This window comes from Pseudomonas khavaziana, assembly GCF_036704165.1.
GTDB classification, from domain to species: Bacteria; Pseudomonadota; Gammaproteobacteria; order Pseudomonadales; family Pseudomonadaceae; genus Aquipseudomonas; species Aquipseudomonas khavaziana.
In genome coordinates this window covers 2,538,886-2,654,228 of the sequence record NZ_CP129946.1, presented here as the reverse complement: position 1 = coordinate 2,654,228, position 115,343 = coordinate 2,538,886, and the positions used below count along the sequence as shown (strand labels likewise).

Genomic DNA, 115,343 nt, shown 5'->3' with positions numbered 1-115,343 from the left:
GGCGCCTGGACAGCATTCGCCTGGCACGGCTGGAGTCGACCCTGGTGGACCTGTCCAATGCCCAAGGCGGCATGGAGCGTATCGCCAACACGCCGCTGCCCTACCCCTACGTGTATTTCCCGCGGCTGTTCATCTCGTTGTTCTGCCTGATCGTACCGGTGGGCCTGGTGGAATCCCTGGGCTGGTTCACGCCGCTGGCCTCCACGGTGGTGGGCTTCATGCTGCTGGCCATCGAACGCATCGGTACCGACCTGCAAAGCCCGTTCAACTCCAGCGAACACCAGATCCAGATGGAAAGCATCTGCGAGACCATCGAAAAGAACCTGCAGTCGATGCAGCGTGATGCCCTGGGTGCCGAGCACACCGGTTAAACCTGGCCCCTGCCCTCAAGTGCTTGCCCTTGCAGTCGATATACAAGGGTAAGCATGGGCCGCTCAGACTGCAAAACAACACATGCGACGCTCACCGCTACCGTTTCCCCCCTTGCCAAAATTATAAATACCCGCGGGAGAAGTCATGAATATCAAGCAAAAGCTGACCTGGGCGTTTGCCGCCATCGCGTGCCTGCCAGTCATCCTGGTGGCCGTACTGGTGGTGCTGAACCTGCGCGAGGGGGCCCTGGCGAATTTTCTCGATAGCAGTGGCCGCGAAATCCGCCAGATCGACAATGGCATGAAGCAGTTCTTCGACGGCATCAGCCAGAACGTCGAGTACGTGGCCAAGGACCCGCGCGTTGTCGCGGCCAAGGGCCTCAAAAGCTACGCCGGCGCCGATGCTGCACAAATCCCGCTGACACCGACCAATCAAGAACTGCTGGCGATTTTCGACCAGTTCGCCAAGAGCCATCCGAGCACCGCCTACCTGTCCCTGGGCTTGAAGGACGGCGGCTATGCCAGTTGGCCTGACGACACCAAGCTCACTCATTACGATCCGCGCGTACGCCCCTGGTACCAGGCCGCCATCGCCGCGCCAGGCACCACCGTGCGCACTGGCGCCTATTACTGGGCGCCGGATGACGTCTCCCTGATCGGCACCGTGCACACCGTCGCCGACGCCAGCGGCAATATCCTCGGCGTGGTCGGCCTGGATGTGTCGCTCAAGCAGCTGACCGAACTGGTCCGCAACATAAAGCTGGGCGACAGTGGCTACCTGATGTTGGTGGAAGCCAACGGCAACGTGCTGGTCGACCCCAGCGATGCCAAGCACAACTTCAAGCCGCTGGCGGACCTGGGCGCCAACTACGCCGAATTGGCCAAGCGTGGCGACGGCGTGAGCCAGATCGACATCGACGGCGTGCCGTACATGGCCAACGTAGTCAGCTCCCAAGGGCTGGGCTGGCGCTTTATCGGCTTGATCAAGCGCGACGAAGTCATGGCCGGCGCCACCCGCCTGACCTGGTTGATCGCCGGCATCGCGGCGATCCTCGCCCTGGTGTTCGCGATCGTCGGCGCAAGCTTTGCTCGAGTGATCGTGCGGCCGATTCGCGGCGTGGCCGACGGCCTGCAAGAGATCGCCGAAGGCGAAGGCGACCTCACCCGCCAACTCAAGGTCCAGGGCAAGGATGAAACCGCCAGCCTGGCGGGTTGGTTCAACCAGTTCCTGGGCGTGATCGCACAACTGGTGCAGCGCATCGGCAATGCCTCCTCCGACCTGCAAACCGCTGCTGCCGACACCAGCGAAGTGGCGCGCAACATGAATCAGGCCGCCGGGCGCCAACGTGAAGCCGTGGAACTGGTCAGCACCGCGTTCAACGAAATGGTGGCCACCGCCAACGAAGTGGCGCGCTCATGCAGCGCGGCAGCGACGAGTGCCGATGAAGGCTACCGCGATGTCCACAACGGCCAGCAACATATCGGCGAAGCCACCACCAGCGTGCACAAACTGAGCGCGGACCTGCAGAAGTCGACCCAGACCATGGAGTTGCTCGAGCAGGACAGCAAGAACATCAACACCATCCTCGACACGATCCGTTCCATCGCCGAACAGACCAACCTGCTGGCCCTTAACGCCGCCATCGAAGCTGCGCGGGCCGGCGACCAGGGCCGCGGCTTTGCCGTGGTGGCCGATGAGGTTCGCGCCCTGGCCCGTCGCACCGCGGACTCCACCGGTGAAATCGACAGCCTGCTCGGCAACCTCGCCCGCCGCACCCAGGAAGTCACCCAGCAGATGCAGGGCAGCCTGCTGGTGTCCCACGCCAGCGTCGAACGCATCCAACAGGCCCGCGACAGCTTTGACAAGATCCGCGGCTCGGTGGACTCGATTCGCGACCAGAACACCCAGATCGCCACCGCCGCCGAAGAGCAGCACCAGGTCGCCGAGGAGATCAACCGCCACATCGCGCAAATCCATGCCGATGCACAACTGGTCGAAGAGTTTGCCCACTCGGCGCAGACCGGCTCTGGCCGATTGACGGATATCTCCGGGCAACTCAAGGGGCTGGTCGGTCGCTTCAAGTTCTGACCTTGGCACTGGCTCACTCAAGCCGCTTACGCCATTTGGCGCAAGCGGCTTTTTGCTGTCTGGGATAATCGCAGGATTTGTAAGAGTGCATTACCGAGCTAAATGTACTAACTGGTTACTTATCTTGCTAAAATCCGGCCCCTGCCTTTCCTCACTCGAGTTCTGATCGACATGAAACGAGCATCGCGCGCCGCTGGCGCCTCTAGATTCTTACTGCTGGGCCTGGGCGTCATCATCGCCCTGCTCGGCCTCGCGCTGGCCATCGGCGGCGTCAAACTGGTGAGCCTGGGAGGCTCCTGGTACTTCCTGATCGGCGGCGCGGTCATGGCGATTGCAGGGCTGTTGCTCGCTGGTCGCAAACCGGCCGGCGCCTGGCTGTTCGCGGCCTTCCTGGTCGGTACGGCCATCTGGGCCATAGCGGATGTAGGGCTGGTGTTCTGGCCGCTGTTCTCGCGACTGTTCATGTTCGCGGTCATCGGTATGGTGGTAGCGCTGGTGTACCCGCTGCTCGTCAACCAACGTGCGCGGGGTGCCTATGGCGTCGCCGCCGTGTTGGCCGTGGGCGTGGCGGTAGCGGCAGGCAATATGTTTGTCGCCCACCCGAGCGTGGCGCCCACCGGCGCTGGCCCGGGCATCACCCCGGTAGCTGCGGCCGATACGCAGAAAGACTGGGCGCACTACGGCAATACCGAAGGTGGCAGCCGTTTCGCCGCGCTGGACCAGATCAATCGCGACAACATCGACAAGCTCAAGGTCGCCTGGACCTATCACACCGGCGACGTGGCCCTCAGCGACGGCAATGGTGCCGAAGACCAGCTGACGCCCTTGCAGATCGGCAACAAAGTGTTTATCTGCACGCCGCACAACAACTTGATCGCGCTGGATGCCGACACCGGCAAAGAGTTGTGGAAGAACGAGGTCAACGCTAAATCGGCGGTCTGGCAGCGTTGCCGGGGCATGGCGTATTTCGACGCCACTGCACCCATTGCCCAGCCTACCCAACCCAACAGTTCGCCGATCATTGCCGCCAGCGTGCCAGCCGGCGCGCAGTGCCAGCGTCGTCTGCTGACCAACACCATCGACGCACGCCTGATCGCGGTGGACGCTGACACCGGCAAGTTCTGCGAAGACTTTGGCACCCATGGCCAGGTTGACCTGAAAGCCGGCCTGGGCAATGTGCCGGACAGCTACTACCAGCTGTCCTCCGCGCCGCTGATTGCCGGCACCACCGTGGTGGTCGGTGGCCGCGTCGCCGACAACGTCCAGACCGACATGCCCGGTGGCGTGATCCGTGGTTTCGACGTAATCAGTGGCCAGATGCGCTGGGCGTTCGATCCGGGCAACCCTGAGGACAAGCAGGCTCCGACGGGCGACAACACCTACGTGCGCAGCACCCCGAACAGCTGGGCACCGATGTCCTACGATCCGCAGATGAACACGGTGTTCCTGCCGATGGGCAGCTCATCCACCGATATCTACGGCGTGGAGCGCACCGCGCTCAACCACAAATATGGCGCTTCGGTGCTGGCGCTCGACGCCTCCACCGGCGCTGAAAAATGGGTGTACCAGACCGTCCACAATGACCTGTGGGACTTCGACCTGCCGATGCAGCCCAGCCTGATCGACTTCACCCCGCCAGGCAGCGACAAGGCAGTACCCGCCGTGGTGATCGGCACCAAGGCCGGGCAGATCTATGTGCTCGACCGCGCCACCGGCAAGCCGTTGACCGACGTGCAGGAAGTGCCGGTCAAGGCCGCCAACATCCCCAACGAGCCTTATTCCCCGACCCAGCCCAAATCCGTGGGCATGCCGCAGATCGGCGCACAGACCCTGACCGAATCGGACATGTGGGGCGCCACCCCGTATGACCAGTTGTTGTGCCGCATCGACTTCAAGGGCATGCGCTACGACGGCCTGTACACCGCACCGGGCACCGATAAATCCCTGAGCTTCCCGGGCTCCCTGGGCGGCATGAACTGGGGCAGTATCTCCACCGACCCGGTGCACGGTTTTATCTTCGTCAATGACATGCGCCTGGGCCTGTGGATCCAGATGGTTCCGTCGCAGAACAAGGCGCAGACCTCCTCCGGTGGCGAAGCACTGAACACCGGCATGGGCGCCGTGCCGCTCAAGGGCACGCCTTACGCAGTGAACAAGAACCGCTTCCTGTCGGTGGCCGGCATCCCCTGCCAGGCGCCGCCGTTCGGCACCTTGACCGCCATCGACATGAAGACGCAAAAGGTCGCCTGGCAAGTACCGGTGGGCACCGTTGAAGACACCGGGCCGCTGGGCATCCGCATGCACCTGCCGATCAAGGTGGGCCTGCCGACCCTGGGCGGTACGCTGTCGACACAAGGTGGCCTGATCTTTATCGCCGGCACCCAGGATTTCTACCTGCGCGCCTTCAACAGCGGCAACGGCGATGAAATCTGGAAAGCCCGCCTGCCGGTCGGCAGCCAGGGTGGACCGATGACCTATGTGTCGCCGAAAACCGGCAAGCAATACATCGTGGTCACCGCCGGTGGCGCACGCCAGTCCACCGACCGTGGCGACTACGTGATCGCCTACGCCCTGCCGTAACCCCTCTGTTCGCGCGGTGCTCCGGCACCGCGCTCTGTGCCTGGAACCCTGCGCATGACCCCTACTGCTCATATCTCCTTTGGCCGCCTGGTGCTGGGCCTGGCCCTGGCTGCCGCCCTGCCCGCTCAAGCCGACGACACGACCCTGACTGGCGACTGGGGTGGCCTGCGTCGCGAACTCGACGCACAAGGTGTGCGCTTTACCGGCGACTACAGCGGCGAGACCGCCTACAACGCCCACGGCGGCCAGCATCGCTCGGCGCGCTACTCGCAAAACCTCAAGCTCGGCGTGCAGTTCGATCTGGGCAAGCTCTACGGTTTCAACAATGGCGACCGTATCCAGCTGACCATCAATGACCGCCGCGGCAACAGTGCTTCCGAGGATCTGGTCGGCAACCGCCTGCCGATCCAGGAAAACTACGGTGGCCTCTACACCCGCCTCACCGAGCTGAGCTACGAGCGCACGCTGTTTACCCCTGCGCTGAATGTGAAGCTCGGCTATATGGCCATGGGCAACGACCTGGGCGGCCTGGACAGCGGCATTCTGTGCAACTTCATGAACGCCGGTTTCTGCGGGCATCCGCTGAACATGTCCGGCGGCAGCGGTTGGGCCAACTACCCTAATGCGCACCTGGGCGCGCGGGTGAAATACGATTTTTCGCCCAACTGGCAGCTGCGGGTGGCGGCGTTCAATGTCGACCCGTCCAGTAACGGCAACGCCAGCCGCGCCTGGCATGTGGGGCCCAAGCACACCACCGGTACCGTGGTGCCCATCGAGCTGATCTACAAGCACGCAGGCGCCCTGCCGGGCGAATACAAGCTGGGCTATTACTACGACAGCTCCGATGTGAAGCGTATCGGCAGCAATAAGAAGGTCAGCGGCCGTGGCGGCCATTACCTGCTGATCGATCAGGCCGTGTGGGCTTCCGGGTCATCGGAAGGTCGCAGCCTGCACGCCTTTGGCCAGTACTCCGCCGCCAGCGAAGCGGCGTCGCCATTCACCAAGTGGTATGGCGCGGGCGTGGTGCTGTACAAGCCGTTCGAAGGTCGCCCGCGGGATACGGTCGCCCTGGGTTATGGCCGTGCGGTACCCAACCCCCGCAGCCGCGATGTGCAGGAGCTGGCAGCGTTCAACGCAGGCACGGCCTACCCGGACCTGGACACAGCCGAACAGCTGATCGAACTCAGTTATGGCTACCAGGCCACGCCATGGCTGACCCTGCGCCCGGATGTGCAATACATCATCGAGCCGGGGGCGTTTTCCGGTGACAACATCGACAACGCGCTGGTGCTGGGCCTGCAGGTCAAAGCGGTGTTCTAACGTCTGCTTCAGCCGGCGCCCAGGGATTTGCCACGGCCACCGTTCTTGAGCATCGACGGGTTGATCCCAAACTGCTTGCGAAACGCCGTGGCGAAATGACTGGCGTTGGCATAGCCCAGATCCGAGGCGATGCGCATTACCGATTCATCGCCGTTCATCAAGCGGCTGCGCGCCTGGATCATGCGCATCTGCTGGAACACGCCGTAGACGCTGTTGGAGAACAGTTGGCGAAACCCGCGGGTAAGCTTGGGCTGGCTCAAGCCGGATTCGCGGGCCAGCTCCGACAGGCTCGGCGCCTTGCCCAGATCCTCGAGCAAACGATCCCGAGCCCGCACCAGCCGCTGGCGGTCAGTGTGGCTGACCCGACAGGTGCACTCAGCGTCCTGGCGTGCCTGCAGGAACAGGCTCACCAGCGTGACACTTTGCCCGTATAACCACAGGCTGCTGCGTGGCTGGGCCGGTGGCAGGCTGGTGCCTTGATCCATGGCCAGGCCAAGCATATGCGCAGTGGCGCTCATTTCACCGCTGCGATGGCCGTCGAGAAAGCAATGCTCGCAGGCCAGCGCCTTGTGCAGCAGCGGGTCGAGTTTCAGCTCCCACTGGGCCAGCAGTTCGGGGCGGATCATGACGGTGATGTTGTCGATCTCGCCGTGCTGGTGATAAAGGCCATGGCGGCAACGGCCATAGCTGATGCTGCCCGCGCCCTCGTCAATCGCGTAGCGGCGTTGCCGACGCCCATCGCGAAAGCTGCACGCGGCCTTGCCCTTGAGCAGGTTGGTGAAGCTGAAGTGAATGCACTCGCTGTCGTCCTGCAACGGCAGTTCCATCGGCTGCTCGAAGCGACTCTGCCAGCGCACGATATCCAAGCCTTCCTGCAGTGTCATGCGGGTGACCCGGCAATGCGCCCCTGGCCCGAGATCGCTTCCATAGCCTCCCGTAATGATTCGCGAGACCGGCATCGGCTCCCCTGCGCCTCCTTGAACGGCTGACATCGTAAATCTCCTGGCTGACCGGATACGGCTCGAATCAGATCACATCGGGGTAGATGTGCGCAATTGATAATTATTAGCATTTGGCGCGCCGCAAACGCTGCGCCAAACCGCCGCTGCCCCTGTGCACCGCGCGCCGATCAGAATTCTCAGTCAAGGTCCCATCATGTCTGCACGATGCAACACGACGGCTACCCGCCAATCTTGCTACAAATGTAATACTATAACAATAGCGATTGCACTGACACTGTCTCCACCAGCCTTCGCCGCCGCCAGCGAGCCCCTGCAATTGCCCGCCTCGACGGTGACCGCGCGGATGGCCAAGGAAGACCCCAAGGAAGTGCCGATCAGTGTCAGTGTCACCAGCGGCGAAGAGCTGCGCAGCCAACGTCTCGACACCCTGGAAAGCGCGCTGCGCAACACCTCCGGGGTCAGCGTCAATTCCTCAGGTGGACCGAATGATTTCAATGTGCTGATCCGCGGCGTGGGCTCGCTGTACCAGATGTCCATGGATGACAGCTCGGTGGCGTTCAACATCGACGGCGTGCCGGTATCGTCGCGCAACCTGGGCTTCGGCACCCTCGATGTCGACCGCATCGAAGTGCTCAAGGGCCCCCAGGGCACTCTGTCCGGTGCGATTGGCCAGGCCGGCGCGGTGAATATCACCACCCGCCAACCCACACGTGAACTGGAAGGTTATGTGCGTGGCGAAGTCGGCCAGCAAGGCCAGTTCCTCACCGAAGGCGCCATTGGCGGGCCGCTCAGTGACAGCTTCAGCGGCCGCCTGGCGGTGCGCCGTGCCGGCTACGACAGTTGGATCGACAACGACCAGACCCACCACCCCATCACCAAACCGCGCAATGAAGCCTATCGCGGCAGCCTGCTGTGGGACCTCAACGATGACACCCACATACTGTTCAGCGCCGAACGCCAGCAGACCGAACGCGCCACCAACTCCCTGGTGCTGCGCCCCTACGGCAGCCACCCGAGCCTGGACCTGAGCCCCGGCCTGTTCGACGACAACAACAAGACCACCGAGCGCTACACGATCAAGGTAGAGCATGACTTCGCCAACAGCCGCCTGACCTCCACCACCGCCACCGGCACCGCCGACTTCACCGGCTTGATCGCCTACGACAGCAAGTTGATGGGAGCGCTTTATGGCACGCCCGGCGAGTTCTGGGTGGTGGACAAATCCTTCGAGCGCAGCTGGAGCCAGGACCTGCACCTGGGCTCACTGCCCGACGCTGACGTGTTCTGGGTCGCAGGCGTCGCCGCCAGCCGCAACGAGCGCAGCTACGACACCCCGCGCAATACCTACGGTACCTCCGGCGCCAAGTTCCGCGACTTCACCACCACCACCTATGCCGGCTACGGCGAAGTGACGTTCCCGCTGACCGAACGCCTGAAACTCACCACCGGTTATCGCCACTCCTGGGACCGCAAGACCTACGACGGCCAATACTTTGCAGGCTCGAGCGCCGTGGATGACTCACGCAAACTCACCGACCATTACGGCACCGGCCGCGCCGCCCTGAGTTACGCGATCACCGCGCAGACCAACATCTACGTGCAACTGGCGCGGGGGTATAAATCCGGCGGGTTCAATGACTATGCATCCCAGGTCAGCGACAGCGCGCCCTACAAGGCCGCCGTCAGCAAGGCCGCTGAACTTGGCTTCAAGAGCGAAACAGAGGACCGTCGCGGCAGCCTCAATGGCGCGCTGTTCTACACCCGTGTGCACGACGACCACTTGCTCGGCTACGACGCCGCGACCTTCGCCACCAACGCCTTCAACGCCGACACCCGCACCCGCGGCGCCGAGCTGGAGGGCAGCTGGCGCTTCGACTACGGCCTGACCCTGGCCGCCAGCGCGACCTACCTCGATGCCAAGATCACCAGCGGTGTGCAAGGCATCCAGGCCGGCGACGTTGCCGCCGGCAACCGCACCCCGGATGTGCCACGTTGGAGCGGCAACTTTAACGCCAGCTGGAAACATCCTTTGGGCAGCCTCGCCAGCCTCGGCGAAACCACCCTCAACACCAGCCTCAACTACCACCTGGTGGGCGAACGCGCGGCCGATCCGCAGAATCACTTCAATCTGGATAACTATGAAAAGCTTGACCTGAGGGTGGGGCTGGAGAGCAAGTTTGGCGAGGTGTATGCGTTTGCCGACAACCTGTTGAACCAGACGTATGACACCTATGGCTTCTACAGTGACCCGGTGGCCTATGGTGGGCCATCACGTCGGCGTACCTTGGGCGTGGGCTATACCTATCAATTCTGAACTGACGCGATTCAGCCGGCTGTCCTGAGTTCAAATGTGGGAGAGGACTTGATTTCGCGGCGGTCTGATTGACTGCACTCGGTGAAAATGTGGGAGGGGGCTTGCTCCCGATGGAGGTGTGTCAGCCTCGGATATGTTCACTGACACTCCCTCATGGGACATGGGTATCTACACAACTCACGCAGCCACCATCAGTAACCACGATGCGAAGCGAGCCGCTCTTGATCTTGATCTGCTTTTGATCTCAGGCGCCCCGTCAAACCACGCTGGCCGGAATTCGACAGGGATTTGGGGGGTAAACCGGCAGGGATGCCGGTTTAGCCGCCCCGCGCCATGGATGGCGCGTGGCGGCGGCCCCCCAAATCCATGTCGGATTACGGGCACACCGAGCCTAAGCGAGGTGCCGAGTGGTGGGGCAAGAGCGTTTGGTTACTTTGCGCTTTTCAAAGTGACCCGCTGTAAAAGCGGAACCAATAGTGGCCATTACCTAAATAATGGATATGTACTCGGTCTGATCCAACATCCTGGTCAACTGTCAGGTGGCCATCGGGAGCAAGCCCCCTCCCACATTTAGATCGTGGGGCATCAGTTAGTTGTCAGGTCGCCAGCCGGAGCAAGCTCCCCCCACATTGCACTCAGTGATTGCCTCAGAACTGATAGCTATACCCCACCCCCGCCGAACGCCCGCGCCCGGGCATCCCGGTCAGCACCGTGTCGGTGGAGTACGCGCCATACAGGTCATACCGCGCATCCAGCAGGTTATCGCCCCACAAATAAACTTCCGAGCCACCGCTCTCCACTCCCAGGTGCAAGTCCAACTTGGCGTAACCCTTGAGGTCATAGTGGTTCTGCGGATCAGCCGGGCGGTTTTTCTGCACGCGGTAGTTGAGCAAGGTGTTCAAGCGCGGCGCCGGCAACCCCAGCAGTTCACCCAGGGGTTTGTTCCAGGCCACGCTGAAATTGCCACTCCACAACGGCACATCCGGTACACGGCTGCCCTTGGCCACATCACCGCCGGAAACCCCCGGCGCGTCCGAGGTGACCACGGCGTTGGTGTAGCTGATGGCACTGCCCAGGGTCAGCTCATCGGTGACGTGCCAGGTGCTCGACAACTCAGCGCCTTTGCTGCGGGTGTCAGCATTCACGGCGCTGACTGCCATGCTTTTGAAGTCGTACCCCAACAGGTGGTCATCCTGCACACGGGTAATGAACAACGCGCCTTCCAGGCTCAACGCACCGCCTTGACTTTCATGCTTGAAACCGACTTCGGCGGAGTTCACCTTGGCCGCCTTGTAGGGCTCGCTGTCCTTGACCGAGGTGGCGTAATCGTTGAATCCGGCCGACTTGTAGCCCCGCGACAATACCGCATACAGATTGGTCTGCGGCGTCCACGCGTAGCTCAGGGCTACGCGCCCGGTGTTGTAGTCGTCCTGCAAGCGACGGCTGTCGCTGACCAGGTTGCCGCCACTGCTGTAGTCGGCGCCGTAGGTCTTGCGATCCCAGGTGTGACGCAGGCCGGTGGTGAGTTTCCAGTCCTCGGCAATCGGGAAGGTTACTTCGCCGTAGGCGGCATAGCTGTTGGTGGTGAAATCGCGCATTTGCCGGGCGCCGTTGGTGAAGTTGGTGGAATCGAAGCTGCGCTCGGAACGGGACAGGTTCACCCCGCTCACCCAGAACACCTCGGCATCCGCCAGCGAGCCCAGGCGCAGGTCCTGGCTCCAGACCCGCTCATGGGCCGCGTCTTCGACCAGGTACTCGAAGGGTTGGCCGTACAACGCCTGGGTGATGTTGCGATCATAGCCCTTGATCGCCTTGAAGTCGGTGCTGGTGTAGGCGCTGATCGAGGTGATCCGGGCCTGGGCCAGGTCGTGGTTGAGCTCGAAGGAATAACGCTCGTTGGTCTTCTTGTTGCCATCGAAAGTGCCGGGGGTGTAGTCGAGGCTGGGACGATTGCCGAATGGCCGCAGGATCTCCGAGCCGGCATAGTGATCGGCGCGCTGGCGCTCGACGGTCAGCAGGCCGGTAGTGTCTTCGTCGTTGTCCCACAGCAGGCTGCCGCGCAGGGCCAGGTCACGTGGCTTGGTCAGGGGGTCACCGTCCTGTTGGTCGTCGACCCAGTTATCAAAGCCGCTGCGCCGCACCGCAATACGCCCGGCCAGGGACTCGGTCAGCGGCCCGCCCACTGCACCTTCGGTCATGAACTGGCCCTGGTTGCCCGCTTCGCCGCGCACATACCCTTCCAGCTCGCGGGTGGGCTTGCGGGTGGTGACGTTGATCGCCCCCGCTTCGCTGTTACGCCCGAACAGCGTGCCTTGGGGGCCCTTGAGCACTTCCACTTGCTGCACGTCGAGGGTGGCCATGGCCGCGTTGCGCACTGACATCGGCACCCCGTCCACATTCAGCACCACCGAGCCGTCGTCCATGCTCATCTGGTTCAGCGAGCCGACCCCACGAATACGCACGTTGGCATCGTTGGCGCCGCCCCAGGAGTTCACATCCACCCCCGGCGTGGTGCGCAAGGCATCTTCCAGGGTGCGCAGGCGGCGGGTCTCCAGGGTTTGCCCATCGAGCACCGAAAGGCCGAACGGAATGTCCTTGGCACTCTCCTGATTCAACCGCGCACTCACCGTCACCGGTGCCAGCTCGATGGTCTCGGCACTGGCGGCCGGTTGATGGTCAGCGGCAAAGGCTGCACACATCTGGCTGGACAAGGTCAGCGCCATGGCTTGGGTCAATACGTTGGCCCGCCAACCGAGAGGACGACGCAGCGGCTGGATAGACAGTTCAGATGTCATGGCAAAGCTCCAAAAGACAGGGATGGTTCAACTTCATTGCACAGGCCCCCAGCGCTTGAGCGCGGCGGCAATCGCAGGATCAGAGGGCGCGCCCAGCAGGCCCTGGATCGCGGTTGGCCATCCCTCGCCGTGACGGACGTCGGCGGTCATCGCCGTGAGTTGTGTGGGGGTTTGCGCGGCGACCCAGTCGAGGCTGACCAGCGTGGCATAGCTGGCGGCCCAGCCTTGTTCGCGGGCATCGGCCAGGGTGCCGACGGGTTCACCGTCATTGCCCAGGGCGCGGGTCAGGTCGTCGGCCATCAGCTTGACCAGCGTGGCCCGGGCGTCAGCGCCATCGGCATCCTCCACACACAGCAGGCCCAGCGCCCCCGCCACACCCTGGCTCAGCCACAGGTAACCGGGGGCCTGGCGCAGGTCGCTGGCGTCGGTCAACATGCGGCGGGCGAGCAGTTCGGCAATATGGGCGCGGCGTGTCCAGCGCCCGACGCCTGCTGGCGCGACGTCCCAATTGGGCGACTGGCTGAGCAGCAGATGGCCGTGGCTCAAGCGGCTGGCACCCATGCCGGCCGGCCACTGGGTCAGGTGTTCGACGTTGGGCCGGCTGCCCAGGCGTCGCGCCACACAGGCGCTCATCAGGTCCAGGTCTTCCTGCACTTCACGGGCGGTGTGCTCACGGCTGCCATCCTTGCGAACCGGCGTGGTGTAGGCGAAGTCCAGTGGGCCCAGGCTGCTGCCGATCAAGGCCTGGCCATCGACCTCAAGCTGCCATTGCCAGTGTCCGGCCGGTGCGACCGCATCCACCGCCACCTCAGCCCCCCTTGGCAACCGGGGCACCTCGACTGGCAAGCCAGCTTCGCTGCGCTGGGCCTGCGCACGCAACAGTCGCTCGCTGTCCAGCCCCAGGCGCGGCACCACGCGGCGCGCTTCCAGCCAAACACCCTGGGGCCCAAGCCAGAACGCTTCGCCTTCGGCAGGCCAGCCGTCAGCACTCAGCGTCCAGTTCAACACCACCTGGCAAGCACTCGCCGCGCAATCCTGCAAAGGCACACGCAGATGCGCGGTGGCTTGTTCAAACGCGACCGGTCGCCCCATCACGCTGACCGCCGTCATCTGCAGGCCCGACGGTAACTCAGCGTCCAGGTGGGCAGCGACTACCCCATCCAACGTCCACTGGCCCAAGACCTGCCGCGCCGCCGAATCAACCTGCACCTGCAACTGCCCACCGGCCACCTGCCAGGCGCTCGCCCCGGGCAGCCAGCGCTGTTCCCAGTCGGCACGTTCGGCACGTTGCTCGGCGACGGACTGGTAATCGCCCTGCTCCACCAGATGCCGCTGCAACAGCACGCCGCTGCCGAGCAGGCCGACGATGCCCAAAGCCAGCAACGCACCGGGCAAGCCGAGCAAACCGCGGCGCACATCGCCCAACCGACGACGCTCCGGCCCACGGGGCAAGGCCAGTGCCGCCACCGCAAGCAACACCAGGCAACCGGCGAGTTTCCAGCTGGCCAAGGTGGCCAGAAACCCCAGCCATGGCGCCCAGCCTGTCAGCAACGACACCCCCACATGCGCAGGGATCGCCATGGCATAGGGCGGGTAACTCACCAGCCCCAACTCATGGTTGAGCACCAGGAAAAACGTCAGCAGCATCGAAGTGGCGTAAGCCAGCCCGGAGCGGCGAACCAGCGCATGCACCAGCACCGTGAGCATCGCCAGCTCCACCAGCGGCGGCGCGAATACCAGCGCCTGATAGACCAGCACAAAACCCGGCGCCAGGCTGTCGGGCGCGGCAATAGCACTGATCAGCAAGCTGGCCAGGCCCGGCACCAACGCCAGGGCCAGTGTCGCCATCAACACACAAGCCACCCGCCCCAACAGGCGCAGCCACGCCGGGGCCGGGGTCGCCTGCAACATGGCGCCAAAGCCTTCGACGTCATCACGCCGGCACACCAGTCCGACCAGGGCCGCGACGATAAAGGCGATCACCAGGAACAACGCGCTCGACAGCAACGGCAGGGTCAGATCCGCCCGAGGCACCATCGGCCCACGGGCATGCCACACCCCGTGGACAAAACCACTGAGCACGCCCATCACCAACAGTAATCCGAGGGCCACCCACCCGATGCGCCGGGCAAACAGCTGGCGTACCTGCCAACGCGCCTCGCACCACAGGGCTCGCGGCCACTGGCTGCGCACCAGGGGGCCAGGCAAGGTCACGCCGCTCGCCAGCAGCATCGGCGGCTCGGCCAACACGGCGCCGCTACGCCTGCCCATCAAGCCCTGGCGCGTGGTACGGGCCAATACGGCGGCCAGCAACAGCAGCGGCACTGCGCACCACAACACACGGTTAAGCCAGAAACCCGGGGTCAGGGCCAGCAGCGATTGGGACTTTTGCGCGGCGCTCCAAGTCTCCACCTGGGCCTGGGCAAAGGTGAACAATGACGGGTCCAGGCTGGCGGCCAGCAGCGGGTTGATATGCCCGCCCTTGAGCACCACCACGGCAAACATCCACAACAGCATCAACACCGTCGCCAACCCGAACGGCGCCGCCAGGCCACGGCTGCGCAGCGCCAGCAGGTAATACAACGCACCGATGCCGGTGCTGACCGGCAACAGTAAGGCGACCCAGGCAAACCCCAGGGCCGACCACATCGGCGCACCGATACTGGCGGCCGGCACCCAGCCGAGCCAGCCCAGCACCGGGCTGACCAGGAAGCCGACGATCAGCGAACTGGCGAGCAAGCCGCCCACCAGCGCCGCGCCGATAAAACGTCCCCACAGCAGCGCGGGCAGCGACAGCGGTAAAGCCAGCAACACCTCTTCCAACTGCGCCTTGCGGTCGCGCAAGGCCGGTTGCGCGAACACCCAGGCCCAGGCGAAAAACAGAAAGAACATGCACCCGCAGGACATCAGGTAGATCAGGCTCGGCGCGTTGCGCGCAATGTCGCTGGCACCCATTTTCTGCACGTAGTCGGCATTGGCCAGGGACATCAGCAAATAGCCGGTCAGGCCCAGGAACACCAGTAACGGAATACCGCTGCGCAGCCCGGCGCGGACTTCCACCCAGGCCTCGCGTATCAACAGAGCAAAGGTATTCATGCCTGGAGCGCCTCACCGGCCTGGGCCAGCGCCAGGTAATAGATATCTTCCAGGCGCGGCGCGTGAGGGGTGAAGCGCGGGTCGGCCGGGCGTTCGCCGTGCACGATCACGCGACTGCCAGCGGGGCTGGCGGCCACATGCAAGGCGGCTGGCAGTGGCTCGCCACGACCGAACGACGCCTCCCACAAACGGCCCTGCTCGGCGCCGAGCAAATCCGCCGGGCGGCCTTCGACAATAATCCGCCCACCGGCCAGTACCGCCAGGCGGCTGCACAGGTTCTCGACGTCTTCGACGATATGGGTCGACAGCAACACGATGGACTCGGCCGCCACATCCGCCAGCACCCGGTGAAAGCGGTTGCGCTCGGCCGGGTCAAGGCCCGCGGTGGGCTCATCGACAATCAGCAAACGCGGTGAGCCGATCAGGGCCATGGCGATGCCGAAGCGGCGCAACATACCCCCCGAATACGTGGCGAGCGCCCGGTGCGCGGCGTCTTGCAGGTTGACCTTGGCCAGCAGGCCCTCCACTTCTTCACGACGCTGGCGGGTGTCGGTACGCCCCTTGAGCCAGGCAAACCGATCGAGCAGATCCCGCGCACTCACCCCCGGGTACGCCCCCAGTTGCTGTGGCAGGTAACCCAGGCGACGGCGCAGATGCTCGGCATCGGCCAACACATCCACGCCGTCCAGGTGAATGCTGCCGGCGTCCGGTTGCTGCAAGGTCGCCAGGGTGCGCATCAGGCTGCTCTTGCCTGCACCATTGGGGCCAAGCAAGCCATACATGCCCGGCCCTACGCTCAGGTCCACACCGCGCAGCGCCTCGACACCGTTGTTGTAGCGCTTGCACAAGCCGCGCACCTGTAAACCTGAATCGACTGACATCCACAACTCCATCAAGGACGAGCCCTGCAAAAGGGCGGCGAGCGACGGTAGTCAAGGCCGGCAACGCGGCTCTACCCGATTCAAGTCATTTTCCAACCGTATCCCGCTCAGTGACCGGCGTTATGTCCCGCCGCCGTCACGGCAGACCCCGCGTCTGGCAAACGGATACGGGGCAAAAACGATTCGATCCGGGTAGTCGCCACAATGAGAATGACTAGCATCTGCTTCCACACAATGACCTGCCCCCAGCGCCTGGGCCAACCCCGGTCCGGGCCCTAGTGATGAGAAGACGTTGAGCCATGGCCACTCCCAGCACCTCAACCGCAACCCTGCTGCGCCGTTCCCTGTCCGAAGCCCTGGGCCAGCCCGCCGAACAGATTCCCCTGGAGGCCAACCTGATTGAATGGGGGCTGGATTCAGTCACCCTGATCCGTCTCGCCGGCCAATGGCGGCGCCAGGGCCTGGCCGCGCGTTTCGCCGAGCTGGTAGCCGACCCACGCCTGTGCACGTGGCTGACGCTGCTTGATACCGCCCCCGTCGCTCCGGCCCCCGCCATTCACAGTGCGGACGACGGCCTGCCCTTCGAACTGGCGCCCATGCAACACGCCTACTGGATCGGCCGCGCCCCTGGCCAAGCGCTGGGCGGTGTGGCCGCGCACTTCTATAACGAATTCGACGGTCACAACGTTGATCCAAGCCGCCTGGACGCCGCTGTGCAGGCCTTGCTGGCCCGCCATCCGATGTTGCGGGCGCAGTTCCTCGACGATGGCCGCCAACAGATCCTGCCCCAGAGCCCATGGCCGGGGCTGAAGGTGCATGACCTGCGCCAGGCCGATGCCGAACAGCTGCAACAGCAACTGGAGGCCTTGCGCGCCGAGTTGTCCCATCGCCAGTTGGCGGTGGAACACGGCCAGGTGCTGGACATCCAGCTATCGCTGTTGCCCCAGGGCACGCGCCTGCACCTGAACCTCGACATGCTCGCCGCCGACGCCCTGAGCCTGCGCACCCTGCTCGGTGATCTGGTGCAGTTGTACCGCCAACAGCCCCTGCCCGCGCTGGACTACAGCTTCCCCCGCTACCTGGCCGACTTGCGCGAGGAGCAGGCCAGTCCTGAACACCGTGAGCGCCACCGCCAAGCTCGCGATTACTGGTTGCAGCGCCTGGACACATTGCCGGGTGCCCCACGCCTGCCGATCAAGCCCCAGGGCGATGAAGGCCAGGTGCGCCGCCGTCACCACTGGTTATCGCCGTCCCAGCGCCAGGCGTTTGAACGCCATGCCCGCGAGCACGCCCTCACCCCGGCCATGGCCCTGGCGGCGGTGTTTTGCGAGGCCTTGGGCGGCTGGTGCGAGGCGCCCGAACTGCTGCTCAACCTGCCGTTGTTCAACCGCATGCCGTTACATGCCGATGTCGAACGCCTGGTCGGTGACTTCACCTCTTCAATCCTGCTGGCCTGGGATGGCCGAGTGGCCGGCACCTTTGCCACCCGTGCCACAGCGTTGCAACGACGCTTGCATGGTGACGCGGCCCACAGCGCGTTCTCCGGGCTCGAGGTGTTGCGCGAACTGTCGCGCCATCGTGGTGAGCAAGTACTGGCGCCGGTGGTGTACACCAGCGCCCTGGGCCTGGGGGAGTTGTTCGCCGAGGGTGTGCAGGAGAGTTTCGGCCAGCCGGCGTGGATCATTTCCCAGGGCCCGCAGGTATGGCTGGACGCCCAGGTCACCGAACTGGACGGCGGCATCCTGGTCAACCTCGATGCCCGTGAAGGGCTGTTTGCCGAGGGTGTACTGGACGGGCTGTTCGACGCCTACACCGGCCTGTTGCAGCGCCTGTGCCATGACGCCGCGGCCTGGGATCAGCCGGTACCGGCGCTGATTCCCGCCAGTCAGCTTGATGTACGCAGCGCCGCCCAGGGCCAGCCCGCCGCACTGCCGGTCGAGCGCCTGCACGAAGGTTTCTTCACCCAAGCGCAATTGGCCCCGACCCTGCCGGCATTGCTGTACGGCAATCAGACCATCACCTATGGCGAGTTGGCCGAGCGAGCCTTGGGCGTCGCGGCCTATCTCGAAGGCCAAGGCGTGAAGCGCGGTGACGTGGTGGCCCTGCAACTGCCCAAAGGCCCCGGGCAGGTGATCGCGGTGCTGGGCATCCTGGCGTGCAGTGCCATCTACCTGCCCATCGGCGTCGACCAGCCTGCCGCACGTTGCCGCAAGATCTGCGAGGGCGCCGGTGCGCGCTTGCTGCTTACCCAGTTGCCGGACGCTGCTAGCCCTTTGCAAGCGCCCCGCCCCGGTGCAATCAGCGACCTGGCCTACATCCTTTACACGTCCGGCTCCACCGGTGAGCCCAAGGGCGTGGAAATCAGTCACCTGGCCGCCGCCAACACCCTGGAGGACCTGCAACGACGCTTGCAGCTCAACCGCGATGATCGGGTCCTAGCACTCTCGGCGCTGGAGTTCGACCTTTCGGTGTTCGACCTGTTTGCCCCGCTGGCCTGCGGTGCGGCGGTGATCCTGATCGAGCCCGACGCCCAGCGCGACGCGCCACGCTGGCGCGAACTGGCGGTGCAGCACCGCGCCAGCGTGCTCAATTGCGTGCCGGCGCTGCTCGACATGCTGCTCGGCTGCGCCGACGCGCCGCTGCCCTTGCGCGCCGTCTTGCTCGGCGGAGACAAGGTCGCGCCGCAGCTGGCGCCGCGCCTGTGGGCCCAAGCCCCCGGTTGCCGCTTCATGGCCCTGGGCGGTGCAACGGAAGCGGCGATTCACTCAACGCTGTTCGAAGTCGTGCCCGGCCAGGCGCTGCACTGGCATTGCCTGCCTTACGGCAAGCCACTGGATAACGTCAGCCTGCGCATCGTCGACCCGCACGGCCACGACTGCCCGGACTGGGTGGCCGGTGAACTGTGGATCGGCGGTGCCGGGGTGGCCGAGGGCTACCGGGGCGATGCGCTGCGCAGTGCCGAACGCTTTGTGCACTACCAGGGCCTGCGCTGGTACCGCACCGGCGACAGTGCGCGCTACCACCCCGACGGCACGGTGGAGTTCCTTGGGCGGACCGACTTCCAACTCAAGCTGCACGGCTACCGTATCGAAGCCGGTGAAGTGGAACACGCGCTGCTGGCCTGCCCCGGCGTCGAGCAGGCAGTGGCGCTGCTCGCCGGCCAGCATCTGGCGGCGGTGGTGCGCCTGGCGAATGGCCCAGCGCAACCTGCCAAACTGGCATTCCCGAGCCTGGCCGAGCATCTGCCGGCCTATATGCTTCCCAGCCTGATCCTGGGCTGCACGCAATGGCCCCTGACGACCAATGGCAAGGTGGATCGCAAGGTCCTCAACGGCTGGCTGGCGGAACACAGCGGCGCCGCCCCGGGCCAGCTGTCACCGCCCTGTGGCCCCATCGAACAACTGGTTGCCCACGCCTGGCAGCAGTTGCTCGGCTGTGGTGAAGTCTGTCGTGAGCACAGCTTCTTTGCCCTGGGCGGCGACTCGCTGAGCGCCACGCGCCTGGTGCGCCTGCTGGCCGAGCAAGGCCTGGGCGGCGCACGCATCGCCCGGGTGTTTGCCCAGCCGGTGCTGGCGCAGTTTTGCGAAGGCCTGCATCAACAGGCCCATATCGAGCCACCACGCACCCTGGTGCCGGACCTCGCCCAGCGCCATGCGCCCTTCCCCATTACCGAGGTGCAGCAGGCCTACTGGCTGGGCCGCGACCCAAGCCTGGTGCTCGGCGGTGTGAGTTGCCACTTCTACCGCGAATACGACGTCGAGGACCTCGACCTGCCACGCCTGCAACACGCACTCGGGCGCCTGATCGAGCGCCATGAAATGCTGCGCGCGGTGTTCGATCAAGCGGGCCAGGCGCGCATCCTGCCCCAGGTGCCCACCTTCGTGATCGGCCAAGGCTACGCCTGCATCGAGGACCTGCGCGAACACTGTGCCCATCGCGTGTTCGATCCTGCCCACTGGCCGCTGTTCGATGTGCAGGCAGTGACCCAGGGCCGGCATACGCGGCTGGCGATCAGCCTGGACAACCTGATCCTCGACGCCCTGAGCATCCTGCGCTTCTACGCCGAACTCGACGCGCTGTATCGCGAGCCGACGCTGGCCCTGGCGCCGCTGGAGTTGTCGTTTCGCGACTATCAGCTGCAGGCCGGTGTGGAACCTGGCGAACGGCTCGCCGCGCAAGGTTTCTGGCAGGCACGTTTGCCCCAACTGCCGCCACATCCGCAACTGCCCCTGGCGGCCGATCCTGCCAGCCTGGGCCGACCACGCTTTGAACGCCTGCAAGGGCAGGTCCAGGCGGGGGCGTGGCAAGCGATCCTGGCCAAGGCTCAACAGCATGGCCTGACCGCTTCGGCAGTGCTGCTCTGTGCGTTTGCCGAAACCCTGGGCCGCTGGAGTGCGCGCCCGGACCTGAGCCTGAACCTCACGCTGTTCGATCGCCGCCCGGTGCACCCGCAGATCGATCAGGTCATGGGCGATTTCACCTCCCTGACCCTGCTCGGTTATGTGCCCGTGGCGGGCGAACGCTGGCTCGACCGTGCACGGCGCACCCAGCAGCACCTGGGCGAAGCCCTGGAGCACCGCTGCATGGGTTCGGTCAGCCTGTTGCGCCAACTGGCGCGGGACAGCGGTGAACAACAGGTGAGCATGCCGGTGGTATTCACCAGCGCCCTGGGCGTGCCCGATGGCACCGCCGCGCCGGTAGACGGCCCGTTCGCCAGGCAGGTCTTCGGCCTGACCCAAACCCCGCAAGTGTGGCTCGACCATCAGGTGGTGGAAGCCGACGGCGGCATCGCCCTGAACTGGGACAGGGTGGTCGGCCTGTTCCCCGACGGCCTCGTCGAAGCGATGTTCGATGCCTACCTGGGCAGCCTCCACTGGCTCGCCGAGCAGCCCTGGGAAAACGCCCCGCCGGACCTGCTGCCGGTGGCCCAGGCCCAGCTGCGCGCCCGCTTGAATACCCCCGGCCCCGGCGTACCGGGTGACCCGACCTTACACCAGGGCTTCTTCCAACACGCGCAGCAAGCCCCGCAACGCCCGGCGTTGTTGTGGGGTGAGCATGGCCGCCTGAGTTATGGCGAACTGGCCGAGCGTGCGCTGCGCATCGCCCGCAGCCTGATGGACGCGGGCGTGACAGCCGGGGACCTGGTGGCAGTGTCCCTGGCCAAGGGACCACAACAGATCGCCAGTGTGCTGGGGGTGCTGGCAGCGGGCGCGGCCTACCTGCCAGTGGGTGTGGACCAACCACTACAGCGTTGCCAGCGCATCCTGCAACAGGCCGGCGTCAGCCTGATCCTCGCCGAACACGACCCGCAATTACCCGGGGTCAAGCACCTCATGCCGTCCGAGGCGCAAAGCGTCGAACCGCTGCACGCGCCGTTGCCCATGAGCGCCAACCAACTGGCCTACGTGATCTACACCTCAGGCTCCACCGGCCAGCCCAAGGGCGTGGAAATCACCCACCGCGCCGCGATGAACACCGTGGCCGAGATCAACCGCGGCTACGGCATCGACGCCTCGGACCGTGGCCTGGCGCTGTCGGCGCTGGACTTCGACCTGTCGGTGTATGACCTGTTCGGCCTGCTCTCGGTGGGCGGCGCCCTGGTGCTGATTGATGAAGACCAGCGCCGCGACGCCCGCGCCTGGCTCAAGGCCCTGCAACATCACGGCGTAAGCCTGTGGAACAGCGTGCCGGCGTTGCTCGACATGCTGCTCGAAGCCAACGCGGTGGAGCAGCAACCCCTGGCACTGAAGGTGGCGCTGCTGTCAGGCGACTGGATCGGCCTCGACCTGCCGCAACGCCTGCGACAACAGGCTCCGGACTGCCGCTTTATCGCCCTCGGTGGCGCGACCGAAGCGGCGATCTGGTCCAACTATTTCGAGGTACGGCAACCGCTGCCGGGCTGGCGTTCGATCCCCTATGGCGTGCCACTGGCGAACCAGGCTTACCGCGTGATGGATGCCCTTGGCCGCGACTGCCCGGACTGGGTCACGGGGGAGTTGTGGATCGGCGGCGCCGGCGTCGCCCGTGGCTACCGCCATGCGCCGCAATTGAATGCCGAGCGCTTCGTCGGCGGTTGGTACCGCACCGGCGACCTGGGCCGCTACCGCCCCGGCGGCTTGCTGGAATTCCTCGGCCGCGCCGACACCCAGGTGAAGCTGCGCGGTCATCGCATCGAGCTGGGCGAAGTCGAAGCGGCCCTGGCCGGTCACCCCTGCGTGAACCAGGCCGTGGCGTTGGTCGCGGACCAGCGCTTGCTCGCCGCCGTCACTGCCAGCACCTGCGCCGAGGTGCTGGTCTCGCATTTGGAGCAATGCCTGCCCGCCTATATGCGCCCGGAACAGATCCTGGTGCTCGATCGCCTGCCCCTGAGCAGCAACGGCAAGGTCGACCGCCGCGCCCTGCTCGCGCCGCTGGCCGCCGCGGCCCATTCACGCCCCGCGCTGGATGAAACGCCGTTGAGCACCACTGAACAGCTGGTCGCCGAGCTGTGGCAGCAGTTGCTCAACGTGCCCTGCGTGTCGCGCCACGACAACTTTTTCCGCCTCGGCGGCGACAGCCTGCTGGCCACGCGTTTTCTCGAAATGCTGCGCAGCCGTATCGGCGTGGAACTGCCCATGGGCCAATTGTTCGGCGCCGCCAGCCTGCTCGAAGTGGCGCAAACCCTCGAGCGCCAGCCCGCCCCGCACCCCGTTGAAGAGGGCGTCATCTGATGCCCGTGCAACCTCCCTTTATCCCAGGAGCTGTCCCCATGCCCGCCGCCAAACTGTTAAGCGAACTCAAGTCCCTGGGCGTCGAACTCTGGCCCCAGGATGGCCAACTCAAATTCCGTGCCCCCCAAGGCCTGCTCGACGCCGAACGCCTGGCGCAATTGCGCGAGCATAAGCAGCAGATCCTGCACCTGCTGCAAACCCAGGAGCGGCCCGAGGTGGTGGCCGATCCCTTGCAACGTCACGCGCCCTTCCCGCTCACCGATGTACAGAATGCCTACCTGCTCGGCCGCCAGTCATCATTCGGCTACGGCAATGTGGCGTGCCACGGTTACCTCGAACTGAGCTGGCCGAGCCTCGACCCGCAGCAGGTGGAACAGGCCTGGAACCGCCTGATCGCCCGCCACGACATGTTGCGTGCGGTGATCGCCAGCGAAGGCTCCCAGCGCGTGCTGGCCGAGGTCGCCCATTACCCGCTGGCGGTCACGGACTTGCGCGGCGCCACCGGCGAGCAGCACCAGCATGGCGTACAGCAGATTCGCCAGGCCATGGAGCAGAAGCTCTACCCCACCGAGACCTGGCCGCTGTTCGAATTGCGCCTGAGCCGCAGCGACAGCGGCGACACCCTGCACTTTTCCATGGACTCCCTGATTGCCGACTGGGCCAGCGCGCAACTGCTGTTCAATGAGCTGGAGCAATTGCTGCACGATCCCCAGGCCAGCTTGCCGCACCTGGACATCACCTTCCGCGACTACCTGCTGGCCGAACGCGGCCTGCTCGAAGGCAGCCGCCATCAGCGTGACCGTGACTACTGGCTGGCGCGTCTCGATGAACTGCCCCCAGCCCCGCAACTGCCGGCGCCCCTGAGCGGCGAAGACACCACAGTGCCACGCTTCCAACGCCACTCGGCGCACCTCGATGCGCAGCCATGGGCCGCCCTGAAAAGAGCCGCCAGCGCCCTCGGCCTCACTCCCTCCATCGTGGTGCTCAGCGCCTATGCCGGCACCTTGCAACGCTGGAGCCAGCAACCGGCGTTCAGCCTCAACCTCACGCTGCTCAACCGTTTGGCGCTGCACCCACAAGTCAACCAGCTGGTGGGGGATTTCACCTCGGTCAGCCTGTTGCAGGTCAATGCTCCCCAGGGCCTGGATTTCACTGCCCAGGCAAGGCAACTGGGCAACCAATTGTTCGCCGACCTGGAGCACCGGCTGTTTTCCGGCATTCAAGTGATGCGCGAAATCGGCCGCCGTCGCGGGCGTGAGGCGGCGGCCATGCCGGTGGTGTTCACCAGTGCCATTGGCCTGGCGATTGAACCGCCCGCCACCAGCCAGCGCCGGGTCGGCCACGGCATTACCCAGACCCCGCAGGTAACCCTGGACTGCCAGGTGATGGACGACGCGAACGGCTTGCACATCCACTGGGACGTGCGCCAAGGCGTGTTCCCCGACGGTTTGGTCGAGGACATGCAGCAGGCCTTCGTTGCCCAATTGCAGGCATTGGCCCTCGACCCGGCCACCTGGGACCAGCCCATGCAAGTGCCGCTACCGGCCTGGCAACAGCGTGAACGCCTGGCCGCCAACGCCACCGCCGCGCCGCTGCCCACCGGCCGCCTGCATGACGGCCTGTTGGCCATGGCCTGGGAACGGCCACAGGCCCTGGCGGTGGTCGACGCCCACGGCAACCTGACCTACGCCGCCCTGATGGAGCGCGCCCTGGCAGTCGCCGCAGCCCTGGGTGCCGCCGGTTGCCGCGCCCAGGAACCGGTGGCGATCCTGATGCCCAAAGGCCGCGACCAAGTGGTGGCGGCCTACGGCGTGCTGCTGGCTGGCGCTGCCTACCTGCCGCTGGACAGCAGCGCCCCTGCCGCCCGCCGCGACCGCGTACTGCACAGTGCCAAGGTGCGGCATGTGCTCGGCCACTCCCAGGCAGTGCCAGGCACGCCATTGCCCGAGGGGGTGCACTGGCATGCGGTGGATCAACTGGCAGCCGCTACGCCGGACTTGCCGGCACAGGACGCCAACCCCGACGACCTCGCCTATGTGATCTACACCTCCGGCTCCACCGGCGAGCCCAAAGGCGTGATGATCAGCCACCGCGCCGCCCTCAATACCGTGCAGGACATCAACCGGCGCTTTGCGGTCAACGCCGCGGACCGGGTGCTGGGCCTGGCGCAATTGAGTTTCGACTTGTCGGTGTATGACCTGTTCGGCCCCCTCGCCGTGGGCGGCACCCTGGTGCTGCCCGACCCAGCACGGGGCGCCGACCCGTCGCACTGGGCCGAGCTGATACAGCGCCATCAGGTTACGCTGTGGAACTCGGTGCCGGCGCAGCTGCACATGCTGGCCCACTACCTGCAAGCCGAGCCACGGCCCCTGGACAGCCTGCGCCTGGCGCTGTTGTCGGGTGACTGGATACCGCTGAACCTGCCGCCGCAACTGCAAACGCTGTTGCCGGGCCTGGCCATGGTGGCCCTGGGCGGTGCCACCGAAGCCTCGATCTGGTCGAACCTGCACCCCATCGGCGCGATCGACCCGGCGTGGCGCAGTATTCCCTACGGCCTGCCGCTGGCCAACCAGGGCTTGCGCGTGCTGGACAGCCAATGGCGCGATGCGCCGACCTGGGTGCCGGGCGACCTGTACATCACCGGGGTCGGCCTGGCCCAGGGTTACCTCGGCGACCCGGCGTTGAGTGAAGCGCGCTTCTTCGCTCACCCGCTCGACGGCCAGCGCCTGTATCGCACCGGTGACCGTGGCCGCTACCTGCCGGGGGGTGAGCTGGAGTTTCTCGGCCGTGACGACGGCCAGGTCAAGATCCGCGGGCACCGCGTGGAGCTGGGGGAAATCGACACCGCACTGCTCGCCACCCCAGGCGTGGACAGCGCCGTCAGCCTGCTCAGCGGCGAGCTGCTGGCCTTCGTCACGGCGGCGCGCGTCGAACCCGAGCCGCTGCCGGGCACACCACTGCTGACGGCAGTGCAACGTTATGCCGACAGCCAGGTCGGCAACTTTGACCCGCAGCAGGTACGCGACTATCAGGCTGACCTCAACGCCGCCGCCTTGAGTTCGATGCTGGATGTCATGCTCAAGGCCCAGTTGTTCAGCGGCGCGCTGGCCGAGCCGGATGCAGCTGCCATCCTCAGTGCCTTGCAGGTGCAACCGCGCCATCACTGGTTGGTGCGGCGTTGGTTGCTGGCCTTGTGTGACGCGGGCCTGTTGCAGCGCGAACAATCCCGCTATCGCCTGCTGCATGGCGAGCCAACCCCGGCGCTGGCCTGGGGCCGGGTGGAACAGGCAGTGGCGTGCGGGCTGTGCAGCCAGGCGCTGCTCGACTACCAGCTCAGCCATGTAGCACAACTGCCACAACTGCTGCGCGGCGAGGTCAACCCGTTCGATCTATTGTTCCCCCAGGGCCAGCAAGACCTGGCGTTGCAGCTATACGGCGGGGATGCGGTATCGCGCTACAACAACCACAGCATCGCCGCGCTGATCAACCGCCTGGCCACCCACCATGACAGCGACGGCCCGCTGCGCATCCTTGAAATCGGTGCGGGCACCGGGGCCACCAGCGCGCCGGTGATCAGCCTGCTCGACGGCCTGGACGTGGATTACCTGTTCACTGACATAACCGCGTTTTTCCTGCCGGCGGCCAAGCAGCGCTTTGCTGATCACGCGTGGGTGCGCTACGGCGTGCTCGACATTGACCAGGATATCCGCCCCCAGGGCCTGGCCAGCAACAGCGTGGATATCGTGCTGTGCGCGGGCATGCTCAACAGCGTCAAGGACATCGACAACGCCCTCGGCCAGATCACCGAACTGCTCAGCCCCGGTGGCTGGCTGGTGTTCAGCGAACCGACCGGCGAATGGCCGCCGATCCTGCTGACCCAAGGCTTTATGATGACCCCGGCGGGCGACGACCACGACGTGGGCCGCAGCGGTTTGCGCGCTGCCGATATCTGGCAGGCACGGGTCCAGGCATTCGGCGGCGAATGCCTGCCGGCCCTGCCCCACGCCGACCACCCGCTGGCCGCCCTCGGCATGCGGGTATTCGCCGCTCGCTTCAAGGCCGGGCTGCAACGCTTGAGCGTCGACAGCCTGCGCCGCACCCTGGCGCAACGCCTGCCGGACTACATGCTGCCGGCGCACCTGCAAGTGCTCGACCGCCTGCCCCTGACCGCCAACGGCAAGGTCGACCGCAAGACCCTGGCCAACTGGCGCCCCGCCATCGATGCCCAGGCCGGCAGCCACGAGGCGCTGCCCAGCGACCCGCTCACGGCCCAACTGTGCCGGGTGTGGGCCGAAGCCCTGGGCCTGGCGCAGATCGGCGCCGACGACAATTTCTACGAGAAAGGCGCCGATTCGCTGATCCTCGCCCGCGTTGCCGGCCAACTGCGTGAACAACTGCCCCAGGCGCACCGCCTGAGCTACGACACCCTGCTGCGGCAGATGCTCAACGAGCCGACTGTCAGCGCCCTGGCGCGCCTGCTCAACCACGATGAAAGCACCCCCACCGCCGCGGCGCCTGACCAGTCGCAGCGCGCCGCCCACAGCAACGCCCTGGTGGTGCCGTTCGGCGGTGGCGAGGTCGGCCCGGTACGGGTGATGTTCCATGCCGCCCTGGGCACCCTGGATTATTTCCAGCACCTGGGCCGTGCGCTCGCCGCCCAGCAGGCCGGGCCGGTGATCGGTTTTGCGGTAGCCGACACCGCGCAGTACCTGGCCCTGGAACCCAAGCGCCTGATCGAAAGCGTGGCCCAGGACTACGCCGAGCGCTTGATCGCCGACGGCCATCAGCGCTTCCAGCTGATCGGCTACTGCCTTGGCGGCCTGCTCGCCACTGAAGTCGCACGGCGCCTGCTGGAGCGCGGCATGGAGGTGGTGGATCTGAGCCTGATCGACAGCATCCCGATGTTTATCGACACCGACGAAGAGCTGGCCTATGAGGCGATCTTCGTGCCCAACCTCAACCTCGACCCAGTCAAGACCGTGTTCGGCGCGCATATCGAAGACTACGACGTGTACCGCGCCATCGACCTGCTGATGGCCCGCGACAACCGGCGCGTGCCCGCCGGGGCCATGGCTGCCCTGGGCGGCGACCCGGGCCTGGAAGCACTGGCGCTGGCGGTCCGGCAACAATCGGCGCGCAGCCAGGAAGAACGCCTGGCCGAGTACGCCCGCCTGGCGTCTGGTCAGGCCGGGGTGCCGATCGGCCCCGAGCTGGTGCCGACGCTGTTCCGCGTGTGTCGCCACAGCATGCGGGCGGCGCGGTTCGACCCACCACCGTTCCTCGGCAACATGACCTACCTGCGCTGTCTGGAGCAGCAATCGTTCGGCATTACCGGCGGTGTCGGCCACCTGGCGGCGCCGTTCTGGGAAGACGCGTGCCTGGGCCAGTTCAACTTGATCGATGTGCCCGGCAACCACTTCAGCGTGATCGAACCGCCCCATGTGCACACCGTCACCGCGCACCTGCTTGAGGCCCTTCGGAAAAACTCATGAGCACCGCCCTGGATACCCTGAAACGCCCGGTCAACCGCTTGATCCGCCTCGGCGTGGTGTTTGCCGCCGTCGGCGCGCTGGTCAACCTGGTGCCCTTTATCGGCCTCACTGAACTTGGCCGCTTGTTGCTCGCCGGCAACGCCGACAGCGCCACCCTGTGGCAGTGGGCAGCGTTGGTGGTGATCGCCCTGAGCCTGGGCTGGATGGCCAGCGGCGTCGCACTGTGGCTGACCCATCTGGCCGACCACCGCCTGCAATCGAGCTTGCGCGAGGCCATGGTGCGCAAGCTGGGGCGCGTGCCCCTGGGCTGGTACACCGACACCACTTCCGGCGCTGTGCGCAAGGTGGTGCAGGACGACCTCGAAGACCTGCACCACCTGGTTGCGCATCACGCCGTGGAAGTGACGGCGGCGATTGTCACGCCCTTGGCGGGATTGATCTGGCTGGCGACATTGAACTGGCGCCTGGCACTGCTGGCAGTGCTGACCCTGCCGATCTACGCGCTAGCCTACAGCCTGATGATGCGCGGCTTCGGCGCCAAGATGCAGTTGCTCGACAAGAGCATGACCCGGGTCAGCGCGGCGATTGTCGAGTTTGTCCACGGCATTGCCGTGGTCAAGGCGTTCGGCCAGGTCGGCCAGGCCCATCGCAGTTATCAGCAGGCGGTCAACCAGTTCAGCACCCAGTACGCCGGCTGGGTCAAGCCGCTGCTGCGCCTGGAAGCCTTCTCGTCGATGGCCTTGAGTGTGCCGGTGATCCTGTTGGTCAGCCTGAGTATGGGCAGCCTGTTGCTGGCCCAGGGTTGGATCACGCCATTGCAGTTGTTCGCCGAAACCCTGGTGGCGGTGGTGATCCCGCAATCGCTGCTGGTGATCAACCAGAGCCTCACCGCGCAACGCACCGCTCTCGCTGCGGCCGACCGCATCGAAGCGCTGCTGGGCGTCGAGGAGCTGCCGACGCCCAAGGTCTGCGTACCGCCCCAGGGCAGCGACATCTGCTTTGAACAGGTGCAGTTCGGCTATGACCCCGCGCATATGATCCTCAATGGCGTTGACCTGCACTGCCCGGCCGGCAGCGTCACCGCGCTGGTGGGCGCGTCCGGCGCGGGTAAGTCGACCCTGGCCAAGCTGGTGCCGCGCTTTCACGACGTCAGCGCCGGGCGGGTCTGCGTGGGCGGTGTGGATGTGCGCGAGATTGATCCGCGCCAGCTGTATCAGCACGTGGGCTTTGTGTTGCAGGACGCGCAACTGGTGCACGGCACGGTGGCCGACAATCTGCGCCTGGGCCGCCCCGAGGCCAGCGATGCCGAGGTCGAGGCCGCCGCCCGTTCGGCGCAGATTCACCAACGCATCCAGGCCCTGCCCCGGGGCTATCAATCGGTGGTTGGCGAAGACGCGATTTTCTCCGGCGGTGAAGCCCAGCGCCTGTCCATCGCCCGCACGCTGCTGGCCGATACGCCGGTGCTGATCCTCGATGAAGCCACCTCCCACGCCGACCCCGAGTCCGAAGCCTTGATCCAGGACGCGCTGTCTGCCCTGGCCCGCGGTCGCACGGTGCTGGTGATTGCGCACCGCCTGGCGAGTATCTGCGGCGTCGACCAGATCGTCGTGCTCGACCAGGGCCGCGTCCTCGAAAGCGGTCGCCATGACCAGCTGCTGCAGGCCAACGGCGCCTATGCCCGGCTGTGGCGCGCCAGCGCCGAAACCACCGCCCCCGACCTGGAGATGTCCTTGTGATCCGCAGCCTCGTGACTTTATTGGGCCCGGCCCATGCCGCACGCCTGTACCGCTACCTCGCCTGGCTGGTGACCAGTGCCGTGCTGCAAGGGGTGGCCGTGGCGTTTCTGGTGCCGATTCTGCACGCGTTGTTTGCCGGCGACCTGCGCAGCGCCTTCCATTGGCTGGCGGGCCTGGCGGCGATGGTGGTGCTGACCTGCATTGCCCACTACCAGCAGGCCATGAAGGGGTTTGCCCTGGCCCTGGTGGTGTTGACCACCCTGCATGATCGTCTCGGCCAGCATCTGGTGACCTTGCCTTTGGGTTGGTTCAATTCGGAGAAGGTCGGGCGCCTGTCGCGCAGTGCCACCAGCGGCACCTTGATGGTCACCGGCTTGTTTGCCCATTACCTGGGCCCGGTGGTGTCCGGCGTGGTGGTGCCGGCCACGGTGGCGCTGAGCCTGTTCGTGTTCGACTGGCGCCTGGGCCTGACGGCCGTGTTGTGTGCGCCGCTGATCTACTTCACCCATCACTGGTCGGCGGCAGCCATCGGCAGCAACGACGCACGGGTTGAAGCCGCCGCGACCCTGGCCGGTAACCGCGTGGTGGAATTCGCCCGCTACCAGCAAGTGCTGCGCGCCTTTGGTCGCACCCAGGACGGTTACGCGCCATTGCAGGCCGCCAACCTGGCGCAGAAACACGCGGGCGGCTCGATGCTGTCCCAGACCTTTCCGAAATTGCTGGCCGGTGGTTTGACCGTGCAGTTGGCGTTCGCGCTGCTGGTGGGCGTAGGCATTGCCCTGGCCGCCCACGGCGACATCGACGCGATCCAGTTGGTCGCCCTGCTGGCTCTGGCAGCGCGCTTTGTCGGGCCACTGGCCGAAGCGGCAGCGCGCAGCGGCTTGCTGCGCATGGCCGGTAACGACCTCGACCAACTGGTGAGCATCCTGCGCGAGCCGTCGTTGCCGGAGCCGGCGGTGAGCCAAGCGCTGACGGCGCCCGGCAGCCTGGCGTTTGATCAGGTCAGCTTCGCTTACCCCAGCGGGCCCAAGGTGCTGCACCGCCTGACGTTCAACGCCCCGGCCCATTCCATGACCGCGATTGTCGGCGCCTCGGGCTCGGGCAAAACCACCGTCACGCGTCTGCTGATGCGTTTTTTCGATGCCAGCGAGGGCAGCGTCAAGGTCGGCGGCGTGGACGTGCGCGAGCTGTCCAATGCCGCGCTGATGGCGCAATTGTCCCTGGTGATGCAGGACGTGTACCTGTTCGACGACAGCCTTGAGGCCAACATTCGCGTCGGCAGCCCGGACGCCAGTGCCGAACAAGTCGCCGAAGCCGCACGGCTGGCCGGCGTGGATGAAATCGTCGCACGCCTGCCCCAGGGCTGGAACACGCCAGTGGGCGAAGGCGGCGCGGCGCTGTCCGGCGGTGAGCGCCAGCGCGTATCCCTGGCCCGGGCCCTGCTCAAGCGTGCGCCCATCGTATTGCTGGATGAAGCCACGGCGGCGCTGGACCCGCACAACGAGGCCTTCGTACAGGCAGCGATCCGCAGCCTGATGCAAAGCTCCACGGTACTGGTGATTGCCCATCGCCTGCCGACCATCATGGCCGCCGACCAGATCCTGGTGCTGGATGAAGGTTGCCTGGTGGAGTCCGGCACCCATGCGCAGTTGCTGGCCCGTAACGGTCGCTACGCCGGGTTCTGGCATGACCGCCAGCGCGCCGGTGGCTGGCGCCTGAATGCCGAGGCCCAACCATGCTGATCGGGGTGTTGGGCGCCAGCGGCGACGTGGGGCTGGCCAGCGCCCAGGCGTTGTTGACGCTGGGAGTCACTGAGTTGCGCCTGGGCGGGCGCGATGCCGTCAAGGGTGCGCACTGCGTGCAGGTGCTCCAGCAGCAATGGCGCCAGGCGCGCTTGCAATGGGTCGCGGCGGACTTTACCGACGCCAAAGCCTTGGCCGCGTTCGCCCGTGGTTGCGATGTGCTGCTCAACTGCGCCGGCCCGTCCTGGCGCGTAGGGGCGCGTGCCGCACATGCCGCGCTGCAGGCCGATGCCCATTACGTCGATGCCGCCGGCCACATGCACCTCGACCCGGGCCAATGGCGTGGCCGCTGCGCGGTGCTGGATGCCGGCCTGCAACCTGGGCTCACCGGCCTGCTGCCGCGCTGGCTGGCGGAGCAGGCATTCACCCAGGTGCGCAGCCTGACCAGTTATTTCGGCTTGCGCGATCACTTCACCGCCGTGGCTGCCGACGACTTTTTGCACGGCGCGGTGGACGGCAGCAGCGAACCACTGGCGGCCTGGCGCAACGGCCGTTGCAGCCGTGCACTGCGGCGTCAGCGCCAGATGTCGGTGCCGTGCTTCCCCGGCCAGGTCCACCTGTTGCCCTACCTGAACCTCGAGGGCGAACGCCTGGCCATGGACCTGAACCTGGAGGTCGGCCAATGGTTCAACGTGATCACCGATGGCTACGTGCTCAAGGCCCTCGACCAGGCCCACGGCCTGCCACGGGCCGACGCCGTGCAGCGCTTGTGCGAGGCCAGTCGCCTGGATCTGAGCGGGCAAGCGCCTTTTGTCACGCTGCTGCTGCAACTCGATGGTGTGTACCACGAGCAGGCCCTGACCCGCAGCCTGGTGCTCAGCGGCGCCGGCAATGCGGCGCTGACCGGTGCCATGGCCGCCGCCACGGTGATCAGCGTGGTGGAGGGCGAGATCCGGTCCGGCTGCCATGCAGCCGCCGAGGCCCTGCCCCCCGCCGCCAGCCTTGAACGCCTGCTGCGCACCTCGGCGATCCGCGCCCTGAACCTGCTGCACAGCCCACTCGATCAACTGCATGCCGCCGAAGAAGGTTGCCTATGAACACCGCCCTGAACGAGTTGGAACACGTCAGCCTGGGCGTGATGGCCCAGACGCTGCTGCATTCCCAGGCGTTGCCGTTGCAAGCCTGGCGCAACGCCGAACAGATCAACGCAGCGCTGGGCACGGCTGCGCGGCATGCCTGGGTGGTGCGGCGTTGGCTGGCGGCGTTGACCCGTACCGGCCTGCTGCGCAAAGAAGGCGAACGCCTGGGGTGGTCAGCAACGCCTCTCGACCCACAGGTCGGGGAACTGCCGCGCCTGTATGCCGAGTTGGGCTTCCCGGCCACTATGGCGCGCCTGCACACCCAAGTCATCGAGTGCCTGCCCGAGCTGCTGCGCGATCAATTGACCCTCACCCACTTGCTGATGGGCGGCGGGGACCCGGTCAAAGTGCTGGGCGCTTACCAGCACAACCCTTTCACAGCGGCGATCAATCAAGCCCTGGCCGAACGGGCGCGGCAAGTCAGCGCCGCAGGTGGAACGTTGCGGGTGCTGGAACTGGGCGGCGGCGCCGGCTGCACCACCGACGCGGTGCTCGCAGCTCTGCAAACACGTGAAAAGGAATATCGCTTCACTGACATCAGCTCGCTGTTTACCGGCGCGGCGCAGCGGCAGTTTCGCCTCGAACCGGGGATGCAATTCGGCCTGCTCGACCTCGATCGCAGCTTCAGCAACCAGGGTATTGCGCCCCACAGCCAGGACCTGGTGATCGCCGGCAATGTGCTGCACAACGCCCGCAACCTGCCCGATTGCCTGGGGCAGATCCGCACCAGCCTGGTCGATGGCGGCACCTTGCTGTTCAGTGAGTCCATCGCCGACAACCCGGCGATGCTGACCTTCATGCACCTGTTGTTGTCGCCCCCCGCCGATGCACCGTTGCGCACCAGCGATGAAGCCTTCATGGCGCCCGACGCCTGGCGCCTGGCCTTGCAGGCGGCCGGCTTTGAGTTGCTCGAGGTATGGCCCGCCGCGTCAGAACCGCTCGCCGCTGCGGGGCAACGTTTGTTCCATGCCAGAGGAGTTTCAACATGAATGTCGACACCTTGCTGATCGACCTACCCGCCGCCTTTCCTTGGCATCTACCGGCCCTTACCGACCTGGGCGTGCATCAACAGGCCCCGGCCCGGTTGCTGGCGGTGCTCGAACGCCAGCGCCCGGCGGTGGTGGTGATGGGCGCCGAACAACTGGAACGCCTGCTGGATTTTCCTGCACTGGCCTTGAGTGACCTGAGCCACCTGGAGCAGGTGCTGTTCGTCAGCCCGCGCCCGGGCGACTGGCAACTGGCAGAACGCGCCGCGGCGCAACTCGATTGCCGCGTACAGGGCTTTACCGATGACGGACGCGAGCTGGCCAGTGTCAAGCGTGAGCACCGGCGCTGGTGTGAGCGGGCCTTGGGGCATCCTCAGGTCAGCGCCGTCGCCCTGCATGGCCAGACGCTGTTCGCCGTACCCCAGCCTTGCGCACTGGCGGCGGTGGAGGACCATCTGGACGCGACCGGGGCCGCCGTCAATCAGCAGTTCAGCGCCATACAACTGCACGACGCGGTGGAGTTGAACCAACGCTTGAGCCACGCCGCGTTGCTGTCGATGCTCAACGGCCTTGAGCAATGCGGCCTGCTGCCGGCGCCCCTTAACGACGTGGCGCAAAGCCTCGCCAACGCTGGCATCGCCCCTGGCCACCGACCCTTGATCGCACGCTGGCTGGACGTGTTGCAGGCCCAGGCGCTGCTGCGCCGCCAAGGCGACCACCTGCATCTCAACCTCGACCCCAACGCCTGGAGCGACGCCAGCCTGGACGCTATCTGGGCACAACTGAGCCTGGACTGGGAACACAACACCGGCGGCCGCGCCACCCTCGATTATGCGCGGGACAATGCTCGCCAGTTGCCGGCGCTGATGCGCGGTGACTGCGCGGCGGTGCACCTGTTGTTTCCCGAAGGCCGTACCGAACGTGCGGCGGCGTTGTATCGCGAAAGCCTCGCGGCGCAGTACCAGCACCACGCCGTGGCCCACTGGATCGGGGCCTGGGCTGCACGCCAATCAACTGAACCTTTGCGCGTGCTGGAGGTGGGGGCTGGTACCGGCGCCACCACACAGGCGGTGTTGCCGGCCCTGGCGAATGTAGCGGTGGACTACCTGTGCACCGACGTGTCGCGCTACTTCAGTGAACAGGCCGCCGAGCGCCTGCGCGCCTGGCCGTGGGTGCGCCACAGCGTGTTCGATATCGACCGCCCCGCCGTGGCCCAGGGGTATCCCACCCAGAGTTGGGACCTGATCGTCGCCGGTGGCGTGCTCAACGCCGCCCGCGACACCCAGCGTTCGCTGTCCACCCTGCTGGCCTTGCTCAAGCCGGGCGGCTGGCTGGTGTTCAGCGAGCCGACCCAGGAGGAATTCTGGGTCATGGCGTCCCAGGCGTTCATGCTCAACCAGGCCAGTGACGAGCGTGCACTGGGCCGCAGCACGTTCCTCAACCTCGAGCAGTGGCAGACCGCCCTGGCCCGCGCCGGCTTCCAGGGCAATCGCAGCCTGCCCGCTGCCGATCACCCATTGGCGCGCCTGGGCCATCGAGTATTCGTCGCCCAGGTGCCAAGCCAGCGCCTGAGCCGTACTGCCTTGGACGCCCACCTGGAACACCCCGACCTGCAGCTTGAACTGCTCGACCATTTGCCCGACCTGCCTAACGTCAAGGACTTGCCATGACCCCGCTGGCCTACCCCTTCAACGCCTTCACCGACCTGGAGCTGGCTGAGCCATACCGCCATGCCCAGCAGGCACCGGGCCTGTTGCGTATCCAGATGCCCATCGGCGCGCCCGCCTGGCTCGCCACCCGATACGACGATGTGCGCCTGGTGCTGGGTGACCGGCGTTTCAGCCGCAGCGAAGCGTTTCGTCGTGACGACGCTCCACGGGCATTCCCGCGGATTGCCGGCGGCATTGTGATGATGGACCCGCCGCAACTCACGCGTATCCGCTCCCGCGCCGCCCAGGCGTTTACCCGGCGCCGCGTCGAAGCCTTGCGCCCCCATGCCCGGGCCTACGCCCATGAATTGATCGACCGCATGCTCGCCGCTGGCCCGCCCGCCGACCTGGTCAATGACTATGCTTTGCCGCTGCCCCTGGCATTGATCTGCGAGCTGCTCGGCGTGCCGCTGCAAGACCGCGAACGCTTCAAGCTGTGGAATGACTCGCTGCTGTCAACCCGCCCCGAAGACGCCGCTCTGACCCAGCAACATCTGGGCGAACTCGCGGCCTACATCAAGGGCTTGGTGGCCGAGCGCCGCCGCCAGCCACAGGACGATTTCATGACTGCCCTGGCCCAGGCCGATGACAACGGCGAGCGCCTGAGCGAAGAGCAACTGCTGCTGTTGTGCATCGCCATCCTTGTCGCCGGCTACGAAGGCAGCGCCTCGCAGATCCCCAATTTCATCCAGGTGCTGCTGGACAATCCCGCACAGTGGCAACAGCTCAAGGCCCATCCCGAACAGATCCCCCAGGCGGTGGAAGAGCTGCTGCGCTATATCCCGTTGGCATCGGCGGCAATGTTTGTGCATTACGCCCTTGAAGACATTCAGGTGGGTGAGACTTTGGTACGCCAGGGCGAGGCAGTATTCGCCTCGATTGGCGCAGCCAACCATGACCCGGCGCGCTTTGCCGGGCCGCAGACCCTCGACCTGCAACGCGATGCCAGCGGCCATTTCGGCTTCGGCCATGGCCTGCATCACTGCATCGGCTCTGCCCTGGCGCGGGTGGAATTGCAGGAGGCCTTGCAGGCGTTGGTGGAACGCCTGCCCAACCTGCAACACTGTGGCGAGGTGCAGTGGAAAACCGCGACGTTCTTTCGCGGCGCCCACTGCCTGCCGGTGACCTGGTCATGAGGGGCACACGTAAACGCGTGATCGTCGCCGGCACCGCGTTCGGCCGCATCTACCTGCAAGCCCTGGCCCGTGCCCATGAGCGCTATGAACTGGTGGGCATCCTGTCGCGGGGCAATGCCTATTCCCAAGCCTGCGCCGACCACTATGGCGTACCGCTGTTCGAAGCGGTCGAACAGGTGCCCAATACGGTGGATATCGCCTGCGTGGTGGTGCGTTCCGGCGCCACCGGAGGCGCCGGCAGCGAACTGGCCCAGCAGCTGTTGCGCCGTGGCATCCATGTGTTGCAGGAACACCCGGTGCACCACCGCGAAATTGCCGCGTGCATGCAGGCGGCGCGCCAGGGCCAGGCGGCCTACTCGGTGAATACGCTGTACCCGAATATCCTTGCGATCCGCCGCTTTCTGGCGGTGGCCGCGTACCTGCGCGAGCAACAAGGCCTGGCCTATATCGACGCGGCCTGTAACAGCCAGGTGGCCTACCCCTTGCTGGATATTCTCGGGCGCCTGGCCGGTGGTTTGCGGCCCTGGGCATTTGCGGCGCCGGCGGCCAGCGTCGGTGCGCAGCCCTTCACACGATTGAACGCCAGCTTCAATGGCGTGCCGATCAGCCTGCGCGTGCAAAACCAGGTGCATCCCCAGGACCCCGACAACCACTCGTTCCTGCTGCATCGCCTTGAAGTCGGCTGTGAAGGCGGCGTGCTGAGCCTGTGCGACACCCACGGCCCGGTGCTGTGGAACCCGCGCCTGCATGCGCCACGGGACGCCACCGACCGCCTGATCATGGCAGGTGAAGGCAGCGAGCGGCTGGCCGGGCCGAGCATCGTGGTGCTCGACCCGCAGATACCCGCCAGCTATCACCAGGTGTTCAGCGAGCTCTGGCCGGACGCAGTCAGCCTCGCCCTCGACGCGCTGTGTGACGACATCGACGAGCCGGCGCGGCGCCTGCGCAGCGGCCTGTGGGCCACCGAGGTATCGATGGCCTGGCGCGAGATGAACAGCCTGATCGGCATGCCCGCCTTGATCGAACCGCCGATGCCCCGAGCCCTGCCGCTGGCCGAACTGCACAGCCGCGCCGACGCGGTGCAACCGCCCTGCGCTGACACCAGCGCGCAACTGTTGGGAGCCTTGCCCTTGTGAATACTGCCCAATCCCGCTCGTCCTGCAGCCATGTGTTGCTGTGGGTGCGCGATCTGCACCAGGCCGTGGCGAACTTTCGTGCTGCCGGCTTCGAGGTCACTTACGCCACTGCCGAGGCTCGCGCCCAACACGCGCATATCTGGTTCAGCCATGGGCCGATCATCGAGTTGCTCACTACGCCTCGCCACGCCTGGCTGTTCAAGTGGCCCATCGACTGCCTGGCCGGCCGGGGTGCCGGGCAGCGCATGTTGCGTTGGGCCGCCCACGGCGAAGGCTTCTGCGACCTGGCCTTACTTTGCGATGAGCAACTGCTGGCGCCGCGCCTCAAGGATCTCGCGGCCTGCGGCGTGGCCATGGGCCGGGTGGTGAAGTGGCAGCGCACCTGCGCCAACGGCAGCCAGACGCGCTTTCGTTTCGTCTACCCGCGCCATGCGCGCCTGCCGTTCCTGGTCACGCCCTACACGCCTTCCCAACATCCGGAGCGGTTGATCCACCCCAACGGCGCCACCGGGCTGACGGCGATTCACCTGGGGGTCAGCCCTGCCGACCGCACCGCCCTCAACCTGCTGGCGGGCGACGACCCGATGTTGCGCCTGCATCCGGCTGAATGTACCGGCGTACAGGCGGTGCAAATCGCCGGCCTGGCGCAACCGCTGACCCTGCACGGCGCCCAGTTGCTGGGCTGCCCGACTGCCCAAGGAGATTCCCATGCTTGATGGTTGCACTGACTGGCCCGAAGACTTTATCCGCCGCTACCGCGAGCAAGGCTATTGGCAAGGCGTGCCCCTGGACCAACTGCTGCGCGAACAAGCCCGACGCACGCCGCAGCAGGAAGCCCTGGTGGATGGCAATCGGCGCTGGAGCTACGCCGAACTGGACCAACAGGCCGACCGACTGGCCGCCGGCCTCGCCGAACGCGGGCTGGTCGCCGGCCAGCGGGTGCTGGTGCAACTGCCCAATATCGCCGAGTTTTTCAGCCTGACCTTCGCCCTGCTGCGCCTGGGGGCGATCCCGGTGTTTGCGCTGCCGGCCCATCGCGAACATGAACTGGCGCATCTGGCGCACCTGAGCCAGGCGGTGGCCTATGTGATTGTCGATCAGCACCTGGGCTTCGATTACCGCCCGCTGGCGCGCACCCTGCGTGAGCAAGTGCCGAGCCTGCAACAGGTGTGGGTGGTGGGCGCCCCCGAGGAGTTCGTGGCCCTGGCCGATTGTGTCGCCGCGCCCCGCGAGTTTCCCGCGCCGGACGCCCGGGACGTCGCGGTGCTGCTGTTGTCCGGCGGCACTACCGGCCTGCCCAAGCTGATCCCACGCACCCATGACGACTATGCGTGCAATGCCCGGCTGGCGGCCCGCGCCTGCGGCTTCGACGGCCACACCCGTTACCTGGCAGCGCTGCCGGTGGCGCACAACTTCCCGCTGGCCTCGCCTGGCGCCCTCGGGGTGTTCAGTGTCGGCGCCACCCTGGTACTGGCGCCGGAGCCGAGCCCGGACACCGCCTTCGAACTGATCGAACGCGAACGCATCACCCACACCGCCTTGATCCCGCCGCTGGTATTGCTGTGGCTGGAAGTCGCGCAATGGTCCGACCACGACCTCAGCAGCTTGCAATGGCTGCAAGTCGGCGGTGCGCGGCTCAAGGCCGAGATCGCCGCCCGCATCCGCCCGGCCCTGGGCTGTGGCCTGCAACAGGTGTACGGCATGGCCGAAGGCTTGCTGTGTTTTACGCCGCTGGACGATCCCGAGGAACGGGTCTTCGACACCCAGGGCCTTCCCCTTACGACGGCGGATGAGATCCGTATCGTCGATGCCGACGATGTACAGGTGGCGCCCGGCGCCGTGGGGGAATTGTTGGTGCGCGGGCCCTACACCATCCGTGGCTATTACAACGCCGCCGAGCACAACCAGCGGGCGTTTACCGCCGACGGGTTTTATCGCAGCGGCGACCTGGTCCGGCGCCTGCCCGAGGGGCATTTGATTGTCGAGGGGCGCAGCAAGGATGTGATCAACCGCGGCGGCGAGAAGATCCCGGTGGAAGAGATCGAGAACCTGCTGCTCGGCCATCCGCTGATCCGCGATGTGGCGCTGGTGGCCCTGGCCGACGAATTGCTGGGGGAACGCAGTTGCGCCTGCGTACTGGCCCACGGTGAACCCTTGGACCTGGCCTCGATCAACGCCTGGCTGCGCGAGCGTGGGCTGGCGGCCTACAAGTTGCCGGACCGCTTGCAGGTGCTGCGCGAGTTCCCGCTGACGCGCCTGGGCAAGGTCAACCGCAAGGCCCTGGCTGAACAGGTATTGGCCTCATGAGCCCGTGGCTGCGCGCATTGCGTGAAAGCGAACAGCCCCGCGCACGCCTGGTGTGCCTGCCCCATGCCGGTGGCAGCGCGAGTTTTTTCCGCCCGTGGCTGGCGCACCTGCCGGGGGATATCGACCTGCTGGCGGTGCAGTATCCCGGCCGTGAAGAGCGCTTCAACGAGGCGCATATCCCGTGCCTGGCGAGCCTCGCCGAACACATCAGCCAGGCGTTGCTGGCCTTGCCTGCGCGGCCCCTGTGGCTGTTCGGCCACAGCATGGGCGCGGCGCTTGCCTATGCCGTGGGCATACAGCTTGAAGCCGCCGGCATGGGGGCCGCCCACGTATTTGTCTCGGCCCACGCACCACCGCACCGGCAACCGCCCAGCGACCTGCACCGCCAGGACGACACCACGCTGATCGCCGACATCCTGCGCCAGGACGCCCAGGCCGCCGACCTGTGGGCCGACCCGCAGTTGCGTGCGCTGTTCCTGCCGGTGTTGCGCAGCGACTACCAGGCCATCGAGACCTGGCGCCCCGCCCACCTGCTGCCCTTGGCCGCACCGCTCGATGTGCTGCTGGCGCACGGCGACGCCGAGGTCAGCCTGGAGCAGGCCCGCGCCTGGGCCGACCTGAGCCGCCACATCCCGGATATCCGCTGGTTCGACGGCGACCACTTTTACCTCAAGCATCAGCCGCGACCGGTAATCCACCACCTGTTGCAGCGCAGCGCCTACCTTCAGGAAGACTCACAATGAAAACCCCGGAACACTGCACTGGCCTTCACGACATCCGCCATGCCATCGACAGCCTCGACCAACAGATCATCGACGCCCTGGGCCTGCGCATGCAGTACGTCAAGGCCGCCTCGGCATTCAAGCCGGACCAGGCCAGCATCGCCGCCCCGGAGCGCGTCGCGGCGATGCTGCCCCAGCGTCGGCAATGGGCACAGGACGTGGGGCTGGATGGGGAATTTATCGAAAGCCTGTTCAACCAGATCATCCACTGGTACATCGCCGAGCAGACGGCCTTCTGGCTGCAAAAAAAGAGCAAGGCGGTATGAACGCCGCCGACTTGCTCACGGTGTTCCAGGCCGCGCACCAACGGGCGGTGGCGTACCAACGACCGGTGATTGCCGTCAGCACGCACCCCGCGCCGACGCTGGCGCCTTTGGCGCTGTATGCAGCCCATCGGCAGGGCTTTTTCTGGTGCGCACACTCGCCGGACCTGAGCCTGTTCGGCCTGGGCTGCGCCTGGCAGATCGAAGCCCGCGGCCCCGGGCGCATGGCCGAGGTGGATCGCCAATGGTTTGCGCTGTGCGCCGATGCGCTGGTGCAGGGGCCCTATCCGCCGTTGCTGCTGGGCGGCATGCGCTTCGATGAGCAGCAACCCTGTGCATCCCATTGGGCGCCGTTTGCCGACGCCAGTTTCCACCTCGCCCACTGGTTGCTCAGCGAAGACGCCACGGGGCGCTGGCTGCGTTGCCAGCGTGTGGTCGAGCCGAGCAGCGATCCTGCTGCATTGGTGCACGAAAGCCTGGCCGCCTACGAACAGTTGCTCAACCCCGCCCCCCATGTAACGTCTACACCCGATGTGCTGGAGCGCCGCGCACTGCCCCGGCATCAATGGCAGGCCAAGGTCGAGACCGCACTGCATGCCATCGCCCGGGATGAGTTGAACAAGGTGGTGCTGGCGCGGCATATCGACCATCACCTGGACGCCACCCTCGATACCGGCGCGGTGATGGGCCGTTTGCACGCACGCCGTAACGCCTCGCACCTGTTCGCCATCCACCGTGGCGAGCACTGTTTCATGGGCGCCACGCCAGAGCGATTGCTCAGTTGCGACGCAGGCCGCCTGACCACCCACGCCCTGGCGGGCAGCACCCGTCGCGGGCTTTGGCCGGATGAAGATCAAGCCCTGGGTGAGCGGCTCTTGGCCGACCCCAAGGAACAGCACGAACATCAGTTGGTGGTGCAGACCATCACCCAGGCCCTGCACGACAAGGTCACCGATCTGCACGCCGCGCCGTGCCCTGGCCTGTTGAAACTGGCCACCGTGCAGCACCTGAGCACGCCCATCACCGCCCAACTGAATGTCGGCAAGCGCCTGCTCGACGGCGTCCAGGCGCTGCACCCCACCCCCGCCGTCGGCGGCTTGCCCAGGGCACCGGCGCTGGGCTTTATCCGTGAACACGAAGGCTTCGACCGTGGCTGGTACGCCGCGCCGGTGGGCTGGCTGGACGCCAATGGCAACGGCGACTTCCTGGTGGCACTGCGCTCGGCCTTGATCACGCCGAGACACTGCCATGCCTTTGCCGGCTGCGGCATTGTCGAGGGCTCGCTGCCGGCCAACGAATACGAAGAAACCCAGATCAAGCTGGCAAGCATGCAACAGGCGCTGCAACTGGCCTGCCCTGCTGATACTGACGTGGCGTACAGCCAAACTCGCGACGAAACACCGTATGCAAGTACTGCGCAGAGGTGAAACCGCAACTGGCGGCGATGTCGGCAATGGCCAGGTCCTGGTTCTCCAGGCCCTTGGCGGCAGCGGCGAGTTTGAAACCGAGGATTTCGTCATGCACGCTGCAGCCGCGCACCTTGCGAAAGTGCGCTTCCAGAGAAGAGCGTGAGACCCCGACATAGGCGGCGACCTGGTCGGTCTTGATCCCCTGGCAAGCGTATTGCCGGATAAACAGCAACGCCTGCATCACATAAGGGTTACCCAGGGGCTGATGCAGGCTGGAGGCCTGCACGTTGATCGCATCCGGCGGCACCAGCACCTGTGTGCCGGCGCAGGGCTTGCCATGCAGCATCTGGTGCAGCAAGGCCGCGGCGGTACGGCCCATGGTCTCGGTGCCCTGGATCACCGAACTCAGCGGCACCCGCGTAAGGGTGCGGGTCAGTGGGTCGTTGTCGATACCGATCAACGCCACTTGCTCCGGCACGGCAATCCCGGCGGTCAGGCAGGCTTGCAGCAATTGCCGGGCGCGGGCATCGGTCACGGCGATAATGCCGATAGGCTTGGGCAGGCTGTGCAGCCAGGCAATCTGCTGCTCCACCGCGCTGTCCCACAACGGCGCGCTGGTGCCCAGGCCGCGATAGATCTCCACCTGCAAGCCATCGCGGTGCATCAAGCGGCGAAAGGCTTTCTCACGCTCCTGGGCCCAACGATTGGCCTGGGCTTCTGGCAGGCTGAAACAGGCAAACCGCGTCAGCCCGGCCTCGATCAAATGCTCGTAGGCCAGCTTCATCAAGGCGTGGTTATCGGTGGCGACATAGGGAATGCCCTTGGGGTACGAGCTTGCGTCCTCGTAAGATCCCCCCACCGCCACCACCGGTATCCGACTCCCCGCCAGCGCCTCGCCGATCAGCGGGTCATCGAAATCGGCAATGATGCCGTCCCCCTGCCAGCGCTCGATACCGCGCAGACGACAGAGAAAGTCCTCCTCCAGGAACAGGTCCCAGGACGCGCGCGTACTGCTCAGGTAATTGCCGATACCGGTGATGATGCCGCGGTCGTAGATTTTGCTGCCGTTGAAGAGCAAGGCGATGCGGTGCACGGGCGGTAGGGTTTTCATTGTTTTTGTCCTGGGGCCGGTGGGTGCAGATTAGGCGGGTGGGTCGGGGTTCTCAATGGGTAGGTGGGAGAATTGGCTAGCATAAACAGTGCCTCGATCTGAGCTTTACCTCGGCGTACCAACCGAAACCAATGATGCGGCAGGCTGAGGTTGGAAATGCCGAGGCTTTACAGTCATGTTTATCGCCCTTCAAACTACCTTACCTTCAGCAAGGCAACGCCGATTAACATCCAAATGAAGGCAATGATCATTATCTTCAAATTAACGGTGAGACGACGCTTTAAGTAAGGTGGAAAATTTTTCAGATCGACTGGGTCCAATTCTCCAAGAATGAGAGAAGCTTTTGGCCACATTATCATTCCAGTGATTTTCGCTATTTCCAAGAGAGACCAAATCAAACCTCGTTTTCCGAGACTTGGGCCCCAGATATAAATATAACGGCTGTTCTTTAAGGCCTCTTTTATGGCATCCAAATGTCGATGGGTCAGGTAAAGGCTGTATGCAAGAGTCCAAGCTGCAAGCAGCATGGGGCCGCCCAGAAAAGCGATTGCAACCCACGGAGACCACGTGTCGATATTGCTCATGGTTGATTAACTTCGTAGAGTTTTTCTCCCATAGCCTCACCAGCCATCCCTCCTCCTGTCGTACCCACCCATGCGCCTGCTCCCACTATAGCCGCGACACAAACAACCCCGCCGATGCCTCCAGTCGCTACGCCGATCGCCATGCAAATAGAACCGCTGGCAGCACCCGCCATCACCCCGCTCAAAGCTCCAAGAGAAGCAGATCCCACAAATTTTCCTACTTCCGTAAACTTGACCTTCTCGCAAGCCGCACCAGAATCGCCATTACACACCTGCTGAATTGCCAACAACGAAGACACTCCGCCAAGACCAATACCGATGTACCCCCCTGCCTTCATATACTTCGTGGCACGGCTGACCGCCTCCACATGAGCCGCATACCCCGGAATCTGCCCCGGCCCGCCCGCTTTGTCCCAGTGATGCACCAAGCTACGACTTGATATACCCAGGGCCGTTTTCAACTTCGGGTGATCGCCCAGGGTTGTTTGGCCGCGCAGGCGCGTGGAGTTGAGCAAATGGGCATCCAATTGATTCATCAGCCGCTGACGATCAGCAAAGAACTGCGGCGATCTAAGGTGGCCGTGCTGCCGATAGCTTTCCTGATGCAGGCGCTCCATCGCCTGAAGTGTGTCGCGCAGATTACTCAGGTGCTTCTCCATCACCACCGCACTCACGCCGAGCCAGGTTGAGGTATGACCGACAAACCCGGCAATTTCAGCGCCATGGCGAAACAGGAAGTCGGCCTCGTCTGGCGTCAAGGCATCCAGGGATGCGTCAACCTGTCGAGCGGCCTGCATCAGTTGCGCTTCCTGATAGGTGCAGGAGGTATTGCTCGGATCGCTGAGCACGATCATCGAGCCGGCTTTAACGCGGCTTGTATGGGGATTCAGTGATTGAAACTTGCTCATCACAGCCGGGTCGAGCGTCGGAAAAAGTGCCGCCTCCAGTGCTTCACGGGACATGCTCTTGGGCACGATATAGAAGCCTGGTTCCTGACCCTGCACGCTGTTGGCTACCGTCTGCACTGCACGATCGGAAGGCGTGAAAGCAGATTGAGACGGTGTCACTGGGTTACCGTTTACAGTTGCCTCGCCCGGTTGAGCAACCCGCTGACTCGCTGGCGGTGCTACTTCTCGCTTTTCGTAGGTGGCCGTTAATACCGAAGGAATCAGCCGGGCTCCACAGGGGCAACTGCTCACGCTATCCAGCGTGCCAGCAACACGTTTTCCATTACGCCTCATACTGGAAATGCCGCCTAGGATCCGGAAGCTTCCGGCATGATTTCCGCAAGTGACCCGAGCCCCTTCCAGAGCACGGTGAAGGCCATGTAGCTTGAATGTTGGATCACCTTCGAGAATTCGTCCGCCGCACGTCGTTTGGTCACCTAAAACAACATAGTGTCCTTTGCTCATTTACTCCCCCACTTAGCTAAAGTTGATCAACACCCAAACCCTGAAGAGGCGTTTACCCACCGTAAAATCAGACGTTTCCCTAAATCACGTACTCCCTGAGCCGTTCTGAGCCCCCACTCAAAATCGCACTACACCTTGGTGATTTTCATAATCAGCACCTCGGGTGCCGTTGCTAGTATCCAGGCACCGCCAAGAACAATAAGGAAACCGCCATGCCGTACTTTCCCGGTGTCGACAAGGTTCGCTTCGAAGGCCCTGCCAGCGAATCCCCCCTCGCCTTTCGCCATTACGACGCCAACAAACTGATCCTCGGCAAACCCATGCGCGAACACCTGCGCATGGCCGCCTGTTATTGGCACACCTTTGTGTGGCCAGGGGCGGATATGTTTGGCATGGGCACGTTCAAGCGCCCATGGCAGCGCAGTGGCGATCCGATGGAACTGGCGATCGGCAAGGCGGAGGCGGCCTTTGAGTTTTTTTCCAAGCTGGGTATCGACTACTACAGTTTCCACGACACCGACGTGGCGCCGGAGGGCAGCTCGCTCAAGGAATACCGCAACCACTTTGCGCAGATGGTCGATCACCTGGAACGTCATCAGGAACAGACCGGCATCAAGCTGCTATGGGGCACCGCCAACTGCTTCAGCAACCCGCGTTTTGCCGCCGGGGCCGCGAGTAATCCGGACCCGGAAGTGTTCGCTTTCGCTGCCGCCCAGGTGTTCAGTGCGATGAACGCCACGCTGCGGCTCAAGGGTGCCAACTATGTGCTGTGGGGTGGCCGTGAAGGGTATGAAACCCTGCTCAATACCGACCTCAAGCGCGAGCGTGAACAGCTCGGACGTTTCATGCGCATGGTGGTGGAGCACAAGCACAAGATCGGCTTTACCGGCGACCTGTTGATCGAGCCCAAGCCCCAGGAGCCGACCAAGCACCAGTACGATTACGACAGCGCGACAGTGTTCGGCTTCCTGCATGAGTACGGCCTGGAGCAGGAAATCAAGGTGAACATCGAGGCCAACCACGCGACATTGGCCGGGCACAGTTTTCATCATGAGATCGCCACCGCCGTGTCGCTGGGGATCTTCGGCAGCATCGACGCCAACCGCGGTGACCCGCAGAACGGCTGGGACACCGACCAGTTCCCCAACAGCGTCGAGGAAATGACCCTGGCCACCTATGAAATCCTCAAGGCCGGGGGCTTCAAGAACGGCGGCTATAACTTCGATTCCAAGGTCCGGCGCCAGAGCCTGGACGAGGTGGACCTGTTCCACGGGCATGTAGCGGCCATGGATGTGCTGGCCCTGGCCCTGGAGCGTGCGGCGGCGATGGTGCAGGACGACCGCTTGCAGCAGTTCAAGGACCAGCGTTATGCCGGTTGGCAGCAGCCGTTGGGCCAGGCGGTGCTGGCGGGTGAGTTCAGCCTGCAGTCCCTGGCTGAGCATGCGTTTGCCCAGGAGCTGAACCCGCAGGCGGTGAGTGGTCGACAGGAAATGCTGGAGGGGGTTGTGAATCGGTTTATCTATCGGTGACATTTGCACGACAAATCTATGCACAGAGCGTCAAGGGACGCTCTACAGTTCTACCCGCATCACCTTGTGTCTTTCCAACAACAATAAAGGGACGCACCACCATGAAATCATTCAAACGCACCCTGCTCGCCAGCGCCCTGGCCCTGCTTGCCCTGCCGGTGATGGCCGATTCTGCCCATCCGAAGATCGGTTTTTCCATCGATGATCTGCGCCTGGAGCGCTGGTCCCGCGACCGCGATTACTTTGTCGCGGCGGCGGAAAAACTCGACGCCAAGGTGTTCGTGCAGTCCGCCGATGCCAACGAGCAGAAGCAGATTTCCCAGATTGAAAACCTGATCTCCCGGGGCGTCGATGTGATCGTCATCGTGCCCTTCAATGCCACCGTGCTGACCAATGCCGTGGCCGAAGCCAAGAAGGCTGGGATCAAGGTGGTGTCTTATGACCGCCTGATCCTCAACGCGGATATCGATGCGTACATTTCCTTCGATAACGAAAAAGTCGGCGAGATGCAGGCCAACGGCGTGCTGCAGGCGGCGCCCAAGGGTAACTACTTCCTGCTCGGCGGCGCACCGACGGACAACAACGCCAAGGTGCTGCGCGAAGGCCAGATGAAGGTGCTGCAACCGGCCATCGACAAGGGCGATATCAAGGTTGTCGGCCAGCAGTGGGTCAAGGAGTGGAACCCTACCGAAGCCTTGAGCATTGTCGAAAACGCCCTGACCCGTAATGACAACAAGATCGACGCCATCGTCGCGTCCAACGACGCCACCGCCGGCGGCGCAATCCAGGCCCTGGCCGCGCAGAAGCTGGCAGGCAAGGTGCCCATCTCCGGCCAGGACGCCGACCTCGCGGCGGTCAAGCGCGTGATCGACGGCACCCAGACCATGACCGTCTACAAGCCGCTCAAGCTGATCGCCACCGAAGCCGCCAAGCTCTCGGTGCAACTGGCACGCAACGAAAAACCCACCTACAGCTCGCAATACGACAATGGCAGCAAGAAGGTCGACACCATCTTGCTCACCCCGACGCCGTTGACCAAGGCCAACATCGACCTGTTGGAAAAGGACGGGTTCTATACCAAAGAGCAGATCGGCCTGTAGGAGCTGGCTTGCCTGCGAAAAGCGCCAACGATAACGCAGCGCTGCCAGGCAGACCCGCGTCGCCTGCGCGATTTTCGCGAGCAAGCTCGCTCCTACAGTGAGCGTGTTTTATCGGCCTTTTGTGTGAGCCATCGCCATGTCGCACTACCTGCTGCAAATGAACGGCATCGTCAAAAGCTTTGGCGGTGTCAACGCCCTCAATGGCATCGATATCAAGGTACGTCCGGGCGAATGCGTCGGCCTGTGCGGCGAGAACGGTGCCGGTAAATCCACCTTGATGAAGGTGCTGTCGGCGGTCTACCCCTACGGCACCTGGGAGGGTGAAATCCTTTGGGATGGGCAGCCGCTCAAGGCCCAATCCATCAGCGAAACCGAGGCGGCCGGCATCGTTATCATCCACCAGGAACTGACCCTGGTGCCGGACCTGTCGGTGGCCGAGAACATCTTCATGGGCCACGAGCTGACCCTGCCCGGCGGGCGCATGAACTACCCGGCGATGCTGCACCGTGCCGAAGCCTTGATGCGCGAGCTGAAGGTGCCGGACATGAATGTGGCGCTGCCGGTGTCGCAGTACGGCGGCGGCTACCAGCAACTGGTGGAAATCGCCAAGGCCCTCAACAAGCAGGCGCGCCTGTTGATTCTTGATGAGCCGTCTTCGGCGTTGACCCGTTCGGAAATCGAAGTGCTGCTGGATATTATCCGGGGCCTCAAGGCCAAGGGCGTGGCCTGCGTGTACATCTCCCACAAGCTCGATGAAGTGGCGGCGGTGTGCGACACCATCGCGGTGATTCGCGACGGCAAGCACATCGCGACCACGGCCATGGCGGACATGGACATCGCGCAGATCATCACGCAGATGGTCGGCCGCGAGATGAGCAACCTCTACCCGACCGAGCCCCATGCAGTGGGCGAAGTGATCTTTGAAGCGCGCAACGTCACCTGCTACGACGTCGATAACCCCAAGCGCAAGCGTGTCGACGATATTTCCTTTGTGCTCAAGCGCGGCGAAATCCTCGGTATCGCAGGGCTTGTGGGCGCCGGGCGCACCGAGCTGGTGTCGGCACTCTTCGGCGCCTACCCCGGCCGCTACAGCGCCGAGGTGTGGCTGGACGGCCAGTTGATCGACACGCGCACGCCGCTCAAATCGATCCGCGCCGGGCTGTGCATGGTGCCCGAGGACCGCAAGCGCCAGGGCATCATTCCCGACCTGGGCGTGGGCCATAACATCACCCTGGCGGTGCTTGATAGCTACGCACACCTGAGCCGTATCGACGCCGAGGCCGAACTGGGCAGCATCGACCAGCAGATCGCACGCATGCACCTCAAGACCGCCAGCCCGTTCCTGCCGATCACCAGCCTCTCCGGGGGCAACCAGCAGAAGGCCGTACTGGCGAAAATGCTGATGGCCAAGCCCAAGGTGCTGATCCTCGATGAACCCACGCGGGGTGTGGATGTGGGCGCCAAGTACGAGATCTACAAGCTGATGGGCGCGCTGGCGGCCGAAGGCGTGTCGATCATCATGGTCTCTTCGGAGCTGGCCGAAGTGCTCGGCGTGTCCAACCGTGTGCTGGTGATCGGCGACGGCCAATTGCGCGGTGACTTCATCAACGAGGGGCTGACCCAGGAGCAGGTGCTCGCCGCTGCGCTCAGCCAACACAATAACAATCGGAAGACCGCGTAGATGAATCAGGTCAAACACCTTTTCACCCGCTACAAAATGCTCGCGCTGGTGATCGCCGTGGCGTTTATCTGGCTGTTTTTCAGCTGGCAAACCGAGGGCGGCTTCCTCACCCCGCGCAACCTGTCCAACCTGCTGCGGCAAATGTCGATCACCGGAATATTGGCGTGCGGCATGGTGCTGGTGATCATCAGCGGCGAGATTGATTTGTCGGTGGGCTCGTTGCTCGGGCTGCTGGGCGGGCTGGCGGCGATTCTCGACGTGATCTATCACGTGCCGCTGCTGGCCAACCTCAGCCTGGTGGCGCTGTGCGGCCTGATGATCGGCCTGGCCAACGGCTACATGACCGCTTACCTGCGCATCCCCTCGTTTATCGTCGGCCTGGGCGGCATGCTGGCATTTCGCGGGATTCTGCTGGGGATTACCGGCGGCACCACCATCGCGCCGGTGTCGCCATCGCTGGTCTATGTGGGCCAGGGCTACTTGCCTCACACGGTAGGCGCAGGGCTGGGTGTAGTGCTGTTCGCGCTAACGCTTTTTCTGACCTGGAAACAACGGCGCAACCGCGCGCTGCATGGCCTGGCCGCGCACTCGCTGGTGCGTGACGGGCTGCGTGTGATGCTGATCGGCGCGGTGCTCGCCGGGTTTGTCACCACCCTCAACAGCTACGACGGCATCCCGGTGCCGGTGCTGCTGTTGCTGGTGCTGCTCGGCGTATTCAGCTACGTCACCAGCCAGACCGTTTTTGGTCGGCGGGTGTACGCGGTGGGCAGCAATATGGAAGCCACGCGGCTGTCGGGCATCAATGTGCAAGCGGTGAAACTGTGGATCTTCGGCATCATGGGCGTGATGTGCGCCCTCGCCGGCCTGGTCAACACCGCCCGCCTCGCCGCCGGGTCACCGTCGGCGGGCAACATGGGCGAACTCGACGCCATCGCCGCCTGCTTTATTGGCGGCACCTCGATGCGCGGCGGCTCGGGCACGGTATATGGGGCGTTGCTCGGGGCCTTGGTGATTACCAGCCTGGATAACGGCATGTCGATGCTGGATGTGGACAGTTATTGGCAGATGATTGTGAAAGGCAGCATTCTGGTGCTGGCGGTGTGGGTGGATGTGAGTACGCGGGCGGGTCGGCGGTAAGCCATATAGTGAAGATTTAATGGTTTCGCCCCTCGAAACCATTGATCCTGTTTGCGCATACCCACGGCGTATCAATCAGCAGATTTATATAAATCTACAAGACTCGGAACGCAGATAAAAATCAATAAGCCTTATTACCATTGTATATGTTGTACGCGTGTTCAGGCGCCCCGGTAGGAGCCGTCATATAGACAAACAACCTCCCCCCCTGCTCCTTGACTGAAAGGACTTTCATTGGTGTTTTAGGCCCAACTGCAACATGGTCGGGTAGAAACCCTGTTGACAAATTCTTTTTCGGTATCGTCTCATCCATTACAAACACAACCGGCTGGGATGCATTCCCCCGCTTGTGCGCTACGTTGGTGGCCCACCCTTCCCAATCCGCTGAGTTAAACGCACTGACCGAGCCAGACTGCACACCGTCGTCGAGGAAAACCTGACCCACTCCATTTTTTATTCTTTCTGCGCCCTCCGGTGTGACAAACGCCGAACGATAGGCCGTGCCCTTATAGCTTTTCAATTGCTCAAATTCATTCAGAAAGGCTGTCAGTTCAAGTGTTGTCTGACCCGCGCGTAATGGTTCGTTAAAAGAATCAGAGTCCGCGTGAACATAGTCTTCAACATGGGGAAATAACTCGGCATTACTTCCTTCGAGTTCCGACATTTGTCCTCCAAAGGTTTTGAGTTCTTTTTCCGTCAGGACGCTCTGTACTGACTGGCCATTTTTTATGGCTTGGAAGGCACGATTAAACTTTTCGATAGTGGAGTCCAGCGCCTCACCTGCCTGCTTATATTTCGGTGAAAGGATTCTCGAAAGTCTACCGCCCCCCCTCAACCCAACGCGCGTCCATTGGCCTGATTCATGAGTGGCAAATTGATTAGCCGACGTTATTTTTTCGGGGTTGTTTGGATCAATACGATAGAGTTCGTAATGACCCATGTTATTCGGCTTTTTGTAAGTATAAAAAGTTTCCCCATCGAGCACCATGGCTTGCATGCCCTTTGCCGCTCCCGTCGGTGGGGGCAGTGCCTCTCCCAATGCCCATGCTCCGCTGTCATCCAGCTTGGCCACCCCCTCGGCTTTCATCAGTTTTGACGGGGTATTCGGGTCGGGTTCCCACAGTTGGTAATGCACGCCGTCCACGGCATCGGGCGTTTCGGCAACGAAGTACTTGGTACCTCCAAGCTCGATTTCTTTGAAACCCGGATACGCGTGAGGTCGCGGCAGGATCTCTACATTGCCAGGCGTGACCGGAGGTTTTTCGAGGGGCGCCTTTGTTTGCGCTTCCTGTACGGAACTCGGCAGGCGTGCGGGTTTGCCAATCGGCTCTGGAACTGCCAGGTTTTTCCGGGCCGGGCTGTTCGGCTTCAATGCCATCGCATCGGCCATGTCACGCACCTCCTGCTTGGTCATCGGCTCATTGCGTATCGCCTTCGCCAGCAGGGTCCCGAGCCCCCTGGCCTGGCTATAAAAAGGAACAAAACCCTGCGCGATATCACCGACGCCTTTAAGGACCGAGTTCATGGTCGCCTTATCGACGCCAAACACATTGCCGATCTGATTGCTTTTGTTCAAATCAAGTAGCAGCGCACTAAAGGGGTTGTCCAGATAACGCTCTACAGTATCCGCCGTTTTTTTATTTATACCTAACGCATTCAGCGCGTCGGCAATGCCCGAGAAAGGGTGTTCAAGATGGGTAAGAAGCTCTTCGTAGAGCCCCCTGAGATCATCTGCGCCGACATTTTCCATTGATTGGTCATAAAGCGTATTACTAGCCTCGCGTTCTGTCAGCGGCACTACTGGCTTATGACTGTTCAAGCCATTCTTGACGAAAACAAAAACGTCTTTTTTATCGGAACCGAACAGATTGCCGTACGAATCATACTGGTAGTATATTTTTTTTCCGTCGGGCAGCAGTCCTGAATAAAGCACGCGACCATCTGGACTCGTGTGCTCTTCTTGAAGATTCGTCAATCCATTAACCGCAGTGGGTGGTTCGGACGTTCCCTTATCCAGTCGCGCAAAGATATCAACGCCTTCATTGGCATAAGGTCCAACGATGGCGTTGATTTTGTTGTTTTTGAAATCGATCATCGTATCGATGACGCGCTTTTTCTTTTCAGGCAGCCCATCTACCTCAAAGTGCGCACTGAATGCTTGCAGCCATTGGGGGTCGCCGGCCAACTTTTTCAGCCCGGCATTCATATCCTCGACAGTCTTGAATGGCAGAAATGAGCCGCCTTTGTCGTCGGGTATGAAAAGGACGACATTGGGCCCTTCGGGCACCGGTGGCACACGCTGAATGAACATGATGTCCTTCGCTTGAATTCCATCTACCGCAAAGGTTTTGACTTGAACTTTCGGCAAGCCGGGTTTGCCTGGTGAAAGCACTGCCTCGGCCATACGATTGACTTCAGGTGACAGCTGGCCGCTATTCAAGTCCTTCGTTACGCTTTCAATAAATTTGTCTTTGCTGGTCTTCAGTGTAAAGCGATCGCCGGGGGAGTCCCAGGACTTGGGTGTGGTCGGCGCAATGTTATTTATTGGCAGAGGTGCACCAACAGCAGGAAAAGTCATGATCAGTCAGGCTCTTCATATGATGGAATCGGTTCTTTGCAACGCAGGTTCCGCCCTGTGCTGCTGTACGCCATATGTGGATTTGGCGTAAGAATTGGTTCCAACGTAAGCGCTCCATAAACCCTCCATTCAAACCCACCACCTGATCTCGGGCACTGTCGTGCGCATGAGGTGCCGTTGCCGGCGCAAAAGCCACTGCCTAAAACGCGGTTGAAATTGTGGGAGGGGGCTTGCTCCCGATATAGGTGGGTCAGCCACAGATATGCTGACTGACATTCCCTCATCGGGAGCAAGCCCCCTCCCACATTTGTCTGCATTCCAAATGAGGGATTGGTGGCATTTGGTCATGGTTTTTAAAGGGCCAGCAAGGCGGGTCCCTTTAAATTGCAGGACGTTTCCTAGACAATCCCTGCCGCCTTGTGCCTGCTGGAATCGATGGCTAGTCTGCGGTCCGTCACTGCCAATTCAGTGATCGGGTTTAGTCGCCCGGATTTTGAACAGGCGCATGCTCCCATGAAGCTTTATGGTGGCTGTGCGCAGGGCGCTCTCGGGCGCGCCGGGTTCCTGTTCTGACCGGTCGACTAACCTGCGTACAGCCGCCACCTTCGTTTAGTCGCGAAAGGTGTCAGCTCCTTGATATTCAGACAGGAACTACACCATGAACAAAGTCCTACCCGACCCACCCCGCGATCCCGCAAAAGACCGCGCCGCCTTCAACCGCGCCATCGACCACTACCTGCCCACCCAAGGCTTCCACTGCGTCAACGAAGACCTGAGCTTCGAAGACGCCCTGCTCTACACTGCCAGTCTGCTCGACAGTGCATCAGCGACCGCGCTGGACTGCGGCGAGCTGCTGCAAAGCCCCGAGCGGGCGAAGATCCTGGCGGTGTGGCATTTGCTGGAGATTGCCAAGACCACGGTGGATCGCTCCATCGAATGCCTGACCTGCACAAAAGCCACTGCATAGAACGCGGTTAAAACTGTGGGAGGGGGCTTGCTCCCGATGGCTGAGTATCAGTCAGTATCCGCTTGACTGACACACCGCCATCGGGAGCAAGCCCCCTCCCATATTGATCTCCATTTTTTCCCAGGGTTATTGCGCACAAGAACTAAATGTCCATAATAGACAAATTAGTTTACCTGGAGACATCCATGTCCAATACGCCCCTCATCATCGATCAAGTTCAGGCGCGGGCATTGCTCGCCCAGGTCGATGTGCCGCTTATCCTGCGCAAGCTGTTCTGCGACCTGGCCGCCGGGCAGGCCGTGCAACCGCCGCAGCAGTTGGTAGAGTTCCCCCACGGCGCCGGTGACTTTATTAACTACCTGGGTGTGCTGGCCGAAGACGGGGTGTATGGGGTCAAGACCTCACCCTACATCGTGCGTGAGCAAGGGCCCCTGGTGACGGCGTGGACGCTGTTGATGTCGATGCACAGTGGCCAGCCGTTGCTGTTGTGCGACGCTTCTGAGCTGACCACCGCCCGCACCGCCGCGACCACCGCACTGGCGGTGGACGCTCTGGCCCCGGCGACGGCGCAGCGCCTGGCGATCATCGGCAGCGGCAAGGTCGCCCAGGCGCACCTGCGTTATGTGCAGAACCTGCGCGACTGGCAGCACATCCGCCTGTACTCCCCCAGCCTTGACAGTGCCAGCGCCGACACCCGCGCGCAGTTGACCGGCCTGGACCCGCGCCTGGCCCTCGCCGACACTTGCGATGCCGCAGTAGAGGACGCGGATGTGATCATGCTCTGCACCTCATCGGCAGGCCCGGTGATCGACCCGATGCGCTTGCGCAAGCCTGCCCTGATCACCTCCATCAGCACCAATGCACCCCGTGCCCATGAAGTGCCCCCGGCGTGCCTCAACCAGATGCAGGTGTACTGCGACTATCGGCAGACCACGCCGGGCGCGGCCGGCGATATGCTGATCGCCAGCGAACAGCACGGCTGGGACGCGCGCGCAGTGCTCGGTGACTTGCCCGAATTGCTCAGCGACATGGCGCAACGCCCGGACTATCAGCGCCACGTTTTTTTCCGCTCCATCGGCCTAGGCCTGGAAGACATTGCCTTGGCCAATGCCCTCTACCAATGTAGGAGCGAGCTCGCTCGCGAAGAACTCACAGGCACCGCGTTTACATAGGACGCCCGCGTTATCGTTGACGTTTTTTGCGAGCAAGCTCGCGCCTACCTATTTCTTTTCAGGAGATACCATGAGCCACGCAGACTTCATCATCATCGGCGGCGGCATTGCTGGCGCATCCACCGGTTTCTGGTTGTCGCAGCATGGCAAGGTGCTGGTGCTGGAGCGTGAAAACCACCCGGCCTATCACTCCACAGGGCGTTCGGCGGCCCTGTATACCGCGGCCTATGGCACCCCCCAGGTGCGCGCGCTGACCCTGGCCAGCCGGGCGTTTTTCGATGAGCCGCCAGCGGGCTTCTGCGCGCATCCATTGCTCACACCCCGGGGCGAAATAACCGTCGACTTCAACGGCGATCCGGCGGAGCTGGACAGCCAATACCTGAGCGCCAAAGCCACCGTAGCCCAGGTGGAACGCCTGAGTGCCGACGAAGCCTGTGCACGGCTGCCGATCCTGCGTCGCGAGAAAGTCCACGGTGCCATCTATGACCCCACCGCCTGCGACATCGACACCGACGCCCTGCACCAGGGCTATCTGCGCGGTATCCGCCGTAACCACGGAGAGGTACGCACCGACAGCCATGTGCTGGGCCTGAGCCGTGACGCCGAAGGTCTGTGGCAAGTGCGTACCCAGGACGCAACCTTCAGCGCCCCAGTCATCATCAACGCCGCTGGCGCCTGGGCCGACCATATCGGCGACCTGGCCGGCGCGGCGTCCATCGGCCTGCAACCCAAGCGCCGCTCGGCCTTTATCTTCGCCGGCCCCGACGGGGTGAACAGCCATGATTGGCCAATGCTGGTAGCCCTCGACGAAGCCTTCTACATGAAGCCGGATGCCGGCATGTTCCTCGGTTCGCCGGCCAATGCCGACCCGGTGGAGCCCCAGGACGTGCAGCCCGAAGAACTGGATATCGCCATGGGCATCTACCAGATTGAAGAGGCCACCACCCTGACCATCCGCCGCCCGACGCGCACCTGGGCCGGGCTGCGCAGTTTCGTGCACGACGGTGATTTGCTCTGCGGTTTTGACCCGCAGGTGCCAGGGCTGTTCTGGGTGGCAGCACAGGGTGGTTATGGTATCCAGACCTCTCCGGCCATGGGCCAGGCCAGCGCCGCACTGGTGCGCGGCGCGCCGCTGCCCGAGGCGCTGACGCGATTCGGCCTGGACGCTGGTATGCTCTCCCCCGTCCGCCTGGAGCCCCATTGATGACCATCGCCGAACAAGACACCGTCATGCAGAACTTCCGTGGCATCGCCGATGCGATCGCCACCCTGTTCTTTCCCCATGCGGAAGTGGTGCTGCATGACTTGCGTACGCAAACCGTCGACTACATCGCCAACAACCTGTCTAAACGCAGTTTGGGTGATGATTCGTCGCTGGAGGACATGCTGGACGGTGACATCAGCGAAGTGAATATCGGCCCTTACGAAAAACTCAACTGGGACGGTCAGAAAATTCGCAGCCTGAGCACCGTGCTGCACGACCACAAAGGCCGCCGGCTGGCCGTGCTGTGTATCAACCTGAATATCTCGATGTTTGAAACCGCCAAGGCGGCGCTGGACCTGTTCCTGTCGCCAAGCAAGCTGATCGCCCAGCCGGATGCATTGTTTCGCGATGATTGGCAGGAACGCATCAATACGTTCCTGCATGCCTGGCTGCGCGAGCGCCAGTTGAGCCTCAACCTGCTGACCCGCGACCACAAGCGTGAACTGGTGCTGGCGCTGCATGCCGAAGGCGCATTCAAGGGCAAGAGCGCCTCCAACTATGTGGCCAATGTGCTGGGCATGGGGCGGGCGACGGTCTACAAGCACCTGAAAGAGTTAAAGGCTTGACCATCTGTAGGAGCGAGCTTGCTCGCGAAGAACCTCAACGATAAAGCGTGTGTTCTGGGTAAACGCGGTGCCTGTGAGTCCTTCGCGAGCAAGCTCGCTCCTACAAGGGTTCGAGCAGCTGAGATCAGTCGCCGTAGATATCGGTCTTGAAGTACTGCTGCGAAATCTTCTGGTATTCGCCACTGGCTCGAATGCCATCGATGGCCGCATTCAACTCGCTGACCAATGCCGTATTGCCCTTGCGCACCGCAATCCCCGCGCCCTCGCCCACGTATTTCGGATCCTTGAGTTCCGGGCCGACAAAGGCATAGCCCTGGCCGCGTGGCATCGCCAGGAAGTCGCTCAGGGGGATGGTGTCGGCAAAGATTGCATCCAGGCGCCCCGCTGCCAGGTCCATGTAGATCTCTTCGTTATTGCTGTAGCGCTTGACGTTGATGCCCTTGGGCTCGAACACCTCGGTGGCATAACGGTCGGTGGTGGTGGCGCGTTGCACGCCGACGTTCTTGCCCTTGAGGCTGGCGTACTGGTCATCCACCACCGCACCGTCTTTCATCACCAGGCGTGAGGAGGTGAAGTAATACTTGTGGGTGAAATCCACCGATCTTTTGCGGTCTTCGTTGATGGTCATGGACGACAGCGCCATGTCGATTTTCTTGACCTTGAGGGAGGGAATCAGGCCGTCGAACTCACCTTCGACCCACACGCACATGACCTTCATTTGCGCACACAGGGCGTTGCCGATGTCGTAGTCGAAACCAACGATCTTGCCGTCACCGGTCTTTGAGGCGAACGGCGGGTAAGCGGCTTCGATGCCGATACGCAGGGTTTTCTCGGCGGCGAGCAGGTGGCTTGCGGCAAACAGGCTCAGGGCCAGGGCGGGGATAAGGTGGCGTTTCTTCATGGTCGGGTTCTCGCGGGTTGTTGTTGGTTTGGCAAGAGTGAAGAAAAACATGCAGCGATGATTTTGTACTTATAATTCCATACTGGACTTTTATGTTCTACAGGTCAATTCTGGGCAACACACATAAAAATGTGGGAGGGGGCTTGCTCCCGATAGCGGTGTTTCAGGCACAGATACAGTGCCTGACATTCCGCTATCGGGAGCAAGCCCCCTCCCACATTAAGCCCTGCGGCGCAGGTTAAACCTTACTTTGAAACAGGCATCGCAAACTCCGCGCCCTGCTCGATGCTCTCCGACCAACGCTGCATGATCGACTTCTGCTTGGTGTAGAAGCGCACGCCCTCGGTGCCGTAGGCATGCATGTCGCCGAACAGGCTCTTCTTCCAGCCACCAAAACCATGCCAGGCCATCGGCACCGGGATCGGTACGTTGATGCCGACCATGCCCACTTCAATGCGCCGGGCAAATTCGCGGGCGATGTTGCCGTCGCGGGTGAAGCAGCTGACGCCGTTGCCGAACTCGTGGTCGTTGACCAGCTTCACTGCTTCGGCGAAATCGTTGACGCGCACGCAGGCCAGCACCGGGCCGAAGATTTCTTCGCGGTAGATGCTCATGTCCCGGGTTACGTGGTCGAACAAGGTGGCGCCGAGCCAGAAGCCGTTTTCCAGGCCAGGCTCGGTGGGCACGTAGTCACGGCCATCGAGCAACAAATGCGCGCCGGCCTGTACGCCCTGCTCGATATAGCCGCTGATGCGCTCCAGCGCAGCCCGCGACACGATCGGACCCATTTCGGCTTTCAAATCGCGGCCATCGGTGATGCGCAACGTCTTGGCGCGCTCGGTCAAGGCGGCAATGACTTTGTCGCCCACATCCCCCACCAGCACCGCCACCGAGATCGCCATGCAGCGCTCGCCGGCACTGCCGTAGGCGGCGCCCATCAACGCGTCGACGGTACGCTCGATATCGGCATCGGGCATCACCACCATATGGTTCTTCGCCCCGCCCAAGCCCTGCACGCGCTTGCCGTGACGGGCACCGCTCTCATAGATGTACTGGGCGATGGGCGTGGAGCCGACAAAACTCACGGCCTTTACGTCGGGGTGTTCGATCAGTGCGTCCACCGATTCCTTGTCGCCCTGCACCACGTTGAACACACCTTTGGGCAAGCCGGCTTCACGCAGCAGCTCGGCCATGAACAGCGCGGCACTCGGGTCAGTGGGGCTGGGCTTGAGGATGAAGGTGTTGCCCGCCGCGATGGCGATGGGGTACATCCACATTGGCACCATCACCGGGAAGTTGAACGGCGTGACGCCAGCGACGACGCCCAGGGGTTGGCGCATCGTCCAGTTGTCCATGCCACGGGAGACCTGGTCGGAATGCTCGCCCTTGAGCAGGTTGGGAATGCCGCAGGCGAATTCGAGGATATCGATGCCACGGTCGACTTCGCCCTGGGCATCGGTGAACACCTTGCCATGCTCGGCGACGATGATGCGCGCCAGGTCGTCCTTGCGTTCGCGCAGCAGGTGCAGGTATTCGAACAGCACACGGGCGCGGCGGATCGGCGGCGTATCGGCCCAGCCGGCAAATGCAGCCTGGGCGGCAGCGACGGCTTCGGCCACGGTCTGGCGGCTGGCCAGGGCCACGCGCCCGGTCACTTCGCCCGTGGCTGGGTTGTAGACGTCCTGGTAGCGGTCATCGCGGCTGACGCGCTGGTCGTTGATGTAGTGTTCGATGGTGGTGGTCATGGCAGTGGATCCCCGGTGGGTAGCGTTGGAACACACGATAGGCTTTCGATTTGTTCCAAACCAGAGCAGAATCCAGAACTTATTGTCCTTGTATGCGAACAATACAATTATGGAAAAGGCTGAGATCGAAGGGTTGTGGACCCACATTCACTGGCTATCAGTGCTGGAGGAAAACGGCACCTACACCGCTGCGGCCGCCCGCCTTGGGGTGAGCAAATCTGCGGTCAGCCAGCGTATCTCCGACCTGGAGAAAGCCACCGGCACGCGCCTGGTGACCCGCACCACGCGTAGCGTGCGACTGACCGAGGCCGGGTTGTCCTTGACCCGCGACGTGCGCAGCGCCTACGCGCAGATCGCCCGCAGCTTTTCCTCGGTACGCGATTCGGTCGGCGAAATTCGCGGCCTGGTACGCCTGACCGCCCCGGTGGCATTCGCCCGGCAACAACTGGTGCCGCACCTTTCCGGTTTTTTGCAGCAGTACCCGCAGGTGCGCATTCAGCTAGATGTGTCCGACGCCTTGAGCTCACTGGCTGCCGAGGGTTACGACCTGGCGGTGCGCCACGGTTTCCAGGTGCCGGAAACCCATGTGGCGTGGAAGCTGTGCGACACCACCTCGGTCCTGGTCGCAACCCAGGACTACCTGCAACACCACGGCGAACCGCGAACCCCGGCAGATCTCAGCGCGCATAACTGCCTCTACTACCCACGGGGCAGCGACCAGCCGGCCTGGACCTTCGAGCGCGGCGGCAAGAACAGCCAGCGCGTCACCGTGCCCATCGCCGGCAGCTTTTCCACCAACAACAGCGAAGCCTTGCGTGACGCGGCGCTCAACCACCTGGGCATCGCCCTGCTCCCGGACTTCAGTGCCCAGGCCGCTTTAGCCAGCGGCAAGTTGGTGCAGGTGTTGAAGGGGTGGACGCTCAAGGGTGCGTTTGCCGATGAGATCTATTTGATCAGGCCGTACTCGCCCCATGTGCCCAAGGCAGTGACGGCGTTGGTGGGGTATTTGAAGGAAAGGCTGGCGGGAGGGTTTCGGTTCATTTGATCAAGGTGGTATTGGCTGGCATCAGTGAAAATGTGGGAGGGGGCTATAGCTCATTCCTCGCGAATACTTGCCTGATCCTCCGACTTATCAGCCCCTGCCATAGATAGCCCTTGCGCCGTAGTCTAGAGTCCAATAATGCGCGCGGGGTGGGGATGAAAACCCTGCCCGACCGCGTCGCCACACCAAGTCGCCCATGAGCGACCCCGAGGGAAGGCCATGCCGCACTCCCCTTATAAAAAACAAAGCACCACCAACCGTTGATCAGCAGGTGAGCCATGGAATTACGTATTAACCAAAAGGCCTATCAAGTCGATGCCGAAGCCGACACCCCCTTGTTATGGGTGATCCGCGACAATCTGGGGCTGACCGGCACCAAGTACGGCTGCGGCCTGGCTCAATGTGGCGCCTGTTCGGTGCTGGTGGACGGCAATGTAGTGCGCTCATGCGTCACCCCGGTAGCCGGCGTGGTCGGCCGCGAAATCACCACCATCGAGGCCATCGAAGAAGATGAGGTGGGCAAGCGTGTGGTCGCCACCTGGGTCGAACGCCAGGTGGCGCAATGCGGTTACTGTCAGTCCGGGCAGGTGATGGCGGCCACTGCACTGCTCAAGCACACCCCGGCGCCCACCGCTGAGCAGATTAACGCGGCGATGATCAACCTGTGCCGCTGCGGTACTTATAACGCTATCCAGAGCGCCATGCAGGACCTGGCCAAGCAGGAGAGCGTCTGATGAATACGCCCATCAAGCTTCCTCAAGGCCTGCTCGATCTGGCATCAGGTGAGCCTATCAACCTGTCCCGCCGCCGCTTCCTGACCAGTACCGCCGTGGGCGCGCTGGTAATCGGTTTCGGCCTGCCCCTGGGCTCGGCTCGGGTACAAGCCGCCACCAGCGCTGCCGAACGTGGCACCCAGGTGCCGGCGTTCCTGGAGATTCGCCCGGACGGCAGCGTGCGCTTGCTCAGCCCGTTCATGGAAGGCGGGCAAGGCACCCACACGGCCATGGCGCAAATTGTCGGCGAAGAACTGGATGCCGACCCGGCCACTTTCATCGTCGAAAGTGCTCCGCCCGGCGAAGCCTATGTAGTGATGGAAAACGGTATGCGCATCACCGGCGGCAGTATGTCGGTGCGCATGAGCTATCCGACCATGCGCCGCCTCGGCGCCTTGGCGCGGGCCATGCTGCTGCAAGCGGCGGCTGAACAACTGGGTGTGCCGGTCGCGCAATTGACCACCCAACCCGGCCGCGTGGTGCATACCGCGTCGGGCCGCTCCCTGGGCTATGGTGAATTGGCCGGCCGCGCCCTGGACATGCCGGTGCCCGACCCGGCCAGTATCACCCTGCGCGACCCAAGCCAGTTCCGCTGGATCGGCAAGCCGGTCAAGCGTCTCGATGCCTACGACAAATCCACCGGCAAGGCGCAGTACTGCATCGACCTCAAGGTCGACGGCATGCTCCACGCCGCCGTGCAGCATGCGCCGCGCCTGGGCATGAGCGTGGGCAGCCTGCGCAATCAGGCCGAGGTACAAGCCATGCAAGGCGTGCACTCGGTGCATGTGCTGCCCGGCGCGGTGGCGGTGGTGGCCGAGCGCTGGTGGCACGCCAAGCGCGCGGTCGAGGCCATCCAGGTTGACTGGCAGGAAGCCCCTGCCGATTCGACGGTACGGGTGATGCCGGCAGATTTTTCCAGCGACAAGCACCGCGACTTCCTCGCCGCCCAGCAAGGCCCGGCCCGCGATGACGAAAACGAAGGCGACGTGGCCGGCGCGCTGGCAGGTGCCAAGACCCAGGTGCAGGCCACCTACCACAACCAATACCTCAACCACGCCCAGCTCGAGCCGCCGTCGGCCCTGGCACGCTACAACCCGGACGGCACCCTGGAGGTGTGGTTGCCCAACCAGGCGCCGGATATGTTCCGCGACGACATTGCCAAGCGCACTGGCCTGGCCGCCGACAAGATCACCTTGCACTCGCCCTTGCTGGGCGGCTTCTTTGGCCGGCATTTTCTCTATGAGTCGGCCAACCCTTACCCCCAGGCCATCGAATTGGCCAAGGCCGTGGGGCGCCCGATCAAGCTGATCTGGACCCGTGAAGAAGAGTTCCTGCGCGATGTGCTGCGCCCGGTGGCTGTGGTCAAGTTCCGCGCCGGCCTGGACGCCAACGGCCTGCCGGTGGCCATCGAGGCGGTCAGCGCCACCGAAGGCCCGACCGAGGCCCTCGCCGGCAAACAGGGTGAAAAAATCGACCCCACAGCCATGGAGGGGCTGTCGGGCAAGGCCTATGCAATCCCCAACAAACGCATCGCGCAGATCTACGTCAAGGGCCCGGTGATGCTGGGCTACTGGCGCTCTGTAGGCAACTCGCTCAACGATTTCTTCTACGAAGCGTTCCTCGATGAGCTGGCGGACAAAGGCAGTCAAGATCCCTTTGACCTGCGCCTGCACCTGCTACGTGATAACCCACGATTGACCACCCTGCTGCAAGCCGTGGGCGAGCTGTCGGGTGGCTGGAAACGTGGCCCCTTCACCGCCGAAGACGGCAGCCGGCGTGCGCGTGGCGTGGCCATGGCGTCGCCGTTTGGCTCCCATGCGGCGGTGATCGCCGAAGTGTCGATTGAAAACGGCCAGGTCAAGGTGCATGACATCTGGCAGGCCATTGACCCCGGCAGCATCGTCAACCCGGCGATCATTGAAGCTCAGGTCCACGGTGCCGTGGCCCTGGGGCTGTCGCAAACATTGGTCGAGGAAGCGGTGTACGTGGATGGTAAGCCACGGGCACGCAACTACGACCTTTACCCAGTGCTGCCGCCTGCGCGGATGGCGCGGGTGCATGTGCGTATTGTCGAGAGTGGCGAAAAAATGGGCGGTATCGGCGAACCGCCGCTGCCCGCGGTGGCGCCGGCTGTGGCCAACGCGGTGGCGCAGTTGACCGGCCAGCGCATCCGCAGTCTGCCATTGAGCCGCTACACCTTTAGCTAACCGACAGGGAACGCCCATGAACAACCGCCGATTCGCAAGAACCGCAGGGTGGCTGGTGCTGCCCTGTGCGGTCGCCGCAGGCCTGCTGGCCTGGTACGTCACACGTCAGCCCGCTTCGCCTTTTGAACAGCAACAGGCTACAAGTTTCGAGCCCGCCTTGGTCAGTCGCGGCGAATACGTTGCGCGGGTGAGTGACTGCGTGGCCTGTCACAGCCTCGCCGGCAAGCAGCCCTTTGCCGGTGGCCTGGAAATGGCCACGCCACTGGGGGCGATTCACGCCACCAACATCACCCCCGACCGCGAGCATGGCATTGGCGCCTATAGCCTGGCCGACTTCGACCGTGCCGTACGCCATGGCGTAGCGCCAGGCGGGCGGCGGCTGTACCCGGCCATGCCCTACCCGTCCTATGTAAAGCTCAGCGACGACGACGTGAAGGCGCTGTACGCGTTCTTCATGCAAGGCGTGCAACCGGCCAGCCAGGCGAACATCCCCAGTGACATTCCCTGGCCGCTCAATATGCGTTGGCCCATCGCCCTGTGGAACGGCGTGTTCGCCCCCACTGCCACCTATGCGTCCAAACCCGGCCAGGACGCACTGTGGAACCGTGGGGCCTATATCGTCCAGGGCCCCGGCCATTGCGGCAGTTGCCATACACCCCGTGGCTTGGCCTTCAACGAGAAAGCCCTGGATGAGTCCGGCGCGCCGTTCCTTGCCGGTGCACTGCTCGACGGCTGGTACGCGCCGAGCCTGCGCCAGGATCACAACACCGGCCTGGGCCGCTGGAGCGAGGCGCAGATCGTGCAGTTCCTCAAGACCGGGCGCAATGCCCATGCGGTGGTCTACGGTTCGATGACCGAAGCGTTCAACAACTCCACGCAGTTCATGCAGGACGAAGACCTGGCCGCCATCGCCCGTTACCTCAAGTCACTGCCCGGCGACCCGCAGCGTGACGGCTCACCCTGGCAGTATCAGGCGGTCGCCAACACCCCGGCGCAAACCCCGGGCGCCCATACCTATGCCACCCGCTGCGCCTCGTGCCACGGCCTGGACGGCAAGGGCCAGCCGGAGTGGATGCCGCCATTGGCTGGAGCAACTTCAGCCTTGGCGAAGGAAGACGCCTCCGCGATCAACATCACCCTCAACGGCTCGCAACGCGTGGTGACCGCCGGCCTGCCGGACGCCTACCGTATGCCGGCGTTCCGCGAGCAACTGTCCGATCAGGAAATCGCTGACGTGCTGAGCTACGTGCGCGGCACCTGGGGCAACAACGGTGGCGCGGTCGATGCGAAGGTCGTGGGTAAACTGCGCGGGCATACCGACCCGGCGAGTAGCAGCCCGATCATCCTGCATATGCGCTGAGTGATGTATGAACTGTGGGAGGGGGCTTGCTCCCGATAGCGGTAGTTCAGTCACAGTTGTATAGACTGACACACCTATATCGGGAGCAAGCCCCCTCTTATCAAACTTCAAGTAATCTACTGATTTTAAAGAGTTAAAAATTAGTCTTAACGCTGGATATTTTGGAGTCGGCCCAGGTTGCTGCGCGACGGCGCCACGTCGACGATGTGACCGAGTTGTTGGGTTGTTGGGGCGAGTACATATCCGTTGCTTAGGTAACGGCCACTATAGGTTCCGCCCTTACGGCGGCTCACTTTGCAAAAGCGGCAAAGTAAGCAAAACGCTCTTGCCCCACCACTCGGCACCTCGCCCGGGCTCGGTGTGCCCGTAATCCGCCATGGATTTGGGGGGTCGCCGCCACGCGCCATCCATGGCGCGGGGCGGCTAAACCGGCATCCCTGCCGGTTTACCCCCCAAATCCCTGTCGAATTCCGGCCAGCGTGGTTTAACGGGGCGCCTGAGATCAAAAACACAGCGAGGCGGCCTTATAGCCGACCTGATCGTTGAAGCGTGCGCGTACCCCTGTGGGAGCGAGCTTGCTCGCGAAGGTCGTTAACGATGACGCGGGAAGCCAGAAAGAACGCGGCGTTCTCAGGTTTTTCGCGAGCAAGCTCGCTCCTACAGAAAAGCAAAAGCGCCGCCAGCGTATCTGCGATACGCAGCGAGTCGCTCTTGATCTTGCTTTTGATCTTAGACGCCCCGTTAAACCACGCTGGCCGAACGCAGGCTTGCAGCCGTGGGTAACCCGGCGTCCCGCCGGAGTGAGGGCACACCGAGCCTAGGCGAGGTGCCGAGTGGTGGGGCAAGAGCGTTTTGCTTACTTTTGCCTGGGCCGGCATTCCGGCTTTTCAAAAGTGAGCCGCTGTAAAAGCGGAACCCTAAGTGGCCGTTGCCCAAATAACGGATATGTACCCAAGACGAAAACCAACATCCTGCTCGGCTGTCAGGCCGCCACAGGAGCAAGCTCCCTAGTTTGCTGCGCGACAGCGTCACATCGAAGATGTGGTGGGGACTCCCACATTTAGTCCAGGGGCCTCTACTTGCTTTCCTCAGCCTTGCCTTCCTGCATCTGCACCGACGACTTGGTCCCGCTGGTATTGTCCTTGGTGGTGTTGTCGGAGCTGTCAAAACAGCCGTGAAGCATGAACGCGCTGCACAATCCCAGGCACATATAGAGCTTCTTCATGATGATTCACCTGCTGCTGAGTGAGTGATATCCAGGGCGCCAGACGAGCGCAACGTTCGTGGGCCCGTTATATATCTGTCCGGAACGAAGGCGCAGGCGTTCAACAAATCGGTGCAGGCTTGGACGAATGGTCGGCCACTCGTCGAAGCCTGTGCAAATTGTTAAAACTTTAGCGCCCATGGCCTCTTCAAATGCATATGAAGCGGCGCATTCGCCCGCCACCTCAAGCAAGCGCGGAGATTAGTTCATGAACGTCCGACTGCCGATCACCTTGCTACTCATCCTTACGTCCTCGACGGCCCTGGCCGACGCCTGCGATGTGGTTACACGCGGGCAAAGCGCCCAGGTGCCGACGGTCGAGCAACATACCTGCTACCGCTACGAGGGCATGCCGCCTGAAGCCATCGACTGGTCTTGCAGCAACGAGAACAAGGAGATGATGCCTACTACGAAAAACAAGGTGGCGGCCTGTGCCAGCAACCATGTCGCCAGCTGCAAGGCCACGCCGACCCAAGAGGCCCTGGCCAACCCCCATTCGACGTCCAAGGCGCCGGATCACGAAGGCGCATTGCTGCCCAAGAATGCCCGCGTAGTGACCTACTACTACGCCGCCAATGATCTGGTCCAAGCCAAGATCGACTGTGAAAAAGCCGGCGGCGAATGGGCCTCGCAGCCAGTCAAATAAGGCATCGCTAGCCTTGCTCGCCGGCCAGGGCGCGCTGGTGAAAATGTGCCAGCCGCTTCAAGGCATGCTCCGCCGCGTAAAGCTGCACCTGCTCCCGGGAACCCAGGAAGCGTTCCTTGCGGCTGAAAATACTCACCCCCTGCCCCATCCGATAAGCCCAGGCGAAGCAAATGGTCCCGGCCGGAATGCCGTCCACGTCATCCGGGCCGAGCAGCCCGGTGGTGGCCACGGCCACGCCCGCGGGACTGTCACGCATCGCGCCTGCGGCCATCTCACGGGCGACCTCGCAACTGGTGAGGTTGAAGGTCTCAATCGTATACGCACGCACGCCCAACAAACGCTGCTTGGCTTCAGGGGAATACACCACGTACCCACTCTCGATACACGCCCCACCGCCCTCGACTTCCGACAGCAGGGTGATGATTTTCCCCGCTGTACAGGACTCGGCCGTGGTAAGGGTCATATCGTATTGTTTCAGGTATTCAATCGTGGAAACGGCGATAGACACGGTTTTATCCTCCTGCACGTCATGTGCGAGCCTGATGCTGGTTCAGTACGTGGCCAGGTAGTCGGCCAAGGTCTGTGCGCACGCTTGGATCGCACCGTCGACAATCACCTCATAGCCATGGGTGTTTTCCGTGGGAATCGCCACACAGCCGGCACGGGCCGAGGTGCCGTTACTCATGACCGCGCTGGCATCCGAGGCAAAATCCACCAGCAGGGCATATTGCGGCGCATAACCACAGCGTTGCGCTGCAGCCGCCAGGCCGCTCACTACCGAGCGGGTGTAGTAACCTTTCAGGTCACCGGTATTGATAATTGGATCGACCCCCAGGCGCGTACCGTACTCATGCATCACCGGGCCGACTTCCACCGCGATGGTAGTATCGCCCGGCAGCGTTGCCGCAGCGTACATGGCGCCGGCATTGCACTCTTCTTCAAGGGTGGTGAAGACGAAGTACGCATCGCAGGAAAGCGCTTGTCGTCGTCGTTTTAGGCACTGCGCAGCAAGGAGTACCGCGGCGATGGGCGCACGGTCGTCCAGGAAGTGCGCGGCAATGGCATCCCCCACCCGAAACGGCTCGCGCCAGTGTTGGCTCAGGGTTACGCGGCTGCCGGGACGCACCCCGCAGTCACGCAAGGTCTGAGTTGAGCAACGGGTGATGACATGCACATCATTCCAGTGCACATCCCCGGACAACACATCGGCGCCCTGGGGTGCATTGGACGTCATGTGCATCGAGCCAAAGGACAGCACACCCGGGATAAACTGGTGATCGCCGAGAATATCCACCGGGCACATGCCGAAGTTCACCGGGTTCGCGCCGCCCAGCGCCGTCACACGCAACGTGCCATCCGCTTCGACATGCTTGACCACCATGGCGATTTCATCCATGTGCGCCATGACTTTCACTCCACGCCCGGGCTCGTGGCTGCCCTGCGCCGCCTTGACCAGGCCAATCACGTTGCCAGCGGGATCGACCCAGGTTTCGTCACACAACGGCCCGAGGCTTTCCAGGCAAATGGCACGCACCTCGTCTTCCTGGCCTCCGGGGCCACGCGCGCGCAACAGCCGTTCAAGCAGTTGTGCCACGTTCTGTGCATCGTCGTTGGAAGGGTCATTGTTTGGCTGGGGCTGCATCCGCCGGGTTCTCCTTTGTCGAAATCGATATCGGACGGCTCATCGGCGACGCTGCTCGCTATGCCCGCCGCCGCGCTTGGGTACTTATGAAAAATGACCCGTCGCGCTGACCAGTGTTCCAAAACTTTTAGCAACTGGGCTGCCTTCCCGGCGACGCGGGGCCTCTGGACAGGCGCTCGCCAATCCGGTTGAACACCTGCGCGGCCAAGCCTTCTAACCCTCGGTACAGCCTCACCGACCATGGAGGGAATCCACGATGAAAAAACTCAGCCTGACACTGTCCATTGCCTTGCTGACCGCCTGCGCCAGCAACAACTCACCGTCCAATGTGGTTGCGCCCGGTGATGCTAAGTCGCCCACCACGCGCACCCTGGATGCTGGCGCTGCGGTGCTGCAATCGCGCCCGCCGGTGGATGCGTTGAATGCCTACCTGGACGGCTTCCATTTCTACAACGGCCACCCCGAAGTGCAGATGGAAGCTCATCACTACTGCGCGATCCTCAATGAAGAAGTGATCCAGTGCGTGATCTACGACGGCAACCGCAAGGATGCCAAGCTGATGGGGGTGGAATACATCATCAGTGAGCAGCTGTTCAACGCCCTGCCCGCGCAGGAGAAGGCGCTGTGGCATAGCCACGTACATGAGGTCAAATCAGGCCAGTTGGTTGCACCGGGCATTCCACAGTTGGCCGAACATGCCCTGATGGAGAAACTCGTGCATACCTATGGCAAGACCTGGCACACCTGGCATACGGACCTTCACAAGCAGCTGCCGTTGGGCGTGCCGCAACTGATGATGGGGTTTACCGCCGACGGCCAGGCCGACCCGAAGATGGTCGCCGAGCGGGATAAGCGCCTGGGCGTGGACAGCAACCAGAAGAAGGCCGCACGCGCGGATATCGCCACTCCCGCCATTGCTCCTGGGGCGGATGCGTGGCGCCAAGGCAGGATTATCCAGATCGACGACCCGACCCGGACTCCCCACCGGCACTGACCGCTGACCACCGAAGTGCCAGCTATCGAGGTGTCCGACAATCTTTCTGAATTTTTTCTGGCGTCAAATATCTGTAGCACATGAGCTTAGGGAGGCCTCATGAAAACCAACGAACTGTTTACCATCGAGTATCAACTTCACGGCAAGCCCAAATCGTTCATCTTGCGTGCGCCGCAGATGAATACTGCCGACGCCTGGCATTGGGCAAGTTGCGATGCCGGTGTGGCGGTCATACCGAGGTTCGGGCAAAACAACCTCAAGCGCGTTTCCAAACCGATGGCGGAAAAATACGGCATCACTGATGTGCGCTGGTGCGGTGCGGCGCAACTCCAGTGGGCGGAGGATTTGACACAATGAACGGCCAGACGCTCGACTACACGCCTTCAGAGGGATGGGATGACGAAATAGCGCAGAACACCCGGATGTTTTTCGAAGCCGATCGGCTCGATACCTTGGCGTACCAAATCATCGAGTCCTACAGCGGCGACGCGAGCACCTGGCTGCGTTTCACCGAAGCCAAGAAGCTCGCGGATGCGCAACGCACGGCGGCGTATCAAGAATGGATGCGCATCCATCGAGCGAAGGGAAGTAAGCGCCAACCCGGGCGTTACTCGTAGGGGATAACCGAGATCTTGCCGTTGCGCTCCAGAATCGCGAAGCGTATCTGCCGGATCTCGACAAGCCCTTGGGTGGACCGGGCCGCCTCAAGGATGTCGCCTTCATCCAGGCGCGCATGCTTGAGGCGTTTGTGCAGTACCTGGCCCTCCTCGACCAGCACCGTCGGCCCACCATCCAGCACCCGTGCCAACCCGGTTGAGCGCTGCTTGACCAGCGAGAAGCCAATGTCGATGGCAATCAAGGTGACGATCACCATCACGGCATTGGTCAGCGAGAAATCGTCACCGAGCAGTGCCTGCTGGGTGGCCTCGCCGATGACCATCAACAGCACCAGGTCAAAGGTGGTGAGTTCAGCCAGTGTGCGCCTGCCGGCCGCCTTGAACAGCACCAGCAGTACCAGGTAAATCGCCGCAGCCCGCAACACAGAGTCCATGGTCGCCCCTAGGGATAAATGAATTGGGAAAGGCCCACTGAAGCGCCCGATGCCAGCGCCACCTTGGTTTGAAAGCTGCCAACACCGTCGCTGTTGAGGGTCACGTGAAGCATCGCATGACCGTCGTTGTCGCTCAGCACCCACACCTTCATGCCATCGCCTGCGGTACTGGCCTTGAGTGGCTGGGGTTGCAGCATTTGTACATTGAAGCCCTGCAACAGCGCGCCACTGAGCTCCACCTCAAGGGGCTCACGCGCCCGGCCTTGCACATGAATCACCAGTGCATCGGTAGCACCATTGCGCAGGAAGCGCTGGTACTCGACACGCAGCTGCCCATCGGCGCTACGTACCTCGGCACTGCTCAATGGGCCCTTGGAAAACAGGCCGGCCAAGGTCAAGCCCATCAACAGCACCATTGCATACCAACCCCATCGTTCGAAGCGCCAGACCTTACGTTGCAAGGTCATGTCCTCGCTGACCGGGTAATTGCGGCTATGCAGGTCACGATGGTCTGGCGGCTTCATACCCTGTCCCCGGGTCCGGTTCATAACCTTTTAGGTGTGCGTGGGGCCGCGCGGGTTCATTCTTTCGAGGGACCCTCCAGCCACCATCTAAAAAGAAGATGGTTTGGGCGGAACTGAATCGTTGAAATGATCGAAATTTCAGCGGCAACCCAGTTGATACCGAGCCTTTTTAAGTGGGTCACAGCTCTATCAGTCCCGCTTAACCAGGAGCCTCGTCATGCAATACAACGACACGTACACCCAGATGATGGCCTGCCGTCAATTGGCGATGGAGCAGAACCAGAAGCTGTTCAACCAGGCCAATGCCCTCAGCCGCAGCGCATACCAATTGCTGGAAAGGCCCGACCTGGACAGCGAGCTGTTTGATCAATACCTGCACCTGCGCGGCAAGGCTGAGGCGCTGTTCCGTGAAGCGATTGATCACCTCGGCGTGCTCAACGAGCATTTTCCGGCGCCGTCTTCATTGCTTGAAAATGAGCGTTCCAGAAGCGCCCAAATTGCCAAGGAGGTGGCCTGATGAACGACTCACAACGCGCCTGGGAGCTGGCCATGGTATTGATTGCCAATGGCAGGATCCCGTTCGACCCGGCCAACCCGAGGGGGTCAGTGAAGATCCTCTCGCGGCATCTTCAAGCGCTGGAAGCAGCGTTGCATGACCAGGCGATTGCCGCCGATACTGCGCCGACGCACATCACCGGGCATGAACACACACGCCACGAGCGCCTGGGCAAAAACCGCAGGCCCGCGCTGGTGTGTGCCGATTGAGAGTGGGTAACCCTGTATGGTAGTTTCGATCTGGAACCTCTCCATGGCCACTGTACGGGACACCACGACTGTGACTGATCAGCAAGCAGGCTGGATGAAAGCGCAAATCGAAGCGGGCCATTCATGACTGAATCCCGCTTTGCCGCCGCTCCCCCACACTGGCTGATCCGCCAGGCCATGCCCGATGATGTGCATGCCCTGGTCGCACTGGATGCCTACGCCACCGCCCACGCCAGCCGTCGTGTGTTTATCTATGACGCGGTGGTTCGCCAGCAATGCCTGGTCGCCGTCGACGCTGGCGTATGCGCGGGTTACCTGGTGCTCACCCATGACTTTTTCGATCACGGTTTCGTCGCGCTGGTGGTTGTGTCACCCACGCACCAGCGCCAGGGTGTGGCCCTGCGTCTGCTGGCGGCAGCCGAAGCGGCCTGCAAGACGCCCAAGCTCTTCGCTTCGACCAATGCCTCCAACATCGCATCCCAGGCACTTATGACCAAGGCCGGGTTTGTCCCCAGCGGGCAGATCGAGAACCTTGACGAAGGTGACCCGGAGCGGGTGTACGTCAAATTCATTCGCTGATCGACAATCCATTCATGACTGATCACGCCCAGGCGATCACCCACGCAGCCAAGTAGAGTCCCACGCCAAACACCCCATGATTGATCAGGCTGCGTAGGCAATTCTTGCCGGGCATAGGCGTCTTGGATGAGGCAAATCCCGCGCCCATGGCGGGCTGTATCACCAACAGCGGGACGGCCACGGTGACCACACCCAACACGAGGGCCGGCACAAAGGTGGGCGCTTGCAACCAATCAGCCCCTTCAACCCACACCAGCAGCAGCGCAAAAACCACACCCGTGACGTAATGCGCGATCCAGCCCAGGGTCACTTCCCCTCGAACCGGTAACGCCTGGCCGATGCTCGAATGAGTGAAACGGCCTTGGCACGCATGGCCAACCCAACGCCCCACAAACGCGAAATTCAGCGTTGGCACGCCAAGGGCCTTCATCAGCAGCATCCACATATCCATCACCACGGTAGCCCCTGCCCCCAACAACACAACCTGTGTAACCCCTTCCAGCGCTGTCATACCGACCTCTTAGTCATGGACCCATTCAACCTGCGCAGGCATCATAGAAGTTGAAGTCAACTTCAAGTCAATGGTCTGCCAATGGATATCACCGAGGTCGTCAAACGCACGGGCATTCCTGCCCATACGCTGCGTTTTTATGAAAAGAAGGGGCTGATTACATCGACCAGCCAGCCCGGTGCTCGCCGTCATTTCGCAGCAGCGGTCGTTGAGCAGTTGGCGATCATCGCCCTCGGGCAGGCGGGTGGCCTGTCGCTGGACGAGATACACGCCATGCTGTCACCCAATGGCCAGGCCAATGTGGATAGAGCGGTACTGCTGGCCAAGGCCGACGAGATCGATGCGACGGTCAAACAACTGAAGGCCATGAGTCGGGGTTTACGTCACGCCGCCGCCTGCCCCGCACCCAATCACGCGCAATGCCCGAATTTCCAGAGGTTGCTCAAAATCGCTGCCGCTGGGGCGTTCAAGCGCACTACTGTCGGCCGCCACACCGGGGTTCGGCCTGTTCACTCAACCATTGAGGCATCATGATTCGCGACTTTCAACACACTGACCTTGAACCGGTGCTGGATATCTGGCTGCAAGCATCGATCCTCGCCCACCACTTCATCGCCCCCCAGTTCTGGCATGAGCAACTGGGCGCCATGCGTGACGTCTACCTGCCCAGCGCCGTGACACGTGTGTTTGAGGCCGACGGCAAAGTCCTCGGGTTCAGCTGCGTGTATGAAGATACCCTGGCGGCGCTGTTTGTCGCGCCCGCGCATCAGGGCGGCGGCGTGGGTACGCGGTTGCTCGCAGACGCAATGCAATCCCGATCAGTTCTACAACTGAGCGTGTATTCGCAAAACTTACCCAGCCTGCACTTTTACAAGAAGCACGGGTTCATCGTACTCAACGAACAACGGGACGAACATACGGGTCACTTGGAAAAGGTCATGTGCTGGAGCGCTGCTGGCGTCCGAGGAACCTTTCCTTGAATACACAATCTGTGGTTCACCCTTTTGAGCTGATGTGAGAACCGCCTTCCATGATCCTGATAAAAGCCGCCTTCTGCCTTTCACTGCTCAGCGCCGGCTTCATCGTTGGCTATGCCGCGAAACCTACAACTGAGCTGCAAGTCACCGCTGGCCAGCTCATGAAGTGCGGCGAACTCACGATGCCGACACTTGGGATGTGAGCCGGCAAGCACATAAGTACAGGCCGTTTCAGCCGCCCGAAGCAATGTCCATGGGCTGCCGGGAAAACCCATTGCGCCCGGCAGCCTTGGCACCGTAAAGCGCCGCATCGGCCGCCTCGATCAAACCTGATACTGGCTCCAGCCGTGAGCCTGTACCCGTCGCAATGCCGATACTCACACTCACGCGCCCGAACGGGCTGCCGGAATGGGGGATGTTTGCCTGTTGCAGTCGCGCAAGGATCCTTTCTGCGACCACCGTCGCGCCTTCGATGTCGGTCGCCGGCATGATGATCGCTATTTCTTCTCCGCCATAGCGCGCCACCAAGTCTGATGGTCGCTGCACACAGCCCTCCAACAGTGTACTGACTGCCTGCAAACACGCATCTCCCGCGACGTGACCGCAGGCATCGTTGAAGCGTTTGAAATAATCGATATCGATCATGAGTAACGCCAGCGAGGTGCCGTCGCGCTGCGCTCGGCGTGCTTCCAGGGCCAGGGTTTCGTCGAAGCAGCGGCGGTTTGCCAGGCCGGTCAGCGCATCCTTCTTGGCCAATAGCGCCAATTGTCGATTGGAGTCGAGCAGCTGTTGCTGGGCCACGTGCAACGCCTCTTCCGCCGCAGTACGTCGGCGGATATCCAGGATCAGGAACCAGCCGATCACCCCCGTCAGCCCCAGTAGCCCCGCCACCACCACAGCAGACAATGCCGCCTCGATACGCCACGCCGCAAGGGCCTCGCGCTTGCCCAACGCGACCGTGGTGATCAGCGGCAGGGTCTCGCTTTTGCGGAACGCGTAGAGCCGCTCCACACCGTCCAGGCTGGAAGTGTAGGCGGCGGTGCCGACCGGTTGGTCGACAAGGTACTTGGCGTAGATAGGCGACTTGGAAAAGTTGCGGCCCATGTCCTGTTCACGGAAGGGGTAGCGCACCAGCAGGGTGCCGTCGGTATACGACAAACCGATCGCGCCGTCCTGGCCGACGTCGAGTTTGCCGAACACCCGCAGGAAGTTTTCCACCCCCAGGGTGACCGCAACCACCCCGGCGAAGTTGCCCGACGCATCATTGAAGCGGCGGCTGATGGTCACCACCCACTCGTGGTTGGTACGGCTCTGGATCGGCGGGCCGATAAAAGGCTCACGGCTCGGATCATCGCGATGATGAATGAAATAGGCGCGATCGCTGCTGTTGGCACCCACTGGGATCGGCCGGTTGGACGACATCAACCAGTGGCCGTGATGGTCGTAGACGGTGATGCCACTGAGTTGCGGCATCAACGGCTGCTGCCGACCGATCAGGGTACTGATACGCTCGATCTGCGCCGGGCCACTGCCTTCGGTTTCCAGGCGTTCGACCAGCCCGAGCAACAGCAGCGAGCTTTGCCGCACGATACCTTCGGTGTAGGTGGTGAGTGCCTGGGTAAGGTTCAGGCCGTGCACGTCCACCTCCGCCAGCGCGCGCTCACGGGAAGACAGGACTTTCCAGATGGTCAGGGAGGTCAGGGAACAGCCAATTACCAACAGCAAAAGCATCACAAGGCGAGTATCACGCTTCACGTCAGTACCTTAAGGAAAGTCCGGTTTCCCATTCCAGTCGTCATTCAAACGCCGGCGCTTAGCCGCGGTCACATGTTCCGCGGTGCAAGCATACAAGCAGTCTGGCGTGGCTGCAGCTACTGTGAGCGCAAGGGTTGAATCCGTGCTGGGGCTGCAGGGGGAAACCGGCTCGGAGAAATCAGCATGCAGGATTTTCTCGCCGGCTTTGATGATCAAATCCAGGCAGCGCTGGCCTGGACTGCCGCCAGGCCTGGCCGGCGCTCACTGACGCCTGCATATCTGACTCATTTGCCTCCCGTCACATCCAGGAACGTACCTGTCACGAATGACGCCTCGGCACTGGCCAACCACAAAATCGCCCGGGCCACCTCCTCCGGCTGACCGCCACGCCCCATGGGGATCGAGTCCTTGACCCGATCGACCCGCCCCGGCTCGCCGCCGCTGGCATGCATGTCGGTGTAGATGTGCCCGGGGCGCACACAGTTGACGCGGATGCCTTCCCGGGCCACTTCCTTGGCGAACCCGATGGTGAAGGTTTCCAGCGCGCCCTTTGACGCCGCGTAGTCGAGGTATTCATTCGGGCTGCCAAGACGCGCCGAGGCCGAGGAGATGTTGATCACCACACCGCCTGCACCGTTGTGCCGATACGCCATACGCTTCACCGCCTGCTGGGCGCAGAGCATCGGTCCGATGGCGTTGACCGCGAAAATGCGCTGCATACGCTCCAGGCTCAGGCCCTCGAGGCGCGACTGAGTCGCCAGCACGCCGGCATTATTAACCAGGACGTCGAGGCGCCCGAACCTGCGGTCGATGGCCGCGAACAAGGCGGCGATCTGATCGGGCTCGGCGCTATCGGCCCGTACGGCCAGGGCTTTGCGGCCCATGGCCTCGATATCCGCAACCACCGCCAGCGCCGCGGGCTCGTTGGCAACGTAACTGATCGCCACGTCATAGCCTTTTGCGGCGGCCAGCCGGGCGGTCGCGGCACCCACTCCGCGACTGCCACCGGTGATCAGAATCAGCGGTGCCTGCAAGACGTCAACCATTGAAAATACCTCCTTAGAAAATGGCTGTTTAGCCGATGATGAAGGTGCCGCCGGCGATCACTACACACGCAAGGATCCTGCGTGCGGTAAGGGTTTCGCCAAGAAAAAAGTAGCCAATCAACATCGCGAACAACACGCTGGTTTCGCGCAATGCCGATACCGCGCCCAACGGCGCTTCGTTCATGGCGTAGATCACGATTGCGTAGGCCAGCAAAGACACCAGCCCGCCGACCGCCGCGGCCAGGGTTCCGGGGCGCGGGCTTAATAAACTGCGGGCATCGCGCAGGCCGATGTACACCGCTGGCATCAGCACGCCCCACAACGCGCACATCCATACGGTGTAGGCCAGCGGTGCGCCGGAGAGCCTGGCGCCAATGCCATCGACGACGCTGTAGGCGGCGATGAAGCAGCCCGTTCCCAGCGCATAGGGCAGGCTGGGAATCGAAAGCCGGCGCCCGCTGAAGGCCAGGGAAATAATCCCGCCTGACACCAGCGCAACCCCCAGCAACTCGCCGGGGGCAATGCGCTCCCCGGCGAAGACCGCAGCCCCCAGGGTGATCAGTGCCGGCGATGAGCCACGGGAAATCGGATAGATCTGCCCCAGGTCGCCCACCCGGTAGCTGCGCACCAGGAACAGGTTGTAGCCAACATGCAGCAATGCCGAAAGCACCCCATAACCCCAGCTCTCAATCGCCGGCGGTGCCATGAACACTGCGGCGATGACACAGGTGACGGCAATGACCATGCACATGACCGTCATCGACCATAGCCGGTCGACACCACCGCGCAATAGCGCGTTCCAGCTGGCATGCAGCAGTGCGGCGAACAGCACCAGGAAAATGATATGAGTCGGCATGCGCCATCTTAGGCAAGCCAAGGCCCCGGCTTACAGCGAAGTCTCCTCATCACAGCATGAACAGTTACTCATACTGCCCGTTGCAGTTTCAGCGATTCTGCGAGCAACCATTGACGAAAGCTGACCACATGGGGTTGCGATTCGATGCCCTTGGGGCACACAAAATAGTAGGCAAGCGGTGACGGGAACGGCACATCGAACAGGCGCACCAGGCGGCCATCGCTGATTTCCTGCTCCACATGCCCGCTGCGCACCAACGCGATGCCATGGCCGAGCAAGGCCGCCTCGACGGTCATGTTGGTGTCGCCAAACCTGACGCTTTCCCTGAGCGGCGAAAAGGCCAGCCCCACCGCTTGAAACCAGACCTCCCATTTCGGCGCCAGCTCGGCGCCATCCCGAGCCAGCAAGGGGAAGTCCAACAAATGGGCGGGGCTGCCCGGGGTGCCGAGACGCCGCAACAGTTCGGGGCTGGCCACGGGAAACACCTGCTCGCCGAACAGGAATTCCGAATACAGGCCCGGGTAGTTCCCCTTGCCCAGCCGGACCGCGACATCGGCTTGGGCGTCGGAAAAGTGGATGACGTCGTCCGTGGTGTCCAGCGCAACCAACAGCTCTGGGTGCTGGCGCGCGAGGTTCGGCAAGCGTGGCAGCAGCCATTTCAAGGCAAAGGAATAAGTGGTGCTGACCTTGAGCCGTACCCTGCCCTTTTGCTCGCGCAGGTCGGCCAGGGCGGCCTCCAGGCTCATGAAGAATTCCCGTACGATGGGCGCCAGCGTAGCCCCCGCGGCCGTCAGGCGTAACGACTGGCCACGCTCGAACAACGCCAGACCCCACAGCGCCTCCAGATGCTTGAGCTGGTGGCTGACTGCGCTCTGGGTGACATGCAACTCCTGGGCGGCCGCCGTAAAGGTCGGATGCCGAGTAGCGGCTTCAAAGGCGCGCAAGGTCGCGGTGGGCGGCAGATCTCTCATAGGTAGGGTATCCGGCGAGTTGGCAGCAAGCGCTGAGCATGAGCGTTCACTCATGTTAGCGCTAATGCACGAGGTTCGCGTACTGCTCCAGCAGCCACGCCAAGTCCTGATAACCGCTCGCCAGATGAGGCGCGCCAAGCCTGCTCAACGAGCGGGATGTGCGCCGCGCCTGTGCGGCGCCGATTGCGGGATGATGGGCATATCGTGCAACCCGCCGCGCACCGCTTTGCACACATCGGGCAACGGGAGATGCCGGATCAATGCCGCTGGCTTTGCGCTGTAGCCGATTCAATTGCTTGCTCAGTTGCAGCGACAAGTAGCCCGCCTGGTATTCGTGCGGGTGATCAGCGCCAAGCAAACTCTTCAACGTCACTAACCGGTGTTGTTGCTTGGCTTGCCATTGAGCATGATCGATTGTACTGGCCTGGCGTAGCAGCAGGCGTGTGTGCTGGTGCAGCGCACGTTTCAATGCGCGTACCTGCCTGGCTGGCTCTTTGGGCAGGATCTGGAACGCCAAGAGGCACACAAGCATCGCCACGATCCAGGCCAGCGCCTGGTTGGCGAAACCGACGAAATCGTAGGTGGCGGTCATGCCGGTGCTCACCAGGGTGTTGAACCCGATCAAGTAGGCAACCCCTTGCAGGGCATGGCGCGGCTGGCTCGTCGCATGGATGCCGAACGACCAGAACCCTGCCATGACCAGCAACAATAGAGGGAAGCCATTGATCTGCGGCATCAGCAGAAATTTGCACAGCGCTGCCGCCACAATCGCGTAGAGCGTGCCGCGGATAAAGCCGTTGATGCCTTGGGTCGGCGCGGCAGCGGTCGCCACCAGTGTGCAGCACGGCCCCAGCACCGCGAGTAATGTGGGCCCCTGATCCCAACCGCTGAAATACCAGATCGCACCCGCACTCAGTGTGGCGAACAGTGCCCGGATGCCGTTTCGTGCCGCGTCCGCGTAATTGCGGTGATAGCCCACGGCGCGTATCGGCCCGCGGCGGGCATGATCGAGGCTGGAGAAGTTCAGCAAGGCCGCGCCCAGGTCCGTCAGTTGGTCGTCCAAGCGATCGCTGCGCAACCGCACCTGTGGGCTCGAGTCGGCGCGAGCATCCGCCCAGCGACGCAATGGCTCCAGCGTATCGGCCGCAGCGCGAAAGTCGCAGCGGGCATCCGCCAGGTATGCACTCAGTTGCTGCAACCCTGTGCTTATCCGGAAGCGCAACGCCGGGTTGATTCCGTGGTAGGGGTGCTCCGGGTGCGCGTCGAGCACCGCCGAGTGCAGATGCGCCAGGCCGGCCTGAATCGCCAGCTGCCGCGAGCGGATCAGCGACGACTCGCCACGGCCTAGCCCCAGCTGGTCGTCCACCTTGCTGATATCGATCGCGAGCTGGTGCCGTTGCGTCGCCAGCTGCGCAGGCTCTTCGCCTACAAGGCTTGCCGCGAGCAACCGGGCACTGCGCGCGCAGGCGTCGACGAGCGAGCTTCGAACTTTATGCTCCATGGTCTTGGCGCTGAACAGCGTCGCTACCAGGCTCAAGCTGAGCACGCCGAGTGCTACCGCCGTGCCACGGGTGATGATGTGGTCGAAACCCTGCTCCGGCGCGACGATGGCAGGGCCCAAGGCCAGGCAGACGGTATAGCCCGCCACCACTGCCGCAGTGGCCTGGTAATGACGCAAGACCGTCATTGCACCGACGCACAGGCCCAGCCATATACCGACGCCCAGTATGAACAACAGCATCTGTTGCGCGAACAATCCAATCAGCACGAAGGCCGCGACCATGCCGACCAGGGTGCCCAGCATCCGGTACACACCCTTGCCTCGCACTGCCCCCTGGATAGGCTGCACCAGCAGCAACACGGTGGAAGCGCCCGCAAACGGCGAATCCAGATGCAGTTGCAAGCCGAGCCACAGTGCCAGGCCGGCCGCCAATAGACTGCGCAGCACGTAGGCAAGCGTGGCGGATGTCCAGGGCCGAGGGATCGCCGCTAAAACGCGTGTCGCCAGGCCAGTCATCACATGAACGCCTGCAGCCATTGGGTGAGTCGCCACCGTGGTGCTCCGCCCGGCTGCGTCACTTCGACACTGGCGGTCATGCCCGCCGCCAACTCCACCCCGTCCGGCACCTTGTCCAACTCGATGCGCACGGGCACACGTTGCGCCAACCGAATCCAGCTGAAGGTCGGGCTGACCTGGGGCAAGCCGCTGTCGTTGCGCAACTCATTGGTGTCGGCAATGCCCCTGCCCAGGCTTGCCACGTGGCCTTGCAGCAGCGGGTCAAAGCCCATCAGCTTGATCGACACCGCTGCGCCGATACGTACACCCGGCAACTTGGTCTCTTCAAAATAGCCCGTGATCCAGAAACTATGACCGTCGACCACAAACAGGTTAGTGATGCCCGCCTGCGCGTAGTCACCGGGCTGCAGGCGCAATTGCGTGACATAGCCGTCCACCGGCGCACGAATGGTGGTGCGGTCCAGGTCGAGCTGGGCCTGGGCCAACTGGCTGCGTGCCGCGTCCAGGCGCGCCTGGGCCACGGCCAAGTCACGCGCGGCATTGTCGATCTCTTCACGGGCAATGGCGCCGCCCAGCTGCGCTCGCCGCTTGAATTGCGCGCTGCGCTGCTCGAACACACTGCGCGCTTCTGCGAACTCTGCGGTGCGCTGCTGCTGGGTCAATCGATAAGCACGCGCATCGATGCGATAGAGCGGGTCGCCCTTTGCCACCCATTGGTTGTCACTGGCCCACAACTGATCGATTTGGCCGGACACCTCGGGCGCAATGCGGATCACCTGTGCACTCACCCGCCCGTCCCGCGTCCAGGGCGCCAGCACATAAGCGCGCCAGAGTTGCAGGCAAAACACCAGGGCCAGCACACCAAGTCCCAGGGTGGCGGCAGTTTTAAGGAGTTTGACGATAGACATGCGCGGCCTCGCTCAGCAATGGACGACCATCGTCGACACGACGATGAGCGAGACGAAAAAACGCGCCAGCGCCGGGTGCCACGCCAGGTCCAACCAGCGGCGGGTCAGGCGCTCGATCAGCTGGTAGGCCAGGACGGACGCACCCAGGTAGATCAACAAGGGCGGAAAGTAGAGGTTGGCAATCGAGATTTCGCTGAGCATGGCAAGCACCGGGATTCGGGAGGTTGTGGCATTCGCCCGCCCACTGGAGGCGGGGCTTGCAGGTAATGCTAGGGAATTACTGCCACTGCCGATATTGAGTACACTGCCAAAATATAATCAAATTCGGACAACCCTGGATGACCTTGCATGGCCGAAATCCACGTCGATCAGTTTGAGTACGACACCCTTTCCCAGCCCGCCGTAGCGCTGATGCTGGAAACCCAGCGCAACGACAGCGAGTCCGCCGTACACAAGCACCGCAAGGGGCAACTGGTGGTGGCGTATTGCGGTGGCATTGTGTGCACGGTGGAAGATGGCGTATGGATGGTGCCATCAGGGTTCGGCGTGTGGATTCCGGGGGGCGTCGCCCACAGCAACCGCGTGACGGCCAACGGGCAGGTGTGTTTTCTGTTCGTGGAGCCCGGCGCTGCGTCGCTGCCGGGTCGCTGCTGTACCTTGGCGCTTACGCCATTGATCCTGGAACTGATCCTGCACCTGAGCGGCCAGGCCCAGGATTACCCGGCCAATTCGCGCAGTGCGCGGTTGGCCCACGTACTGCTCGAAGAACTTGAACTGGCGCCCACGGAACAGCTTTACCTGCCTTTACCCGCCTCAAACCCGTTGCGCACCATTGCCCGGGCACTGGCGCAAGATCCCGCCAACCGCACCACCATGGCGAGCTGGGCGCGTCACGTCGCCATGAGCGAACGCTCGCTTGCCCGCCTGGTAAAAGCCGAAACCGGCCTGACCTTCGGACAATGGCGCAAGCAGTGGCAGATCATCGTCGCCCTGCAAAACCTGGCCGAAGGGCAATCGGTGCAGAGAACCGCTGAAGCCCTCGGCTATGAGTCTGTCAGCTCGTTCATCACGATGTTTCGTAAAACCCTGGGCACTTCACCGGCCCGCTACCTGCGCAATACCACATTGCGGTAATGAGCCCAGTGAAAGCCATCAGCGGTGCCGGATGAAACTGCCGCAACCATAGCGGACTGAATGCACAATGCATGGCCGAGGCGGCTGACCCGAAGTTGTGTAGCAGCCGACGGTAACCACGATGCGCAGCGAGCCGCTCTTGATCTTGCTTTTGATCTGAGGCGCCCCGTTAAACCACGCTGGCCGGAATTCGACAGGGATTTGGGGGGTAAACCGGCAGGGATGCCGGTTTAGCCGCCCCGCGCCATGGATGGCGCGTGGCGGCGGCCCCCCAAATCTCTGTCGGATTACGGGCACACCGAGCCTGGGCGAGGTGCCGAGTGGTGGGGCAAGAGCGTTTTGGTTACTTTTGAGCTTTTCAAAAGTGACCCGCTGTAAAAGCGGAACCAATAGCAGCCGTTGCCCAAATAACGGATATGTACTCGGTCAAAGTCCAACATTCTGGTCGGCTGTCAGGCCGTCATCGGGAGCAAGCCCCCTCCCACATTTTTTACCGCGTGCAGTCAATCAGACCGCCACGAAATCAAGCTGCCTCGGTTCAGGGTCACACCAAAGCTGTGTACCGGCACAAGCAGCCTGGCACTCAAGTTCACCGATGCAAAATCGCCCGATGAATATCCTCCAACGCCATGACGCGCTGCGCGGCGTTGAGCTTGATCGCTTCCTTGGGCATGCCGAACACCACACAACTGGCCTCGTCCTGGGCCACCGTGGTGGCACCGGCCTCGAGCATCTCCTTGAGCCCGCGCGCGCCGTCGTCGCCCATGCCGGTCATGATGATGCCCGTGGCATTCTTGCCGGCGAACTTGGCCACCGAACGAAACAGCACGTCCACTGACGGCCGGTGCCGGTTCACCAGCGGGCCGTCGATAACCTGGGCGTGGTAATAGGCACCACTGCGGGTCACCATCAGGTGCTTGCCGCCAGGGGCGATCAGGGCCAGGCCAGGCAGGATGCGGTCATTGTTGCGTGCTTCGCGCACCTCGATCTCGCAGACGCTGTTGAGACGCTCGGCAAACGAGGCGGTGAATTTTTCCGGCATGTGCTGCACGATCACCATGCCCGGGCACACCCGCGGCAGCGCCGTCAGCACCGCCTCCAACGCTTGGGTGCCGCCGGTGGAGGTGCCGATGGCGACGATACGTTCGGTGGTCTGCGCCATGGCATGGCCGTTGGCGGCGGGCAGGATCGCATCCGCACTGAGCTTGCTGGCCGGGGCCAATGGCGACGGGCTGACACTGCGCTTGCCCAGGTTCCTGACGTTGGAGTTCGCTGCGGCACGGATCGCTGTCACCAATTCGGCCGCCGATTCGATCAGGAAGTTCTTCAAGCCGGTGGTCGGCTTGGTGATGATTTCCACGGCGCCCGCTGCCAGCGCCTGCAGGGAGGTTTCCGCGCCTTTCTGGGTCAGCGACGAGCAGATCACCACCGGCGTCGGCCGTTCGCTCATGATTTTCTTGAGAAAGGTGATGCCGTCCATGCGCGGCATTTCCACGTCCAGCACGATCACATCCGGCCATTCCCGGGTGAGTTTGTCCATGGCGAAAATAGGGTCGGAGGCGGCGCCCATGACGTGGATGTCCGGCGTGTCGGCGAGAATCGCCAGCAGTACCTGGCGCACCACGGCCGAGTCATCGACCAGCAGCACACTGATTTTTTTGGTAGGCATCTTGTTGAAGTGTTCCCATTGGTTGGTGCCGGACCCAGACGTTGCCGTTCCACAGGTCGAACATGACCGTGCGATAACCGGTACTGCCCATGTCCTGGGCCGTCAGGTGCAGGTGATAGCGCTCGGCGAGGGCCAGCGCTGCGCGAATATTCAGGCTGGCCACGTCCTGGGTCGGCAAGCGGCGCGGCTGATCGGGGAACATCTTGCCGCCGCCGAACAACTTGACCTGGTAATCCCGTGCATGGGTGCCATTGGCCTGGGCGTGGCGCAGCAACAGTTCCATGGCTTCGTCGCCATAGCGGCCATCCAGGGGCTGATGATCGCGCAGGCGTGCCGGCAGCATGAAGTGACACATGCCGCCGATCCGCCGTTGCGGGTGCCAAAAGGTGATCGCCACGCAGGAACCGAGCAAGGTGCGCAGGCGCGTCGGCCGCGTCGCAAAGCTGACCTGGCCGGGCGCTAAGACCACTTCGCTCGCATCGTCTGGTTTTTTCATGGCTTGCGGTAAATCGACGGCGCCACCAGCTTCAAGGTGTCGTTTACACCGTTGAGGCTTTCCGAGTGGCTGATGATGAAATAACCGCCGGGCTTGAGCAGCGGCAGCAGACGCGCGACCACCTGGCTCTTGGTCTGCTGGTCGAAATAGATCATCACATTGCGCAGAAAGATCACCTCGAACTCGCCCAGGGCCGGCAGCGCTTCGTTAAGGTTGACCTGGACAAAATTGACCCGGCTACGCAAGGCCTTGTCGATCAGGAAGGTGCCCTCCTGGCGGCCAGTGCCCTTGAGGCAGTACTTGGTCAGCAGCGGCTGGGGCAGCGTCCCGGCGCGCTCCATGGCGTAATGGCCGTTGCGCGCCTTGGCCAGCACCTGGGTGCTGATGTCCGAGCCGATCACTTCCCAGGGGGTGGTGCCCAGGCTCTCGGCCAGGGTCATCGCCAGGCTGTAGGGTTCTTCGCCCGATGAACTGGCCGCGCTCCACACGCGAAAGACCTTGCCCGGCGCCGCCTTGGGCAGCACCTGCTGGCGCAGGAAGTCGAAGTGCTTGGGTTCGCGGAAAAAATAGGTTTCGTTGGTGGTGAGCAAATCCAGCGCAACCTGCAGCTCGCCCTTGCGCTGGTCACTCATGATCAGCCTGAAGTACTCGCCATAGCTATGCAGCTCATAGTGCTTGAGGCGCTTGAACAGGCGCCCGGCAACCAGGGCTTTCTTGGCCGGCGACAGGTTGATGCCGGCCGCGCGGTACAGCCAGCTCTGGAACTGGCCGAATTCACGATCGTCGATGGAGGCGGTTTCTGGCATGGTCGGCACTCAACGCGGATCGAGGTCGAGGGCCGGCGCTTGGCCACCCTCGGCCAGGCTGGACATCTCATCGATGGAGAGCACCTTGTCCACCTCCAGCACGATCACGAACTTGCCGTCGACCTTGGCCATTCCACCAATGAAATCGGCGCGAATCCGCGCCCCGAAGCTGGGTGGTGGCTCGATCTGCGCGGCCGGAATCTCCTGCACCGCCGACACGGTATCGACCAGCAAGCCGATATCCTGTGGCTGGCCCTCTTCGGTATTCGCCTCGATGATGATCACGCAGGAGCGCCGGGTGATCGCCGAATTGGCCCGCCCAAAGCGCGCCGACAAATCCACCACCGGCACCACCGCGCCGCGCAGGTTGATCACCCCACGCACGAACGCCGGCATCATCGGCACCACGGTCAGGCTGCCATATTCAATAATCTCCTTGATCCCCAGGATGCCAATGGCGAACATTTCGCCGCCAAGCATGAAGGTCAGGTATTGCGCATCCTCATCCACCGCAACCGCGGTATGCCGAGTCGTCATCACTGCGCCCATGTCACTCTCCTTGTAGGCCCGCATCGATCGTGGGATCAGAAGCGGGTGAATTCCGATTCGTCCGGGGCACTGGCCAGGCTGTAGGCGAAGGCCGTGCGCGGTGCCTGTGGTTTCGGCCGTGGCGGCTGACGGTTGGGCTTGCTGCCAGGGCTGTCGACGCTGCTGCCCTGGACCGCGGCCCTGGGGGTTGAATCCAGCACGAAGAAGCTCATGGCCTGTTGCAATTGCTCGGCCTGGCTGCTCATTTCTTCGGCCGTGGCCGCCAGTTCCTCGCTGCTCGAGGCATTTTGCTGGGTCACCTGGTTGAGCTGGGTCATGGCCGTGTTGATCTGCCCGACGCCCGCGGCCTGTTCTTCGGAGGCAGCGCTGATTTCCTGCACAAGGTCGGAGGTCTTGTTGATGGAGGGCACCATTTCGTCGAGCAGCTTGCCGGCCTTCTCAGCCATGTCCACGCTGCTGGAGGACAGCTCGCCGATTTCCTGGGCGGCGACCTGGCTGCGTTCGGCCAGCTTGCGCACTTCGGCGGCCACCACGGCAAAGCCCTTGCCATGCTCGCCGGCCCGAGCGGCCTCGATGGCGGCATTGAGGGCAAGCAGATTGGTCTGGTAGGCGATGTCATCGATGATGCTGATGCGCTGAGCGATTTTCTTCATCGCCACCACGGTCTGCTGTACCGACTCGCCGCCTTCAGTGGCTTCCTTGGCGGCCTTGCTGGCCATGCCATCGGTGACCTTGGCGTTTTCGGTGTTCTGGTTGATGCTGGCGCTCATCTGCTCCACCGAGGCGCTGGTTTCCTCGACGCTGGCGGCCTGTTCACTGGTGGCCTGGCTCATCGATTGCGCGGTGGCACTGACCTGCTCGGAGGCGCTGGCGAGGTTATCGGCGGCGTTGCGCACTTCGCCGATGATATGCGCCAGCTTGCCGACCATATTGCGCATGGCGTTGAGCACCATGCCGGTTTCATCTTTGGCACCCGGTTCGATGTGGGCGTTGAGGTTGCCTTCGGCCAATTGCTCGGCAGCGGTTGCGGCTTGGCGCAGTGGGCGGGAAATGATGCGGGCGATGAATACCGCCAGGCCCAGACCGATCAGCAAGGCCGCGACCAGTACCGCGATGATCGACAGGCGTGCGTTTTCGTACAGCGCCGTGCCCTTGTCACCCGCGACCGTCGCGCCGGCGTCATTGAGTTCGACCATTTTCTGCAGGCGGCTGGTCACTTCATCGAAATGCCCCTTGGACTCCCCACTGAGCAAACCGCGCGCCTGGGCTTCCTGGTTCTGCCGGGAAAACTCGAGCAATTGCTTGCTGCTTGCCAGGTACGCTTCCCATGCGCTTTTTACGCTGGCCAACAGCTGACGATCCTCATCAGTCGACAGCAACTGCTCATAGGTGCCCATGCGGGTTTCGAACTGTTGGCGCGCGTCGGCGGCTTCACGTTCTGCCTGGGCCTTTTCCTCGGCGATCTCGGTCGCGAGGTGGCGGTTTTCCTTCAAACGATAGTTGGCGGCAAAAAAACGCATGCCTGCCGCTGCGCGCATGGAAGGCATCCAGTTGCCCTTGATATCCTGGGCGGCCTGGTTGACGGCGCCAAGCTGGTGGATGGCGAAGCCACCCATGGCCGCAGTGAGCGCCAGGACCACCAGGAACGAGCTGATCAACTTGGTGGAAATCTTGAGATCGTAGAACCATTTCATCGGGGAACCTCCATGGAATTGCAAAGACATCAGCGAGCGACGACCGGCGGCGATTGAGGCGCCTGGGGCGTGCGGGCTTCCAGTTGTACGATTTGGTTGAGCAGTGCCGGTACATCCAGGATCAGGGCCACCGCGCCGCTGCCCAATATGGTCGAGCCGCTGATGCCGCGCAGTGCGCCGAACAGCTTGCCGAGCGGTTTGATCACGGTCTGGAACTCGCCGAGCAGGTCATCCACCACCAGCCCGGCCTTGTGTTCGGCATAGCGCACCACCACCACGTTCTGGCGCCGTGCAGCGGGCCCTTCGTGGCTGAAGTGTTCGCGCAGGTCCACCAGCGGCAACACCTCGCCACGCAAGTCCAGATAGCCGTCGTCGCGGCTGGACTGGCGCTGGCGTTCATCCAGCTCGATGCATTCCTGGACCATGTCCAGGGGAATCACATAGGTGGACTGGTCGATGGCGACCAGGAACCCATTGATGATCGCCAGGGTCAGCGGCAAGCGAATGCGCACCACGGTGCCTTCGCCGGGGCGACTGTCCAGGTCGACGGTGCCGCGCAACAAGGTGATATTGCGCTTGACCACGTCCATGCCGACGCCGCGCCCGGACAGGTTGGTCACCGCCTCGGCGGTGGAGAAACCGGCTTCGAAGATCAGGTTGTAGATCTCCTGGTCGGTCAACACCGCACCGCTGGCCACCAATCCACGTTCCTGGGCTTTTTGCAGGATGCGCTCGCGGTTGAGCCCGGCGCCGTCATCGGCGATTTCAATGACGATGCTCCCGGAGTCATGGTAGGCATTGAGGCTCAGGTGGCCCTTGCCCGGCTTGCCCGCCGCCTGCCGCGCATCGGCGCTTTCGATACCGTGGTCCATGGCGTTGCGCAGCAGGTGCATCAGTGGGTCGCCGATTTTCTCGACCACGGTTTTGTCCAGTTCGGTTTCCGCGCCACTGATGATCAGTTCGATGTCCTTGCCCAGTTCCTGGCTGATATCGCGCACCACGCGGCGGAAGCGGTTGAACGTATCACCAATGGGGATCATGCGCAGGTGCAGGGCGCCATCGAGGATCTCCTCCACCAGCGCCGATACCGTCGAGGTCGCCTCTTGCAAAGGGTCGTTGTCACAGGAGCGGGCCAACAGGCTTGAGCCGGCACTGGCGATCACCAGTTCGCCGACCAGATTGATCAGCTCGTCGAGCTTGTCGGCGTTGACCCGCACGTAATTACCGTCGCGGGTTTTCGTCTCGGTGGCTGGCGCAGAACGCTGCGGTGTCGCCGCCACGACGCCCTGCTCTGCCTGGGTGACCCGGTCGCCGGCAACGACCGCAGTGCTCCCAGGCGCTTCGTCGACAGCACTGATGTGCACCTCGCAGTCGTCACGCACAAAGTCGAACACTTCGTTGAGGGTGGCGTGACTGGCCGTCGAACGCAGGCCGATCTCGAACCCCAGGTAGCAGCTCTCCGGGTCCCAGCGGTCTATGGGCGGAATGCTGTCGGTCAGGGTGGTGACCTGCAGCACCTGCCCCAGGGTCTCGAGGTAGCGCAAAAATGACAGCGGGTCCATGCCATTACGGAACACGTCCACGCCGAAGCGCAGGGAGATGTGCCAGAGCACTTCGACCGCCGTGCCGTCGGCCACCTCCGCGGTTTCGACGCTGGCAGTGACGGTTCGCATCGGCTGATAGGCACTCAGCGCCTCGCGCAAAGCCTCACCGCGCTCCAGAGCGGCAGGCGTCGGCGCCTCACCGCGGTTGGCGACCACTTCGACCAGTTCGAGCATGTGGTCGCCGCATTTGAGCAGCAGAGCGATCAATGCGGCGTCCACCGCCACATTGCCTTCGCGCAGGCGGTCAAGCACGTCTTCGACGATATGCGTGAAACCCACGATCGACGCCAGACCGAAAAGGCCCGCCGAACCCTTGATGGTGTGCGCGGCGCGGAAAATCGCGCCGATGGCGTCCTGGTCGCCGGGCTCGCTTTCCAATTGCAAGAGGGATTGCTCCATGGCCTGCAACAGCTCGCGTGCCTCAACGATGAATGTCTGCTGTGCCTGATCGAGATTGATGCTCATCTGGACTGTCCTTGTCGATCAAAAAAACATGGGAAGTGGCGACTACAAGCCTGCGCTACGGCACAGTTGCAGTGCGTGCATGACCGCCTGACTTTGGCCGGTCACACTCAAGGCTGTACCGGCAACACCCGCCTCACGCTGGACAACTGCAAGCAACTGCAAACCGGCGCCATCCATTTCCGTGACCTGTGACAGGTCCAGCTCCAGGCGAGGCGTGGCGCCCATCTGCGGCAGCAGCGCAGCCGCCAGTTCCGCCACGGTGTAGATCGTCAACTCGCCTTCAATGCGCACGCAGGTGGTGCCGTCGAGTGTTTCAGTGCTGATGGGCATGGCAGCCTCCCTGGCGCCGGATGATCAAGGCAGGATCAGCTTGGAAACGGCTGCGAGCATTTGCGCCGGCTGGAACGGCTTGACCACCCAGGCCTTGGCGCCGGCGGCCTGGCCCTCGGCCTTCTTCGATTCCTGGGACTCGGTGGTCAGCATGATGATCGGGGTGAACTTGTAGTTGGCCAGCTTCTTGACCTCCTTGACGAAGGTGATGCCGTCCATGTTGGGCATGTTCACATCGCTGATGATCAGATGGACTTTCTGCCCGGTGAGCTTGCTCAGGGCATCCCTGCCGTCGCTGGCCTCGATCACGTCGTAGCCGGCGCTTTTCAAGGCAATGCCGACCACTTGTCGCACGCTGCTGGAGTCGTCGACCACTAATACATTCTTCGCCATGGTGTACTCCTTAAAAAAAGGTGATGTCTTGGGAATTCGGCTGCGCGGCTGCCACTCCGTGGTGCAGGCGCCGCTGTTCGTCGGTGGCATAGGTGGCTTCCATGCGCGCCAGCCACTGCCGGGCGTCGACGCCCACCGCCTGGTCCGGCGCCTGGCTGGCCTGCAGGAGGTGGTCGTGCAAGGCGTGCATGTTGTCGCGCACGTGGCTGAGGATCTGGCTGACGCGGTCCTGGAATTGCAGGCTGACCAGCACTTCGGTCATCTCATCGCGGATGCCGTAGCTTTCCTGCTTGAGCAGGTCGGCGGATTCGGCCAGGCGCCCGGTGATGCTCTGGAAGCGCTCGAGCACTTTTTGAATACTGTTTTCGGACTCGGCCACCGAGTGGCTGTCCTCGTCGGCACTGCTGGACGCGGCCTGCACCAATTGCGTGATGGCGTTATTGATGATGTCGACCTTGGCCGACATCTGCTGGCCGGTTTCACTGGATTTGTTCGACAGGCTGCGCACCGCATCGGCCACCACCGCAAAGCCGCGCCCGGCCTCACCGGCACGCGCCGCCTCGATGGCGGCGTTGAGGGCCAGCAGGTTGGTTTGCGCGGCAATCGCCGCCACGTCGGCGGCCATGGCGCGCAGTTCCTTGGTATAGGCGGTGAGGCTGCGGACCTGGACCAGGGTCTGGTCACGGCTGGTCTGTGTGGCCTTGAGCGAATTGATCACCTGGCTCAGCTCGCTGTCGCTGCGCGCCAGTACCTCGAGCGCGCCGTCGGCCGACTGCCCATCCAGTTCGCCGGCAGCCTGCTGCGAGGCCTGTACCGTTTCCTGCAATCGCGCGGCGATCCCGGTGAAACGGTTGGCTAGGCTCACAATCGCTTCTTCGGTCTGGTGCCGCGAGCTTTCCACCTGCTTGGCCCAGATCGGCATGGCGCCGAGCAGCACTTCATCGAGCTGTGCGCGGGAAGCTATGCCGTGGTGCGCTGCGTCCACCGCCGACTGATCCGCCTGCGCCCGCGCCGTCGCATGCAGCACAGCGTTGCGCTGCGAATGTGTGCTCCAGGCACAAGCACCCAAGCCCGTCAGCACCAGTACCGCGCAGGCCAGCAGATTGGCCGAGGAGGCTGATTGCGCCAGCAGCCACCCAACGGCAGGCACGACCGGTATAAGGGCGAACCAGCAAAAACGCGGATAACCAGGAAGGGAAATGCAGCCGGATTGACGCTGGGTCATGAGTTCGATCCTTGAACAGTGTTGCGGATATAGGCGACATAGGGGATATCTGCCCAATACCTCGCAACTTTAGGATTCTGCTGTGCCTTCCGTCTGTTTTATGACCATCAGGTGACGGACCCGGGTGCCTGGCCCCTGGGGGCATGGGTATCTACACAACTTTGGCGTGGCCCTGAACCTGCTCCCGCGACGGCCTGGTGGACGACGGGTATCCAACTGATGCCGAGCGGTGCAAATGTGGGAGGGGGCTTGCTCCCGATGGCGGCCTCAGGGCCGACCAGGATGTTGGATCAGACCGAGTACATATCCGTTATTTAGGTAACGGCCACTTAGGGTTCCGCCCTTACGGCGGCTCACTTTTGAAAAGCGCAAAAGTAAGCAAAACGCTCTTGCCCCACCACTCGGCACTTCGCTTGGGCTCGGTGTGCCCGTAATCCGACAGGGATTTGGGGGGCCGCCGCCACGCGCCATCCATGGCGCGGGGCGGCTAAACCGGCATCCCTGCCGGTTTACCCCCCAAATCCCTGTCGAATTCCGGCCAGCGTGGTTTGACGGGGCGCCTGAGATCAAAAGCAGATCAAGATCAAGATCAACAGCGGCTCGCTTCGCATCGTGGTTACTGACGGTCGCTACGTCAGAGTTGTGTAGATAACCATGCCCCAGGGTGCACGGCTTTAGCCAAGACCAGGCCCCTCACCCTCCTCCCCACCCGTCGCGCACCGCGTGCCGAATCCCTTCCAGCAGCATCGCGAACGCCGGGTTGTCGTTGTTCTCGCGCCAGATCAGATGGAGCTCGCTTTGTACGCCTTCGCCCAGGTCGATATCGCGGAACACCACGTTCTTGAACACTACGCTGGTGGCGCAACGGGGCACCAGCGCCAGGCCCATGGCGGCGTTGACCAGGGCGAGGATGGTCAGGGATGAGCCGAGCCACTGCACATAATCCGGGGCGACGCGGGCAGAGCGCAGCATGCCGGTCAGCAGTTCGTTGAACGGCGGATAGGCGGCGTGGGAGTACATCAGGAACGGCTGGCCGTCGAGGTCCTTGACCGACACGGTTTTGGCATCAGCCAGTGGATGGGTGTTGGGGACGGCCAGCACAAAGGGCTCGCGGACCAGGCATTCGGTGGCGTACCCGGGTTCCAGCAACGGTGCACGGGCAATGCCCAGGTCGATACGTCGAGCGCGCAAGGCCTCGTGCTGCTGGTAGGTGTTCATTTCCGACAGGTCGATTCGCACGTGGGGCTGGGTGATGCGTGTCTCGGCTATGACCTTGGGCAGGAACTCGTACACCGCGCTGCCGACGAAGCCGATATTCACCGAGCCGATGTCGCCCTGGGCAAAACGCCGGGCGGTCACTGCGGCCTGCTGGGCGCGCTCGAGCAGGTTCTGCGCCTCGATGAAAAACGCCCGGCCGGCCGCGGTAAGGGCGACGTTGCGGGTGTTACGGGTGAACAGCTCGACGCCCAAGTGATGCTCCAGCAACTGGATCTGCCGGCTGAGCGGCGGCTGGGTCATGTTCAGCCGTTCGGCAGCGCGGCGGAAATTCAGCTCAGTGGCGACGGTGGTGAAACAGCGCAGATGGCTCAGTTCGAACATTGATCTAATCCAGGTATCAATCGAATACCAAGTTAGATTAGACGGGATCAATACCCGCGTCCATGATCGACCTACGTCACCAGCAATCCCCACAAAAACAACGATCGGGAGTCGCTCATTGAATACCCTGCAGAGTCCACCGGACCCGAACGTGCTTGCCCGGGCTGCCGCCAAGGTCAAGCGCCACGTCCTGCCGTTATTCGTGATCATGTTCATCGTCAACTACATCGACCGGGTCAATATCGGCTTTGTGCGCAGTCATATGGAAACCGACCTGGGCATCGGCGCTGCCGCCTATGGCCTGGGCGCCGGGCTGTTCTTCGTCGGTTATGCGATCTTCGAAGTGCCTTCCAATCTGCTGCTGCAACGCTATGGCGCCCGCGCCTGGCTGACGCGCATCATGTTCACCTGGGGCGCCGCCGCGATGGCCATGGCCTTCGTCCAGGGTGAAACCAGCTTCTATGTGCTGCGCTTTATCCTCGGCGCCGCAGAAGCCGGCTTCTTTCCCGGCATCATTTACTACTTCACCCAATGGCTGCCCTCGACCGAACGCGGCAAGGCCATGGCGATTTTCCTCAGTGGCTCGGCCATCGCCTCGGTGATCTCCGGCCCGGTATCCGGCGCGTTGCTGCACATTGATGGCTTGAACCTGCACGGCTGGCAGTGGATGTTCCTGGTCGAGGGCTTTGCGTCCATCGCCCTTTGCGGTTTTGTCTGGTTCTGGCTGCAATCCCACCCCCGGGACGCCAAGTGGCTCAGCGAAGAAGAAAAAGCCGCGCTGATCGCCGCCATCAACCAGGAGCAGCGGGCCCGGGAAGCCACGCAGACGGTCAAGCCGTCGATGTTCAAGTTGCTGGCCGACAAACAGATCGCGCTGTTCTGCTTCATCTACTTTTCCATTGCCCTGACCATCTACGGCGCCACGTTCTGGCTGCCGAGCATGATCAAGAAGATGGGCAATCTCGGTGATTTCCAGGTCGGGCTGTTCAATTCGATCCCATGGATCATTTCCATCGTCGCCATGTACGGCTTCGCCGCCATGGCCAGCAAATGGAAATACCAGCAGGCGTGGGTCGCGCTGACGCTGTTGATCGCCTCGTTCGGCATGTTCATGTCCACCTTCGGCGGGCCGGTCTTCGCCTTCGTCGCCATCTGTTTCGCCGCGATCGGCTTCAAGGCGGCCTCGGCGCTGTTCTGGCCAATCCCGCAAGGCTACCTGGATGCGCGCATCGCGGCAGCGGTGATCGCCCTGATCAATTCCATCGGTAACCTTGGCGGCTTCGTGGCCCCGACCACGTTCGGCTTGCTGGAGCAGACCACCGGGTCCATCGAGGGCGGGCTGTACGGTTTGGCCGGCGTTTCGCTGGTGGCTGCCGTGGTGATCTTTTTCGCCCGAACCGCGCCGCGTGGCAATAGCCCGGGTTCGTCGCCTGAAGACGCCCGCACATGCAAGCCGGTCAGTCACCCAGCCCTGAAATCTGATGCAACGGGAGCAGCCTCTTGAAAATCACCCGCGTCACCGTCACCCCCATCGCCTTCCGTGATCCGCCTTTGCTCAATGCCAGCGGCATTCACGAACCCTTTGCTCTGCGCTCGATCATTGAGATCGAAAGCGACACCGGCTACATCGGCCTCGGTGAAAGCTACGGCGACGCCCCGGCGCTGGCGATCCAGCAGCAGTTGCAAAGTCAGCTGATCGGTCTTGACCCGTTCAATCTCAATCAACTGCGGGCTATTGTCCAAGCCACGGTGGCGGCGAACAAACCGCCGACCCTGGCCGGCGCCGAACTGGCCCCGGGCTCCCACGCGAGCAAAGCGGTGAGCAATGCCTATTCGGCGTTCGAAGTGGCGTTCCTCGATCTGCAGGCACATGCCCTGAACCTACCCTTGGTGGACCTGCTGGGCGGGGCGATACGCGATGAGATTCCGTTCAGCGCCTATTTGTTCTTCAAATATGCGCAACACGTGGATTCACCCTACAAGCCGGACAGCTGGGGCGAGGCGCTGAACGAAGAGCAGATCGTTGCCCAGGCGCGGCGGATGATCGAGGCCTATGGCTTCAAGAGCATCAAGCTCAAGGCCGGTACCTTGCCGCCGGAGCATGAAGTGGCGTGCATCAAGGCCTTGAAAAAGGCGTTTCCCGGCTATCCGCTGCGCATCGATCCGAACGGTAACTGGTCGCTGGAAACCTCGATCCGCATGGCCGAACTGCTCGGTGATGACCTGCAATATTACGAAGACCCTACGCCGGGCCTGGAGGGCATGGCCCAGTTGCATAAACGCACCGGCCTGGCGCTGGCGACCAACATGGTGGTCACCGATTTCGAAGAGTTACGTCGCAGCGTGGCGCAGGACAGCGTGCAGATCGTCCTCGCCGACCACCACTACTGGGGCGGCCTGCGCGACACCCAAGTGCTGGCAAAAATGTGCGAGACCTTTGGCCTGGGGGTGTCCATGCACTCCAATTCGCACCTGGGTATCAGCCTGATGGCCATGGCCCACGTCGCCGCCTCGGTGCCCAACCTCGATTACGCCTGCGACACCCATTACCCCTGGCAAGAGCCGGACGAAGAAGTGATCAAGGGCGGCAAGCTGCCGATTGTCGATGGCTGCGTGAAAATCACCCGGGCCCCGGGGCTGGGCCTGGAGCTGGACCACGATCAGCTCGGCAAGCTGCATGATCAATACCTGACCTGTGGCATTCGCCAGCGCGACGACGTGCGGCAGATGCAGCGTTATGACCCGACGTGGAAGGCGGTCAAGCCGAGGTTTTGATTAGGGGAGTCTGATGAGCATGTAGCAACCTTTGGTCCGGGAGCGCCGCTGCGCTTGCCCGGACTTTTTTTGTAGGTTGAACGCTGTTCGTAAATGGCTCGGCCTTACGGAAAATGGCGATGTTGTTCGCGACAGGATCGTGGGTTTTACTTAAGACTCCAGCGTCTGCGCAATTTTTAACCGAAGGTCTTTTTCCGCAAACGGCTTATGCAGCACCTGACAGTCCTTGAACTCTTCCGGCAGGCCGCTGTTGCCGTAGCCCGTACTGAACAAAAACGGAATGTGGCGGGCCCGCAGAATCCGCGCCACAGGGAAAACGCGCTCTCCAGCAATGTTCACATCCAGGATCGCCAAGTCGACATCCACCACATCTGCCACTTGCATCGCCTTGGCGAGCTGGGCCACGGAGGCGACTACCGTGCACTCCAGGTCTTCGAGCATTTCCTCGATCAACATGGCGATGGTGCCCTCGTCTTCAACCAGGAGCACTTTGGTGCCTGGGAATGTGGTCATGTCTGGTTCTCAGCGAGCATAAACGAGAAGCGGCAGTGAACGCCCTCACGGGCGAAGTCGAGTTCGAACGAACCACCCAGATCACGCTCGATGCAGCGCTTCATCAACCGCGAACCCAAGCCTTCGCGCTCCGGCGTGGACACCGCAGGCCCGCCTTGTTCGCGCCAGTCCACGGTGAGCAGCGCGCCGCTCGGCTGCGGTAGAACGCTCCAGGCCACCGTGAGTGTCCCGGGGTCGGTGGACATCGCTCCGTATTTAAGGGCGTTGATCGCCAGTTCATTGAGCGTCATGGTCAGGTTCAGGGCGACGCGGGTGTCAACCTCGACGGCATCACCGGCGATCACCACGCGACCGGAATCATGACCAAACACCGGCACCAACACTTCCTGGGCCAGCACTCCCAGCGGCGTAAGGCCCCAGTGCCGCTTGGTCAACAGGTCGTGGGCACGTGACAAGGCCAGCAGCCGGGCTTCGAACCGGGTGTAGCCGTCTTTGGCATCCTGCGCGTTGCGTGCGGTCTGGGACGCCAGGGACTGGACCGTGGCCAGGGTGTTCTTGACCCGATGATTGAGTTCGTCGATCAAGTTCTTTTGTCGGTCTTCGGCCTGCTTGCGCTCGGTAATATCCACGAGCATGTTGATCGCGCCGATCAGGTTGCCTTCGGCGTCGTGCAACGGGGTCGGATATGGCGTGAAAGGCACGCGGGTGCCATCCGGGCGCTCGGCGACGGCCTCGACGCCGCGTATGGCGCGGTTTTCCTTGAGCGCCACGGCCATCGGGCATTGGTCGTGAGGCAGAAAAGAGCCATCGGTGTTAAACAGTTTCCAGGTGACACACCACAGGTCCCCCAGTTGCGGCGTGCGTCCCGACAACTCGACGGCCGCACGGTTAAAGAAGGTGATACGCCCCTCGGCGTCGGTGGTGTAGACCGCCGCCGGCATGGCCTCGAGCAGATCGCGCATGTGCCGCTCGCTTTCACGCACGCGGTTTTCCATTTCTCGGGCCAGCGTGACGTCCTGGATGACCCGCACACCATAGCGGAACCGGCCATCGGGCGCCCTGACCGAGGAGCTATGCACATCCAGGTAAAGCGCCTGGCCATCGAGCTTCACCGCCCGTTTGCGCAGCACGTAGTTGTCCAGGTCACCCGCCACCTGCCGGGCGTATAACGCCGCGTCCTGCTCGACACTGTCTGGGTGGGTGTAGTCCAGGAAGGTCATCGCCAGTAATTGCTCACGAGACCGCCCGAGCATGGTGCAAAGGGCATCATTGACCCGCAGCAGACGGCCGTCCTCGCCCGCCTCGGCAATGCCGATGGTCGCCGCCTCGTAGGTCGCCGCCAGCCGGTCATCGCTCTCCTGACGCCCGGTTTCAGCATCGTGCACGCGGGTCACGTCAATGGTGAAGCAACGCGTGTTGAAGAACTTGCCGTCTTCGAACCGCCCATTCGAGGTAATCGCGACGTGCCTGATGGTGCCGTCCCTGGCCCGCAGGCGCGCCGGGTAGCTGTTCAGGCAATCACCGCTGCCGAGTTTATGCAGGATGTCGCCGATCACCGGTTCATCCACATGAAACTCAGTGATATGACGGCCGATGTACTCGTCCGCGGTATAGCCCAGCAGCGACAACTCGGCTTTATTGGCGCGCAGGATAATGCCCTCGCCGCTGACAATATGCAGGCCCACGGCGCTGTTTTCGAAAAAGTCTTCGAGATCGGAGCTTTTGCGCCGCAATTCCTCGGCCATTGCGTGGTGCATCGAGACGTCTTGAAAGCAATTGATCGCGCCTTGGATTTCTCCATGCCGGTCTCTGAGGGTGCGGATATTCATGAGCGCGACGAATCGCGACCCGTCCGGGCGCTCAATCATGACTTCCTGGTTACGCGCACACAGGCCTGCGTTGAGCGTTGACGCCATCGGACATTCGTCGACCGCCAATGGCGCGCCGTCTGTCGTATAAAGTCGATATGAGCCGCAATAGCGGTCCCCATACTTACCCAGGGCAGGTGTTCGTCCCCACAGATTAACCGCTTCGCTGTTGAACCTGACAAGCCACCCGTCGCGGTCACAGAGGTAGATCGCCCCCGGAATCACATCGAGCAAGTGAGTCCCCATCGCGACCAGGCTCTCGTATTCACTGGGTTCGCGTGTGGCTCTGGGGGACTGATCAACATTCAACATACTTCCATCCTCACTGCACCTGTGTTGAAAAACGCGCCTGCTACTGCCGCCTTCAGCTCTTCCCTGAGTGTATGTGCTGAGAAGACATTCCACCGTGGATAAATTTCATTCACATGCAAGACTTTGCCTGGGACGCCAGAGGTGCTGGAAAGCTCAAAATGGGAACGAAACATGAAGCATACCGCTCAGTATAGTGTCGCCGCTTCGAGTTTATCAGCCGACGTAGCATGAGGAGAGACTGTGTCCACTTCCAAGCTGACCTCGCGTGTCCTCAAGACCCCGCGCCATACGACGCACTATGTAGAGATGGGACCGGCCGATGGGCCATTGATGCTGTTCCTGCACGGTTGGCCGGAGCTCAGCCTGATCTGGCGCGCACAGATAGAAGCGTTCGCTGCACAAGGCTGGCACTGCGTTGCACCCGACATGCGCGGTTATGGCAGCTCTTCTGCACCAGCCCCCACGCATGCGTACACCCTTGAAAACATCGTGGCCGACATGGCAGAACTTCACGACCATCTCGGTGGCAGGCCCGCCATCTGGGTGGGCCACGATTGGGGCAGCGTCGTGGCGGGTGAACTGGTCGCCCATGAACCCCAGCGCAGCCGCGGGGTTGTATTGATTTCGGTCCCGTACTTCCCCACCACTAACGCCCTGCCGACGCTCGTCCCACTGGTTGACCGCTCGATCTATCCGGCGGACACGTATCCGGACGGTCAATGGGATTATTACCGCTACTACAACACACACTTTGAATCCGCTATTGCTGACCTTGATGCGGATAAAGCTGCATCGCTGGCGTCGATTTATCGACGAGGCGACCCGGCGAGTATCGGCAGGGTTGCAGCCAATGCCGAAGTGACCCGCAAAGGCGGACGATTTGGCCAGGCGCACCGGGCGCCACTCACCCAGCCAGACCTTGCGCTCTGGCCGCAGGCAGACTTCGCGCATTTGGTGCGCAGCTTCGAGGCCCATGGTTTCCGCGCTCCCTGCGCATGGTATTTAAACGACGCTGCCAACATTGAATATGCCCAAAGGGCGCCCAATGGCGGCCACTTGTCTTTACCCGTGCTGTTTGTGAACGGCGATTACGACCAGATGAATACCATCAAGGGTAATCGGCTGGGCGATCCAATGCGGGCGGCCTGCGCAGATCTCACCGTGACAAGCCTACCCGGCGGGCATTGGTTGCCGGTGGAGTGCAAGATGGAACTGGTTGAAGCCATAAGCAACTGGCTACGGAGCAGGAGGCTTGGATGACGACAAGACGTCGCTCCTCCAGGGACCGTCCCACGAGGCTGATTCTAAACACGCAAACAGTTGTGAAACGTTTTCGAAACAGTCGCGTAGCGAAACATTGGATAGCTGCTCTTCGATAGCGGCCCACTCACCATGAGCAAAAGCATTTCTAATGCCTCTAAAGCTGTGAACGGTATTCAGGACTTGCGCATCTACCACATAAGACAGTCCTGAGGATTCAAGGTGCTCCAAGAGGAACTGGATATCGCTCACGCGAGACCCGGAAGGTTTGCGCGCAATCGCTCCATACAGATCCTTCACCACACGCTTCAACCCCCATTCCACAAAGCTGCATAGCAACACAATGGAGGTCGCCTGAGTGACTACGGTCAGATTGTCTTCCCAGCGTGGAATCTGGTCATCGAGCCAGTCCAGCGCTTCAGCGCCGGTTCCCGAATCCGCCATGTACGACTCGCGCTGATCGACGAGTGTCGAGTGGTGCTGATCGACAGTCACGAGCTGCAGGAAGCAGTAGTCATTGAGCTGCTGAAGTTTTTCGAAGAGAACCCAGAAGGTCTCAGAGAATCGCTCAGGCTGGTAAATGTAAGTACCGTCTGCTATTGGCGTCCCGTCATCCTCCGCCACTGAGCTTAATGCCCAAAACAGTCCATAACGTTTAGCGATATCCAGTTCATTATCCAACAGTCGTATCCCTGGTGATTCTGCGCTTTTGAAGTCTTCAGGTCAGAAAGTCACCGATTGTATTGGCTACCCTGTGCGCTTCATACAGGAACAGGCGTTGTAGCCTCATAATCGACAGGCATCTACGTGACACGCCTCGGTCAAATGTGGGAGTCCCCACCACATCTTCGATGTGACGCTGTCGCGCAGAAAACTAGGGAGCTTGCTCCTGTGGCGGCCTGACAGCCGAGCAGGATGTTGGTTTTCGTCTTGGGTACATATCCGTTATTTGGGCAACGGCCACTTATGGTTCCGCTTTTACAGCGGCTCACTTTTGAAAAGCCGGAATGCCGGCCCAGGCAAAAGTAAGCAAAACGCTCTTGCCCCACCACTCGGCACCTCGCCTAGGCTCGGTGTGCCCTCACTCCGGCCAGCGTGGTTTAACGGGGCGCCTAAGATCAAAAGCAAGATCAAGAGCGACTCGCTGCGCATCGCAGATACGCTGGCGGCGCTTCTGCTTCTCTGTAGGAGCGAGCTTGCTCGCGAAAAACCTGAGAACGCCGCGTTCTGTCTGGTTTCCAGCGTCATCGTTAACGACCTTCGCGGGCAAGCCCGCTCCCACAGGGGGACGCGCACGCTTCAACGATCAGGTCGGCTATAAGGCCGCCTCGCTGTGTTTTTGATCTCAGGCGCCCCGTTAAACCACGCTGGCCGGAATTCGACGGGGATTTGGGGGGTAAACCGGCAGGGATGCCGGTTTAGCCGCCCCGCGCCATGGATGGCGCGTGGCGGCGGCCCCCCAAATCCCTGTCGGATTACGGGCACACCGAGCCTGGGCGAGGTGCCGAGTGGTGGGGCAAGAGCGCTTTGGTTACTTTCGCGCTTTTCGAAAGTGACCCGCCGTAAGGGCGGAACCTATAGTGGCCGTTACCTGAGCAACGGATATGTACTCGCCCCAATAACCCAACAACCCGAGTACATATCCATTGCTGCGGTAGCGGCCACTTAGGATTCCGCTTTTACAGCGATGGATGTCATCCCAGACCGGGCTTTCACCCAGATCGGCCTGGCACGGTGAATACAGATGGAGCTCTTCCTGAGCAGACATATTCAACACGCCTTGATTTGATCCCAAAGCCGGGCAACTTGTTCGGCGCTGGTGGCCTTCACTCGGGCCAGGTCGACGGGGTAGTCGACGCCTGGGTTTTCGACAAACCGCGTCGCCGTAAACTGACCATTGCTGGCGCGCAGCACATAAGCGGAGTCCTGACAGTGCTGCGACGCCAGGAACACCACGCCAGGCGTGACCCATTCAGGCTTGAGGTTCTCCGGTTCGCCCGTCACGCCCCACATGCGGGTCTTGGCCACTGGTGATACCGCATTGACCAGGATGCCTGCTTGCGCGCCCTCCATGCTCAATGCATTCATGATGCCCAGTTGTGCCATCTTGCCAGCGGCATACGCCACCAGGCCCGGTTGGGCATATTGCTGGTACATCGCACGGTCGGATGACGTCAGCACGACCCGTGCGGCAGCAGATTGCTTGAGGTATTTCCAGGCATGTTTGCATAGCCACACGGGTGTATAGATATTGATATCCACCGCACGGCCTATGAAGGTTGCATCGGCTTCTTCAATAGATTGGTAGCCGACCCAACCGGCGTTGTGAATCAAAATATCGAGTTGGCCATACGGCTCGATGGCCGTTGCCACCAGTTGCTCGCAACCTTGTTCGCTGGACAGGTCGCCATGGTGCCCTATCACGTTTAAACCCTGGTCACTGAGGGTTTTTGCCGCCTGCATGGCGATGGAGCCATCGCCCCCCGCGCCGAGCTTATCGGCGCCGATATCACTGATCACCACATTGGCGCCCAGCGAGGCTAACGCTTGCGCGTAACTAAAACCCAACCCCCGGCCAGCGCCGGTTACAACGGCAGTCTTTCCTGTAAAGTTCATTGGCTGTTTCCTCTTGAGTGCCCCCCTCACCTTAACAAGGTCTATCTACGCTGTTTAATACTAACGGCGGCGCAAGTTGATACTCGGCGCATATCAAGTTGATGTTAAATCCGTGTAATCCTTGATGAGGTACCATTGCAGCCCCGGTCCGCTGATCAGTTCAAATGAAGGAACAGAAGAAATGATCGAAACCCGCCTGCTGCGCCAGTTCATCGCCGTGGCTGAAGAGTTGCATTTCCACAAGGCCGCCATTCGCCTGCACATGGCCCAGCCGCCATTGAGCCAGGCCATCAATCGCCTGGAAGACAAGCTGGGGTTCAGTCTGTTCACCCGCAATAAACGCGGGGTCAAGCTGACCCCGGCCGGCGGCGCATTCCTGAGCGCGGCCTACAGCACCTTGAAGGAGTTGGAGCTGGGCATAGAACATGCCCGCCAAGTGTCCGAGGGAATTGCCGGCAAACTCACGGTGACTGCGGTATCGATCGCCTACTACGAGTCACTGCTCAGTACCCTGCGTCAGTTCCGCGAGACCTACCCCAAAGTCCAGTTGATCATCAAGGAGATGCCCTCCTCCAGCCAGGCCAAGGCTATTCTGTCGGGAGAAGCGGATATTGCCTTCATGCGCAAGTTGCCGATCTCGGCAGAAAACGTCGAGTCACGCCTGTTACTGGATGAAGAGATAGTGATGGCGCTGCCCGCCCATCACCCCAAGGCCAAGGAAGGTCAGATCGACTTGAGGGATTTCGCCGGGGAAGACTTCGTATTTACCCCAGAAGCCCTGGGTACCGGCTATCACAGTCAGCTTATCGCCTTGTGTGAAGCCGCTGGTTTTTACCCCAGGGTGGTACAGGAGGCCGCGCAGATCCATACCCTGATCGGCTTGGTGGCCTGTGGTTTCGGCGTCGCCCTGGTACCTGAGTCGATTGCCAACTCAATCATGCGCGACAAGGTCCTGTTCCGCCGGATCTCCCCCGTGACCGCCTCCCCCAACCCGGCAATCGGCCTGTACATGAGCTGGAACACCCACAACGAATCACCGTTGATGGGCAGTTTCATTTCCATGCTCGATTTCAATGCCGTTTCCCAGGTTGAGGGGGAGCATCTTAGTTAGTTATATGCGTGCCTCCCTCCCCGCAATACACCACCCTGCTACGTATTACAACTAACCAAACCGTTCACCCGGCATTGATACTCCTGTCATCAACACGTGACTAATGCCCGCCAATAGTCTTAGTCAGAGACTTTTATAGTATTTCTCATCTCCCTGTCAGCACCGCACTATCACCGCCACTTTTGCAAGAACGAGTTCCGGGCACCACCATGGCAGTCGGTTCATGACGACGCCAACTTAGTGCACTTGCAGCGGCAGGATCCCCGATTCATGCACCGACAAGGAGACGCTGAATGCCAGCCGTCATCTACATTTTTTCGCTCTGCACTTTTACATTCGGCTTATCCGAGTTCGTCGTGGCCGGCCTGGTGTCGGCCATCTCGGTGGATCTGCATGAGTCCATCTCGCACGTCGGCTCAGCCATCGCGGCCTACGCCTTGGGCGCCGCCATCGGCGCCCCGATCATCACGGCCCTGTTGGCCAACTGGCGCGACAAAACCGTATTGCTGCTGACCCTCGGCGTGCTTGCCGCTGGCAGCGTGGTCATCAGCCTGGCGCCTGATATTCTGACCCTGCATGGCGTACGTTTCATTATCGGCCTGGCCCATGGGGTATTCATGGCCGTGGCCTCCAACGCCGCGGTCAAACTGGTCGACCCGCTGCGCGCAGGGCGAGCGCTATCGCTGGTGTGGATGGGCCTGACCCTTTCGATCGCCTTTGGCGTGCCTATCGGCACCTTCCTCGGCAGCTACTGGTCATGGCGCATAGTATTCCTGGCCATCGGTGGCCTGGGCCTCATCAGCACCGCAGGCCTGGCACTTCTGATGCGTCAGCGCCCCCTTTGCTCGACCCACCAAGCCACAGACCTGAAACAAAGCCTCGCGGCCCTCTTGCACCGCGAACTGTTGGTGGCGGCCACGATCGCGATGCTGGTGAGCGTGGCGACTTTTTCATTCTTTACCTTCGTGTCGCCGTTCCTGCTGGATATCACCGGTGTGCAGCCGCAGATCCTGAGCCTGGCGATGCTGGTGTTCGGTGTCTGCTCCATTCTCGGCAATTTGCTTGGCGGCTATCTCGTCGATGCATTCGACGCCGATCGATGTTTGCTCGGTGGGTTGACGGCGTTGATGCTTACCCTGTTGAGCTTGTACGTGTGGGGCGATTCGCTGATCGCCACGTTAATACTGGTGGGGTTATTGGGTGTGGTGTTCTTCGCCCTAGTGACCATGTCGACCCTGCGCCTGCTGCGCCTGGCACATCACTATGTTCCGCAATCCAGTAGCGTGGCTTCAGGACTCAATATTGCTTCGTTCAACTTGGGAACCGCATTGGGTGGCATCGGCGCAGGCTGGATCATTACCCGTTTCGGGCTCGCCTTTATACCGATTGCGGGCGTAGGTGCTGCGTTGGTGGCCATCGGCATACTTGCCCTGCAGATGAAAAGCAAGCTGAGACCATCGTAAAAAAGCCTGCGGTCCGAGGGATGCCGAGAGCGGTGACCTATGACTGGCTTTCATCCGCCGCCTTGTCCGTAACGATAGGTCGCTCGATCCCCCACTCACCGGGCACGCACCAATCTTCGCCAAACAGTTCGGCTGGGTGCATCGTACGCTCGGAGCCATTGCCGCACGCCAATGACTTGGCCGGGCAATAGCGGTCGCACCCCCAACAGATTCGTTCGGGGTGGCTGGGGTTGACGGGGAAGTGCTTGGCCATGCCGATCTCCAATCATTGAGAGGCGTTTTTACACCCTACAGCTTCCGTGCGGAGCCATCCTTGACGGATATCAAGCTATCAACCTCGAATAAAGGTTTATCCGTAGCCTCGATTACCCCCGCAACACGAACGCTGGAAACAACTCGCGCATGGCCGCCCAAAGATCCGCAAGCAAGGCAGGTGCCAGCACACTCGGCAGCTGAGGATCAAACATCTGCTCGGTGCGAACCAGTTGCACGGCAAAGCGTTTGACCCGCAGTTCACTCAAGCGCTGCGCCAGGGTCAACAGACCTGCCGGCTTGAACAGATGCCAATGCACGGTGGTACGGCATTCGTAGTCCACACCACTGGCCAGAAGATGCTCAAGGCTGCGCCAGTTCGCTGCTCCGCTGCCTTCGACCCGAGTGATTGCCTGGCAATCCTCGGGCAACGCCTTGACATCGAAACCGACCCAATCGGCACCGGTCAGGGCCTTGGCAAAGGCTGTTGGCTTGATGCCGGCACTGTGAAGACCGATGCGAAAGCCCATCGCCCGCACTTCGTCCATGGCGCCAAGTAAACCCTCTTGCAAGGTCGGCTCACCGCCGCTGAACACCACCGCATCGAGCAGGTCCTGCCGGCGTTGCAGGAACGCCAATACCCGCCGCCAATCGACTTCGTCGGTGCCGCGAGGCGGGATCAACTGCGGGTTATGGCAGTAACGACAACGCCAGGCGCACCCCTGGCAAAACAACACACAGGCGAGCTGCCCCGGATAGTCGATGGTGGTCAGGGGCACCATGCCCCCAACCCGCAGCGTTCGACTCATTGGCGAGCGGCCAGCGCCGCGCTTTCAGTGAAGTGCACCCGCTCGCGGTGCTCGGACTGTTTGCCCGGATTGAACGCCGATACCGGACGGTGATAACCCATTACCCGAGTCCAGACTTCGCAGCGTTGACGTTGAGCCTGGGGCAGTGTTTGCGATGCAGTCATGGTGAAGCTCCTTGCGATTGAGTGGATCGAAATCAATGAGCGGTGCCGGGTTGCTGTTTCAACAGCAGAACCTCGTCACATTTGGGACAGAACTCGTGCTCGCCATCGAGGTAACCGTGCACCGGGCAGATGGAGAACGTCGGGGTCACGGTCAGGTACGGCAGGCGGAAGCGTCCGAGGGCTTTGCGCACCAGTTGCTTGCAGGCTTGGGTCGAGGAAATCCGCTCGGCCATGTACAGATGCAAGACCGTGCCGCCGGTGTATTTGCATTGCAGTTCGTCTTGCAGTTGCAGGGCTTCGAAGGGATCGTCGGTGTAGCCCACCGGCAGTTGCGAGGAGTTGGTGTAATACGGCGCTTGCAGCGTGCCGGCCTGGAGGATGTCGGGGTAGCGCTTGAGGTCTTCCTTGGCGAAGCGATAGGTAGTGCCTTCCGCCGGGGTCGCCTCAAGGTTGTAGAGGTGCCCGGTTTCTTCCTGGAAACGCAGCAATGTGGCGCGCACATGGTCCAGCAGCTTGAGGGCGAACTGGCGGCCCTGTTCGGTGTGCGTGCCCTCTTTGTCAGCGGTGAAGTTGCGCAGCATTTCATGCAGGCCATTGAGGCCGATGGTAGAGAAATGGTTGCGCAAGGTACCCAGGTAGCGCTTGGTGTAAGGATACAAACCGGCATCCATATGGTGCTGGATGACCTTGCGTTTGACTTCCAGGCTCTCCATCGCCAACTCCATCAGCGAGTCCAGCCGCTTGAGCAGACCGCTGGTGTCACCCTTGAATACATAACCCAGGCGCGCGCAGTTGATAGTCACCACGCCCAGCGATCCGGTCTGTTCCGCCGAGCCAAACAAACCGCCGCCGCGCTTGAGCAATTCGCGTACATCCAGCTGCAACCGGCAGCACATGGAGCGCACCTGATTGGGTTGCAGATCGGAATTGAGGAAGTTCTGGAAATACGGCAGGCCATAACGGGCCGTCATTTCGAACAGGCGATCAGCGTTCTCGCTGTCCCACGGAAAGTCATGGGTAATGTTGTAGGTCGGGATCGGGAAGGTGAACACCCGCCCTTTTGCATCACCGGCCTGCATCACCTCGATGTAGGCGCGGTTGAGACTATCCATTTCAACTTGCAGGTCGCCGTAGGCAAACGGCATTTCCTCTCCACCGATGACAGGGATCTGCTCGCGTAGATCCTGCGGGCACACCCAGTCGAAGGTCAGGTTGGTGAACGGGGTCTGGGTGCCCCAGCGCGACGGTACATTGAGGTTGTAGATGAATTCCTGGATCGCCTGGCGAACCTGCGCATAGCTCAATTGATCCTTACGCAGGTACGGCGCCAGGTAGGTATCGAACGAGCTGAAAGCCTGGGCGCCGGCCCATTCGTTTTGCAGCGTGCCGAGAAAATTCACCATCTGCCCCAGGGCACTGCTCAAGTGCTTTGGCGGCCCTGCTTCGACACGCCCCGGCACGCCGTTGAGCCCCTCGTGCAACAAGGTCCGCAGCGACCAGCCGGCGCAATAACCGGCCAGCATGTCCAGGTCGTGCACATGCAGATCAGCCTCGCGATGGGCCTGGCCGATGGCTTCGCTGTACACCTCGTCCAGCCAGTAGTTGGCAGTGACCTTGCCCGACACGTTCAGCACCAGCCCGCCCAGGGAGTAGCCCTGATTGGCGTTGGCCTGGACCCGCCAGTCTTCACGGTCCAGGTATTCGTTCATCGACGTCGCCACTTCGACCAGGGTCCGCCGGTCACGGCGCAAACGCCCGTGTTGTTCGCGATAGACGATGTAGGCCCGCATGGAAAGGAAATAACCGGCGTCCATCAGCACCCTTTCAACGCGGTCCTGGATTTGCTCGACATGCAGCCTGGACAAGCCTTCCAACCGAACCAGTACCGCCTGCAGCAATCCTTCGGCCTCTACCTCGGCATATTCCCCGGTGGCCTTGCCCGCCGCGATCAATGCCTGACGGATTTTGTCCGCATTGAAAGCGACCAGGTTGCCGTCGCGCTTGTGCAAACGGGTACATCCCACTGAAACCAGCGTGCTCTGCATTAAGCCTCCAAACACCACATATAGGTATTTAATAAACAAAAAACACAATATGCAGTGAAGACTACGGGCAATAGGTGGTTTTTCAATTGATCAATATCAAGATTGTGAGGCAAAAAAACCGCCTCCAGTACCGGTGACAAATACATGGCCAACGAGGGTTCACGTTGACTCGGCGTATCCCGTTCAGCCGCCACTCATGTTCATAAAGCGCACTACTTGCACCTCGCCGCCAGGGTTGAAGTCGTGGCGCAATGGCTTGCCGTGCAGGGCTTTGTGCACGGCGTCGATCAGCGGTTGATCGTCCAGTGGATAGCGGCGCAGCAAGCCACGCAAATCCAGCGCGTCGTCCTGCCCCAGGCACAGCAACAGCTTGCCCTCAACAGTCATCCGTACCCGGTTGCAACTGCCACAAAAGTTGTGACTGTTGGGTGAGATGAAGCCGATGCGAGTATCGGGATGGCGTTCCAGGCGCACGTAACGCGCCGGCCCACCACTGTTTTCGGCGCTATCGAGCAACCGGTGCCGGCTGGCGATCAGCGTTCGCACCTCATCGCTGGAGCAAAACGCTTCGCCCCGCGAGCGCCCAACGTCGCCCAACGGCATTTCTTCGATGAAACTGATGTCGATGCGTTGCCGGATGGCGTACTGCACCAGCCCCAGCACTTCATCGAAGTTGCGCCCCTTCATCACCACGCAGTTGAGCTTGACCCGCTCAAACCCCGCGCCGCGCGCCGCTTCAATGCCGCCCAGCACTTGGTCGAGATCGCCGTTGCGGGTGATCGCGCGAAATTTCTGCGCGTCCAGGCTATCGAGGCTGATGTTCATGCGCTTGACGCCCGCCTCCGCCAACGGCCGGGCCAAACGGCCGAGTTGCGAGCCGTTACTGGTCATCACCAGTTCCCGCAACCCCGGTAACGCGGCGATATTGCGGCACAGATCGACAATGCCGGGACGGATCAGCGGCTCACCGCCGGTCAGGCGAATCTTGCGTACGCCTAGGCCGACGAACAGCGTCGCCAGGCGCTGCAATTCCTCCAGCGTCAGGACCTGCTGGCGCGGCAGGAACGTCATGTTTTTCGCCATGCAATACACACAGCGAAAATCACAGCGGTCCGTCACCGACATTCGCAGATAGTCAATCTGGCGTCCAAAACCATCCTGCATGACCGCGTTCATCACTTCTCCCTTTGCCCCCAAGGCTCACTGCACCAGCGGCGAGTCGGCACCCTGCAAATGGATGCCGCGAATATCCGCCGCGCCGATCAGGGTTTGCAGGTATTGCACCAGGGCTTTTTGCCAGACGCCTTGCTGCAACTGCGTACGGATCGCCGTCGACACCACTTCGTAGGGCAACGGCGTGCCTTCGATCCGCTGATCGACACTGACCACGTGCCAGCCGTAACGGCTTTCCAAAGGTTTACTGGCCAGCCCCGGTGCCAGGGTGAACAGCTGGCGTTCCAGTTCGGGCACGGTCTGGCCCTTGCTGATCTGCCCCAAGGAACCGCCCTGGGCCTTCGACGGGCAGGCCGAATACTTCACCGCCAGCTCGGCAAAACTGCCGGGGAGGTCCGCCAGCCGTTGCAGCAGGATTTCAGCCTGGGCATACGCAAGTGCACGGGCCTCGGCATCGTCCGGCGCACATTCCAGCAGGATGTGCCGCACGGCCAGCAACGGCGCGCTGTGAAAGCGCCCGCGGTTATTTTCGTAATAACGCAGGCTGGTTTCTTCGTCGCACTGCGGCACATGCACCTCACGCTCAAGCAACAAGCGCGTGGCTGCTTCTTCTTCGTTCTCACCGGCGCCGATCTGCAGCGACACACCGAGTTCAGCAATGCGTTGCTGCAACAACTCGCGGATCACCAGCGCTCGAGCGGCCTGGTAGACCGCCTCCTCGCGGGTTGGCGCCGGGTGATATTGCAACTCCTGGGCCAGCGCCTGTGGGGTGATCGACACCTCATTGACGCTGATGATCGGCCACTCCTGCTCGCTGCTGGCGATCAGCTGCGCCGGGGCGTCATCGGCTGCTGGCGCAACCGGCAGCTCGTCAACCTGCACCACACCGGTCGGCGCGATATCCACTACATCGGCCTCGCCTTTTCTTGAAGAACCGCAGCCACCGCTGCCCCCGTTACCGCCGCCACATCCACATCCACCTGACATGATTGTCTCCTCAGAATTTCTGCCGAACGATTTGATAGCGACGCCCCAAGTACCAGACCGGTGCGCTGATCATGTGTACGAGACGGGTGAAGGGAAACAGCACGAACAAGGTCAAGCCGAGAAACACATGCAGCTTGTAGGTCAGCCCGACGGGCGCGATAGACGCCGCCGCTTCCATTGGCCGCAGCAGCACAGTGTTCTGCGCCCAATCGGCGAGCATCACCATCACCGAGCCGTCCATGTGCTCGGTGGACGCGACGATCGTCAGCAGGCCGAGCAGCAATTGCGCGAGCAGCACCAGCAGGACCAAGATGTCCGACGGGCTGGAAGTGGCGCGAACCCGTGGGTCGGTCAGCCGCCGCTTGATCAGCATCAGCAACCCCACCAGGCATAACAGGCCGAAGACCCCACCGGAAACCATCGCCAGCAACTGCTTGTTCTGCGTGCTGATCACATGGTGGTACACCGATGCCGGCGTCAGCAGGCCGACGAAGTGCCCGGCCAGCACGAACAACACGCCGATATGGAAAAAGTTACTCGCCACGCGCATGCCACGCTGGTTGAGCATCTGGCTGGAGCCGGCCTTCCAGGTGTACTGCGACAGATCGAAGCGTGCCCAGCTGCCAATCAGGCAAATCGCCAGGGCCACATAAGGGTAAACCCCGAACAGCAAAAGATTCCATTTAGACATTGCCCACCTCCTTGGCCGGCACAGCGGCCAGCCCTTCATGCTGAAAATCGACCCAGTGCAGTGGCACCGCGCTTTCTTCCCGGGCCTTGCCCGGCGCGCTTGGCAGCGAACTGCAACGGTCCTGCTGTTCGGCCTGCAGAAAGTCCACGGCCTCTTCTTCCCAGATCTTGTCGAGGGCTTCGAGGGAGTCATCGCGCGGTTCTGCGGCGACCTGTTCGCGCAGGTCGGCCACCGCTTGGTGAGGCTCGGCCCCGGCGATCTGCAGCAACGCCCGGAAGCAGCTGGCGTAAGCGCTTTCACGCTCCTCCAGACGCGCCGCCAGCAAGGCCAGCAAATGCGCCACATCCGCCAGGCCTTCGCGGGCCTCGATGTCTTCGCGGGTCGAGAGGAACTCCAGGTACAGCGGGATATAGTCCGGCAGCTCCTTGACGCCGATGGCAAAACCGGCGGCTTCGTACTGGGCCATCATGTCGACCATCGCCTGGCCACGGTCACGGGACTCACCGTGCACGTGCTCAAACAACAGCAGCGACAGCGAGCGCCCGCGGCCGAACAGCGCACCGTAGTGCTCCTGCCCGTCCATCAGGTCATTGGCGCAGATCAGCTCCAGCAACTCGAACAATGCGCCGCGTTGCGTCGGGCTGATTTCCCGGGACTGGACAATCGCTTGTTCCAGTTCGTCGCGACCGCCCGTCAGTGCCTCGGTCGGGTAGTCGAGCAGCAGCGAAATCACTTTGAGAATTTGCATGCTCATTGCTCCCACACCTGCACGGTTTTGAGGATGTCGCGGCGGTTGGCTTTCTTCGCCCCGAACAGGTTGGTGTCGGAACTGCCGCTGCAACCGCTGCCGAAACTGAAGCCGCAACCGGAGCGCTCGGCGAAGGCGTCGCTCATGGCGTCTTCACGGTGCGCACTCGGTACCACGAAGCGGTCTTCATAGTTGGCAATCGCCAGGTAGCGATACATCTCTTCGACCTGGGCCACGCTCAAGCCGACATCCGCCAGCACTTGCAAGTCCTGCACGCCATCGACTTGCTCGGAACGCTTGTAGGCGCGCATCGCCAGCAAGCGTTTGAGCGCACGCTTGACCGGTTTTTCATCGCCCGCCGTCAGCAGGTTGGCCAGGTACTTGAGTGGAATGCGCAGGCTGTCCACATCCGGGATCACCCCGTTCATGCCCACGGTGCCGGCGGTCGCGGCGTTCTGGATCGGCGAGAGCGGCGGCACATACCAAACCATCGGCAAGGTGCGGTATTCCGGGTGCAGCGGCAGCGCGAGCTTCCAGTCCACCGCCATCTTGTAGACAGGCGAGCGTTGCGCCGAGTCGATCACCGACTGCGGCACACCATCGGCCAAGGCCTGGCGGATCACCGCCGGATCGTTCGGGTCGAGGAAGATCTCCAGTTGTTTTTCGTACAGGTCCTGCTCGTTGGCGGTGCTGGCGACTTCGCTGATGCGGTCGGCGTCATACAGCAGCACCCCGAGGTAGCGGATACGGCCGACACAGGTTTCGGCGCAAACCGTCGGCATCCCGGCTTCGATACGCGGGTAGCAGAAGATGCATTTTTCGGATTTGCCGCTTTTCCAGTTGAAGTAGATCTTCTTGTACGGGCAGCCGCTGATGCACATCCGCCAGCCACGGCATTTTTCCTGATCGATCAGGACGATACCGTCCTCTTCGCGCTTGTAGATCGCCCCGCTGGGGCACGACGCCGCGCAGGTCGGGTTGAGGCAGTGCTCGCACAGGCGCGGTAGATACATCATGAAGGTGTTTTCGTACTCGCCGTAGATGTCCGCCTGGATCTTGTCAAAGTTCTTGTCCTTGCGACGCTTGGCGAATTCGGTACCGAGGATTTCTTCCCAGTTCGGGCCCCATTCGATTTTTTCCATGCGTTTGCCGGAGATCAGCGAGCGCGGACGCGCGGTGGGCTGGTGCTCGCCCAGCGGTGCGGTGTGCAGGTGCTGGTAGTCGAAGTCGAACGGCTCGTAGTAGTCGTCGAGGCTTGGCAGGTCCGGGTTGGCAAAAATATTCGCCAATACGCGAAATTTACCGCCGATGCGTGGGTTGATCGTGCCGTTGGCGTTGCGAATCCAGCCGCCCTTCCACTTGTCCTGGTTTTCCCATTCCTTCGGATAGCCGATGCCCGGTTTCGATTCAACGTTGTTGAACCAGGCGTATTCCATGCCTTCGCGGCTGGTCCAGACGTTTTTGCAGGTGATCGAACAGGTGTGGCAACCGATGCATTTGTCCAGGTTCAGAACCATGCCGATTTGTGAGCGAATCTTCATCTCAGTTCTCCTCGATATCGGTCGGCAGCGGACGCGGCAGGTCATCACCGGACGAACCATCGAGCCAGTCGACTTTGGACATTTTGCGCACCACGACAAACTCATCGCGGTTGCAGCCGACGGTGCCGTAATAGTTGAAACCGTAGGCTTGCTGGGCGTAGCCACCGATCATGTGGGTCGGCTTGAGCACGACGCGGGTCACCGAGTTGTGGTGGCCGCCACGGGTCTTGGTGGTTTCGGAACCGGGTACGTTCACGATGCGTTCCTGGGCGTGGTACATCATCACCATGCCGTCCTTGACCCGCTGGCTGACCACCGCACGGGCAGTCAGCGCACCGTTGACGTTGAAACACTCGATCCAGTCGTTGTCTTCAATGCCGGCGCTTTTTGCATCGTTCTCCGAGAGCCAGACAATCGGCCCGCCACGGCTGAGGGTCAGCATCAGCAGGTTGTCGCTGTAG

94 protein-coding genes and 1 pseudogene (2 of these 95 only partly in view) are annotated in these 115,343 nt (G+C 62.5%); 48 read left to right on the top strand and 47 right to left on the bottom strand.

The window, feature by feature from the left end; genetic code table 11:
- From QYQ93_RS11875 to QYQ93_RS11860, 5 genes and pseudogenes are all read left to right on the top strand, one after another.
- On the top strand, positions 1-371 hold the 3' portion of the coding sequence (locus tag QYQ93_RS11875; protein ID WP_043051023.1) for a bestrophin family protein. Its footprint begins 520 nt before the window's first position; only the last 371 of its 891 coding nucleotides appear in the window; its start codon lies beyond the left edge, outside the window; its stop codon occupies positions 369-371.
- 145 nt (positions 372-516) lie between these two features.
- A pseudogene (locus tag QYQ93_RS28570) lies at positions 517-1,593 on the top strand (cache domain-containing protein); the annotation flags it as partial.
- Positions 1,594-1,692: 99 nt separating this feature from the next.
- The gene (locus QYQ93_RS28565) at positions 1,693-2,460 is read left to right on the top strand and encodes a methyl-accepting chemotaxis protein (protein WP_371851117.1); all 768 of its coding nucleotides are present in this window, start codon (positions 1,693-1,695) and stop codon (positions 2,458-2,460) included.
- A gap of 171 nt (positions 2,461-2,631) precedes the next feature.
- Positions 2,632-5,040 carry a glucose/quinate/shikimate family membrane-bound PQQ-dependent dehydrogenase gene (locus tag QYQ93_RS11865; RefSeq protein ID WP_338477012.1) on the top strand — a complete coding sequence of 803 codons (2,409 nt, stop codon included), beginning with the start codon at positions 2,632-2,634 and terminating at the stop codon, positions 5,038-5,040.
- Positions 5,041-5,094: 54 nt separating this feature from the next.
- Complete coding sequence (locus QYQ93_RS11860) at positions 5,095-6,360, top strand: carbohydrate porin (protein WP_338477010.1); 1,266 nt, start codon at positions 5,095-5,097, stop codon at positions 6,358-6,360.
- Between the two features lie 8 nt (positions 6,361-6,368).
- Here QYQ93_RS11860 and QYQ93_RS11855 read toward each other — a convergent pair whose 3' ends face one another.
- A complete protein-coding gene (locus tag QYQ93_RS11855) occupies positions 6,369-7,244 on the bottom strand; it encodes an AraC family transcriptional regulator (RefSeq protein ID WP_338477009.1) in 876 nt (291 codons plus the stop codon).
- A 421-nt stretch (positions 7,245-7,665) separates the two neighbouring features.
- On the opposite strand from QYQ93_RS11855, the gene QYQ93_RS11850 reads away from it, so the two are divergent.
- Entirely contained in the window at positions 7,666-9,636 is a 1,971-nt protein-coding gene (locus tag QYQ93_RS11850) for a TonB-dependent receptor (protein WP_338477008.1), read from the top strand.
- A 647-nt stretch (positions 9,637-10,283) separates the two neighbouring features.
- Here the strand turns inward: QYQ93_RS11850 and QYQ93_RS11845 are convergent.
- From QYQ93_RS11845 to QYQ93_RS11835, 3 genes are read right to left on the bottom strand one after another with little or no spacing between them, the layout of a single operon-like run.
- Entirely contained in the window at positions 10,284-12,431 is a 2,148-nt protein-coding gene (locus tag QYQ93_RS11845; protein WP_043050266.1) for a TonB-dependent receptor, read from the bottom strand.
- Between the two features lie 33 nt (positions 12,432-12,464).
- The gene (locus QYQ93_RS11840; RefSeq protein WP_338477007.1) at positions 12,465-15,527 is read right to left on the bottom strand and encodes a hypothetical protein; all 3,063 of its coding nucleotides are present in this window, start codon (positions 15,525-15,527) and stop codon (positions 12,465-12,467) included.
- Positions 15,524-16,408, bottom strand: a complete 885-nt coding sequence (locus QYQ93_RS11835; RefSeq protein WP_338477006.1) for an ABC transporter ATP-binding protein — start codon at positions 16,406-16,408, stop codon at positions 15,524-15,526. The genes QYQ93_RS11840 and QYQ93_RS11835 overlap by 4 nt, the downstream gene beginning before the upstream one ends.
- A gap of 299 nt (positions 16,409-16,707) precedes the next feature.
- On the opposite strand from QYQ93_RS11835, the gene QYQ93_RS11830 reads away from it, so the two are divergent.
- Genes QYQ93_RS11830 through QYQ93_RS11765 form a run of 14 tightly spaced genes read left to right on the top strand, consistent with a single transcriptional unit; the run spans position 16,708 to position 42,973 of the window.
- Positions 16,708-23,118 (top strand): amino acid adenylation domain-containing protein, encoded by a 6,411-nt coding sequence (locus tag QYQ93_RS11830; protein WP_338477005.1) that lies wholly within the window; start codon positions 16,708-16,710, stop codon positions 23,116-23,118.
- Between the two features lie 38 nt (positions 23,119-23,156).
- On the top strand, positions 23,157-28,610 hold the full coding sequence (locus QYQ93_RS11825) for an amino acid adenylation domain-containing protein (protein ID WP_338477004.1): 5,454 nt from the start codon (positions 23,157-23,159) through the stop codon (positions 28,608-28,610).
- Complete coding sequence (locus QYQ93_RS11820) at positions 28,607-30,346, top strand: ABC transporter ATP-binding protein (RefSeq protein ID WP_338477002.1); 1,740 nt, start codon at positions 28,607-28,609, stop codon at positions 30,344-30,346. Before QYQ93_RS11825 ends, QYQ93_RS11820 begins: the two co-directional genes overlap by 4 nt.
- On the top strand, positions 30,343-32,088 hold the full coding sequence (locus QYQ93_RS11815; protein ID WP_338477001.1) for an ABC transporter ATP-binding protein: 1,746 nt from the start codon (positions 30,343-30,345) through the stop codon (positions 32,086-32,088). Before QYQ93_RS11820 ends, QYQ93_RS11815 begins: the two co-directional genes overlap by 4 nt.
- A complete protein-coding gene (locus QYQ93_RS11810; protein ID WP_338477000.1) occupies positions 32,082-33,185 on the top strand; it encodes a saccharopine dehydrogenase NADP-binding domain-containing protein in 1,104 nt (367 codons plus the stop codon). The genes QYQ93_RS11815 and QYQ93_RS11810 overlap by 7 nt, the downstream gene beginning before the upstream one ends.
- Complete coding sequence (locus QYQ93_RS11805; RefSeq protein ID WP_338476999.1) at positions 33,182-34,216, top strand: class I SAM-dependent methyltransferase; 1,035 nt, start codon at positions 33,182-33,184, stop codon at positions 34,214-34,216. Before QYQ93_RS11810 ends, QYQ93_RS11805 begins: the two co-directional genes overlap by 4 nt.
- Positions 34,213-35,883 carry a class I SAM-dependent methyltransferase gene (locus tag QYQ93_RS11800; RefSeq protein ID WP_338476997.1) on the top strand — a complete coding sequence of 557 codons (1,671 nt, stop codon included), beginning with the start codon at positions 34,213-34,215 and terminating at the stop codon, positions 35,881-35,883. Before QYQ93_RS11805 ends, QYQ93_RS11800 begins: the two co-directional genes overlap by 4 nt.
- Entirely contained in the window at positions 35,880-37,058 is a 1,179-nt protein-coding gene (locus QYQ93_RS11795) for a cytochrome P450 (protein ID WP_338476995.1), read from the top strand. The genes QYQ93_RS11800 and QYQ93_RS11795 overlap by 4 nt, the downstream gene beginning before the upstream one ends.
- Positions 37,055-38,194, top strand: coding sequence for a Gfo/Idh/MocA family oxidoreductase (locus tag QYQ93_RS11790; protein ID WP_338476994.1), 1,140 nt, complete (start codon positions 37,055-37,057; stop codon positions 38,192-38,194). The genes QYQ93_RS11795 and QYQ93_RS11790 overlap by 4 nt, the downstream gene beginning before the upstream one ends.
- The gene (locus tag QYQ93_RS11785) at positions 38,191-38,910 is read left to right on the top strand and encodes a VOC family protein (protein WP_338476993.1); all 720 of its coding nucleotides are present in this window, start codon (positions 38,191-38,193) and stop codon (positions 38,908-38,910) included. The genes QYQ93_RS11790 and QYQ93_RS11785 overlap by 4 nt, the downstream gene beginning before the upstream one ends.
- Positions 38,903-40,501: a (2,3-dihydroxybenzoyl)adenylate synthase gene (locus QYQ93_RS11780; protein WP_338476992.1), complete on the top strand. Its 1,599-nt coding sequence runs from the start codon at positions 38,903-38,905 to the stop codon at positions 40,499-40,501. Before QYQ93_RS11785 ends, QYQ93_RS11780 begins: the two co-directional genes overlap by 8 nt.
- Positions 40,498-41,244, top strand: a complete 747-nt coding sequence (locus QYQ93_RS11775) for a thioesterase II family protein (protein ID WP_043050252.1) — start codon at positions 40,498-40,500, stop codon at positions 41,242-41,244. Before QYQ93_RS11780 ends, QYQ93_RS11775 begins: the two co-directional genes overlap by 4 nt.
- Positions 41,241-41,549 (top strand): isochorismate lyase, encoded by a 309-nt coding sequence (locus tag QYQ93_RS11770; RefSeq protein WP_043050251.1) that lies wholly within the window; start codon positions 41,241-41,243, stop codon positions 41,547-41,549. The genes QYQ93_RS11775 and QYQ93_RS11770 overlap by 4 nt, the downstream gene beginning before the upstream one ends.
- The gene (locus QYQ93_RS11765) at positions 41,546-42,973 is read left to right on the top strand and encodes an isochorismate synthase (protein WP_338476991.1); all 1,428 of its coding nucleotides are present in this window, start codon (positions 41,546-41,548) and stop codon (positions 42,971-42,973) included. Before QYQ93_RS11770 ends, QYQ93_RS11765 begins: the two co-directional genes overlap by 4 nt.
- Here QYQ93_RS11765 and QYQ93_RS11760 read toward each other — a convergent pair.
- From QYQ93_RS11760 to QYQ93_RS11750, 3 genes are all read right to left on the bottom strand, one after another.
- A complete protein-coding gene (locus QYQ93_RS11760) occupies positions 42,861-44,066 on the bottom strand; it encodes a XylR family transcriptional regulator (RefSeq protein ID WP_338476990.1) in 1,206 nt (401 codons plus the stop codon). The genes QYQ93_RS11765 and QYQ93_RS11760 overlap by 113 nt on opposite strands.
- Positions 44,067-44,260: 194 nt before the next feature.
- Positions 44,261-44,650, bottom strand: a complete 390-nt coding sequence (locus tag QYQ93_RS11755) for a hypothetical protein (protein WP_043050248.1) — start codon at positions 44,648-44,650, stop codon at positions 44,261-44,263.
- The gene (locus tag QYQ93_RS11750; protein WP_338476989.1) at positions 44,647-46,062 is read right to left on the bottom strand and encodes a PAAR domain-containing protein; all 1,416 of its coding nucleotides are present in this window, start codon (positions 46,060-46,062) and stop codon (positions 44,647-44,649) included. The genes QYQ93_RS11755 and QYQ93_RS11750 overlap by 4 nt, the downstream gene beginning before the upstream one ends.
- A 212-nt stretch (positions 46,063-46,274) precedes the next feature.
- Here QYQ93_RS11750 and xylA point away from each other — a divergent pair, with 212 nt between their 5' ends.
- The 4 genes from xylA to QYQ93_RS11730 all read left to right on the top strand — a co-directional run bounded on the left by xylA (position 46,275) and on the right by QYQ93_RS11730 (position 51,509).
- Positions 46,275-47,591, top strand: coding sequence for a xylose isomerase (xylA, locus tag QYQ93_RS11745; protein ID WP_057025339.1), 1,317 nt, complete (start codon positions 46,275-46,277; stop codon positions 47,589-47,591).
- A gap of 101 nt (positions 47,592-47,692) precedes the next feature.
- Positions 47,693-48,691, top strand: a complete 999-nt coding sequence (gene xylF, locus QYQ93_RS11740) for a D-xylose ABC transporter substrate-binding protein (RefSeq protein ID WP_043050245.1) — start codon at positions 47,693-47,695, stop codon at positions 48,689-48,691.
- A gap of 136 nt (positions 48,692-48,827) precedes the next feature.
- The gene (gene xylG / locus QYQ93_RS11735; protein WP_043050244.1) at positions 48,828-50,372 is read left to right on the top strand and encodes a D-xylose ABC transporter ATP-binding protein; all 1,545 of its coding nucleotides are present in this window, start codon (positions 48,828-48,830) and stop codon (positions 50,370-50,372) included.
- Positions 50,373-51,509: a sugar ABC transporter permease gene (locus QYQ93_RS11730; RefSeq protein ID WP_043050243.1), complete on the top strand. Its 1,137-nt coding sequence runs from the start codon at positions 50,373-50,375 to the stop codon at positions 51,507-51,509.
- A gap of 121 nt (positions 51,510-51,630) precedes the next feature.
- Here the strand turns inward: QYQ93_RS11730 and QYQ93_RS11725 are convergent, their stop codons facing one another.
- Complete coding sequence (locus tag QYQ93_RS11725; protein WP_338476988.1) at positions 51,631-54,087, bottom strand: dermonecrotic toxin domain-containing protein; 2,457 nt, start codon at positions 54,085-54,087, stop codon at positions 51,631-51,633.
- Positions 54,088-54,745: 658 nt separating this feature from the next.
- On the opposite strand from QYQ93_RS11725, the gene QYQ93_RS11720 reads away from it, so the two are divergent.
- The 4 genes from QYQ93_RS11720 (at position 54,746) to QYQ93_RS11705 (ending at position 58,056) form a co-directional block, all read left to right on the top strand.
- Positions 54,746-55,054 carry a DUF6124 family protein gene (locus QYQ93_RS11720; protein ID WP_043050242.1) on the top strand — a complete coding sequence of 103 codons (309 nt, stop codon included), beginning with the start codon at positions 54,746-54,748 and terminating at the stop codon, positions 55,052-55,054.
- 185 nt (positions 55,055-55,239) lie between these two features.
- Complete coding sequence (locus QYQ93_RS11715; protein ID WP_338476987.1) at positions 55,240-56,226, top strand: ornithine cyclodeaminase family protein; 987 nt, start codon at positions 55,240-55,242, stop codon at positions 56,224-56,226.
- A 70-nt stretch (positions 56,227-56,296) separates the two neighbouring features.
- Positions 56,297-57,430, top strand: coding sequence for an NAD(P)/FAD-dependent oxidoreductase (locus QYQ93_RS11710; protein WP_043051637.1), 1,134 nt, complete (start codon positions 56,297-56,299; stop codon positions 57,428-57,430).
- Positions 57,430-58,056, top strand: coding sequence for a helix-turn-helix transcriptional regulator (locus tag QYQ93_RS11705; protein WP_043051636.1), 627 nt, complete (start codon positions 57,430-57,432; stop codon positions 58,054-58,056). The genes QYQ93_RS11710 and QYQ93_RS11705 overlap by 1 nt, the downstream gene beginning before the upstream one ends.
- Before the next feature lie 124 nt (positions 58,057-58,180).
- On the opposite strand, the gene QYQ93_RS11700 is transcribed toward QYQ93_RS11705, so the two are convergent.
- Positions 58,181-58,957 carry an ABC transporter substrate-binding protein gene (locus QYQ93_RS11700; protein ID WP_338476986.1) on the bottom strand — a complete coding sequence of 259 codons (777 nt, stop codon included), beginning with the start codon at positions 58,955-58,957 and terminating at the stop codon, positions 58,181-58,183.
- A gap of 245 nt (positions 58,958-59,202) precedes the next feature.
- Positions 59,203-60,702 carry a CoA-acylating methylmalonate-semialdehyde dehydrogenase gene (locus QYQ93_RS11695; protein ID WP_043051634.1) on the bottom strand — a complete coding sequence of 500 codons (1,500 nt, stop codon included), beginning with the start codon at positions 60,700-60,702 and terminating at the stop codon, positions 59,203-59,205.
- 109 nt (positions 60,703-60,811) lie between these two features.
- On the opposite strand from QYQ93_RS11695, the gene QYQ93_RS11690 reads away from it, so the two are divergent.
- The 4 genes from QYQ93_RS11690 (at position 60,812) to QYQ93_RS11675 (ending at position 66,084) form a co-directional block, all read left to right on the top strand.
- On the top strand, positions 60,812-61,747 hold the full coding sequence (locus QYQ93_RS11690; protein WP_338476985.1) for a LysR family transcriptional regulator: 936 nt from the start codon (positions 60,812-60,814) through the stop codon (positions 61,745-61,747).
- A 275-nt stretch (positions 61,748-62,022) separates the two neighbouring features.
- The gene (locus QYQ93_RS11685) at positions 62,023-62,478 is read left to right on the top strand and encodes a (2Fe-2S)-binding protein (RefSeq protein WP_043051632.1); all 456 of its coding nucleotides are present in this window, start codon (positions 62,023-62,025) and stop codon (positions 62,476-62,478) included.
- Positions 62,478-64,724, top strand: a complete 2,247-nt coding sequence (locus tag QYQ93_RS11680; protein WP_338476984.1) for a xanthine dehydrogenase family protein molybdopterin-binding subunit — start codon at positions 62,478-62,480, stop codon at positions 64,722-64,724. Before QYQ93_RS11685 ends, QYQ93_RS11680 begins: the two co-directional genes overlap by 1 nt.
- Positions 64,725-64,740: 16 nt before the next feature.
- A complete protein-coding gene (locus tag QYQ93_RS11675) occupies positions 64,741-66,084 on the top strand; it encodes a cytochrome c (protein WP_338476983.1) in 1,344 nt (447 codons plus the stop codon).
- 1,075 nt (positions 66,085-67,159) lie between these two features.
- On the opposite strand, the gene QYQ93_RS11665 is transcribed toward QYQ93_RS11675, so the two are convergent.
- Positions 67,160-67,309, bottom strand: coding sequence for a hypothetical protein (locus QYQ93_RS11665; protein ID WP_173664482.1), 150 nt, complete (start codon positions 67,307-67,309; stop codon positions 67,160-67,162).
- Between the two features lie 247 nt (positions 67,310-67,556).
- Here QYQ93_RS11665 and QYQ93_RS11660 point away from each other — a divergent pair, with 247 nt between their 5' ends.
- A complete protein-coding gene (locus tag QYQ93_RS11660; RefSeq protein WP_043051442.1) occupies positions 67,557-67,994 on the top strand; it encodes a hypothetical protein in 438 nt (145 codons plus the stop codon).
- 7 nt (positions 67,995-68,001) lie between these two features.
- On the opposite strand, the gene QYQ93_RS11655 is transcribed toward QYQ93_RS11660, so the two are convergent.
- Both QYQ93_RS11655 and QYQ93_RS11650 read right to left on the bottom strand, forming a co-directional pair.
- Entirely contained in the window at positions 68,002-68,502 is a 501-nt protein-coding gene (locus QYQ93_RS11655; RefSeq protein ID WP_338476982.1) for a CinA family protein, read from the bottom strand.
- Between the two features lie 42 nt (positions 68,503-68,544).
- A complete protein-coding gene (locus QYQ93_RS11650; protein WP_338476981.1) occupies positions 68,545-69,636 on the bottom strand; it encodes a M42 family peptidase in 1,092 nt (363 codons plus the stop codon).
- 256 nt (positions 69,637-69,892) lie between these two features.
- On the opposite strand from QYQ93_RS11650, the gene QYQ93_RS11645 reads away from it, so the two are divergent.
- The 3 genes from QYQ93_RS11645 (at position 69,893) to QYQ93_RS11635 (ending at position 71,247) form a co-directional block, all read left to right on the top strand.
- Complete coding sequence (locus QYQ93_RS11645; protein ID WP_338476980.1) at positions 69,893-70,630, top strand: OBAP family protein; 738 nt, start codon at positions 69,893-69,895, stop codon at positions 70,628-70,630.
- Between the two features lie 99 nt (positions 70,631-70,729).
- On the top strand, positions 70,730-70,987 hold the full coding sequence (locus QYQ93_RS11640; RefSeq protein ID WP_043051446.1) for a DUF6555 family protein: 258 nt from the start codon (positions 70,730-70,732) through the stop codon (positions 70,985-70,987).
- Positions 70,984-71,247, top strand: a complete 264-nt coding sequence (locus tag QYQ93_RS11635; protein ID WP_338476978.1) for a hypothetical protein — start codon at positions 70,984-70,986, stop codon at positions 71,245-71,247. Before QYQ93_RS11640 ends, QYQ93_RS11635 begins: the two co-directional genes overlap by 4 nt.
- Here the strand turns inward: QYQ93_RS11635 and QYQ93_RS11630 are convergent.
- Both QYQ93_RS11630 and QYQ93_RS11625 read right to left on the bottom strand, forming a co-directional pair.
- Entirely contained in the window at positions 71,238-71,681 is a 444-nt protein-coding gene (locus QYQ93_RS11630) for a DUF421 domain-containing protein (protein WP_338476977.1), read from the bottom strand. The genes QYQ93_RS11635 and QYQ93_RS11630 overlap by 10 nt on opposite strands.
- 8 nt (positions 71,682-71,689) lie before the next feature.
- Positions 71,690-72,205: a hypothetical protein gene (locus QYQ93_RS11625; RefSeq protein WP_043051449.1), complete on the bottom strand. Its 516-nt coding sequence runs from the start codon at positions 72,203-72,205 to the stop codon at positions 71,690-71,692.
- 217 nt (positions 72,206-72,422) lie between these two features.
- On the opposite strand from QYQ93_RS11625, the gene QYQ93_RS11620 reads away from it, so the two are divergent.
- The 3 genes from QYQ93_RS11620 (at position 72,423) to QYQ93_RS11610 (ending at position 73,549) form a co-directional block, all read left to right on the top strand.
- The gene (locus QYQ93_RS11620) at positions 72,423-72,722 is read left to right on the top strand and encodes a hypothetical protein (protein WP_338476976.1); all 300 of its coding nucleotides are present in this window, start codon (positions 72,423-72,425) and stop codon (positions 72,720-72,722) included.
- A complete protein-coding gene (locus QYQ93_RS11615) occupies positions 72,722-72,970 on the top strand; it encodes a hypothetical protein (RefSeq protein WP_338476975.1) in 249 nt (82 codons plus the stop codon). Before QYQ93_RS11620 ends, QYQ93_RS11615 begins: the two co-directional genes overlap by 1 nt.
- 123 nt (positions 72,971-73,093) lie before the next feature.
- A complete protein-coding gene (locus QYQ93_RS11610) occupies positions 73,094-73,549 on the top strand; it encodes a GNAT family N-acetyltransferase (RefSeq protein WP_043051452.1) in 456 nt (151 codons plus the stop codon).
- A gap of 22 nt (positions 73,550-73,571) precedes the next feature.
- On the opposite strand, the gene QYQ93_RS11605 is transcribed toward QYQ93_RS11610, so the two are convergent.
- The gene (locus QYQ93_RS11605; protein ID WP_338476974.1) at positions 73,572-74,060 is read right to left on the bottom strand and encodes a DUF2938 domain-containing protein; all 489 of its coding nucleotides are present in this window, start codon (positions 74,058-74,060) and stop codon (positions 73,572-73,574) included.
- Positions 74,061-74,141: 81 nt separating this feature from the next.
- Between QYQ93_RS11605 and QYQ93_RS11600 the strand changes: the two genes are divergently transcribed.
- The 3 genes from QYQ93_RS11600 to QYQ93_RS11590 are packed head-to-tail and all read left to right on the top strand — an operon-like array spanning position 74,142 to position 75,240.
- Entirely contained in the window at positions 74,142-74,594 is a 453-nt protein-coding gene (locus tag QYQ93_RS11600; protein ID WP_043051454.1) for a helix-turn-helix domain-containing protein, read from the top strand.
- Positions 74,591-75,040, top strand: coding sequence for an N-acetyltransferase (locus QYQ93_RS11595; protein ID WP_338476973.1), 450 nt, complete (start codon positions 74,591-74,593; stop codon positions 75,038-75,040). Before QYQ93_RS11600 ends, QYQ93_RS11595 begins: the two co-directional genes overlap by 4 nt.
- A gap of 50 nt (positions 75,041-75,090) precedes the next feature.
- On the top strand, positions 75,091-75,240 hold the full coding sequence (locus QYQ93_RS11590) for a hypothetical protein (RefSeq protein ID WP_217882184.1): 150 nt from the start codon (positions 75,091-75,093) through the stop codon (positions 75,238-75,240).
- A gap of 28 nt (positions 75,241-75,268) precedes the next feature.
- Here the strand turns inward: QYQ93_RS11590 and QYQ93_RS11585 are convergent, their stop codons facing one another.
- From QYQ93_RS11585 to QYQ93_RS11555, 7 genes are all read right to left on the bottom strand, one after another.
- A complete protein-coding gene (locus tag QYQ93_RS11585; RefSeq protein WP_338476972.1) occupies positions 75,269-76,792 on the bottom strand; it encodes a diguanylate cyclase in 1,524 nt (507 codons plus the stop codon).
- 284 nt (positions 76,793-77,076) lie between these two features.
- Positions 77,077-77,838, bottom strand: coding sequence for an SDR family oxidoreductase (locus tag QYQ93_RS11580; RefSeq protein ID WP_338476971.1), 762 nt, complete (start codon positions 77,836-77,838; stop codon positions 77,077-77,079).
- Between the two features lie 28 nt (positions 77,839-77,866).
- Positions 77,867-78,694 (bottom strand): DMT family transporter, encoded by an 828-nt coding sequence (locus QYQ93_RS11575; RefSeq protein ID WP_338476970.1) that lies wholly within the window; start codon positions 78,692-78,694, stop codon positions 77,867-77,869.
- A 68-nt stretch (positions 78,695-78,762) separates the two neighbouring features.
- Positions 78,763-79,665: a transcriptional regulator GcvA gene (gcvA, locus tag QYQ93_RS11570; RefSeq protein ID WP_338476969.1), complete on the bottom strand. Its 903-nt coding sequence runs from the start codon at positions 79,663-79,665 to the stop codon at positions 78,763-78,765.
- A gap of 61 nt (positions 79,666-79,726) precedes the next feature.
- Complete coding sequence (locus tag QYQ93_RS11565) at positions 79,727-81,682, bottom strand: FUSC family protein (protein WP_338476968.1); 1,956 nt, start codon at positions 81,680-81,682, stop codon at positions 79,727-79,729.
- Positions 81,682-82,590 carry an HlyD family secretion protein gene (locus QYQ93_RS11560; protein ID WP_338476967.1) on the bottom strand — a complete coding sequence of 303 codons (909 nt, stop codon included), beginning with the start codon at positions 82,588-82,590 and terminating at the stop codon, positions 81,682-81,684. Before QYQ93_RS11560 ends, QYQ93_RS11565 begins: the two co-directional genes overlap by 1 nt.
- A gap of 12 nt (positions 82,591-82,602) precedes the next feature.
- The gene (locus QYQ93_RS11555; protein ID WP_043051462.1) at positions 82,603-82,791 is read right to left on the bottom strand and encodes a DUF1656 domain-containing protein; all 189 of its coding nucleotides are present in this window, start codon (positions 82,789-82,791) and stop codon (positions 82,603-82,605) included.
- Between the two features lie 147 nt (positions 82,792-82,938).
- Between QYQ93_RS11555 and QYQ93_RS11550 the strand changes: the two genes are divergently transcribed.
- Positions 82,939-83,724, top strand: a complete 786-nt coding sequence (locus QYQ93_RS11550; protein WP_338476966.1) for a helix-turn-helix transcriptional regulator — start codon at positions 82,939-82,941, stop codon at positions 83,722-83,724.
- A 589-nt stretch (positions 83,725-84,313) separates the two neighbouring features.
- Here QYQ93_RS11550 and QYQ93_RS11545 read toward each other — a convergent pair.
- From QYQ93_RS11545 to QYQ93_RS11500, 10 genes are all read right to left on the bottom strand, one after another.
- Entirely contained in the window at positions 84,314-85,393 is a 1,080-nt protein-coding gene (locus tag QYQ93_RS11545; protein ID WP_043051388.1) for a protein-glutamate methylesterase/protein-glutamine glutaminase, read from the bottom strand.
- Positions 85,356-85,889: a chemoreceptor glutamine deamidase CheD gene (gene cheD / locus QYQ93_RS11540; RefSeq protein ID WP_043051387.1), complete on the bottom strand. Its 534-nt coding sequence runs from the start codon at positions 85,887-85,889 to the stop codon at positions 85,356-85,358. Before cheD ends, QYQ93_RS11545 begins: the two co-directional genes overlap by 38 nt.
- Entirely contained in the window at positions 85,886-86,695 is an 810-nt protein-coding gene (locus tag QYQ93_RS11535; protein WP_043051386.1) for a CheR family methyltransferase, read from the bottom strand. Before QYQ93_RS11535 ends, cheD begins: the two co-directional genes overlap by 4 nt.
- Before the next feature lie 9 nt (positions 86,696-86,704).
- On the bottom strand, positions 86,705-87,244 hold the full coding sequence (locus QYQ93_RS11530; protein ID WP_043051385.1) for a chemotaxis protein CheW: 540 nt from the start codon (positions 87,242-87,244) through the stop codon (positions 86,705-86,707).
- Between the two features lie 35 nt (positions 87,245-87,279).
- Positions 87,280-88,938, bottom strand: a complete 1,659-nt coding sequence (locus QYQ93_RS11525) for a methyl-accepting chemotaxis protein (protein WP_338476965.1) — start codon at positions 88,936-88,938, stop codon at positions 87,280-87,282.
- 29 nt (positions 88,939-88,967) lie between these two features.
- Entirely contained in the window at positions 88,968-91,007 is a 2,040-nt protein-coding gene (locus tag QYQ93_RS11520) for a chemotaxis protein CheA (RefSeq protein ID WP_338476964.1), read from the bottom strand.
- A gap of 42 nt (positions 91,008-91,049) precedes the next feature.
- Positions 91,050-91,337: an STAS domain-containing protein gene (locus QYQ93_RS11515; protein WP_043051382.1), complete on the bottom strand. Its 288-nt coding sequence runs from the start codon at positions 91,335-91,337 to the stop codon at positions 91,050-91,052.
- A gap of 24 nt (positions 91,338-91,361) precedes the next feature.
- Complete coding sequence (locus QYQ93_RS11510) at positions 91,362-91,730, bottom strand: response regulator (protein ID WP_043051381.1); 369 nt, start codon at positions 91,728-91,730, stop codon at positions 91,362-91,364.
- A 10-nt stretch (positions 91,731-91,740) separates the two neighbouring features.
- Positions 91,741-92,652 carry a methyl-accepting chemotaxis protein gene (locus QYQ93_RS11505; protein ID WP_370881260.1) on the bottom strand — a complete coding sequence of 304 codons (912 nt, stop codon included), beginning with the start codon at positions 92,650-92,652 and terminating at the stop codon, positions 91,741-91,743.
- A 996-nt stretch (positions 92,653-93,648) separates the two neighbouring features.
- On the bottom strand, positions 93,649-94,554 hold the full coding sequence (locus tag QYQ93_RS11500; protein ID WP_124421709.1) for a LysR substrate-binding domain-containing protein: 906 nt from the start codon (positions 94,552-94,554) through the stop codon (positions 93,649-93,651).
- A 118-nt stretch (positions 94,555-94,672) separates the two neighbouring features.
- On the opposite strand from QYQ93_RS11500, the gene QYQ93_RS11495 reads away from it, so the two are divergent.
- Both QYQ93_RS11495 and QYQ93_RS11490 read left to right on the top strand, forming a co-directional pair.
- Positions 94,673-96,058, top strand: coding sequence for an MFS transporter (locus QYQ93_RS11495; protein ID WP_338476962.1), 1,386 nt, complete (start codon positions 94,673-94,675; stop codon positions 96,056-96,058).
- On the top strand, positions 96,055-97,329 hold the full coding sequence (locus QYQ93_RS11490) for a glucarate dehydratase family protein (RefSeq protein ID WP_338476961.1): 1,275 nt from the start codon (positions 96,055-96,057) through the stop codon (positions 97,327-97,329). Before QYQ93_RS11495 ends, QYQ93_RS11490 begins: the two co-directional genes overlap by 4 nt.
- Before the next feature lie 150 nt (positions 97,330-97,479).
- Here QYQ93_RS11490 and QYQ93_RS11485 read toward each other — a convergent pair whose 3' ends face one another.
- A complete protein-coding gene (locus QYQ93_RS11485; RefSeq protein ID WP_338476960.1) occupies positions 97,480-97,842 on the bottom strand; it encodes a response regulator in 363 nt (120 codons plus the stop codon).
- A complete protein-coding gene (locus QYQ93_RS11480; RefSeq protein WP_338476959.1) occupies positions 97,839-100,022 on the bottom strand; it encodes a PAS domain S-box protein in 2,184 nt (727 codons plus the stop codon). Before QYQ93_RS11480 ends, QYQ93_RS11485 begins: the two co-directional genes overlap by 4 nt.
- Positions 100,023-100,262: 240 nt before the next feature.
- Here QYQ93_RS11480 and QYQ93_RS11475 point away from each other — a divergent pair, with 240 nt between their 5' ends.
- Positions 100,263-101,282, top strand: coding sequence for an alpha/beta hydrolase (locus QYQ93_RS11475; protein ID WP_338476958.1), 1,020 nt, complete (start codon positions 100,263-100,265; stop codon positions 101,280-101,282).
- Here QYQ93_RS11475 and QYQ93_RS11470 read toward each other — a convergent pair.
- Together QYQ93_RS11470 and QYQ93_RS11460 are read right to left on the bottom strand one after the other, a co-directional pair.
- The gene (locus tag QYQ93_RS11470) at positions 101,259-101,963 is read right to left on the bottom strand and encodes a hypothetical protein (RefSeq protein WP_043051374.1); all 705 of its coding nucleotides are present in this window, start codon (positions 101,961-101,963) and stop codon (positions 101,259-101,261) included. The two genes, QYQ93_RS11475 and QYQ93_RS11470, sit on opposite strands and share 24 nt — an antisense overlap.
- 1,089 nt (positions 101,964-103,052) lie before the next feature.
- Complete coding sequence (locus QYQ93_RS11460; RefSeq protein WP_338476957.1) at positions 103,053-103,898, bottom strand: SDR family oxidoreductase; 846 nt, start codon at positions 103,896-103,898, stop codon at positions 103,053-103,055.
- Between the two features lie 181 nt (positions 103,899-104,079).
- On the opposite strand from QYQ93_RS11460, the gene QYQ93_RS11455 reads away from it, so the two are divergent.
- Positions 104,080-105,009 (top strand): LysR family transcriptional regulator, encoded by a 930-nt coding sequence (locus QYQ93_RS11455; protein WP_338476956.1) that lies wholly within the window; start codon positions 104,080-104,082, stop codon positions 105,007-105,009.
- A 293-nt stretch (positions 105,010-105,302) separates the two neighbouring features.
- On the top strand, positions 105,303-106,472 hold the full coding sequence (locus QYQ93_RS11450) for an MFS transporter (protein WP_338476955.1): 1,170 nt from the start codon (positions 105,303-105,305) through the stop codon (positions 106,470-106,472).
- A gap of 37 nt (positions 106,473-106,509) precedes the next feature.
- Here QYQ93_RS11450 and QYQ93_RS11445 read toward each other — a convergent pair whose 3' ends face one another.
- The 10 genes from QYQ93_RS11445 to QYQ93_RS11400 form a co-directional block, all read right to left on the bottom strand.
- Positions 106,510-106,725, bottom strand: coding sequence for a DUF3079 domain-containing protein (locus QYQ93_RS11445; RefSeq protein WP_043051193.1), 216 nt, complete (start codon positions 106,723-106,725; stop codon positions 106,510-106,512).
- A gap of 112 nt (positions 106,726-106,837) precedes the next feature.
- Positions 106,838-107,533 carry an anaerobic ribonucleoside-triphosphate reductase activating protein gene (locus tag QYQ93_RS11440; protein ID WP_338476954.1) on the bottom strand — a complete coding sequence of 232 codons (696 nt, stop codon included), beginning with the start codon at positions 107,531-107,533 and terminating at the stop codon, positions 106,838-106,840.
- Positions 107,530-107,697 carry an anaerobic ribonucleoside-triphosphate reductase gene (gene nrdD / locus QYQ93_RS11435; protein WP_043051191.1) on the bottom strand — a complete coding sequence of 56 codons (168 nt, stop codon included), beginning with the start codon at positions 107,695-107,697 and terminating at the stop codon, positions 107,530-107,532. Before nrdD ends, QYQ93_RS11440 begins: the two co-directional genes overlap by 4 nt.
- A gap of 32 nt (positions 107,698-107,729) precedes the next feature.
- The gene (locus QYQ93_RS11430) at positions 107,730-109,742 is read right to left on the bottom strand and encodes a ribonucleoside triphosphate reductase (RefSeq protein WP_338476953.1); all 2,013 of its coding nucleotides are present in this window, start codon (positions 109,740-109,742) and stop codon (positions 107,730-107,732) included.
- A gap of 183 nt (positions 109,743-109,925) precedes the next feature.
- On the bottom strand, positions 109,926-110,918 hold the full coding sequence (gene moaA, locus QYQ93_RS11425) for a GTP 3',8-cyclase MoaA (RefSeq protein WP_057025433.1): 993 nt from the start codon (positions 110,916-110,918) through the stop codon (positions 109,926-109,928).
- A gap of 24 nt (positions 110,919-110,942) precedes the next feature.
- Positions 110,943-111,902 carry a peptidylprolyl isomerase gene (locus QYQ93_RS11420; protein WP_338476952.1) on the bottom strand — a complete coding sequence of 320 codons (960 nt, stop codon included), beginning with the start codon at positions 111,900-111,902 and terminating at the stop codon, positions 110,943-110,945.
- Positions 111,903-111,912: 10 nt separating this feature from the next.
- Positions 111,913-112,593, bottom strand: a complete 681-nt coding sequence (gene narI, locus QYQ93_RS11415) for a respiratory nitrate reductase subunit gamma (RefSeq protein WP_043051187.1) — start codon at positions 112,591-112,593, stop codon at positions 111,913-111,915.
- Entirely contained in the window at positions 112,586-113,341 is a 756-nt protein-coding gene (narJ, locus tag QYQ93_RS11410) for a nitrate reductase molybdenum cofactor assembly chaperone (RefSeq protein WP_046072057.1), read from the bottom strand. Before narJ ends, narI begins: the two co-directional genes overlap by 8 nt.
- A gap of 2 nt (positions 113,342-113,343) precedes the next feature.
- A complete protein-coding gene (gene narH, locus QYQ93_RS11405; protein WP_043051186.1) occupies positions 113,344-114,882 on the bottom strand; it encodes a nitrate reductase subunit beta in 1,539 nt (512 codons plus the stop codon).
- Between the two features lies 1 nt (position 114,883).
- Positions 114,884-115,343 carry the final stretch of a nitrate reductase subunit alpha gene (locus QYQ93_RS11400; protein WP_338476950.1) on the bottom strand. The gene runs 3,314 nt beyond the window's last position, so the window shows 460 of its 3,774 coding nt (coding positions 3,315-3,774); its start codon lies off the right edge, out of view — the gene reads right to left on this strand; the stop codon is at positions 114,884-114,886.

What these genes read in the sequence shown, in the direction of transcription:
- QYQ93_RS28565 (WP_371851117.1), top strand. Translation starts at nt 1,693, where the DNA reads ATGAATCAGGCCGCCGGGCGCCAACGTGAAGCCGTGGAACTGGTCAGC.
- QYQ93_RS11865 (WP_338477012.1), top strand. Translation starts at nt 2,632, where the DNA reads ATGAAACGAGCATCGCGCGCCGCTGGCGCCTCTAGATTCTTACTGCTG.
- QYQ93_RS11860 (WP_338477010.1), top strand. Translation starts at nt 5,095, where the DNA reads ATGACCCCTACTGCTCATATCTCCTTTGGCCGCCTGGTGCTGGGCCTG.
- QYQ93_RS11855 (WP_338477009.1), bottom strand. Translation starts at nt 7,244, where the DNA reads ATGACACTGCAGGAAGGCTTGGATATCGTGCGCTGGCAGAGTCGCTTC.
- QYQ93_RS11850 (WP_338477008.1), top strand. Translation starts at nt 7,666, where the DNA reads ATGGCCAAGGAAGACCCCAAGGAAGTGCCGATCAGTGTCAGTGTCACC.
- QYQ93_RS11845 (WP_043050266.1), bottom strand. Translation starts at nt 12,431, where the DNA reads ATGACATCTGAACTGTCTATCCAGCCGCTGCGTCGTCCTCTCGGTTGG.
- QYQ93_RS11840 (WP_338477007.1), bottom strand. Translation starts at nt 15,527, where the DNA reads ATGAATACCTTTGCTCTGTTGATACGCGAGGCCTGGGTGGAAGTCCGC.
- QYQ93_RS11835 (WP_338477006.1), bottom strand. Translation starts at nt 16,408, where the DNA reads ATGTCAGTCGATTCAGGTTTACAGGTGCGCGGCTTGTGCAAGCGCTAC.
- QYQ93_RS11830 (WP_338477005.1), top strand. Translation starts at nt 16,708, where the DNA reads ATGGCCACTCCCAGCACCTCAACCGCAACCCTGCTGCGCCGTTCCCTG.
- QYQ93_RS11825 (WP_338477004.1), top strand. Translation starts at nt 23,157, where the DNA reads ATGCCCGCCGCCAAACTGTTAAGCGAACTCAAGTCCCTGGGCGTCGAA.
- QYQ93_RS11820 (WP_338477002.1), top strand. Translation starts at nt 28,607, where the DNA reads ATGAGCACCGCCCTGGATACCCTGAAACGCCCGGTCAACCGCTTGATC.
- QYQ93_RS11810 (WP_338477000.1), top strand. Translation starts at nt 32,082, where the DNA reads ATGCTGATCGGGGTGTTGGGCGCCAGCGGCGACGTGGGGCTGGCCAGC.
- QYQ93_RS11805 (WP_338476999.1), top strand. Translation starts at nt 33,182, where the DNA reads ATGAACACCGCCCTGAACGAGTTGGAACACGTCAGCCTGGGCGTGATG.
- QYQ93_RS11800 (WP_338476997.1), top strand. Translation starts at nt 34,213, where the DNA reads ATGAATGTCGACACCTTGCTGATCGACCTACCCGCCGCCTTTCCTTGG.
- QYQ93_RS11795 (WP_338476995.1), top strand. Translation starts at nt 35,880, where the DNA reads ATGACCCCGCTGGCCTACCCCTTCAACGCCTTCACCGACCTGGAGCTG.
- QYQ93_RS11790 (WP_338476994.1), top strand. Translation starts at nt 37,055, where the DNA reads ATGAGGGGCACACGTAAACGCGTGATCGTCGCCGGCACCGCGTTCGGC.
- QYQ93_RS11780 (WP_338476992.1), top strand. Translation starts at nt 38,903, where the DNA reads ATGCTTGATGGTTGCACTGACTGGCCCGAAGACTTTATCCGCCGCTAC.
- QYQ93_RS11775 (WP_043050252.1), top strand. Translation starts at nt 40,498, where the DNA reads ATGAGCCCGTGGCTGCGCGCATTGCGTGAAAGCGAACAGCCCCGCGCA.
- QYQ93_RS11770 (WP_043050251.1), top strand. Translation starts at nt 41,241, where the DNA reads ATGAAAACCCCGGAACACTGCACTGGCCTTCACGACATCCGCCATGCC.
- QYQ93_RS11765 (WP_338476991.1), top strand. Translation starts at nt 41,546, where the DNA reads ATGAACGCCGCCGACTTGCTCACGGTGTTCCAGGCCGCGCACCAACGG.
- QYQ93_RS11760 (WP_338476990.1), bottom strand. Translation starts at nt 44,066, where the DNA reads ATGAAAACCCTACCGCCCGTGCACCGCATCGCCTTGCTCTTCAACGGC.
- QYQ93_RS11755 (WP_043050248.1), bottom strand. Translation starts at nt 44,650, where the DNA reads ATGAGCAATATCGACACGTGGTCTCCGTGGGTTGCAATCGCTTTTCTG.
- QYQ93_RS11750 (WP_338476989.1), bottom strand. Translation starts at nt 46,062, where the DNA reads ATGAGCAAAGGACACTATGTTGTTTTAGGTGACCAAACGACGTGCGGC.
- xylA (WP_057025339.1), top strand. Translation starts at nt 46,275, where the DNA reads ATGCCGTACTTTCCCGGTGTCGACAAGGTTCGCTTCGAAGGCCCTGCC.
- xylF (WP_043050245.1), top strand. Translation starts at nt 47,693, where the DNA reads ATGAAATCATTCAAACGCACCCTGCTCGCCAGCGCCCTGGCCCTGCTT.
- xylG (WP_043050244.1), top strand. Translation starts at nt 48,828, where the DNA reads ATGTCGCACTACCTGCTGCAAATGAACGGCATCGTCAAAAGCTTTGGC.
- QYQ93_RS11730 (WP_043050243.1), top strand. Translation starts at nt 50,373, where the DNA reads ATGAATCAGGTCAAACACCTTTTCACCCGCTACAAAATGCTCGCGCTG.
- QYQ93_RS11725 (WP_338476988.1), bottom strand. Translation starts at nt 54,087, where the DNA reads ATGACTTTTCCTGCTGTTGGTGCACCTCTGCCAATAAATAACATTGCG.
- QYQ93_RS11720 (WP_043050242.1), top strand. Translation starts at nt 54,746, where the DNA reads ATGAACAAAGTCCTACCCGACCCACCCCGCGATCCCGCAAAAGACCGC.
- QYQ93_RS11715 (WP_338476987.1), top strand. Translation starts at nt 55,240, where the DNA reads ATGTCCAATACGCCCCTCATCATCGATCAAGTTCAGGCGCGGGCATTG.
- QYQ93_RS11710 (WP_043051637.1), top strand. Translation starts at nt 56,297, where the DNA reads ATGAGCCACGCAGACTTCATCATCATCGGCGGCGGCATTGCTGGCGCA.
- QYQ93_RS11705 (WP_043051636.1), top strand. Translation starts at nt 57,430, where the DNA reads ATGACCATCGCCGAACAAGACACCGTCATGCAGAACTTCCGTGGCATC.
- QYQ93_RS11700 (WP_338476986.1), bottom strand. Translation starts at nt 58,957, where the DNA reads ATGAAGAAACGCCACCTTATCCCCGCCCTGGCCCTGAGCCTGTTTGCC.
- QYQ93_RS11695 (WP_043051634.1), bottom strand. Translation starts at nt 60,702, where the DNA reads ATGACCACCACCATCGAACACTACATCAACGACCAGCGCGTCAGCCGC.
- QYQ93_RS11690 (WP_338476985.1), top strand. Translation starts at nt 60,812, where the DNA reads ATGGAAAAGGCTGAGATCGAAGGGTTGTGGACCCACATTCACTGGCTA.
- QYQ93_RS11685 (WP_043051632.1), top strand. Translation starts at nt 62,023, where the DNA reads ATGGAATTACGTATTAACCAAAAGGCCTATCAAGTCGATGCCGAAGCC.
- QYQ93_RS11680 (WP_338476984.1), top strand. Translation starts at nt 62,478, where the DNA reads ATGAATACGCCCATCAAGCTTCCTCAAGGCCTGCTCGATCTGGCATCA.
- QYQ93_RS11675 (WP_338476983.1), top strand. Translation starts at nt 64,741, where the DNA reads ATGAACAACCGCCGATTCGCAAGAACCGCAGGGTGGCTGGTGCTGCCC.
- QYQ93_RS11665 (WP_173664482.1), bottom strand. Translation starts at nt 67,309, where the DNA reads ATGAAGAAGCTCTATATGTGCCTGGGATTGTGCAGCGCGTTCATGCTT.
- QYQ93_RS11660 (WP_043051442.1), top strand. Translation starts at nt 67,557, where the DNA reads ATGAACGTCCGACTGCCGATCACCTTGCTACTCATCCTTACGTCCTCG.
- QYQ93_RS11650 (WP_338476981.1), bottom strand. Translation starts at nt 69,636, where the DNA reads ATGCAGCCCCAGCCAAACAATGACCCTTCCAACGACGATGCACAGAAC.
- QYQ93_RS11645 (WP_338476980.1), top strand. Translation starts at nt 69,893, where the DNA reads ATGAAAAAACTCAGCCTGACACTGTCCATTGCCTTGCTGACCGCCTGC.
- QYQ93_RS11640 (WP_043051446.1), top strand. Translation starts at nt 70,730, where the DNA reads ATGAAAACCAACGAACTGTTTACCATCGAGTATCAACTTCACGGCAAG.
- QYQ93_RS11635 (WP_338476978.1), top strand. Translation starts at nt 70,984, where the DNA reads ATGAACGGCCAGACGCTCGACTACACGCCTTCAGAGGGATGGGATGAC.
- QYQ93_RS11630 (WP_338476977.1), bottom strand. Translation starts at nt 71,681, where the DNA reads ATGGACTCTGTGTTGCGGGCTGCGGCGATTTACCTGGTACTGCTGGTG.
- QYQ93_RS11625 (WP_043051449.1), bottom strand. Translation starts at nt 72,205, where the DNA reads ATGAAGCCGCCAGACCATCGTGACCTGCATAGCCGCAATTACCCGGTC.
- QYQ93_RS11620 (WP_338476976.1), top strand. Translation starts at nt 72,423, where the DNA reads ATGCAATACAACGACACGTACACCCAGATGATGGCCTGCCGTCAATTG.
- QYQ93_RS11615 (WP_338476975.1), top strand. Translation starts at nt 72,722, where the DNA reads ATGAACGACTCACAACGCGCCTGGGAGCTGGCCATGGTATTGATTGCC.
- QYQ93_RS11610 (WP_043051452.1), top strand. Translation starts at nt 73,094, where the DNA reads ATGACTGAATCCCGCTTTGCCGCCGCTCCCCCACACTGGCTGATCCGC.
- QYQ93_RS11605 (WP_338476974.1), bottom strand. Translation starts at nt 74,060, where the DNA reads ATGACAGCGCTGGAAGGGGTTACACAGGTTGTGTTGTTGGGGGCAGGG.
- QYQ93_RS11600 (WP_043051454.1), top strand. Translation starts at nt 74,142, where the DNA reads ATGGATATCACCGAGGTCGTCAAACGCACGGGCATTCCTGCCCATACG.
- QYQ93_RS11595 (WP_338476973.1), top strand. Translation starts at nt 74,591, where the DNA reads ATGATTCGCGACTTTCAACACACTGACCTTGAACCGGTGCTGGATATC.
- QYQ93_RS11590 (WP_217882184.1), top strand. Translation starts at nt 75,091, where the DNA reads ATGATCCTGATAAAAGCCGCCTTCTGCCTTTCACTGCTCAGCGCCGGC.
- QYQ93_RS11580 (WP_338476971.1), bottom strand. Translation starts at nt 77,838, where the DNA reads ATGGTTGACGTCTTGCAGGCACCGCTGATTCTGATCACCGGTGGCAGT.
- QYQ93_RS11575 (WP_338476970.1), bottom strand. Translation starts at nt 78,694, where the DNA reads ATGCCGACTCATATCATTTTCCTGGTGCTGTTCGCCGCACTGCTGCAT.
- gcvA (WP_338476969.1), bottom strand. Translation starts at nt 79,665, where the DNA reads ATGAGAGATCTGCCGCCCACCGCGACCTTGCGCGCCTTTGAAGCCGCT.
- QYQ93_RS11565 (WP_338476968.1), bottom strand. Translation starts at nt 81,682, where the DNA reads ATGACTGGCCTGGCGACACGCGTTTTAGCGGCGATCCCTCGGCCCTGG.
- QYQ93_RS11560 (WP_338476967.1), bottom strand. Translation starts at nt 82,590, where the DNA reads ATGTCTATCGTCAAACTCCTTAAAACTGCCGCCACCCTGGGACTTGGT.
- QYQ93_RS11555 (WP_043051462.1), bottom strand. Translation starts at nt 82,791, where the DNA reads ATGCTCAGCGAAATCTCGATTGCCAACCTCTACTTTCCGCCCTTGTTG.
- QYQ93_RS11550 (WP_338476966.1), top strand. Translation starts at nt 82,939, where the DNA reads ATGGCCGAAATCCACGTCGATCAGTTTGAGTACGACACCCTTTCCCAG.
- QYQ93_RS11545 (WP_043051388.1), bottom strand. Translation starts at nt 85,393, where the DNA reads ATGCCTACCAAAAAAATCAGTGTGCTGCTGGTCGATGACTCGGCCGTG.
- cheD (WP_043051387.1), bottom strand. Translation starts at nt 85,889, where the DNA reads ATGAAAAAACCAGACGATGCGAGCGAAGTGGTCTTAGCGCCCGGCCAG.
- QYQ93_RS11535 (WP_043051386.1), bottom strand. Translation starts at nt 86,695, where the DNA reads ATGCCAGAAACCGCCTCCATCGACGATCGTGAATTCGGCCAGTTCCAG.
- QYQ93_RS11530 (WP_043051385.1), bottom strand. Translation starts at nt 87,244, where the DNA reads ATGGGCGCAGTGATGACGACTCGGCATACCGCGGTTGCGGTGGATGAG.
- QYQ93_RS11525 (WP_338476965.1), bottom strand. Translation starts at nt 88,938, where the DNA reads ATGAAATGGTTCTACGATCTCAAGATTTCCACCAAGTTGATCAGCTCG.
- QYQ93_RS11520 (WP_338476964.1), bottom strand. Translation starts at nt 91,007, where the DNA reads ATGAGCATCAATCTCGATCAGGCACAGCAGACATTCATCGTTGAGGCA.
- QYQ93_RS11515 (WP_043051382.1), bottom strand. Translation starts at nt 91,337, where the DNA reads ATGCCCATCAGCACTGAAACACTCGACGGCACCACCTGCGTGCGCATT.
- QYQ93_RS11510 (WP_043051381.1), bottom strand. Translation starts at nt 91,730, where the DNA reads ATGGCGAAGAATGTATTAGTGGTCGACGACTCCAGCAGCGTGCGACAA.
- QYQ93_RS11505 (WP_370881260.1), bottom strand. Translation starts at nt 92,652, where the DNA reads ATGCCGATCTGGGCCAAGCAGGTGGAAAGCTCGCGGCACCAGACCGAA.
- QYQ93_RS11500 (WP_124421709.1), bottom strand. Translation starts at nt 94,554, where the DNA reads ATGTTCGAACTGAGCCATCTGCGCTGTTTCACCACCGTCGCCACTGAG.
- QYQ93_RS11485 (WP_338476960.1), bottom strand. Translation starts at nt 97,842, where the DNA reads ATGACCACATTCCCAGGCACCAAAGTGCTCCTGGTTGAAGACGAGGGC.
- QYQ93_RS11480 (WP_338476959.1), bottom strand. Translation starts at nt 100,022, where the DNA reads ATGTTGAATGTTGATCAGTCCCCCAGAGCCACACGCGAACCCAGTGAA.
- QYQ93_RS11460 (WP_338476957.1), bottom strand. Translation starts at nt 103,898, where the DNA reads ATGAACTTTACAGGAAAGACTGCCGTTGTAACCGGCGCTGGCCGGGGG.
- QYQ93_RS11455 (WP_338476956.1), top strand. Translation starts at nt 104,080, where the DNA reads ATGATCGAAACCCGCCTGCTGCGCCAGTTCATCGCCGTGGCTGAAGAG.
- QYQ93_RS11450 (WP_338476955.1), top strand. Translation starts at nt 105,303, where the DNA reads ATGCCAGCCGTCATCTACATTTTTTCGCTCTGCACTTTTACATTCGGC.
- QYQ93_RS11445 (WP_043051193.1), bottom strand. Translation starts at nt 106,725, where the DNA reads ATGGCCAAGCACTTCCCCGTCAACCCCAGCCACCCCGAACGAATCTGT.
- QYQ93_RS11440 (WP_338476954.1), bottom strand. Translation starts at nt 107,533, where the DNA reads ATGAGTCGAACGCTGCGGGTTGGGGGCATGGTGCCCCTGACCACCATC.
- nrdD (WP_043051191.1), bottom strand. Translation starts at nt 107,697, where the DNA reads ATGACTGCATCGCAAACACTGCCCCAGGCTCAACGTCAACGCTGCGAA.
- QYQ93_RS11430 (WP_338476953.1), bottom strand. Translation starts at nt 109,742, where the DNA reads ATGCAGAGCACGCTGGTTTCAGTGGGATGTACCCGTTTGCACAAGCGC.
- moaA (WP_057025433.1), bottom strand. Translation starts at nt 110,918, where the DNA reads ATGAACGCGGTCATGCAGGATGGTTTTGGACGCCAGATTGACTATCTG.
- QYQ93_RS11420 (WP_338476952.1), bottom strand. Translation starts at nt 111,902, where the DNA reads ATGTCAGGTGGATGTGGATGTGGCGGCGGTAACGGGGGCAGCGGTGGC.
- narI (WP_043051187.1), bottom strand. Translation starts at nt 112,593, where the DNA reads ATGTCTAAATGGAATCTTTTGCTGTTCGGGGTTTACCCTTATGTGGCC.
- narJ (WP_046072057.1), bottom strand. Translation starts at nt 113,341, where the DNA reads ATGCAAATTCTCAAAGTGATTTCGCTGCTGCTCGACTACCCGACCGAG.
- narH (WP_043051186.1), bottom strand. Translation starts at nt 114,882, where the DNA reads ATGAAGATTCGCTCACAAATCGGCATGGTTCTGAACCTGGACAAATGC.